The organism is Cellulomonas sp. P4_H12 (assembly GCF_056400905.1).
On record NZ_JBFUKJ010000013.1, the window covers coordinates 1 to 111,307 of the forward strand.

Annotated in this window: 110 protein-coding genes and 1 pseudogene (1 of these 111 cut by a window edge); 72 read left to right on the plus strand and 39 right to left on the minus strand. The window is 73.4% G+C overall.

Annotation, left to right across the window (positions count from 1 at the left end; translation table 11 throughout):
* A partial coding sequence (locus AC1DQC_RS08800) for a hypothetical protein (protein WP_477050852.1) occupies window positions 1–775 on the minus strand: 775 nt, incomplete at its 3' end.
* Window positions 776–926: 151 nt separating this feature from the next.
* Between AC1DQC_RS08800 and AC1DQC_RS08805 the strand changes: the two genes are divergently transcribed.
* Window positions 927–1,208: a hypothetical protein gene (locus AC1DQC_RS08805; protein ID WP_477050853.1), complete on the plus strand. Its 282-nt coding sequence runs from the start codon at window positions 927–929 to the stop codon at window positions 1,206–1,208.
* Window positions 1,209–1,226: 18 nt separating this feature from the next.
* Window positions 1,227–1,973, plus strand: coding sequence for a M15 family metallopeptidase (locus AC1DQC_RS08810; RefSeq protein ID WP_477050854.1), 747 nt, complete (start codon window positions 1,227–1,229; stop codon window positions 1,971–1,973).
* A 4-nt stretch (window positions 1,974–1,977) separates the two neighbouring features.
* Here AC1DQC_RS08810 and AC1DQC_RS08815 read toward each other — a convergent pair whose 3' ends face one another.
* Window positions 1,978–2,355, minus strand: coding sequence for an iron chaperone (locus AC1DQC_RS08815; RefSeq protein ID WP_477050855.1), 378 nt, complete (start codon window positions 2,353–2,355; stop codon window positions 1,978–1,980).
* 2 nt (window positions 2,356–2,357) lie between these two features.
* On the minus strand, window positions 2,358–2,759 hold the full coding sequence (locus AC1DQC_RS08820; RefSeq protein WP_477050856.1) for a PNPOx family protein: 402 nt from the start codon (window positions 2,757–2,759) through the stop codon (window positions 2,358–2,360).
* A 211-nt stretch (window positions 2,760–2,970) separates the two neighbouring features.
* Here AC1DQC_RS08820 and AC1DQC_RS08825 point away from each other — a divergent pair, with 211 nt between their 5' ends.
* The gene (locus AC1DQC_RS08825) at window positions 2,971–3,243 is read left to right on the plus strand and encodes an iron-sulfur cluster assembly accessory protein (protein WP_477050857.1); all 273 of its coding nucleotides are present in this window, start codon (window positions 2,971–2,973) and stop codon (window positions 3,241–3,243) included.
* A 109-nt stretch (window positions 3,244–3,352) separates the two neighbouring features.
* On the opposite strand, the gene AC1DQC_RS08830 is transcribed toward AC1DQC_RS08825, so the two are convergent.
* Complete coding sequence (locus AC1DQC_RS08830; RefSeq protein ID WP_477050858.1) at window positions 3,353–3,973, minus strand: FMN reductase; 621 nt, start codon at window positions 3,971–3,973, stop codon at window positions 3,353–3,355.
* Between the two features lie 38 nt (window positions 3,974–4,011).
* Window positions 4,012–5,169 carry an LLM class flavin-dependent oxidoreductase gene (locus tag AC1DQC_RS08835; RefSeq protein WP_477050859.1) on the minus strand — a complete coding sequence of 386 codons (1,158 nt, stop codon included), beginning with the start codon at window positions 5,167–5,169 and terminating at the stop codon, window positions 4,012–4,014.
* A 147-nt stretch (window positions 5,170–5,316) separates the two neighbouring features.
* On the opposite strand from AC1DQC_RS08835, the gene AC1DQC_RS08840 reads away from it, so the two are divergent.
* From AC1DQC_RS08840 to AC1DQC_RS08875, 8 genes are all read left to right on the plus strand, one after another.
* Window positions 5,317–6,399 carry a PIG-L deacetylase family protein gene (locus AC1DQC_RS08840; protein WP_477050860.1) on the plus strand — a complete coding sequence of 361 codons (1,083 nt, stop codon included), beginning with the start codon at window positions 5,317–5,319 and terminating at the stop codon, window positions 6,397–6,399.
* Window positions 6,396–7,364: an ATP-grasp domain-containing protein gene (locus AC1DQC_RS08845; RefSeq protein ID WP_477050861.1), complete on the plus strand. Its 969-nt coding sequence runs from the start codon at window positions 6,396–6,398 to the stop codon at window positions 7,362–7,364. Before AC1DQC_RS08840 ends, AC1DQC_RS08845 begins: the two co-directional genes overlap by 4 nt.
* Window positions 7,361–8,074 carry a PHP domain-containing protein gene (locus AC1DQC_RS08850; RefSeq protein WP_477050862.1) on the plus strand — a complete coding sequence of 238 codons (714 nt, stop codon included), beginning with the start codon at window positions 7,361–7,363 and terminating at the stop codon, window positions 8,072–8,074. The genes AC1DQC_RS08845 and AC1DQC_RS08850 overlap by 4 nt, the downstream gene beginning before the upstream one ends.
* On the plus strand, window positions 8,071–9,555 hold the full coding sequence (locus tag AC1DQC_RS08855) for a glycosyltransferase family 2 protein (RefSeq protein WP_477050863.1): 1,485 nt from the start codon (window positions 8,071–8,073) through the stop codon (window positions 9,553–9,555). The genes AC1DQC_RS08850 and AC1DQC_RS08855 overlap by 4 nt, the downstream gene beginning before the upstream one ends.
* A complete protein-coding gene (locus AC1DQC_RS08860) occupies window positions 9,552–9,737 on the plus strand; it encodes a hypothetical protein (protein ID WP_477050864.1) in 186 nt (61 codons plus the stop codon). Before AC1DQC_RS08855 ends, AC1DQC_RS08860 begins: the two co-directional genes overlap by 4 nt.
* The gene (locus AC1DQC_RS08865) at window positions 9,734–10,084 is read left to right on the plus strand and encodes a response regulator (RefSeq protein ID WP_477050865.1); all 351 of its coding nucleotides are present in this window, start codon (window positions 9,734–9,736) and stop codon (window positions 10,082–10,084) included. Before AC1DQC_RS08860 ends, AC1DQC_RS08865 begins: the two co-directional genes overlap by 4 nt.
* Entirely contained in the window at window positions 10,081–11,874 is a 1,794-nt protein-coding gene (locus AC1DQC_RS08870; RefSeq protein ID WP_477050866.1) for a sensor histidine kinase, read from the plus strand. Before AC1DQC_RS08865 ends, AC1DQC_RS08870 begins: the two co-directional genes overlap by 4 nt.
* 90 nt (window positions 11,875–11,964) lie before the next feature.
* The gene (locus tag AC1DQC_RS08875) at window positions 11,965–13,368 is read left to right on the plus strand and encodes an FAD-binding oxidoreductase (protein WP_477050867.1); all 1,404 of its coding nucleotides are present in this window, start codon (window positions 11,965–11,967) and stop codon (window positions 13,366–13,368) included.
* A 3-nt stretch (window positions 13,369–13,371) separates the two neighbouring features.
* Here the strand turns inward: AC1DQC_RS08875 and AC1DQC_RS08880 are convergent, their stop codons facing one another.
* The 4 genes from AC1DQC_RS08880 to AC1DQC_RS08895 all read right to left on the minus strand — a co-directional run bounded on the left by AC1DQC_RS08880 (window position 13,372) and on the right by AC1DQC_RS08895 (window position 17,215).
* Entirely contained in the window at window positions 13,372–13,581 is a 210-nt protein-coding gene (locus AC1DQC_RS08880; protein ID WP_477050868.1) for a hypothetical protein, read from the minus strand.
* The gene (locus AC1DQC_RS08885) at window positions 13,562–14,293 is read right to left on the minus strand and encodes a signal peptidase I (RefSeq protein ID WP_477050869.1); all 732 of its coding nucleotides are present in this window, start codon (window positions 14,291–14,293) and stop codon (window positions 13,562–13,564) included. The genes AC1DQC_RS08880 and AC1DQC_RS08885 overlap by 20 nt, the downstream gene beginning before the upstream one ends.
* Window positions 14,294–14,298: 5 nt before the next feature.
* Window positions 14,299–15,021, minus strand: coding sequence for a TasA family protein (locus tag AC1DQC_RS08890; protein WP_477050870.1), 723 nt, complete (start codon window positions 15,019–15,021; stop codon window positions 14,299–14,301).
* Window positions 15,022–15,100: 79 nt separating this feature from the next.
* The gene (locus tag AC1DQC_RS08895) at window positions 15,101–17,215 is read right to left on the minus strand and encodes a putative bifunctional diguanylate cyclase/phosphodiesterase (protein WP_477050871.1); all 2,115 of its coding nucleotides are present in this window, start codon (window positions 17,213–17,215) and stop codon (window positions 15,101–15,103) included.
* A gap of 188 nt (window positions 17,216–17,403) precedes the next feature.
* Here AC1DQC_RS08895 and msrB point away from each other — a divergent pair, with 188 nt between their 5' ends.
* From msrB to AC1DQC_RS08910, 3 genes are all read left to right on the plus strand, one after another.
* Complete coding sequence (gene msrB / locus AC1DQC_RS08900; protein ID WP_477050872.1) at window positions 17,404–17,805, plus strand: peptide-methionine (R)-S-oxide reductase MsrB; 402 nt, start codon at window positions 17,404–17,406, stop codon at window positions 17,803–17,805.
* A gap of 115 nt (window positions 17,806–17,920) precedes the next feature.
* Window positions 17,921–18,703 carry a nuclease-related domain-containing protein gene (locus AC1DQC_RS08905; RefSeq protein ID WP_477050873.1) on the plus strand — a complete coding sequence of 261 codons (783 nt, stop codon included), beginning with the start codon at window positions 17,921–17,923 and terminating at the stop codon, window positions 18,701–18,703.
* 108 nt (window positions 18,704–18,811) lie between these two features.
* On the plus strand, window positions 18,812–19,261 hold the full coding sequence (locus AC1DQC_RS08910; protein ID WP_477050874.1) for a MarR family winged helix-turn-helix transcriptional regulator: 450 nt from the start codon (window positions 18,812–18,814) through the stop codon (window positions 19,259–19,261).
* Between the two features lie 51 nt (window positions 19,262–19,312).
* On the opposite strand, the gene AC1DQC_RS08915 is transcribed toward AC1DQC_RS08910, so the two are convergent.
* The 3 genes from AC1DQC_RS08915 to AC1DQC_RS08925 all read right to left on the minus strand — a co-directional run bounded on the left by AC1DQC_RS08915 (window position 19,313) and on the right by AC1DQC_RS08925 (window position 23,122).
* The gene (locus AC1DQC_RS08915) at window positions 19,313–20,974 is read right to left on the minus strand and encodes an MDR family MFS transporter (RefSeq protein WP_477050875.1); all 1,662 of its coding nucleotides are present in this window, start codon (window positions 20,972–20,974) and stop codon (window positions 19,313–19,315) included.
* A gap of 62 nt (window positions 20,975–21,036) precedes the next feature.
* Window positions 21,037–21,510, minus strand: a complete 474-nt coding sequence (locus AC1DQC_RS08920) for a MarR family winged helix-turn-helix transcriptional regulator (RefSeq protein ID WP_477050876.1) — start codon at window positions 21,508–21,510, stop codon at window positions 21,037–21,039.
* Window positions 21,511–21,637: 127 nt separating this feature from the next.
* Window positions 21,638–23,122, minus strand: a complete 1,485-nt coding sequence (locus AC1DQC_RS08925; RefSeq protein WP_477050877.1) for a sugar porter family MFS transporter — start codon at window positions 23,120–23,122, stop codon at window positions 21,638–21,640.
* Between the two features lie 258 nt (window positions 23,123–23,380).
* Between AC1DQC_RS08925 and AC1DQC_RS08930 the strand changes: the two genes are divergently transcribed.
* The 3 genes from AC1DQC_RS08930 to AC1DQC_RS08940 all read left to right on the plus strand — a co-directional run bounded on the left by AC1DQC_RS08930 (window position 23,381) and on the right by AC1DQC_RS08940 (window position 25,938).
* Window positions 23,381–23,980, plus strand: a complete 600-nt coding sequence (locus AC1DQC_RS08930) for a hypothetical protein (RefSeq protein WP_477050996.1) — start codon at window positions 23,381–23,383, stop codon at window positions 23,978–23,980.
* A 330-nt stretch (window positions 23,981–24,310) separates the two neighbouring features.
* A complete protein-coding gene (locus AC1DQC_RS08935) occupies window positions 24,311–24,931 on the plus strand; it encodes a DUF47 domain-containing protein (protein ID WP_477050878.1) in 621 nt (206 codons plus the stop codon).
* Between the two features lie 5 nt (window positions 24,932–24,936).
* Window positions 24,937–25,938, plus strand: coding sequence for an inorganic phosphate transporter (locus AC1DQC_RS08940; RefSeq protein ID WP_477050879.1), 1,002 nt, complete (start codon window positions 24,937–24,939; stop codon window positions 25,936–25,938).
* Window positions 25,939–25,944: 6 nt separating this feature from the next.
* Here AC1DQC_RS08940 and AC1DQC_RS08945 read toward each other — a convergent pair whose 3' ends face one another.
* From AC1DQC_RS08945 to mshD, 3 genes are read right to left on the minus strand one after another with little or no spacing between them, the layout of a single operon-like run.
* The gene (locus AC1DQC_RS08945; RefSeq protein WP_477050880.1) at window positions 25,945–26,922 is read right to left on the minus strand and encodes an NUDIX hydrolase; all 978 of its coding nucleotides are present in this window, start codon (window positions 26,920–26,922) and stop codon (window positions 25,945–25,947) included.
* Window positions 26,919–29,165 carry an RNA degradosome polyphosphate kinase gene (locus AC1DQC_RS08950; RefSeq protein ID WP_477050881.1) on the minus strand — a complete coding sequence of 749 codons (2,247 nt, stop codon included), beginning with the start codon at window positions 29,163–29,165 and terminating at the stop codon, window positions 26,919–26,921. Before AC1DQC_RS08950 ends, AC1DQC_RS08945 begins: the two co-directional genes overlap by 4 nt.
* The gene (gene mshD, locus AC1DQC_RS08955; protein WP_477050882.1) at window positions 29,162–30,133 is read right to left on the minus strand and encodes a mycothiol synthase; all 972 of its coding nucleotides are present in this window, start codon (window positions 30,131–30,133) and stop codon (window positions 29,162–29,164) included. The genes AC1DQC_RS08950 and mshD overlap by 4 nt, the downstream gene beginning before the upstream one ends.
* Before the next feature lie 105 nt (window positions 30,134–30,238).
* Between mshD and AC1DQC_RS08960 the strand changes: the two genes are divergently transcribed.
* Window positions 30,239–31,522: an NAD(P)-binding domain-containing protein gene (locus AC1DQC_RS08960; protein ID WP_477050883.1), complete on the plus strand. Its 1,284-nt coding sequence runs from the start codon at window positions 30,239–30,241 to the stop codon at window positions 31,520–31,522.
* Window positions 31,523–31,561: 39 nt separating this feature from the next.
* Here the strand turns inward: AC1DQC_RS08960 and AC1DQC_RS08965 are convergent, their stop codons facing one another.
* Both AC1DQC_RS08965 and AC1DQC_RS08970 read right to left on the minus strand, forming a co-directional pair.
* Complete coding sequence (locus AC1DQC_RS08965; RefSeq protein WP_477050884.1) at window positions 31,562–32,953, minus strand: cellulase family glycosylhydrolase; 1,392 nt, start codon at window positions 32,951–32,953, stop codon at window positions 31,562–31,564.
* Window positions 32,954–33,118: 165 nt separating this feature from the next.
* Window positions 33,119–34,264 carry an alpha/beta hydrolase gene (locus AC1DQC_RS08970; RefSeq protein WP_477050885.1) on the minus strand — a complete coding sequence of 382 codons (1,146 nt, stop codon included), beginning with the start codon at window positions 34,262–34,264 and terminating at the stop codon, window positions 33,119–33,121.
* Window positions 34,265–34,348: 84 nt separating this feature from the next.
* Here AC1DQC_RS08970 and AC1DQC_RS08975 point away from each other — a divergent pair, with 84 nt between their 5' ends.
* Window positions 34,349–36,037, plus strand: coding sequence for a bifunctional lysylphosphatidylglycerol flippase/synthetase MprF (locus AC1DQC_RS08975; RefSeq protein ID WP_477050886.1), 1,689 nt, complete (start codon window positions 34,349–34,351; stop codon window positions 36,035–36,037).
* 37 nt (window positions 36,038–36,074) lie between these two features.
* Here the strand turns inward: AC1DQC_RS08975 and AC1DQC_RS08980 are convergent, their stop codons facing one another.
* The 5 genes from AC1DQC_RS08980 to AC1DQC_RS09000 all read right to left on the minus strand — a co-directional run bounded on the left by AC1DQC_RS08980 (window position 36,075) and on the right by AC1DQC_RS09000 (window position 40,901).
* Entirely contained in the window at window positions 36,075–36,446 is a 372-nt protein-coding gene (locus AC1DQC_RS08980) for a hypothetical protein (protein ID WP_477050887.1), read from the minus strand.
* A gap of 9 nt (window positions 36,447–36,455) precedes the next feature.
* Window positions 36,456–36,590 carry a hypothetical protein gene (locus AC1DQC_RS08985; RefSeq protein ID WP_477050888.1) on the minus strand — a complete coding sequence of 45 codons (135 nt, stop codon included), beginning with the start codon at window positions 36,588–36,590 and terminating at the stop codon, window positions 36,456–36,458.
* Between the two features lie 283 nt (window positions 36,591–36,873).
* On the minus strand, window positions 36,874–38,898 hold the full coding sequence (gene acs, locus AC1DQC_RS08990; RefSeq protein ID WP_477050889.1) for an acetate--CoA ligase: 2,025 nt from the start codon (window positions 38,896–38,898) through the stop codon (window positions 36,874–36,876).
* A gap of 107 nt (window positions 38,899–39,005) precedes the next feature.
* Window positions 39,006–40,019 carry a hypothetical protein gene (locus AC1DQC_RS08995; protein WP_477050890.1) on the minus strand — a complete coding sequence of 338 codons (1,014 nt, stop codon included), beginning with the start codon at window positions 40,017–40,019 and terminating at the stop codon, window positions 39,006–39,008.
* 48 nt (window positions 40,020–40,067) lie between these two features.
* Window positions 40,068–40,901, minus strand: coding sequence for a formate/nitrite transporter family protein (locus tag AC1DQC_RS09000; protein WP_477050891.1), 834 nt, complete (start codon window positions 40,899–40,901; stop codon window positions 40,068–40,070).
* Window positions 40,902–40,987: 86 nt separating this feature from the next.
* Here AC1DQC_RS09000 and AC1DQC_RS09005 point away from each other — a divergent pair, with 86 nt between their 5' ends.
* Window positions 40,988–42,058 (plus strand): NADH:flavin oxidoreductase/NADH oxidase, encoded by a 1,071-nt coding sequence (locus AC1DQC_RS09005; RefSeq protein WP_477050892.1) that lies wholly within the window; start codon window positions 40,988–40,990, stop codon window positions 42,056–42,058.
* A complete protein-coding gene (locus tag AC1DQC_RS09010) occupies window positions 42,055–42,663 on the plus strand; it encodes a class I SAM-dependent methyltransferase (RefSeq protein WP_477050893.1) in 609 nt (202 codons plus the stop codon). The genes AC1DQC_RS09005 and AC1DQC_RS09010 overlap by 4 nt, the downstream gene beginning before the upstream one ends.
* Here AC1DQC_RS09010 and hutI read toward each other — a convergent pair.
* The 5 genes from hutI to hutH are packed head-to-tail and all read right to left on the minus strand — an operon-like array spanning window position 42,660 to window position 49,468.
* Window positions 42,660–43,802, minus strand: a complete 1,143-nt coding sequence (hutI, locus tag AC1DQC_RS09015; protein WP_477050894.1) for an imidazolonepropionase — start codon at window positions 43,800–43,802, stop codon at window positions 42,660–42,662. The genes AC1DQC_RS09010 and hutI overlap by 4 nt on opposite strands.
* Entirely contained in the window at window positions 43,799–45,115 is a 1,317-nt protein-coding gene (locus AC1DQC_RS09020; RefSeq protein ID WP_477050895.1) for a formimidoylglutamate deiminase, read from the minus strand. The genes hutI and AC1DQC_RS09020 overlap by 4 nt, the downstream gene beginning before the upstream one ends.
* Window positions 45,112–46,275 (minus strand): allantoate amidohydrolase, encoded by a 1,164-nt coding sequence (locus AC1DQC_RS09025; protein WP_477050896.1) that lies wholly within the window; start codon window positions 46,273–46,275, stop codon window positions 45,112–45,114. Before AC1DQC_RS09025 ends, AC1DQC_RS09020 begins: the two co-directional genes overlap by 4 nt.
* The gene (gene hutU, locus AC1DQC_RS09030; protein WP_477050897.1) at window positions 46,272–47,936 is read right to left on the minus strand and encodes a urocanate hydratase; all 1,665 of its coding nucleotides are present in this window, start codon (window positions 47,934–47,936) and stop codon (window positions 46,272–46,274) included. The genes AC1DQC_RS09025 and hutU overlap by 4 nt, the downstream gene beginning before the upstream one ends.
* Window positions 47,933–49,468 (minus strand): histidine ammonia-lyase, encoded by a 1,536-nt coding sequence (gene hutH, locus AC1DQC_RS09035; protein ID WP_477050898.1) that lies wholly within the window; start codon window positions 49,466–49,468, stop codon window positions 47,933–47,935. Before hutH ends, hutU begins: the two co-directional genes overlap by 4 nt.
* An 84-nt stretch (window positions 49,469–49,552) precedes the next feature.
* On the opposite strand from hutH, the gene AC1DQC_RS09040 reads away from it, so the two are divergent.
* A complete protein-coding gene (locus tag AC1DQC_RS09040; RefSeq protein ID WP_477050899.1) occupies window positions 49,553–50,287 on the plus strand; it encodes an IclR family transcriptional regulator in 735 nt (244 codons plus the stop codon).
* Here AC1DQC_RS09040 and AC1DQC_RS09045 read toward each other — a convergent pair.
* Window positions 50,284–51,678 (minus strand): NAD-dependent malic enzyme, encoded by a 1,395-nt coding sequence (locus tag AC1DQC_RS09045; RefSeq protein WP_477050900.1) that lies wholly within the window; start codon window positions 51,676–51,678, stop codon window positions 50,284–50,286. The two genes, AC1DQC_RS09040 and AC1DQC_RS09045, sit on opposite strands and share 4 nt — an antisense overlap.
* A gap of 34 nt (window positions 51,679–51,712) precedes the next feature.
* On the opposite strand from AC1DQC_RS09045, the gene AC1DQC_RS09050 reads away from it, so the two are divergent.
* Window positions 51,713–52,534, plus strand: a complete 822-nt coding sequence (locus tag AC1DQC_RS09050; RefSeq protein WP_477050901.1) for a Fic family protein — start codon at window positions 51,713–51,715, stop codon at window positions 52,532–52,534.
* A 274-nt stretch (window positions 52,535–52,808) separates the two neighbouring features.
* On the opposite strand, the gene AC1DQC_RS09055 is transcribed toward AC1DQC_RS09050, so the two are convergent.
* Complete coding sequence (locus tag AC1DQC_RS09055) at window positions 52,809–53,630, minus strand: HAD family hydrolase (protein ID WP_477050902.1); 822 nt, start codon at window positions 53,628–53,630, stop codon at window positions 52,809–52,811.
* A 247-nt stretch (window positions 53,631–53,877) separates the two neighbouring features.
* Between AC1DQC_RS09055 and ssd the strand changes: the two genes are divergently transcribed.
* From ssd to AC1DQC_RS09090, 7 genes and pseudogenes are all read left to right on the plus strand, one after another.
* Window positions 53,878–54,639 carry a septum site-determining protein Ssd gene (gene ssd, locus AC1DQC_RS09060; protein WP_477050903.1) on the plus strand — a complete coding sequence of 254 codons (762 nt, stop codon included), beginning with the start codon at window positions 53,878–53,880 and terminating at the stop codon, window positions 54,637–54,639.
* Complete coding sequence (locus AC1DQC_RS09065; RefSeq protein WP_477050904.1) at window positions 54,636–55,817, plus strand: TadA family conjugal transfer-associated ATPase; 1,182 nt, start codon at window positions 54,636–54,638, stop codon at window positions 55,815–55,817. Before ssd ends, AC1DQC_RS09065 begins: the two co-directional genes overlap by 4 nt.
* On the plus strand, window positions 55,814–56,533 hold the full coding sequence (locus AC1DQC_RS09070; RefSeq protein ID WP_477050905.1) for a type II secretion system F family protein: 720 nt from the start codon (window positions 55,814–55,816) through the stop codon (window positions 56,531–56,533). Before AC1DQC_RS09065 ends, AC1DQC_RS09070 begins: the two co-directional genes overlap by 4 nt.
* Before the next feature lie 58 nt (window positions 56,534–56,591).
* A complete protein-coding gene (locus tag AC1DQC_RS09075) occupies window positions 56,592–57,158 on the plus strand; it encodes a type II secretion system F family protein (protein WP_477050906.1) in 567 nt (188 codons plus the stop codon).
* 161 nt (window positions 57,159–57,319) lie between these two features.
* Window positions 57,320–57,631 carry a DUF4244 domain-containing protein gene (locus AC1DQC_RS09080; protein ID WP_477050907.1) on the plus strand — a complete coding sequence of 104 codons (312 nt, stop codon included), beginning with the start codon at window positions 57,320–57,322 and terminating at the stop codon, window positions 57,629–57,631.
* Entirely contained in the window at window positions 57,628–57,972 is a 345-nt protein-coding gene (locus AC1DQC_RS09085) for a TadE family type IV pilus minor pilin (protein WP_477050908.1), read from the plus strand. The genes AC1DQC_RS09080 and AC1DQC_RS09085 overlap by 4 nt, the downstream gene beginning before the upstream one ends.
* 76 nt (window positions 57,973–58,048) lie before the next feature.
* Window positions 58,049–58,513 (plus strand): annotated as a pseudogene (locus tag AC1DQC_RS09090) (Rv3654c family TadE-like protein); the annotation flags it as partial.
* 63 nt (window positions 58,514–58,576) lie between these two features.
* Here AC1DQC_RS09090 and AC1DQC_RS09095 read toward each other — a convergent pair.
* The gene (locus AC1DQC_RS09095; RefSeq protein ID WP_477050909.1) at window positions 58,577–61,228 is read right to left on the minus strand and encodes a DEAD/DEAH box helicase; all 2,652 of its coding nucleotides are present in this window, start codon (window positions 61,226–61,228) and stop codon (window positions 58,577–58,579) included.
* Window positions 61,229–61,284: 56 nt separating this feature from the next.
* Between AC1DQC_RS09095 and AC1DQC_RS09100 the strand changes: the two genes are divergently transcribed.
* The 5 genes from AC1DQC_RS09100 (at window position 61,285) to AC1DQC_RS09120 (ending at window position 66,559) form a co-directional block, all read left to right on the plus strand.
* Window positions 61,285–62,055 carry a LamB/YcsF family protein gene (locus tag AC1DQC_RS09100; protein ID WP_477050910.1) on the plus strand — a complete coding sequence of 257 codons (771 nt, stop codon included), beginning with the start codon at window positions 61,285–61,287 and terminating at the stop codon, window positions 62,053–62,055.
* Window positions 62,056–62,096: 41 nt separating this feature from the next.
* The gene (locus tag AC1DQC_RS09105) at window positions 62,097–62,738 is read left to right on the plus strand and encodes a 5-oxoprolinase subunit B family protein (RefSeq protein ID WP_477050911.1); all 642 of its coding nucleotides are present in this window, start codon (window positions 62,097–62,099) and stop codon (window positions 62,736–62,738) included.
* Window positions 62,735–63,598 (plus strand): 5-oxoprolinase subunit C family protein, encoded by an 864-nt coding sequence (locus AC1DQC_RS09110; protein ID WP_477050912.1) that lies wholly within the window; start codon window positions 62,735–62,737, stop codon window positions 63,596–63,598. Before AC1DQC_RS09105 ends, AC1DQC_RS09110 begins: the two co-directional genes overlap by 4 nt.
* Window positions 63,599–63,671: 73 nt before the next feature.
* Window positions 63,672–64,010 (plus strand): STAS domain-containing protein, encoded by a 339-nt coding sequence (locus tag AC1DQC_RS09115; protein ID WP_477050913.1) that lies wholly within the window; start codon window positions 63,672–63,674, stop codon window positions 64,008–64,010.
* 254 nt (window positions 64,011–64,264) lie between these two features.
* Window positions 64,265–66,559, plus strand: coding sequence for a sodium-translocating pyrophosphatase (locus tag AC1DQC_RS09120; RefSeq protein ID WP_477050914.1), 2,295 nt, complete (start codon window positions 64,265–64,267; stop codon window positions 66,557–66,559).
* Between the two features lie 27 nt (window positions 66,560–66,586).
* On the opposite strand, the gene AC1DQC_RS09125 is transcribed toward AC1DQC_RS09120, so the two are convergent.
* Both AC1DQC_RS09125 and AC1DQC_RS09130 read right to left on the minus strand, forming a co-directional pair.
* The gene (locus tag AC1DQC_RS09125; RefSeq protein ID WP_477050915.1) at window positions 66,587–67,648 is read right to left on the minus strand and encodes a LacI family DNA-binding transcriptional regulator; all 1,062 of its coding nucleotides are present in this window, start codon (window positions 67,646–67,648) and stop codon (window positions 66,587–66,589) included.
* Entirely contained in the window at window positions 67,645–69,429 is a 1,785-nt protein-coding gene (locus tag AC1DQC_RS09130; RefSeq protein ID WP_477050916.1) for a heparinase II/III domain-containing protein, read from the minus strand. The genes AC1DQC_RS09125 and AC1DQC_RS09130 overlap by 4 nt, the downstream gene beginning before the upstream one ends.
* Window positions 69,430–69,588: 159 nt before the next feature.
* On the opposite strand from AC1DQC_RS09130, the gene AC1DQC_RS09135 reads away from it, so the two are divergent.
* From AC1DQC_RS09135 to AC1DQC_RS09175, 9 genes are all read left to right on the plus strand, one after another.
* On the plus strand, window positions 69,589–70,611 hold the full coding sequence (locus tag AC1DQC_RS09135) for a hydroxyacid dehydrogenase (protein ID WP_477050917.1): 1,023 nt from the start codon (window positions 69,589–69,591) through the stop codon (window positions 70,609–70,611).
* Window positions 70,608–72,467: a DUF2264 domain-containing protein gene (locus tag AC1DQC_RS09140; protein WP_477050918.1), complete on the plus strand. Its 1,860-nt coding sequence runs from the start codon at window positions 70,608–70,610 to the stop codon at window positions 72,465–72,467. The genes AC1DQC_RS09135 and AC1DQC_RS09140 overlap by 4 nt, the downstream gene beginning before the upstream one ends.
* 75 nt (window positions 72,468–72,542) lie before the next feature.
* Window positions 72,543–73,835, plus strand: a complete 1,293-nt coding sequence (locus tag AC1DQC_RS09145) for an ABC transporter substrate-binding protein (protein ID WP_477050919.1) — start codon at window positions 72,543–72,545, stop codon at window positions 73,833–73,835.
* Window positions 73,836–73,892: 57 nt separating this feature from the next.
* Entirely contained in the window at window positions 73,893–74,825 is a 933-nt protein-coding gene (locus tag AC1DQC_RS09150; protein ID WP_477050920.1) for a carbohydrate ABC transporter permease, read from the plus strand.
* Window positions 74,825–75,715 (plus strand): carbohydrate ABC transporter permease, encoded by an 891-nt coding sequence (locus AC1DQC_RS09155; RefSeq protein ID WP_477050921.1) that lies wholly within the window; start codon window positions 74,825–74,827, stop codon window positions 75,713–75,715. The genes AC1DQC_RS09150 and AC1DQC_RS09155 overlap by 1 nt, the downstream gene beginning before the upstream one ends.
* Window positions 75,712–76,350: a hypothetical protein gene (locus AC1DQC_RS09160; protein WP_477050922.1), complete on the plus strand. Its 639-nt coding sequence runs from the start codon at window positions 75,712–75,714 to the stop codon at window positions 76,348–76,350. Before AC1DQC_RS09155 ends, AC1DQC_RS09160 begins: the two co-directional genes overlap by 4 nt.
* On the plus strand, window positions 76,350–77,012 hold the full coding sequence (locus tag AC1DQC_RS09165; RefSeq protein ID WP_477050923.1) for a ThuA domain-containing protein: 663 nt from the start codon (window positions 76,350–76,352) through the stop codon (window positions 77,010–77,012). Before AC1DQC_RS09160 ends, AC1DQC_RS09165 begins: the two co-directional genes overlap by 1 nt.
* A gap of 42 nt (window positions 77,013–77,054) precedes the next feature.
* Window positions 77,055–77,714, plus strand: coding sequence for an endonuclease/exonuclease/phosphatase family protein (locus tag AC1DQC_RS09170; protein ID WP_477050924.1), 660 nt, complete (start codon window positions 77,055–77,057; stop codon window positions 77,712–77,714).
* 136 nt (window positions 77,715–77,850) lie between these two features.
* Complete coding sequence (locus AC1DQC_RS09175; RefSeq protein ID WP_477050925.1) at window positions 77,851–79,398, plus strand: DUF7059 domain-containing protein; 1,548 nt, start codon at window positions 77,851–77,853, stop codon at window positions 79,396–79,398.
* A 192-nt stretch (window positions 79,399–79,590) separates the two neighbouring features.
* Here AC1DQC_RS09175 and AC1DQC_RS09180 read toward each other — a convergent pair whose 3' ends face one another.
* On the minus strand, window positions 79,591–79,896 hold the full coding sequence (locus AC1DQC_RS09180; RefSeq protein ID WP_477050926.1) for a hypothetical protein: 306 nt from the start codon (window positions 79,894–79,896) through the stop codon (window positions 79,591–79,593).
* Between the two features lie 115 nt (window positions 79,897–80,011).
* On the opposite strand from AC1DQC_RS09180, the gene AC1DQC_RS09185 reads away from it, so the two are divergent.
* The 13 genes from AC1DQC_RS09185 (at window position 80,012) to AC1DQC_RS09245 (ending at window position 93,978) form a co-directional block, all read left to right on the plus strand.
* On the plus strand, window positions 80,012–81,157 hold the full coding sequence (locus AC1DQC_RS09185) for an efflux RND transporter periplasmic adaptor subunit (RefSeq protein ID WP_477050927.1): 1,146 nt from the start codon (window positions 80,012–80,014) through the stop codon (window positions 81,155–81,157).
* On the plus strand, window positions 81,150–81,872 hold the full coding sequence (locus AC1DQC_RS09190; RefSeq protein ID WP_477050928.1) for an ABC transporter ATP-binding protein: 723 nt from the start codon (window positions 81,150–81,152) through the stop codon (window positions 81,870–81,872). The genes AC1DQC_RS09185 and AC1DQC_RS09190 overlap by 8 nt, the downstream gene beginning before the upstream one ends.
* Window positions 81,869–83,101 (plus strand): ABC transporter permease, encoded by a 1,233-nt coding sequence (locus tag AC1DQC_RS09195; RefSeq protein WP_477050929.1) that lies wholly within the window; start codon window positions 81,869–81,871, stop codon window positions 83,099–83,101. The genes AC1DQC_RS09190 and AC1DQC_RS09195 overlap by 4 nt, the downstream gene beginning before the upstream one ends.
* Before the next feature lie 23 nt (window positions 83,102–83,124).
* Entirely contained in the window at window positions 83,125–84,015 is an 891-nt protein-coding gene (locus AC1DQC_RS09200; RefSeq protein ID WP_477050930.1) for a hypothetical protein, read from the plus strand.
* The gene (locus AC1DQC_RS09205) at window positions 84,008–85,924 is read left to right on the plus strand and encodes a hypothetical protein (RefSeq protein WP_477050931.1); all 1,917 of its coding nucleotides are present in this window, start codon (window positions 84,008–84,010) and stop codon (window positions 85,922–85,924) included. Before AC1DQC_RS09200 ends, AC1DQC_RS09205 begins: the two co-directional genes overlap by 8 nt.
* Before the next feature lie 145 nt (window positions 85,925–86,069).
* A complete protein-coding gene (gene proC / locus AC1DQC_RS09210; protein ID WP_477050932.1) occupies window positions 86,070–86,900 on the plus strand; it encodes a pyrroline-5-carboxylate reductase in 831 nt (276 codons plus the stop codon).
* Window positions 86,900–87,904, plus strand: coding sequence for a LacI family DNA-binding transcriptional regulator (locus tag AC1DQC_RS09215; protein WP_477050933.1), 1,005 nt, complete (start codon window positions 86,900–86,902; stop codon window positions 87,902–87,904). Before proC ends, AC1DQC_RS09215 begins: the two co-directional genes overlap by 1 nt.
* A 94-nt stretch (window positions 87,905–87,998) precedes the next feature.
* A complete protein-coding gene (locus AC1DQC_RS09220; protein ID WP_477050934.1) occupies window positions 87,999–89,576 on the plus strand; it encodes a xylulokinase in 1,578 nt (525 codons plus the stop codon).
* Complete coding sequence (locus tag AC1DQC_RS09225) at window positions 89,573–90,292, plus strand: L-ribulose-5-phosphate 4-epimerase (RefSeq protein WP_477050935.1); 720 nt, start codon at window positions 89,573–89,575, stop codon at window positions 90,290–90,292. Before AC1DQC_RS09220 ends, AC1DQC_RS09225 begins: the two co-directional genes overlap by 4 nt.
* Entirely contained in the window at window positions 90,289–91,791 is a 1,503-nt protein-coding gene (gene araA, locus AC1DQC_RS09230; RefSeq protein ID WP_477050936.1) for an L-arabinose isomerase, read from the plus strand. The genes AC1DQC_RS09225 and araA overlap by 4 nt, the downstream gene beginning before the upstream one ends.
* A gap of 93 nt (window positions 91,792–91,884) precedes the next feature.
* Window positions 91,885–93,039 (plus strand): hypothetical protein, encoded by a 1,155-nt coding sequence (locus AC1DQC_RS09235; RefSeq protein WP_477050937.1) that lies wholly within the window; start codon window positions 91,885–91,887, stop codon window positions 93,037–93,039.
* Between the two features lie 62 nt (window positions 93,040–93,101).
* Window positions 93,102–93,323, plus strand: a complete 222-nt coding sequence (locus tag AC1DQC_RS09240; protein ID WP_477050938.1) for a hypothetical protein — start codon at window positions 93,102–93,104, stop codon at window positions 93,321–93,323.
* A gap of 22 nt (window positions 93,324–93,345) precedes the next feature.
* Window positions 93,346–93,978 (plus strand): TetR/AcrR family transcriptional regulator, encoded by a 633-nt coding sequence (locus AC1DQC_RS09245; protein WP_477050939.1) that lies wholly within the window; start codon window positions 93,346–93,348, stop codon window positions 93,976–93,978.
* Window positions 93,979–93,985: 7 nt separating this feature from the next.
* On the opposite strand, the gene AC1DQC_RS09250 is transcribed toward AC1DQC_RS09245, so the two are convergent.
* Complete coding sequence (locus AC1DQC_RS09250; protein WP_477050940.1) at window positions 93,986–94,384, minus strand: DoxX family protein; 399 nt, start codon at window positions 94,382–94,384, stop codon at window positions 93,986–93,988.
* Between the two features lie 47 nt (window positions 94,385–94,431).
* On the opposite strand from AC1DQC_RS09250, the gene AC1DQC_RS09255 reads away from it, so the two are divergent.
* From AC1DQC_RS09255 to yjfF, 7 genes are all read left to right on the plus strand, one after another.
* Window positions 94,432–95,250 carry a maleylpyruvate isomerase family mycothiol-dependent enzyme gene (locus AC1DQC_RS09255; protein WP_477050941.1) on the plus strand — a complete coding sequence of 273 codons (819 nt, stop codon included), beginning with the start codon at window positions 94,432–94,434 and terminating at the stop codon, window positions 95,248–95,250.
* 55 nt (window positions 95,251–95,305) lie between these two features.
* Window positions 95,306–96,055: an ABC transporter ATP-binding protein gene (locus tag AC1DQC_RS09260; protein ID WP_477050942.1), complete on the plus strand. Its 750-nt coding sequence runs from the start codon at window positions 95,306–95,308 to the stop codon at window positions 96,053–96,055.
* 119 nt (window positions 96,056–96,174) lie between these two features.
* On the plus strand, window positions 96,175–96,906 hold the full coding sequence (locus AC1DQC_RS09265; protein WP_477050997.1) for an ABC transporter permease: 732 nt from the start codon (window positions 96,175–96,177) through the stop codon (window positions 96,904–96,906).
* 794 nt (window positions 96,907–97,700) lie between these two features.
* On the plus strand, window positions 97,701–98,714 hold the full coding sequence (locus AC1DQC_RS09270) for an ABC transporter substrate-binding protein (protein WP_477050943.1): 1,014 nt from the start codon (window positions 97,701–97,703) through the stop codon (window positions 98,712–98,714).
* Window positions 98,715–98,808: 94 nt separating this feature from the next.
* On the plus strand, window positions 98,809–100,347 hold the full coding sequence (locus AC1DQC_RS09275; RefSeq protein WP_477050944.1) for a sugar ABC transporter ATP-binding protein: 1,539 nt from the start codon (window positions 98,809–98,811) through the stop codon (window positions 100,345–100,347).
* Entirely contained in the window at window positions 100,344–101,381 is a 1,038-nt protein-coding gene (locus AC1DQC_RS09280) for an ABC transporter permease (RefSeq protein WP_477050945.1), read from the plus strand. Before AC1DQC_RS09275 ends, AC1DQC_RS09280 begins: the two co-directional genes overlap by 4 nt.
* A complete protein-coding gene (yjfF, locus tag AC1DQC_RS09285) occupies window positions 101,381–102,409 on the plus strand; it encodes a galactofuranose ABC transporter, permease protein YjfF (RefSeq protein ID WP_477050946.1) in 1,029 nt (342 codons plus the stop codon). Before AC1DQC_RS09280 ends, yjfF begins: the two co-directional genes overlap by 1 nt.
* Before the next feature lie 79 nt (window positions 102,410–102,488).
* On the opposite strand, the gene AC1DQC_RS09290 is transcribed toward yjfF, so the two are convergent.
* Window positions 102,489–103,196 carry a potassium channel family protein gene (locus tag AC1DQC_RS09290; RefSeq protein ID WP_477050947.1) on the minus strand — a complete coding sequence of 236 codons (708 nt, stop codon included), beginning with the start codon at window positions 103,194–103,196 and terminating at the stop codon, window positions 102,489–102,491.
* Window positions 103,189–104,565 carry a TrkH family potassium uptake protein gene (locus tag AC1DQC_RS09295; RefSeq protein WP_477050948.1) on the minus strand — a complete coding sequence of 459 codons (1,377 nt, stop codon included), beginning with the start codon at window positions 104,563–104,565 and terminating at the stop codon, window positions 103,189–103,191. Before AC1DQC_RS09295 ends, AC1DQC_RS09290 begins: the two co-directional genes overlap by 8 nt.
* Window positions 104,566–104,704: 139 nt before the next feature.
* Here AC1DQC_RS09295 and AC1DQC_RS09300 point away from each other — a divergent pair, with 139 nt between their 5' ends.
* From AC1DQC_RS09300 to AC1DQC_RS09310, 3 genes are all read left to right on the plus strand, one after another.
* Window positions 104,705–105,892: an acetoin utilization protein AcuC gene (locus AC1DQC_RS09300; RefSeq protein ID WP_477050949.1), complete on the plus strand. Its 1,188-nt coding sequence runs from the start codon at window positions 104,705–104,707 to the stop codon at window positions 105,890–105,892.
* A 135-nt stretch (window positions 105,893–106,027) separates the two neighbouring features.
* The gene (locus AC1DQC_RS09305; RefSeq protein ID WP_477050950.1) at window positions 106,028–106,246 is read left to right on the plus strand and encodes a helix-turn-helix domain-containing protein; all 219 of its coding nucleotides are present in this window, start codon (window positions 106,028–106,030) and stop codon (window positions 106,244–106,246) included.
* Between the two features lie 160 nt (window positions 106,247–106,406).
* On the plus strand, window positions 106,407–106,505 hold the full coding sequence (locus tag AC1DQC_RS09310) for a 30S ribosomal protein bS22 (protein WP_003792170.1): 99 nt from the start codon (window positions 106,407–106,409) through the stop codon (window positions 106,503–106,505).
* An 85-nt stretch (window positions 106,506–106,590) separates the two neighbouring features.
* On the opposite strand, the gene AC1DQC_RS09315 is transcribed toward AC1DQC_RS09310, so the two are convergent.
* Together AC1DQC_RS09315 and AC1DQC_RS09320 are read right to left on the minus strand one after the other, a co-directional pair.
* Window positions 106,591–107,118, minus strand: coding sequence for a GNAT family N-acetyltransferase (locus AC1DQC_RS09315; RefSeq protein WP_477050998.1), 528 nt, complete (start codon window positions 107,116–107,118; stop codon window positions 106,591–106,593).
* A gap of 5 nt (window positions 107,119–107,123) precedes the next feature.
* On the minus strand, window positions 107,124–107,981 hold the full coding sequence (locus AC1DQC_RS09320; RefSeq protein WP_477050951.1) for an HAD family hydrolase: 858 nt from the start codon (window positions 107,979–107,981) through the stop codon (window positions 107,124–107,126).
* 72 nt (window positions 107,982–108,053) lie between these two features.
* On the opposite strand from AC1DQC_RS09320, the gene AC1DQC_RS09325 reads away from it, so the two are divergent.
* The gene (locus AC1DQC_RS09325; RefSeq protein WP_477050952.1) at window positions 108,054–108,332 is read left to right on the plus strand and encodes a glutaredoxin family protein; all 279 of its coding nucleotides are present in this window, start codon (window positions 108,054–108,056) and stop codon (window positions 108,330–108,332) included.
* A 48-nt stretch (window positions 108,333–108,380) separates the two neighbouring features.
* Window positions 108,381–109,088: a redox-sensing transcriptional repressor Rex gene (locus tag AC1DQC_RS09330; protein ID WP_477050953.1), complete on the plus strand. Its 708-nt coding sequence runs from the start codon at window positions 108,381–108,383 to the stop codon at window positions 109,086–109,088.
* 56 nt (window positions 109,089–109,144) lie between these two features.
* Here AC1DQC_RS09330 and AC1DQC_RS09335 read toward each other — a convergent pair whose 3' ends face one another.
* On the minus strand, window positions 109,145–109,702 hold the full coding sequence (locus AC1DQC_RS09335; protein ID WP_477050954.1) for a YceI family protein: 558 nt from the start codon (window positions 109,700–109,702) through the stop codon (window positions 109,145–109,147).
* A gap of 106 nt (window positions 109,703–109,808) precedes the next feature.
* Between AC1DQC_RS09335 and AC1DQC_RS09340 the strand changes: the two genes are divergently transcribed.
* The 3 genes in view from AC1DQC_RS09340 to AC1DQC_RS09350 are tightly spaced (at most 30 nt apart) and all read left to right on the plus strand, a layout consistent with a single transcriptional unit that may run on beyond the window.
* Entirely contained in the window at window positions 109,809–110,315 is a 507-nt protein-coding gene (locus AC1DQC_RS09340) for a MarR family winged helix-turn-helix transcriptional regulator (RefSeq protein WP_477050955.1), read from the plus strand.
* A gap of 30 nt (window positions 110,316–110,345) precedes the next feature.
* Entirely contained in the window at window positions 110,346–110,993 is a 648-nt protein-coding gene (locus AC1DQC_RS09345; RefSeq protein ID WP_477050956.1) for a histidine phosphatase family protein, read from the plus strand.
* A gap of 1 nt (window position 110,994) precedes the next feature.
* A protein-coding gene (locus AC1DQC_RS09350; protein ID WP_477050957.1) for a TlpA family protein disulfide reductase crosses the window boundary here: on the plus strand, window positions 110,995–111,307 show its 5' portion. It continues 275 nt past the right edge of the window; 313 of the gene's 588 nt are visible here — the first part of the coding sequence; its start codon is at window positions 110,995–110,997; its stop codon lies off the right edge, out of view.

Genomic DNA, 111,307 nt, shown 5'->3' on the forward strand with positions numbered 1-111,307 from the left:
GGTCGGGGTTGAGTGCGATCAGGGTGGCGCGCACGTGCCGGGTCAGCTGCGGCACCGTCATCTCGCGCGACTTGGCGACCGCGTCGTCGATCACCGCGTCGCGCTCACCCGCGTCGATCCCGGTGCCGGCCTTGCTGATTTCCTCGAGGATGACGTCGATCTTGCGGGCCTCGATCGCCCCGACCCTCCAGGCGTCCTCCAGGGCGGGGTTCTGACTGGTGCCCCAGGCGCGCAGGAACAGGTTCTGCCCCGCCTGCCGGGTGCACACCAGGGCGCACGCCAACTCATCCGGGACGTGCCGCAACGCGTCCGGGGTCCGCGCGCCGAGCTCGCGCACCAGGGTGGCTTGGGCGGCCTGGGCCATGTTCAGTACCTGCTGCCAGGCCGCCACACCATTGACCAACGCCGCCCCCGAGACATCCGCGACCGGCAGCGAGGTCAGCATCGCCACCAGAGGAGCCAGATCGACGTCGGGCAGCGGGAACTCCGAGACCCAGCCGAGGTCGACCACCCGAACGCCCGGGCCGGGCACGGGCGCCGCGTCGGGGCGCGACCCGTGGCCCGAGTCTGCCCACAGCAACGCGCGGGGCGAGACCGGCGACGTGGTGCGCGACGTCGAGGTGAAGGCAGCGGCCGGGAAGCGGGCAGCGCCAGGGCGCGGAGCGGAGGTCGTCGCCGAGGCCGGGACGACCTCGGCGACCGCTGCGACGGCGCCGCGGACAGGCACGTCGGCAAGCAGGTCATCAACCGCGCGATCGTCCAGAACCGCTGTCACCGTCGCCACCTCCTTCGCTCGTTCCTGAGAGCCCCCGAACCGAACCCCGCTATCGAACAAGTGTACGAGTGACGACTGACATTCACCGCTGAGCAGGACAAACGCCCCGCGAGACGCGATCGGCTGGGAGCGGGGCTCGTACACTTGTTCGATGGCACGCGAGGTCGACTGGTCGAAGTGGCAACGCACGCCACGCGGCTGGGTGCGGGTGCCGCCGGAAGGCTGCCCAGCGGGACACCGGTGGACCACCAGCGGGCCTGGGCGACCGTCGGAGCGGTTCGTGACGTGCGGGTGCACGGTGGACCGGCACCACACGCTGTGGGTGTGCCCGACGTGCGGCATGCACTGCGCGGAGGGGTGCACCGACCCGGCGATGTGGGCGGGCACGACGGTGTCGTCCGGGATCGTCGGCAACCGGCGCGGGGTGGTGTGAGCGCGGGATAGTGGCTGCATGGGACGAGCCGCCGTGGTGGGGACGGTCGCGGTCGTCGTGACCCTCGCGGGGTGCGCGTCGTCGCTGCCGAGCCGCGCGCCGACGTCGAGCGCGTCGCCGACGGGCGTGAGCACGCCGGTCGTCGCCCCGCTGGTCCCCGACCCGGAGCAGCCGCCGGGCGTCGCGCTGACGCCGGCGTTCTCGTCGTCGATCAGCACGATCACCCCCGAGCTGGCGGAGAGGATGAGCGCGTCCTGGCGGCCCGGCTGCCCGGTGCCGCTCGAGGACCTCCGCTACGTCACGGTCACGTACCGCACGTTCGACGACGGTGCCGACGAGCAGGGCGAGCTCGTGGTGCACGAGGACGCGGCCGAGGACGTGGTGACGGTCTTCCGCGCCCTGTTCGAGGCGGGCTACCCGGTGCGGTCGATGCGGCTGGTCGACGACTTCGGTGCGAGCGACGACGACTCGATGGCGGCGGACAACACGTCGGCGTTCAACTGCCGGGCGATCACGGGCGGCACGGAGTGGTCGGAGCACGCGTACGGGCGCGCGATCGACCTCAACCCCGTGGAGAACCCGTACGTGCGCGGGGGATCGGTGGCACCGGACGCCGGTCAGGAGTTCGCGGACCGTCCGGACGCCCCGGGCGTCATCCATGCGGACGACGAGGTGGTGCGCGCGTTCGCGGACGTCGGTTGGGAGTGGGGCGGTGACTGGGAGTCGCCGATCGACTACCAGCACTTCTCCGCGTCGGGGCGCTGAGGAGTCAACCGTCGAGCCGGGCGTCGACCTCGGCCATCCGACGCGTCGCGACGAGCCGGACGGTCTCCTCGGAGAGGGGCGTCGCGGCGTCGAAATGCAGCGTCGCGCCCGACAGCCGCCCCTCGCTCAGGGTCCCCGCCAGCGCCCGCGCCAGGGGAGGGCTCATCAGGTGCACGCTGCAGTGGGTCGTGGCGACGGACAACGCCACCAGACCGGTGCCGCGGTACCTGATCGTCGGAACCTGGTACGAGATCACCTGCTCCGCCGCGGGGACGACGGCGAGGAACCGGTCGCGCACGGCGCGCAGTGCGGCGCCCTGTGCCGGCGGGACGGCGTCGAGGTACTCCTCGACGGTGGTCGCGGGATATCCCTCGCGGGCCATGGTCACGCCTCCCGACCGACAGGCTCGGCCGCCAGCTCGACGAACTCGTCGACGTGCATGCCGGCGAGCGCGAGCCGGATGATCCCGGGCACGAGCCGCGCGCCGGCCTCGCCGTGCAGCCGCACGGGATCGCTGATCGCGAGGACCTGCCCGCGCCGGACCATCCGCGCCGGAGCGCCTTCCACGGACACGTTCTGGAGCCACTGCACGCCCGGACCGTAGGTGAGCGCGACGACCACGCCCCGCGGTGTGGGGAACGCGAGCAGCGGCGTGCGGAAGCGCCGGCCGCTGCGCCGACCGGTGTGATGCAGCGTCGCGAACGGCGGCACCCAGTCGGAGATCGTCCCGAGGATCGGGTTGGTCACCCGGCGGTTGACCCGCGTGACCCACGAGGGGATCGGCATGGAACCGACGCTAGTGCGGCGCCCCGAGAGCCGCGAGACGGGCAGGGTAGGGGCACCCCGGCGGCCGTGCGACCCGAGCGGCGGTCTGGACAGGGCGGGTCTCGCGCAGCGGACGCCGAGTTGCGCGCTCCGGGCGGTCATGGTGACGGTAGAGGTGTCCGACGAGCCGCCTCGCGAGGGGTGGCGCCCCCGGCAATGGAAGGAGAGCCTCGTGCTCACCTTGACCGACAGTGCCCGTACCGCCGTCCACACGCTCACCACGAAGGCCGGTCTTCCCGACGACACGGGCGGCCTCCGGATCGCCCAGCAGGACGGGGGCTTCGAGCTCGCGCTCGTCCCCGAGCCGCTCCCGGGCGACGACGTCGTGACGGACGGGTCGACCCGCGTCTACGTCGACCCCGAGGCGTCCCGCACGCTGTCCGACCAGCGTCTCGACGTGGAGCCGGCGGCCTCCGGCTCGGCCTTCACGCTGAGCCCGCAGTAACCCGACCAGCGGCGACGTCGGTGGGCTACCCCCTCCGCCCACCGACGTCGCCGCGCACGACGAAGGGGCCCGACAGATGTCGGGCCCCTTCGTCGTGCGGACTCAGCGCTCAGGCGCCGCCGAGCAGCTGGTCGAACGACGGCACCGCGTCGTAGAGACCTGCGGGCGCGGACGGCTCGCGGTCGGCCACCATCTCGGCCAGCTCGCGGCCGGCGCGGCGGATCCGGTTGGGCAGCGGGTTGACGTCGTCACCACCGCCGTCGGCCCAGTCGTCGGTGGCCGCGAACACGGCCGTGCCGGCGACGTCGGCCCGCAGGTAGGCGAACAGCGGGCGCAGCGCGTACTCGAGGGCCAGCGAGTGCCGGCCGGTGCCGCCCGTCGCGCCCACGAGCACGGGCCGCCCGACGAGGGCGTCCTTGTCGAGGATGTCGACGAACGACTTGAACAACCCGGAGTACGACGCCGAGAAGATCGGCGTGACGGCGATGACGCCGTCGGCGGCCGTGACCTTCTCGAGGACGTCCTTGAGGGCGCCGGAGGCGAAGCCCGAGAGCGTCATGTTGACGATCTCGTGGGCGACGTCGCGCAGCTCCACGTTCTCGACGTGCGCAGTGATGCCGCGCGCGGCGAGCTCGGTGACGGTCGCGTCCGCGAGGCGGTCGGCCAGCAGGCGCGTCGACGAGGGCTGCGAGAGCCCGGCCGAGATGACGACGATCGAGCGGTCGCTCATCGTGGTCCCTTTCCCGAACAGAGAAGACAAAGACGAGGTCATGAGGACAGCGAGTCCTCGGCCCGGAGGCCGGTGTAGTCGTCGGTCGCGCCGACCGTCTGCTCACGCACGGTACCCGCGGCCACGGCCTTCGCCACCCGCTCGGCGTGCGAGGGCGGGTTCGCCGGCACGTGCGCCGGACGCGCGGACTCGGCCTCGGCGCGCAGCACCGGGACGACCTCCGTCGCGAGGATGTCGATCTGCTCGAGCACGGTCTTGAGCGGCAGGCCGGCGTGGTCCATGAGGAACATCTGGCGCTGGTAGTGCCCGACCTGGTCGCGGAACTTGCCGTAGCGGTCGATGACCTCCTGCGGGCTGCCCACGGTCAGCGGGGTGTCGCGCATGAAGTCCTCCATCGACGGGCCGTGCCCGTAGACGGGCGCGTTGTCGAAGTAGGGGCGGAACTCCTTGACGGCGTCCTGCGAGTTCTTGCGCATGTACACCTGCCCGCCGAGCCCGACGATCGCCTGGTCGGCCTGGCCGTGCCCGTAGTGCTCATAGCGCTGGCGGTAGAAGTTCACCATCTGCGCAGCGTGCTCGAGCGGCCAGAAGATCGCGTTGTGCAGGAAGCCGTCACCGTAGTACGCGGCCTGCTCGGCGATCTCGGGGCTCCGGATCGAGCCGTGCCACACGAACGGCGGGACGCCGTCGAGCGGGCGCGGGGTGGAGGTGAAGCCCTGCAGCGGCGTGCGGAACTTGCCCTGCCAGTCCACGACCTCCTCCTCCCAGAGGCGGCGCAGCAGCGCGTAGTTCTCGATGGCCAGCGGGATGCCCTGGCGGATGTCCTGCCCGAACCACGGGTAGACCGGTCCGGTGTTGCCGCGGCCCATCATGAGGTCCATGCGGCCGTCGGAGATGACCTGGAGCATCGCGTACTCCTCGGCCAGCCGCACCGGGTCGTTGGTCGTGATCAGCGTGGTCGCGGTCGACAGGATGATGTTCTTCGTCGTGCCCGCGAGGTAGCCGAGCATCGTGGTGGGCGACGACGGCACGAACGGCGGGTTGTGGTGCTCGCCCGTCGCGAAGACGTCCAGTCCCGCCTGGTCGGCGTGCTGGGCGATGGTGAGCATGTTGCGCACCCGCTCCGTGTCGTCCGGCGTCCGGCCGGTGGTCGGATCGGTGGTGACGTCGCCGACGGTGAAGATCCCGAACTGCATCTCACGCCTCACAAGGTAAGAGGTTCATGCGTTTGCATGTACTTGCCGCTCAACAGGGGGGTGGGTACACCTATTCCCCCAGAGGGCGGGGGTCACGGACCTACCTATAGCGTGGGGTCACCGGTCGGCGACAGGGGGCTACGCGGGGTGACGAACGAGCAGATCAGGGTGCTGGTGGTCGAGGACGACGCCGACACCGCGCAGTACGTGCGCACGGTGCTCGACCGCCGGGGCGGCATGGCAGTCACCGTGGTCCACGAGCCGATGTCGGCGCTGGCCGAGGTGGCGGCGCACGAGTTCGACGTGGTCCTCACGGACATCCAGATGCCCGGCATGAGCGGCCTGGAGCTGCTCGGGGAGCTGCGCTCGCGCGCCCCCGGCACGCCGGTCGCGGTCATGACGGCGTTCGCCAGCGTCGACTACGCGGTCGAGGCGCTGCGTCGCGACGCCGACGAGTTCCTGGTCAAGCCCGTCGCGGCGGCGACGCTGCTGGAGCGCATCACGGCCCTGGCCACCGAAGGACGGGTCAAGCGCGCAGCCGAGGGCTCCAGCGAGACCGTGCTGGCCGTCGGCGCGCATCCCGACGACGTGGAGATCGGCGTCGGCGCCACGCTGGCCTCGCACCGGGCCGCGGGCGACACCGTGGTCATCCTCACGCTCTCGAGCGGCGCGATCGGCGGCGACGTCCAGTCCCGTCGGCACGAGGCGCTCGCGTCGGCCGGCATCATCGGCGCCCGCCTGTACCTGCACGACTACGAGGACACCCGGCTCGACCCCGCCGGCGGCCTGATCACCACGATCGAGCACCTGATCCGGGAGGTCGACCCGACCGTCGTGTACACGCACAGCGAGCACGACCGCCACCAGGACCACCGGGCCGTCCGGCAGGCCGTCGACGTCGCCGCCCGCCGGGTCCCGTCGCTCGCGTGCTTCCAGAGCCCCTCGTCGACCATCGACTTCCGGCCCAGCCGGTTCGTGCCGGTGGACGGCTTCCTCGAGGCGAAGCTCCAGATGCTCGCGGCGTTCGAGTCGCAGTCGCACCGGGACTACATGGAGCCGGACCTGGTGCGCGCGACCGCCCGCTACTGGTCGCGGTTCGGCACCGGGCAGTACGCGGAGCCGCTCGAGATGGTGCGCGCGGCCGCGATGCTGAGCAGCAAGGCACGGGCCGGGGGCGTCGTCTCCGTGGAGGAGAGCGCCACCATCGACGAGCACGGAGGTCACGCATGAGGGTCCTGGTCACGGGCGCCGGGGGACCGGCCGGGGTCGCGGTCATCCGGTCGTTGCTGCGCCGCGGCGACGTCGAGGTGCTCGCCGCCGACATGGACCGATGGGCCAGCGCCCTGTACCTCGTGGACGCCCCGAACCGTCGGCTCGTCCCGGCGGGCAGGGCGGACGACTTCGTCGACGTCGTGCGTCAGATCTGTCGCGACGAGCGCGTCGACGTGCTGTTCCCGACCGTCGACGTCGAGCTGCCCAGGCTCGCGGCCGCGCGCGACGAGCTGCTGGCCGACGGCACGATCCTCGCCTCGCCGGCCCTGAAGACGCTCGAGACCTGTCTCGACAAGCTCGAGCTCGCGCGCGCGTGCGCCCGGACGGCACGCGTCCCGCGGACCGAGCTCCTCGGCACCCCGCAGGCCGTGTCCGGCTGGGACTTCCCGGTCATCGTCAAGCCCCGGCGCGGCGCGGGCTCGCGCGGTGTCCGGCTGGTGGGCTCGCAGGCCGAGCTCGACGCCGTGCACGACGCGGACGAGGACCTGCTCGTCCAGGAGCTGCTGCCCGGCGACGAGTACTCGGTCGACGTGCTGGCCGGGCTCGACGGCACCGTCATCGCCGCCGTGCCGCGCGCTCGGCTGCGGGTCGACTCGGGCGTCGCCGTCGCCGGGATCACGGTCCACGACGAGGAGCTCATCGAGACGGCGTCGGCGATCGCGCGGGCGGTGGGCCTCACCACGGTGGCCAACGTGCAGCTCAAGCGGGACGCCGACGGGCACCCCGCCCTGCTCGAGGTGAACCCCCGGTTCCCGGGCGCCATGCCGCTGACCATCGCGGCCGGCGTCGACATGCCGTCCCTCACGCTCGACGCGGTCCTCGGCCGCCCCGTGCCCGACCACGTCGACTTCCAGGAGATCGCGAACGTGCGCTATCTCGAGGACGTCTTCCTGCCGATCGCCGACGTCCTGCCCGCACGATGAACACAGCCCCGTCGACGGACGGTGACTACCACGTCCACTCGACGTTCTCCGACGACGCGGTCAGCACGCCGGCCGAGAACCTGGCGGCCGCGCAGCGCGCCGGCCTGCGGGAGATCCGCATGGTCGACCACGTCCGCGTCTCCACCACCTACGTCCCCGAGTTCCTCTCGGTGGTCCGCGCGCTGCCGCGCCTCGAGGGGCTCACGGTCCTGTCCGGCGTGGAGGCCAAGATCCTCGACGCGTCGGGGGTCGTCGACGCGCCGCCCGAGGTGCTCGCGGGCCTGGGCAGCCCGACCGGCGCCGACCGCGTCCTGCTCGCCGACCACCAGGTCCCCGGCACCGACGGCCCGTGGAGCCCGCGGGCCACGCGCGAGCGCATCGACGCCGGCCTTGCTCCGGCGGACGTCATCGAGCTGCTGGTCACGGCCACGATCCGCGCGATGCACGCGGTCGGCCGGGCGCAGCTGGCGCACCCGTTCTCGGTGCTGCCGAAGATCGGGCTGACCGAGGACGACGTCCCCGACGACCTGCTCGACGCGCTCGCCGACGCGGCCGTGGCCACGGGCACGCCGGTCGAGGTGAACGAGAAGTGGCGCTGCCCCGGCCCGCGGATCGCCGAGCGCCTGAGCGAGCGCGGCGTGCTGCTGGTGGCCTCGACGGACGCCCACGTGGCGTCGGACGTCGGCGTGTACGCGTGGGTGGGGACATGAGCACGTTCTGGCACGACGTCCTCGTCGCCGTGCTGGTCGCGTTCGTCGGCATCGGTGCGATCCCGGTGCTCGCCGGGGTCTACCAGTACGTGCTGGTCCCCGTGCACGCGTTCCGCAACCACCTCGCGCGCGCCGCGCCGCACCTGCCGCGCGTCGTCGTCATCGTGCCCGCGTGGAACGAGGGGGCGGTCCTGGCCGCCTCCCTGGACCGGCTCATGGGCCTGGAGTACCCGCCGGACCGGCTCAAGGTGTTCGTGGTCGACGACGCGAGCACCGACGACACGCCCGACGTGGTCCGGGGCAAGGCGGCGCAGTACGACGACCGGATCGTGCACCTGCGGCGCGAGCAGGGGGGCCAGGGCAAGGCCCACACCCTCAACCACGGCATCCGGTACGCCCTCGAGGACGACTGGATGGAGGCGCTCCTCATCATGGACGCCGACGTCATCTACCGGCCCGACTCGCTGCGCCGGATGACGCGCCACCTCGCCGACGAGAAGGTCGGCGCCGTCACCGCGTTCATCCGCGAGGGCAGCGGCAGGCCGGGCAGCGTCGCCCGCTTCATCGGCTACGAGTACGTGACCGCGCAGGCGGCCGCGCGCCGGGCGCAGAACGTCATGGGGGCGATGGCGTGCCTGGCCGGGGGCGCGCAGCTGCACTCGCGGGCGAACCTCCAGGCGGTCGGCGGCCAGGTGGACACCTCCACGCTCGCCGAGGACACGTACACGACCTTCCTCACGCAGCTGGACGGCCGCCGCGTGGTGTTCGAGCCGGCGGCGGTCGTGCTGGCGGAGGAGCCGGACAGCGTGACGGCGCTGTGGAAGCAGCGGGTGCGCTGGGCGCGCGGGAACGTGCAGATCACGCGCAGGTTCCGCAAGGTCTGGTTCCGGCCGTCCCGCGTGCACCACCTGGGCAACCTCGACTTCGGGGTCATCTGGTTCGCCATCTACCTGCTGCCCGTGGCGATGACGCTCGCTGCGGTGGGCCTGGTCGGCCTGTACTTCACGGACGGCGTCACGGCGGCGGCCGTGTTCGAGGGGTTCTGGTGGGTCGCGGTCGTCGCGTACGTGTTCATCACCGCGACGACCCTCATGCTCGACCGGGAGACGGCGCGGCGCTCGTGGCTCCAGGGGATCGTGTTCCCGGGCCTGGGCGCGCTCGTCGTGATGAGCGCGGCGTGGTTCCCCGGACTCTGGGAGGTGCGGATCCCGGACCTGTTGGGTCTGGAGATGAGCGACCTCGGCCGGGAGGTCTGGACGCTGACCCTGTACTCCTGGTCGGTCCTCGCGATGATCCTGGCGTGGGTGGTCAAGCAGCTCGAACGCGCCCGGCCGGTGCGGTGGCTCGCGCTGCCGTTGCTCTACGTGGTGGGCTTCGGTCCGGTGCTGTGCGCGATCACCCTCGACGCCTACGTGAAGCAGTGGCGGGGCGCCGCGGCGGTGTGGGACAAGACCGAGAAGACGGGGCGGGTGATGGGATGAGCGGGCCGCATGCGGCAGCGCCGGACGACGACGCCCGTCGGTGGGCGACGTTGACGCCCGACGCCCTCGAGGACGAGATCCGGTCGAACGCACGCTCGGAGCGCCGGCTGCTGCTCGTGGTCGGGCTGGTCTCGGTCGCGATCACGGCCCTCGCGCTGCTCCTGCACGGGGGCCTCGCGTGAGCGCCCGGGTGCTGGTGGTCGACGACGAGCCCGACGAGCTCGCGCTACTCGTGCGACACCTGCGGCGGCTCGGGTACGACGTGGTGGCGACGAAGAGCGCGGAGCACGCGCTCGCGGACGACGACAACCTCGCCGTCGACGTGGCGGTGGTCGACCTGCGGCTGCCGGGCATGGGCGGCTGGGAGCTCATCGACGTCCTGCGCGCCCGGCGCTCCGGGCTGCCGGTGATCGTCACGTCCGTGCTCGACCCGGACGACTACCCGCTGGTCGACGCGTGGCTGCCCAAGCCGTTCACGGGTGACGGCGTCCAGGCCGCGCTCGCCCGCGCGCTCGGCGCGGCCCCATGACCAGCCTCTGGACGGACGAGCCCGAGAACCTCGTCGCCTCCGGGTCGCGCTACCTGCGGCGCCTCGCCCGGCACCTCGGGCCCGAGGGTGGCGTCGTCGAGCGCCAGCTGCCGTTCGTCGGACTGTTCGCCTTCGCCCTGCTGACCCTCTTGTTCGTGCCCGACGAGAGGATGACCAGTGGCCTCGAGATCGGCCTCGCGACCGCCCTGGTCGCGGCGCTGACGCTGGCTGCGAGGCTGCTGCCGTGGAGCTCGTGGCCGGACGGCGCGCAGGACGTGCTGCCGATGCTGCAGTTCGTGGCCGTCGCGATGCTGCGGGCCGGCACCGGCGGGACCGGGTCTCCGTACACCACGCTCGCGTTCCTGCCCGTCATCGCCCTCGCGTCGCTGCCTGGGAAGAGGCGCGTCGCGCTCGCCTCGATCGGCGTCGCCGGCGTCGTCGCGTCCTCGGTCCTCATCGGCGACCAGTCCTTCACCAGCGACACCCTCGTCCGCACGGTCTACGTCACGCTCGCCGCGACGATCATCGCGATCACGGTGCACGAGATCACCGACCGCCTGCGGGCTCGCAGCCAGGCGCTGCTGTCCCTGCAGATGGACCAGGCCCTGCTGCTCGACCGCGCCCGCGCCGACGCCGTCGAGATGGCCCGGGTGGCCGACTCGCGCCGCGCGGCGAGGGACCAGCTGGTGTCGGTGATCGACTCCGCGACCGAGCAGGCCATCATCGCGACCGACGCCACCGGCCTGGTCGAGGTCTTCAACGCCGGCGCCGAGCGCCTGCTCGGCTACGGGCAGGGCGAGGTCGTCGGCCGCATGCGCCTGACCGACTTCCACGACCGCGACGAGCTCGAGGCGCGCCGCAAGCTCCTCTTCGACGACGACTCGCCGGTCGACAACCCCCAGGCGCTCGTCGACGCCCTGGTCGCCCCCGCCCTGGCAGGCCGGCCCGAGGTGCGCGACTGGATCTACGTCGCGCGCGACGGCGTGCGGATGACCGTGCGGCTCGCGGTGACCCGGCGGGCCGAGGTGGACGGCACGACGACGGGCTACGTCGTCGTGGCGTCCGACGTGACCCAGGAGCGGGAGGCGGCCAGGCTGCAGGACGAGTTCGTCAGCCTGGTCAGCCACGAGCTGCGCACGCCCCTGACCTCGGTGCTGGGCTACCTCGAGCTGCTCACCGACGGCACCGACCCGCTCACCGAGGAGCAGCAGGAGTACCTCACGGTGATCGAGCGCAACGCCCGGCGCCAGCTCCGACTGGTGGGCGACCTGCTCCTGAGCGCCCAGGTCGGCGCCGGCCGCTTCTCGATCTCCCCGCAGCGCACCGACGCCGGCGAGATCGTGCGCGCCGCCGCCGCGGCGGCCGCGCCCGTGGCCGAGGCAGCCGGCGTCGAGCTCGTCGCCTCGGTGACCCCCACCGTGCTCGACGCCGACCCGGTCCGCCTCGCGCAGGCGGTCGACAACCTGGTCTCGAACGCGATCAAGTTCACGCCGGCGGGCGGCACGGTCCGCCTCGGGGTGGAGCCGAGCGCCGGCGGCGCGGTGATCGTCGTGGCCGACAGCGGCATCGGCATCCCGCCCGACGAGCTCTCGCAGCTCACCACCCGGTTCTTCCGCGCGTCCTCCGCCACCCGTCGCGCGATCCCCGGGGTGGGCCTCGGCCTGTCCATCACCAAGGCGGTCATCGACGCCCACGGCGGCCGCCTCGAGATCGCGAGCACGCTCGGCGAGGGGACCACGTTCACGATCACGCTGCCGCCCACGCCACCGAGCGGAGCTACCGGGCGGTAGATCGGACATCTCGGGATGTATCACGCGGCCTGCATCCCTCCCTTTCTGCCCGTGCGCCGAACGACGGCGCGGACAGGAAAGGGCACGACAATGACCATCCTCAGCTCGCAGACGGGTGCGGACTACCGTCCCGCCACCGCAGCGGCCGTGCAGGCGCTCGCCGACTCCGGCATGCCTGTGCACCTGCCCGGCACCGAGGCGTACGCCGCCCGCACGGGCACCAGCAACCTGACCAAGGCGATCCGGCCCGCCGCCGTCGTCGCCGCGCGGAGCTCCGACGACGTGAGCCGCACGCTGCGCCTCGCCGCCGCCGCCGGCCTGCAGGTCGCCGTCCAGGGCACCGGCCACGGCGCCACGGAGACCATGCAGGACGCCATCCTGGTGAGCACCGTCTCCCTCGACGAGCTCACGGTCCACCCGGACGAGCGCTGGGCGCGCATCGGCGCCGGCGTGAAGTGGGAGGCGGTCCTCGAGGCGTGCGCCCCGTACGGGCTCGCCGGCCTCGCCGGCTCGTCGCCGGACGTCGGCGTCGTCGGCTACCTCACCGGCGGCGGTCTCGGTCCGGTCGCCCGCACGCACGGGCTCGCGTCGGACACCGTTCGCGCGTTCGAGGTGGTCACTGGTGACGGCGTGGCCCGTCGGGTCACGGCGACGAGCCACCCGGACCTGTTCTGGGGGCTGCGCGGCGGCAAGGGCACGCTCGGCATCGTCACCGCGGTCGAGATCGACCTGGTCGAGCAGGCCACCCTCTATGCCGGTGCCCTGTGGTTCGCCGACACCGATATCGCCTCGGTCGTCCGCACCTGGAGCCAGTGGTGCGAGCTGCTGCCCGACGAGGGCACCACGTCGATCGCGATCATGCGGCTGCCTGACATGCCGATCTTCCCCGAGCCGCTGCGCGGCCGGACGTCGGTCTCGGTGCGCTTCGCGTGGACCGGTGACCCGGCGGTCGGCGAGGAGATGATCCGCGCGATCCGCTGCATCGGGACGCCGCTCATCGACACCGTGCAGGTCATGCCGTACGCCGCGCTGGGTGCCGTGCACACGGACCCGGTCGACCCGATGCCGCTGCACGAGCAGCACAGCCTGCTCGCCGAGTTCGACCTCGACGGCGCCGACCGGCTCCTCGAGCTGGTCGGGCCGGACGCCCAGACCGCGCAGGTCATGGTCGAGGTGCGCCAGCTGGGCGGGAAGGTCCGCGACGACCGGGGCGTGCCCAGCGCCTTCGCGCACCGCGAGGCCGCGTACTCGCTCTTCACCATCGGCGTGCTGATCCCGGAGATCGCGCAGGTGGTGACCCGGGACACCGCGCGGGTGCACGACGGCATGGCGCCGTGGGCGCGCGCCGGGGGACTGCCCAACTTCACCGACGCCGCCGGACCGCAGTGGGCCGAGCGGGTGTTCACGCCCGAGGTGGCGCGTCGGCTCCAGACCCTGTCGATGGTCTACGACCCCGACGCCGTGCTCCTCGCGGCACGGGGCGTGCGGTCCTGAACGTCAGGGTGTGGGCGCCACCGAGAAGGTGATCGACACGTCGGTGGAGTCGGTGAACTGTGCGGACGTCGAGCCGACGAGCGGGCTGAGCAGCGCGGCCACGGCGAACGCGAGCACGACGCCCAGCCGGACGAGGCCGCCACGGTCGACCGACCAGAACGTGCGCGGCTTCGTCTCGGCGTCGCGGGGCGGCTCAGTCGAGGAGGAGCTCATCGACCCTCCTGTCTGTGCCGTCCTGCGTGGGGCGTTGGCGACGGGCACGACGCCCGTCGCTCATCGCGAGCAGCTCGAGCGTAGCGAGTGCGACGAGCGGGGGGACCAGCATCACGGCGCGCCCTCGCGGGGACCCCGCCCACTGCAGGACCCAGCCCCAGCCCCGGTGCACGGCCAGCTGCACGCCGCGGATCCGGGTGATGGGCGTGGCGTTGACGTCGGGGTCCCGGTTGGCGTCGCCCTTGGTGATGACGTAGGACTTCGTCAGCTGCGTCCCGTCCGGGCCCAGCTTGGGCACCATGTTGCCGGTCGCCTCGTCCTGCTTGAGGTCGGGGAGCTTGCGCAGCGCCACGATCCGGTGGGTCACCAGCTCGTCCGAGCCGATGGGCCAGAACGAGATCACCTGGCCGACCTTGAGGTCCGACTCGTCGGAGATGGCGCGCAGCACGACGGCGTCGCCGGCGTCGAACTTCGGCGCCATGGAGCCGGACGTCACGATCAGCAGGCGCTGGTGGTGCACCTGGAACCAGAGCGGTACCGCGAGCGAGACGGCGTAGGCGGTGCCGCAGAGGACGACGACCGTCCAGAGCGCGACCCCGACCAGGCGTCGCCACGTCGGCTTCGGGGCACGAGAACGCCGCCGACCGATCGCGCGCGGCGCGCGACGGTCGACGGCGGGGGCGTCTCGTTGCCCGTCCGACCAGGAGGCCATCAGGATCAGGGGTTGTGGGCCGTCTGCTCGGCGTTGAAGGTCAGGTCGAGCTTCACCCCGGCGGCCTGGAACGCGTTGTCGTTGGGTCCCTGCGGGAAGTCGACGCGGGCGCAGAGCTCGACGGGCGCCGAGGCGGCGGCCATCACTCGGTCGCCGGTCTGCTGACCGGGTGCGTTGCTGCCGACCAGCGGCGTCTCGACGGCGGGCCACGGCGAGATGGTGCCGGCCGCGTTCAACGGGGTGCTCGGCGTGAGCAGGCCGCCCGTGCCCAGGTCGTTGCACTGCCCCGACGGCACCTCATACATGCGCAGTTGGAGGACGGTGCGCAGGTCTCCGCCGCTGGCGACGGGCGCGCCCGACGGGTCGAGCAGGGTGGGCGCCGTGGCGGTCGCCGCGATCTGCTCCGCCTTGTAGGCGATCGAGTAGCGGAGCTCGAGCGAGCCGTTGCTGTTGACCACCAGCGGCGCGTAGGTCGTGTCGCCCGGCGCCAGGGCCTGCGGCTGGAACACGAACGTCGCCGGGGAGTTCACGGAAAGGTCGACGGTGCCGGTCTGGATGTCGGCCGACGCCGAGTCGTTGTCCGTGAAGATGGCCGACGTGGTCAGGGCCGTCGCGCCGATGGCGGCGAGGCCGACGATCGCCACCGTGGTCCAGAGGCGCCGGCGACGCGGCGCGTCGCGGTGCACCGGAGCGGGGTCGATCATCTCCTGCAGCAGGTCGTCCATCATGCGAGAACCCTCCTAGGGGCGAGAGTCGAGACTGGAGTATCGGCACCTCTGGGCCCGACTTGAGCTGAACGCACGATAGTCACCCGTTCGTGGACCCTGCGCCGGGCGTCCGTGGCGGCCGGGCGTGCCTGGTGCTCGTGCGGGGCGCGACGACGGCGACGCCCCCTCTGGTGGCGCGGCTGCGGCGGGGCCGGGGGACCGACTGGGCGAGCGGGAGGTCGTCGGCCGGCACGGCCTGCGAGTAGAGGAAGCCCTGCGCCTGGTCCACGCCCAGCCGGCGCAGGATCACGGCCGTGGCCTCGTCCTCGACGCCCTCGGCCACCACCCGCAGGTCGAACGAGTGAGCGAGGTCGACCATGGCCTGCACCACGACCTCGGAACCCTCGCGGCCGTCCACGCCGAGGTCGGAGACGAACAGCCGGTCGATCTTGAGCTCGTCCACGGGGAGGTCCCGCAGCTGGGAGATGGACGTGTTCCCGATGCCGAAGTCGTCGATGGCCACCCGGATGCCCAGGGCGGCGAGCCGCTCGAGCACGGGCACCACGCGGGAGGGGTCGGCCACCAGCGCCGTCTCCGTGATCTCGACCTCGAGCAGGTCGGGCGGCACGGCGTGCTCCTCCAGGAGCGCTTCGATGAGGTCGACGACCGCGGGCGTCGTGACGTCGTGGGCCGAGAGGTTGACGGCGACCGGCGTCGCGCGTCCCGCGGCCCGCCAGGCCGCCAGCTGGGTGACGCACTCCGTGAGGGCGTACCGCGTGACGTCGTGGATCAGACCGGACTGCTCGGCCAGCGGGATGAACGTGGTGGGCGGCAGGACCCCGCGCGTGGGGTGGACCCAGCGCATGAGCGCCTCGAGCCCGACGGTTCGGCCCGTCTCCAGCTCGATCTTCGGCTGGTAGTGCATGCGCAGCTCGCGCGGGGCGTCCGGCTCGGGGGTCAGTGCCCGGTGCAGGTCGCCCAGCAGCACGAGGCGCGCCGGCGACGAGTCGTCCTCGTCGGCCGAGTACACCGAGACGCCGGTGCGGTGGTGCTTGGCGGCGTACATGGCGACGTCCGCGGTCCGCATCAGCGACGACGGGTCCGTCGCGTGGTCGGGCAGGCAGGCGACGCCGACGGACGTGTCCACGTGCAGGGGGAGCTCGCCCAGCATGAACGGCGGCACGAACAGCCCCCGCACGCGGCGGGCCAGGCGCTCGGCGTTGACCACGGAGCGCACGTCGGGCAGCAGGATGGCGAACTCGTCACCGCCGAGGCGGGCGACGATGTCGTCGTCCCGCAGCGCGCCGCGCAGTCGCTCCGCGACCTGCTCCAGCAGCTCGTCGCCGCGGTCGTGGCCGAGCGAGTCGTTGATGTCCTTGAACCGGTCGATGTCGAGCAGCATGAGCCCGACGCGCGAGCCGGTCTCCTGCGCCTCGAGGATGGTCCGGCGCATCCGCTCGGCCAGCATGCGCCGGTTGGGCAGGCCCGTGAGGGAGTCCAGCAGCGCGAGCCGGGCGTTCTCCAGCGCCGTGGCCTGGAGCCGTCGGGACGCGGTGAACACCGTGCGGAACAGGACCAGCCAAAGAGCGAGCAGGCCGAGGGCCACCACCAGGGACACGGTGCGGACCGCGTCGGCGAGCGCGGCGCTGGCGGCCCGGTGATCGAGCATGACCTCGGCGGCGCCGACGATGTCCTGGCCGTCGGTCGTGGAGCCCTCGGTCGCGGTGTCCTTGGCCCGCACGGGCACGTACACGTCGAGCACGCGGCGCTCGGTGCCGCCGACCGCACGGTCATCGCCGCGCACGTCGGTGATCACCTGCGCGTCGGAGCCTCCCTGCGTGGTCACCTGGTCGAGCCGGGCGCCGTCCGGGAAGCCCGTCGTCGTGCCCTTCGCTGAGCTGTACATGAGGGAGCCGTCGATGGCCCACAGCCGGAGCTCCACCAGCCGAGCGCCGAAGCCGGCCGTGGCTGCCGTCACGATGTCCGACTGCGCCTCGGTGAGCACGTCGGGAGCGAGGAACGAGTCGGTCGGCACGGAGTCGGTGGCGTAGGTCTGCACGGTCTGCGCCGTCGCGACCCCGTCGCGCATCGCCTGCTGCCCCATGACGCTCCACGTCACCCAGACCAGGGCGCACCCGAGCACGACCATGGCCGTGCTGCTGATGACCGCGAACGAGCGGGTCAGCGGCCAACGTCGGCGGGTTGCTCTTGGCACGCGGGGACCTCACGAGCTGGGGCGAGCGCGGGTCGGAGGGGTCCGCGCTGTGGCCGAGAGTATGCGGTACAACCGTCCGACAGCGACACCCCAGGTCGCAGGATTGTCCCGGCGCGTCGGGAACGTCCCCCGGTGCCGCGTGGTTGAAGGGGTCGGCGGACGACGCCGACAACTTCAGGAGGATCCGAATGACGTACGAGGTGACCAAGACCGACGAGCAGTGGGCCCTGGAGCTGGAGCCCCAGGAGTTCGCGGTGCTGCGCCGCGCCGGGACCGAGCGCGCGTGGACCGGAGAGCTGCTCGACGAGAAGCGCGAGGGCGTCTACCGCTGTCGCGCCTGCAACAACGAGCTGTTCCGCTCCGACACGAAGTTCGACTCGCACTGCGGCTGGCCCAGCTTCTTCTCTCCGCTGGCCGGCGACCGCGTCGAGCTGATCAGCGACCGCAGCCTGGGCATGGTCCGCACCGAGGTGCGCTGCGCACGGTGCGGTTCGCACCTGGGGCACGTGTTCGACGACGCCCCGCAGACGCCGACCGGCGACCGGTTCTGCATGAACTCGGTGAGCCTGACGTTCGAGCCGTCTGCCTGACCGTCGCGCTCGTTCGGGGTGTCGACCGGCGCGCCGGTCCCGACACCCCGGACKGGTGACGTCCGTATGGTCGACACGGCTGAAGTCGCGCGGGCCGCGTGCCGATAATGCAGACGTGGAAGATGTCCTGACGGTGCGACGGTGGCGGCGCTACGGCGCCGACCGTCTCTATGTCACGCAGGAGACCGGCGCCCGCGTCGGTTCGGTCGACCTGCAGTCCGGCGAGGTCGTCGTCGACGACCCCCACTTCGAGAGCGGCCTGCGCCGTGCCGCGCAGGCCTACCTGCGCGCCGACGTGGCCGAGCTGGCGATGTCGCTGCCCACGCAGTCATCCGGGTCGCTGGCGCCCGACGACGAGGCGGCGCTGCAGGCGTGGCTCGGCGGGACCGACTGGGACGCCATCGACCTCGCGGCCATCCGCGGGGAGCGCGGCAGCTCGGTCCGCACCCGCCTCGAGCGCCTCGGCGACGAGGGCTGGCAGGTGGTGCACGACGTGCCGCTGGGCCGGCAGGGCAGCCTGGTCGAGCACCTGCTCATCGGTCCCGCGGGCATCTTCACGGTCGCCGAGCGTCGGCACCCCGGCCAGCACGTGGTGGTCGAGGGCCGCACCCTCGAGGTCGACGGGCGGTCCATGTCCTACCTGCGGGACGCGCGGCTCGAGGCCACGCGCGTGCAGGGTGCGCTGCTCGCCGCGGCTTGCGCGGCGATCACGGTGCGCGGGGTCGTCGTGGTGCAGGGCGAGCTCGAGGTGCGCACGGTGCAGCCGCAGCACGACGCGTTCGTGATCTCACGCCAGGACGTCCAGGCGGTGTTCCGGGCGATGCCGGTGCGGCTCGACCCCGCGCGCATCGCGGCGATCGCGCACGTGGCGCGGCAGCGCGCGACCTGGTCCCGCTGAGCCGGTCTGGGTGTTGACACCCCGGCGGTGCGGTGATCTGCTGAAACGCTCCCACCCGTCGGGGTGGCGGTGCGGCGATTTTCGCGCCGGTCCCGTCAGGATGTGACCGTGGTCGACGAACAGTTCCGCCAGCTCGAGCGCGAGCTCGGCCTCCTCCTGCGCCGTGCGCAGGCCTCCTCGGCGTCGATCTCGCGGGACGTGCACCCCGACCTCGAGCCGGCCGCCTACTCGCTCCTCGCGCTGATCGCGGCGACCCCGGGCGTGCGCGCCAGCGACCTCGCCACCCACATCGGCGTGGGCCGCGGCACGATGTCGCGACAGCTGGCCCGGCTCGGCTCCCTCGGGCTGGTGTCCCGCCGCCCGGATCCCGACGACTACCGCGGCCAGCTCCTCGAGCTCACGGACGAGGGCCGGCGCCGCTACGAGACCGCGCAGCAGGCCCGCCGGGTGTTCCTGCACCGCGCGCTGACCGGCTGGAGCGAGTCCGACATCGAGTCGCTGGCAGGCCAGCTCGCGCGGCTCAACGAGGACCTCGCGGCGGCGCGCCGCACGCACTGAGACGCGACAGCGCCCCGCGGCCGAGGGTCGCGGGGCGCTGCCGTCCGTGCATCAGTCCCTGGTGGAGACCTTCTGCTCGGCCTCGAGGGCGTCGAGCTCGTCGTCGACGGACTCCGGCGAGGTGGCCGGCGCCAGCATCGCGCCCTCCTGCTCGAGCAGCTGCTCGATGCCCGAGCGGTTGCCCAGCGGCACCTCCTTGAGGAAGAGCACCGCGATGAGCGAGACCAGCGCGACCGGCGCGGCGACGAGGAACAGGTCCGCGATCGCGTTGCCGAAGGCCTGCTCGACGACCACCCGGATGTTCTCCGGCAGGGTCGACAGGTCGGGGATCGCGCCGCTGGAGCCCATGGCCGACGGGTCGATGCCGATCCCGGACAGGCCGCTCGCGATCAGCGAGGTCACCCGGTGCGACAGGACGACGCCCAGCGCGGACACGCCGAGCGCGCCGCCGAGGGTCCGGAAGAACGCGACCGTCGACGTGCCGGAGCCGATCTCCCTGACGTCCAGGGTGTTCTGCACCGCGAGCACGAGGTTCTGCATGAGCATGCCGACGCCCGCGCCGATGATGACGAGGTAGAGGCCGACCAGGCCGAAGCTCGTGTCGAAGTGGATCGTGCCCATCAGGCCGAGGCCGGTGGTGAGCAGGATGGCGCCGGCGATCATGAACTTCTTGTACCGGCCGGTGCGGCTGATGATCTGTCCCGAGATGGTGGACGAGACCAGCAGGCCGACGATCATCGGGATGGTGAGCAGGCCGGACTGCGTGGGGGTCTTGCCGCGGGCCAGCTGCATGTACTGGCTCAGGAACACCGAGGTGCCGAACAGGGCCACGCCGACCGCGATGCTCGCGATGACGGCGAGGACAAGGGTGCGGTTCTTGAACAGGTGCAGCGGGATGATCGGCTCGGCGGCACGGGACTCCACCCACACGGCCAGGACGAGGGCGACGATCGCGCCCCCGACCATCGCGGCGGTCTGCCACGAGGCCCACTCGAACGACGTGCCGGCGAACGTGATCCAGAGCAGCAGGGTCGCGATGCCCAGGGAGAGCAGCGTCGCGCCGGCGTAGTCGATCTTCACCTTGCGGGACTTGCGTGCCGGCAGGTGCAGCGTGCGCTGCAGCACGATGATCGCGGCGAGCGCGAACGGCAGGCCGACGAAGAAGTTCCAGCGCCAGCCCGGGCCGTCGGTGATGAGGCCGCCCAGGAGCGGTCCGCCGACCATGCCGATGCCCATCACGGCGCCCATGAGGCCCATGTACCGGCCACGCTCGCGCGGGCTGATGATGTCGGCGATGAGGACGGTGCCGAGCGCGGTCAGACCGCCGGCGCCGATGCCCTGCAGGGCGCGCATGCCGATGAGCATGCCCGTGGTGTGCGAGAGGCCCGCGAGCGCGGACGAGAGCACCGAGATGGCCAGCGCCAGCTGGATGAGCAGCTTGCGGTCGACGAGGTCGGCAAGCTTGCCCCAGATCGGCGTGGAGATCGTGGTGGTGAGCAGGGTGGCGGTGACCACCCAGGTGAACGCCGACTGGGTGCCGTCCAGGTCGGAGATGATCCGGGGCAGCGAGGAGGAGACGACGCTCGTCGCGAGGATCGAGACGAACATCCCGAGCAGGATGCCCGAGAGGGACTCGAGCACCTCGCGGTGCGTCATCTTGGGGGCCGTCTCCGCCGTGCTGACGGGTTCCGGCGTGGTGGTGGTGCTGGACATGGTCTCGCTCTCGTGGTGCTGGCAGGGAGACCCGGCGTCGTCGGCAGGTCGGGGGATGTGGTTCAGGCGGGGATGAGGAGGTCCTCGGGCTGCGCGAACCGGGAGATGGTCGTCGACAGGCGGTCGAGCGCCACCCGGGCGGCATCGACGTCCTGCGGCGACCACTCGGCGAACACGTCGTGGGCGCGTCGGTCCAGCGCCGCTCCGATGTCGGCGGCGAGCGTCCGTCCCGCAGGGGTCAGCCGGACCGTCCGGACCCGCCGGTCGCCGCCGTCGACCGCGCGCTCGACCAGCCCGTCGTCGACGAGCTGGCTCACCTGGCGGCTGGCCACCGAGATGTCGACGCGCAGGGCGTGGGCGATGTCGCCGACCTGGAGGGTGCCGCGCCGCTCGAGGATGCGCACGATGGTCAGCGTTCCCTTGGAGCAGCCGATGTCGCGGGCCAGCCCGAAGGACGACTCGCGCAATGTGCGGCTGAAGGCCTCGACCGAGCGCAGCAGGGCCTGCGTGGGGGTCTCGGGCTGGTTGTCTGGCATGGCACTCCCTTTGTTGCTCGACGCAACCATACGTCCAATGTTTGCTTGAAGCAACTGAAGCCCGGAAGTATTCCCGGACACACGAACGCGGCCGGGCCCTTCGGGGCCGGCCGCGCTCGCGGTGGGATCAGGCGGTCGTCGCCGAGCTGCGGCGGCCGCGCACGACCTTGACGCCCTCCATGTCCTCGAGCTGGATGCCCTTGGTCTCGGGGACCTTCCAGAGCACGAAGAAGAACGAGAGTGCGGCGAAGATCGCGTACAGCAGGTAGGGGATGGTCGCGCCGAACGTGTCGAGCAGCGGCGGGAACGTGATCGTGATGACGAAGTTCGCGATCCACTGCGCGGCGGCGGCCAGGCCGAGCGCCGCGGCACGGATGCGGTTGGGGAAGATCTCGCCCAGCAGGACCCAGACGAGCGGGCCCCACGTCGCCCCGAAGAACACGACGAACAGGTTCGCCGCGATCAGGGCGGCGACCCCCCAGGTGTCCGGGAGCTGGGTCATCATCTCGCCCGCGTTGGCGGGGTCGGGCACCTCGGTCGACTGCGTGAAGGCGAGAGCCATGACGCCGAGGGTCAGGGCCATGCCGACCGAGCCGACGAGCAGCAGCGGGCGTCGACCCACCTTGTCGATGAGGGCGATCGCGATGAACGTCACGACGACGTTGGTCACCGAGGTGATCGTCGAGTAGGTGAACGAGTCGCTCGCGTCGAACCCGACGGCCTGCCACAGCGTGTTCGAGTAGTAGAAGATCACGTTGATCCCGACGAACTGCTGGAACACCGACAGCAGGATGCCGACCCACACCACCGGGAGCAGGCCGCCGTTGGGTCCCCGCAGGGACGCGTGCTGCGCGTGCTCCTTGTCCTCCGCGATCGTCTTCTTGATCTCGTCGATGCGTTCCTGCGCGTCCTCGTCGGGCGGGAGCACCTCGGTGAGCACCTTGAGGGCCTCGTCCTCGCGACGCATCGAGACGAGGTAGCGGGGCGACTCGGGGATCCGGAGCGCAAGGATGCCGTAGACCACGGCAGGGATGACGGCGACCAGGAACATCCAGCGCCAGGCCTCGAGGCCGAACCACAGCTCGGCGGACGACGGGTTGTCCTCCACGCCGGTCGCGATGGCCAGGAGCTGGTCGGAGAGCAGGGCCGCGAAGATACCGAGGACGATCGCGAGCTGCTGCAAGGAGCCCAGGCGACCGCGGATGGCGGCCGGTGCGATCTCCGCGATGTACGCGGGCGCGATGACCGAGGCGACGCCGATGCCGATGCCGGCCATGAACCGCCACAGCGCCAGGTCCCAGACGCCGAACGCGAACGCCGAGAGGATCGACGAGAAGAAGAACAGGACCGCGCCGAGGAACATGACCTTGGTGCGGCCCCACCGGTCGGCGAGCTTGCCGCCCACCCAGGCGCCCAGGGCGCAGCCGAGCAGCGCCACCGCGACGACGAAGGCCTTGATGAACGACCCTGCGTTCATGTCGAGGATCTTGAAGTCCTCGGTGAAGCCCTCGACGGCCCCGTTGATCACGGAGCTGTCGAACCCGAAGAGGAAGCCACCGACGGCGGCTGCGGTCGCGAGCGCGATCGCCTTGTTCTTGTGCGGGTTCGGCATCGCTGCCGATCCGCCTGTCGCCCCCTGCGGCGACCCAGACGCGTGGGACATGACCTGACCTCCGTCGCCCCCGGGCCGCTCCCGGGAGATCATCCCCACCTTGGCCCCGCACGGGTGAGCGCGCACGTCGGACGGCTCGCCTGCACGGATTCCCGGGGCGACCGGCGCCGCGTGCTGGCCGCTCACCGAGGTCCGGGGCATCATCGTGCGATGACCTCGACAGGAGACGGTGGAGCCCGACGACCGCGTCGCCCCGCGATGCTCGATCCCGCCGCGGCCGACGAGCTCCCCGGCGGGTACGACCCCGCGCTGCGCAACGAGGCCGCGCACACGACCGCGGCCGCGCTGGTGCACCGGGGCCGGGCGAACACCGACCCCGACGTCGTCGCGCGGCTGGTCTCCCTGGTGGAGACCGAGGGGCTCGACGTCGTCGCCGCCCTCTGGTCGGAGAGCCCCGCCGACACCCTCCCCGGCGCGCTGTGGCGGCTGTACGTGCTGCGCGAGTGGGTGCGCCGCGACCCCGCGACGATCGCGGACCGGTACCGCCTGGGCGTCGCGGCGGCGCCGGTGCACGACGCGGTCGCCGGCGTCGCGGACGCCCCCGGGCCCGCCGACGTGCGCGCGGTCGCCGATGCCGTCCTCTCCGGCGTCTACACGGGTGACCTCGACGTCGCTCTCGAGCGGGCCGCCGCGTTCTGCCGGGTGCTGGCGACGGGTGCCGCCTTCGACGCCGACCACCTCGACGACGTCGACCCGACGGGTGCGGTCCGCCTCACGCGGGGGGCGGCGTCGCTGGTCCGGACGGCCGAGGAGCTCGAGCGCGCGGCGGCGCTGTGGCGGGCGGACCGGCTCGAGTGATCGCGCAGAGATGAACCCGCAGGTGGGGTGTTCGTGGGCCGCGCGCCGCCGCGTGCACGCCCGTCGTCCGGCCTCCGGCGGGCGTACGATTGCTCTCGACGTCGGGCCGCGGTAGCCCCGGGCTCCATCTCAAGCCGCTTCGAGCGGCCACGCGCCGAGAGGCGCTCCGCGGTCCGGCGTCGCCCACGTTCCGGCGCGGCGGAAGCGGCCCCCGAAGACGTCATCTGGCTGTCACCATGTGTCCATGCGCACGACGGCGTGCGTTAGGCATTACCCAGACCGTGACCTAGCCTGATCCCCGTCCTCCCCACCCTTTCTCCGGAGCCTGCCGTGCGCCTGCGCCTCACCCCGCGCGACACCACGTTCTTCGATCTCTTCGCCGCCCAGGCCGTCCACCTCGTGACCGGTGCCAACCTGCTCGGCGAGATGCTCGGAGCGGACCGCTCCACCCGCAAGGAGATCGGCAAGCGGATCGCCGACGCGGAGCACGAGGCCGACGACGCGACGCACTCGATCATGCGGCGCCTGAACCAGACGTTCGTCACGCCGTTCGACCGCGATGACATCTACAACCTCGCGTCGAGTCTCGACGACTGCATGGACTTCATGGAGGAGGCCGCGGACCTCATCGTCCTGTACAAGGTCGACGAGCTGCCCGCCCGGGTGTCCGACCAGGTCCAGGTGCTCCAGCGCGCCGCCGAGCTCACCGCGGAGGCCATGCCCCGCCTGCGCTCCATGGACTCGCTGTCCGAGTACTGGGTCGAGGTCAACCGCCTCGAGAACCAGGCCGACAAGATCCACCGCAAGCTCCTCGCGCAGCTGTTCGACGAGGTCACCGACGCCATCCAGCTGATGAAGGTCAAGGAGATCGTCGAGAAGCTCGAGGACGCCGCCGACGCGTTCGAGAAGGTGGCGAACACCGTCGAGACCATCGCGCTCAAGGAGTCCTGAGCGCGGTGGAACTCGCGCTCGTCGTCATCGTCGTCGCGTTCGCGCTCGGATTCGACTACACCAACGGCTTCCACGACGCGGCCAACGCGATCGCGACGTCCGTGTCCACGCGGGCCCTCACGCCGCGTGCCGCGCTCATCATGGCGGCGGTCTTCAACCTGCTCGGTGCGCTGCTCGGCACGCAGGTGGCGACCACCATCGCCGAGGACATCATCAGCATCGGCGACGTCAGCTCCCAGGAGGCGCTGGTCATCGTGCTGTCCGGGTTGATCGGCGCGATCACCTGGAACCTCATCACCTGGCGGCTCGGCCTGCCGTCGTCCTCGACGCACGCCCTCATCGGCGGGCTCACCGGCGTCGGCATCGCCTCCGGGGTCACCGTGCACTGGGACGCGATCCTCGACAAGGTCGTCATCCCGATGGTGCTGTCGCCGTTCGTCGGCTTCCTGCTCGCGTTCCTGCTGATGGTGGGCGTGCTGTGGCTCGTGCGGAACTCCGCGCCGGCCCGCACCATGCGCCGGTTCCGGGTCGCGCAGACCGCCTCCGCGGCGGCGATGGCCCTCGGGCACGGCCTGCAGGACGCCCAGAAGACGATGGGTGTGATCGTGCTGGCCCTCGTCGCCGGCGGGTACGCGACCGGGACGACGATCCCGCTGTGGGTCAAGCTCTCGTCGGCGCTCGCGATCTCGCTGGGCACCTACTCGGGCGGGTGGCGCATCATGCGCACGCTCGGCCGCAAGATCATCGAGCTCGACCCCGCGCGTGGCTTCGTCGCCGAGTCGGTGGCCGCCTCCGTGCTCTACGCGAGCGCGTACTGGCTGCACGCCCCCATCTCCACCACGCACACGATCACCTCCGCGATCATGGGCGTCGGCGCCACCAAGCGGTTGTCCGCCGTGCGCTGGGGCGTCGCCAAGAACATCGCCTACGCGTGGGTCCTCACCATCCCCGCGTCCGCGGCGACCGCCGCGTGCGTCTACTGGATCCTCAACCCGATCCTCGCCTGAGCCGCGTCAGGCCTCGCGCGGCCGGTGCGTCTCGGTCGCGACGACCCGGGGGCCCTTCGAGGTCTGTGCCACGTGCGCGACGAGCACCTGCGCCGGGTGCAGGAACGGGTCGACGGCCGGCAGCGCGTCGGCCACCGCGCGCGTGGCGTGCTGGGCGAGCACGTCCACGACGGTCGGCAGGACCGGCCGGTGCGTGCACAGCACCGCGTCGCCGGTCGACTCGAGCAGCCCGCGCACCTCGGCCGCCACGCGGCCCGGCGAGGTGGAGTGCTGGGCCTCGGTCAGGATCGTCGAGACCTCCGGCGTGACCTGCGCGGCCTCGGCGTACGGGGCGATCGTGCTGACGCAACGCGCCCAGGCGCTGGTGACCACGCGACCGACGCCGAACGTCGACAGCACCGAGACCAGCGCGCGGGACTGCCGCTGGCCCTCCGGCGTGAGGGGCCGGTCGAGCTCGGTGCCCTTCCAGTCCGCCCGTCGACGGGCGGTGCCGTGCCGGGCGACGATGAGCGCGCGCGTGTCCAGCCGCCCCTTCTCGTAGGACTCGACCAGCGAGTCCAGCGGCTCGCGGTCGTCGCTGCGGGTCAGCCGCTTCGAGGCGGTTGCGACGTCGAACCAGCGGAGCTGGTCGATCTCCTTGGTCGACGCGGGCGGGACCGGGGGGCGGGCGCGCAGCGCGGCGGCGTCCGGCCGGCCGGCCACCTGGGCTGCCCAGTAGTGCACCCGCTTGCGACGGCCGTCCGAGAGCGCGTACTCCAGGCCGGGCAGCGGGACGCCGAGCACGACGTCGTGACCCGTCTCCTCGGCCACCTCCCGGGTCGCGGCTGCGAGGATCGTCTCGCCCGGGTCGACCTTGCCCTTGGGCCAGGACCAGTCGTCGTACCGGGGGCGGTGCACGAGCGCCACCTGCAGCCGCTGCAGACGGACGCGCCACACGAGGGCCCCAGCCGCCTCGACGACGGCCGGTGCCTGGGTGGGGCTCACCGCGCGTTGCCCGGCCGGCGCCGCTGCCGGTGGATGAGAACGGCCTGCAGGTCCGCCAACGGCCCGTCCGGTCCGCGGTGGTGCCGGACCCAGGTGCCGTCCGGCTCGAGGTGCCAGGAGGACGTGCTGTCGTCCATCGACTCGTCCAGGAGCTCGACGAGCTCGCTGACCTGCTCGGGGTCGGCGATGCGGACGAGGGCCTCGACGCGGCGGTCGAGGTTGCGGTGCATGAGGTCGGCCGATCCGATGTAGACCTCGGGGCCCTCGAACGTCGCGTCGTCGGGCAGCGTGGAGGCGGCGAACGCGAAGATGCGCGAGTGCTCGAGGAAGCGGCCCAGGATCGAGCGCACCCGGATGGTCTCCGACAGTCCGGGCACCCCGGGACGCAGGGCGCAGATGCCCCGGACCACCAGGTCGACGGGCACGCCGGCCTGCGACGCGCGGTACAGCGCGTCGATCGTCGCCTCGTCGACCATCGAGTTGACCTTGATCTTGATCCACGCCGGCTTGCCCTCCCGGGCCGCCGCCGCCTCCCGGTCGATCCGCTCGATCAGGCCCGCGCGCACGGAGCGCGGCGCGACGAGCAGGCGGTGGAACCGTGACTTCGGGGCGTACCCGGACAGCTGGTTGAAGAGCCGCGTGAGGTCCTGCCCGACCTCCGGGTCGCTGGTGAGCAGCCCGAGGTCCGTGTACAGCCGGGCGGTCTTCGGGTTGTAGTTGCCGGTGCCGATGTGGCAGTAGCGGCGCAGCCCGTCGGACTCCTGGCGCACCACCAGCGACAGCTTGCAGTGCGTCTTCAGCCCGACGATCCCGTAGACGACGTGCACACCGGCCTGCTCGAGCTTGCGCGCCCACGAGATGTTGTTCTGCTCGTCGAACCGGGCCTTGATCTCGACCAGGGCCAGCACCTGCTTGCCGGCCTCCGCGGCGTCGATCAGCGCGTCGACGATCGGCGAGTCGCCCGAGGTCCGGTACAGCGTCTGCTTGATGGCGAGGACCTGGGGGTCGGCCGCGGCCTGCTGGAGGAACGTCTGCACCGAGGTGGAGAACGAGTCGTAGGGGTGGTGCAGCAGGATGTCGCGCTCGCGGATCTTGGCGAACATGTCCGCGGGCGTCGCGCTCTCCACCTCGGCCAGCTGCCGGGGCGTGGACGCGACGAACCGGGGGAACTGCAGCGCGGGCCGGTCGAGGTCCGCGATGAGGTTGAGGCCCGTGGCGTCCAGCGGCGCGGGCAGCTGGTAGACCTCGTCCTCGGCGACATCGAGCTCGCGGATGAGCAGGCTCCGGATGCGCGGGCTGATGCCGTCGGCGATCTCGAGCCGGACCGGCGGGCCGAAGCGGCGCCGCAGCAGCTCCTTCTCCATGGCCTTGAGCAGGTTCTCGGCGTCGTCCTCCTCGACCTCCACGTCCTCATTGCGCGTGACGCGGAAGGTGTGGTGCTCCTGGACGACCATGCCCGGGAACAGCTGCTCGAGGTGCTCCGAGATGACGTCCTCGACCGGGACGAACGACATCGGCCCCTTCTCGGGCGACGCGGCCTGCACGTCCGGGGCGCTCGGCCGGCCGGAGGCGTCCACGGCGATGAAGCGCGGGAGCAGCGGCGGCACCTTGACGCGCGCGAAGTGCTCCTTGCCCGTGGTCGGGTTGGTGACGACGACGGCGAGGTTCAGCGACAGCCCCGAGATGTACGGGAACGGGTGCGCCGGGTCCACCGCCAGCGGGGTCAGCACCGGGAAGATCTGGCGGCGGAAGAACTTGCGCAGGCGGTCCTGCTCGCTCTCGCCCAGCTCGTCCCAGCGGACCAGCGTGATCCCCTCGTTGGCCAGCGCGGGCTGCACCTGCTCCGCGAACACGGCCGCGTGGCGGGCCATCAGCCGGTGGGCCTCCTCGCTGATCGCCTCGAGGACCTGCCGCGGGGACGCGCCCGACGCCGCGGTGACGGCGATGCCGGTGGCGATGCGGCGCTTGAGGCCGGCCACGCGGACCATGAAGAACTCGTCCAGGTTTGACGCGAAGATCGCCAGGAACCGCACGCGCTCCAGCAGCGGGATGTCCTGGTCCTCGGCCAGCTCCAGCACCCGCTGGTTGAACGCCAGCCACGACAGCTCCCGGTCGAGGAACCGGTCGTCGGGCAGCGGCTCCGCGTCGGTCTCACGCTCGTCGAGGTCGACGAGCGGAGCCGGCTGCACGTGCTCGGCGATGTGAGCCGCCAAGGACGGCTCGAGCTGGGAGAGGTCAGTCATGCGCCCATCGTGACACCCGGAGGTGAACTCTTGGTATCGGAACCGAACATCACGTCCACGGCGGACCGGACGAAGCCCGCGCGCTCGTAGGTGTGCACCGCGACCGTGTTCTCGGCGCCCGTGTACAGGATCGCCGTGGCGAGGTCCCGCGCCGCCAGGTGGTCGAGGCCGAGCGCGGTCAGGGCGCGGCCCAGCCCCAGCCCCTGCGCGTCGGGGTCGACGCCGACGACGTAGATCTCGCCGACGGGCTCGTCGCCGTGCTCGCCGGCCGGGTGCACCTTGGTCCACACCGAGCCGAGCAGGATCCCGTCCCGCTCGGCCAGCAGGAACCCCGCCGGGTCGAACCACGGCTCGGCCTCCCGGGCGCGCAGGTCCGCCGACGTCATCCGGCCCTGCTCCGGGTGGTGCGCGAACGCCCGAGAGTTCACGCGCCGCCACGCGTCCTCGTCGCGACCGGGGACGAACGACCGCACCGTGACCCCGGGCGGCAGGACGGGCTCGACGGCGGGCCGGGCCGTCAGGTCCAGGCGCATCTGCAGCAGCTCGCGGACCACCGCCATCCCGGCGTCGTCGGCGAACGCGCGCGCGGGCGGCAGGTCGCCGTGCGCCCAGACTCGCAGCTCGCGGTCCCGGACGGAGGCGGCCTCCGCCTGCGCGCGGGCCAGGAGGGCGCGGCCCACGCCCGCGCGGCGGTGGCTGGGGTCGACGACGAGCTCCGCGCGGACCGAGGACTGCGAGCCGACGTCGAGCTGCGCGTACCCGACCAGGCCGTCCGGCTGCTCGGCCCGCAGGTGGATCACCGGCGCCTCCGGCTCGGTCAGCCACAGCAGCGGCTGCTCGGACAGCGGGGCCACCCCGTCGGCCGACGCCGCGCGCTCCGCCAGGGCCCGCACCTCGTCCGCGGCGGCCGGGGCGAGCGGACCGGCCGTCGCACTCACGATGACCTGCGTGGACACGTCGTCGACCATGGGGACATCCCACCACGCAGCGACGTCGAGCGGGGTCGGCCGCGCGTCCGGACCGGCTCGGACGGCCGGAGGGCACCCGGGGCGAGCGGGTACGTTGGTCGGGCCATGGACCCCTCCCCGAGCTCCCCGACAGCGATCGGCGGGACCCCGGACACCCGCGGGGAACGCCGGCGCCGCGATCGCGCCGCGAGCGAGGAGGGTCCGACGGACGGGGACACGCGCCGCTCGCGCCGCGCGCGACGACCGTCCGCCGACGAGCGCCCCGTCGACGTCACGGTCGTCGTCGTCGGGGCGGGCCAGGCGGGCCTGTCCGCGGCCTACCACCTGCGCCGCGAGGGTCTGGTCGCCGTGGGCGAGGCGGGCTGGGAGGACGCGGACGCGACGTTCGTCGTGCTCGATGACGCGCCCCAGGCGGGCGGCGCGTGGCAGCACCGGTGGCCCGGGCTGACCATGGCCGACGCCCACGGCGTGCACGACCTGCCGGGCATGCCGCTGCTGGTCCCCGATCTCGACGAGCCGGCCGCGTTCGCCGTCCCGTACTACTTCGCGCAGTACGAGGAGGCCTTCGACCTGCACGTCCAGCGGCCCGTCCGCGTGGAGACCGTGACGTCCGAGGACGACCGTCTCCTGGTGCGCTCGCGCAGCGTGGAGCGGGCCGACGAGGTGGTCGTCTGGCGTGCCCGGGGTCTGATCAACGCATCCGGCACCTGGCAGAAGCCGTTCTGGCCCGCGTACCCCGGGCGGGGCGGCTTCCGGGGCCGGCAGCTGCACTCGCACGACTTCCGGCTGCCGGAGGACCTCGCCGACGGGCACGTCGTCGTCATCGGCGGCGGCACGTCGGCCGTGCAGCTGACCCTCCTGCTCGCCCGCGTGACGACGACCACCTGGGTGACGCGCCGACCGCCCGCCTGGCGCGACGAGGCATTCACGCCGGAGGTGGGCCGGGACGCCGTGGCGCAGGTCGACGCGCGCACGCGTGCGGGCCTGCCGCCGCAGAGCATCGTGAGCGTCACGGGCCTGCCGCTGACGCCCGCCTACCGCATCGGCATCGCCGCGGGCGTGCTGCGCGCCCGACCGGTGTTCGACCGGATCACGCCGGGCGGCGTCGAGTGGGACGACCCGGACCATCCCGGCGAGGGCTGGGTCGCGGGACCGGCGCGTGTCGAGGCGCGCACGCTGCTGTGGTGCACGGGGTTCCGCGCGTCCCTCGACCACCTGGCGCCCCTCGGCCTGCGCGCGGCCGGCGGAGGGATCGTCATGGACGGCACGCAGGTGGTCGCCGACCCGCGCGTGCAGCTGGTGGGCTACGGCCCGAGCGCCTCCACGGTCGGCGCGAACCGTGCCGGCCGGGAGGCGGCACGCAACCTCCGGGGCCTCTGGCGCGGCTGAGGGCCGGGTCGTCGTGACCCGGCCCTCAGCGCTGCGGCCTCAGGCGGCGGTGCAGCTGACCGCGGCGGAGCCGGGCGCCGTGCCGCTGCCGACGAACCCGTAGGTGGTGCTGGCCCCGGAGCCGAGCAGCCCGTTCCAGGCGGCGTTGGACACGGTCACCGTGGTGCCGGACTGGGCGAAGGTGCCGGACCAGCCGGACTGCACGGATCCGCCGGCGGGCAGCGCGAAGGTCGTCTTCCAGCCGCTGATCATGGCGGTGCCGGCCCGCACCGTCACGGCCGCCTGGTACCCGCCGGGCCACGTGTTGCTCACGACGAGCGCCGCGGTGCACGCCTTGCCGGGGGCCGGTGTGGTCGGCGCGGGTGTGGTCGGGGCGGGTGTCGTCGGTGCCGGGGTCGTCGGCGCCGGGGTCGTGGGCTGCACGCCGCCGTAGATCTTGGCGGTCACGGCCGTGGACTTGATGCCGTTGACCCCGTTGAGCACCTTCTGGCCCCAGGGCGAGAGGTTGGCCGGGTTGAAGCCGACCACCATGTCGAGCACGGGGTCGGTGTTGCCCGACCACGACCAGCCGTAGTAGCCGATGTTCCGCTTGACGGCCTCGGCCATGACCGTGGCGTCGTCGACGTCGGCGGAGCTGGACCGGTAGCCGAACTCGCCGATGATCAGCGGCAGGCCGGCGGTCTTGAACGCGTCGAGGTACGTCGTGATGGAGGAGGCGGTGGTGTAGACGCCGTACATGTGGATCGAGAAGAGGGTGTTGGCGTCGGGGTCGGCGGCCGCGACCGTCGCCGCGCTGTCCCGCATGATGTTCTTCCAGTCCTGACCCCAGGCCGGTGCGTCGACCACGATGTTGTGGTGCAGGCCCGCGGCGCGCAGCTTCTTGATCGCGGCCGCGGTGTCGCCGGCCCACTTGGTGTTCGCCGCGTCGTTGTTGCCGAACGGCTCGTTGCCGATGTTGATCTGGACGTAGTCCTCCTGGCCCTTGAGCACGGACGCGAGCGAGATCCAGTAGCTCGCCGCTGTGTCCAGGCTCGCCGCGGCACCCTCCTCGCCGTAGCCGGTGGTGTCGTGGTCCTCGAGCATGCAGATCAGCTTGTTGGCCTTGCAGAGGCTGATGATGTTCGCGACGTCGGCGGCGTCGTTCTTGGTCCAGCGGGTGCCGTCGGAGAGGACGACGCGCAGGGCGTTGGCGCCGGCGGCCCGGATGGCGGGGATCGCGGTCGCGGTCTGCGAGGTGTACCAGGTGTGCGCGTGGCTGACGCCGCGGGCGACGAACGGGGTGCCGTCCTTCTCGACCAGCTGGGTCCCGGACACGTGGAGGCCGGGCGGGGTGGCGGCCTGGGCGGCCGTGGAGAACAGCGACGTCGCGCCGAGCGCGACGACGGCGGCAGCCAGTGCGGCGCCGGACAGCAGGGACCTGCGAGACCTCATGGGACGTCCTCGTTCCGGGGGTTCGGGAGACCGCGTCGCGCGGCCGACGTGTGGATGCACCCACCCGCCGTTCCGCCGGCCGGTCGACGGGCGGGTGCGTCGGTCACACAACCAGTCGGGGCAGGCGCTCTCCACGGCCCGAAACGCTTCACACCCCGGCTGACCTCAGGACGCGGCCGCCATGTGCGCGGACGCGAACACCAGGCCGTAGGGGATCGCCGCCCGGGCGAAGTTCCACGTGTGGCTCAGGCCCGGCTCCTCGCGCAGCAGCACGTCCTGGCCGCGGGCGCGCAGCGCGTCGGCGATCGCGGTGCTGTCCTTGCGCGGCTGCCCGTGGTTGGCGCCGGCCAGGTCGACGAAGACGGCGACCGGGTGCGGCAGCGGGACGGTCGGCGCGTACGCCGTGACGTCGTGCTGCTGCCACTGCGCCTTCGTCGCCAGCATCGCCGTGCCGCCCGTGCCCGGGTCGCCGGTGGTGTCCAGCGCGAGGATCACGCCGTAGAGCGACGGGTTGCGCAGGCCCTGGTCGAGCGCGCAGAAGCCGCCCGACGAGAAGCCGCCGACGGTCCGGTGCGCCCAGTCGTCGACGGTGCGGTAGTGGCCGTCGACCCAGGGGATCACCGTGTCGGAGAGGTACGTCTCGACCTGCGACCCGCCGGTCGTCGAGTCGAGGCACTCGGTGTCCTCGGCGCTCGGCCCGGTGCCGTTGACGTCCACGCCGACGACGATCATCGGCCGGACCAGGCGGTGCTGCAGCAGCACGTCCATGACGGTCGGGACGTTGCCGGCGGCGAACCAGTCGCCGCTCTCTCCCGGGCTGCCGTGCACCAGGTAGACCACCGGGAGCCGCTCGGTCGACCGCGCATAGCCGGGCGGCGTGTAGATCCAGGTCAGGCTGTCGCCCGGCATCCGGTCCGCCGCAGGCGCCGGGACGTGGACCGCCTCGACCCGGCCGAGCTCCCTGCCGCCCGACTCCGCCTCCGCCGTGCCGTGCTCCAGGGGAGCCGGTGGCGTGCCGATGCCCCAGCTCGACAGGGTCACGCGCGCCGCGCCGACGTTCGGCACGTAGCCGACCAGGACGTTCGCGGTGATGCCGAGGGCGGCCAGCACACCGAGCCCGGCGCACGCCCACAGGGGCCACGACCAGCGCCGTCGCCGGTGCCGCAGCACCGCCCAGACGACGACCACCGCCGCCAGCGCGAGCAGCACGACCACGCTCCACCACGAGCTGATCCAGTCGCCGCCGCCCCCCAGCGCACGCACGACGTCGGGGGGCAGGGAGCTGCCCGGAGGGTCCTCGGTGGACGTCATCGCCCCCCCTCGTCCCCGACAGCTGTAGGGGACCAGCCTCGCACTGCTCTCGGCCTGACGGACTGGACCGGGCACACTGGACGCATGACGGCTCCCAGCGTGCTCCTGCCGCGCAGCGCCCGGTCCGCCGTCGAGGAGCAGCGGCGGCGCGGGCGCGTCCGGGTCCTCGCCTCTCGGGTCGTCTTTCTGCTGGCCGTGCTCGGACTGCTCTCGGCGGCGATCCACCCGCTGTGGCAGCGGATGGGGTTCGTCCGCGACCTGGTGCCGGGCCTCGTGGTCCACACGGCCCGGCCGACCCTCGTGCTCGTGTCGGTCGTCCTCCTGCTGACGGCGCGCGGGCTGCGGCGCGGCCACCGGCTCGCGTGGATCGCGACGATCGTCACGCTCGGGTTCTCGGCGGCGCTCCATCTGGCCAAGGGGCCCGACCTGGTGTCCGCCGTCGTCGTCGGGGCGGCGGCGATATGGCTGGCGACGCAGGGCAAGGCGTTCCCCGTGCTGCCGACCCGGCGCGCGGTCCGCCGCGCGATCGTCTCGCTGGTCGCCGCCGTCGTCTTCTTCGTCGTCCTCTTCGTCGGCCTCGTCGTCTGGGCGCTCGTGGCCGACCCGACGGACGCGCAGATCGACCGCCTCGGTCGGGTCCTGGCGCCGATCACGTACGGGCTGATCCTGGTGTCGGTCGTCGTCATGCTGTGGTCGCTGCTGTCGCCCCGGCGGCCGCGGCGGCTGAGCCCGCAGGACCACCGCGACGAGCGCGAGCGGGCGCGGCTCGTGGTGCAGCAGCACGGCGGCGGGACGCTCGACTACTTCGCGCTGCGGGACGACAAGGACTGGTTCTTCAGCGGCGCGTCCGTGGTGGCGCACTCGGTGCGCGGCGGCGTGTGCCTGGTGTCGCCCGACCCAATCGGACCGCCCGACGAGAAGGTCCTGGCCTGGGCGGAGTTCCTCGACTACGCCGACGACTTCGGCTGGTCGGTCGCCGTCATCGGCGCCGCCGTGGAGTGGCTGCCCGAGTACGAGTCCAGCGGCCTGCGCACCGTGTACCTGGGCGACGAGGCGATCGTCGACTGCCCGACGTTCACCCTCGAGGGCCGGTCGCACAAGTCGCTGCGCCAGGCCGTGAACCGCGTCGACCGGGCCGGGTACGTCACCAGCTTCCACGACCCGGCGACGATCGACCCGTCGCTCCGGGCGCAGGTCGAGGCGATGAGCGACGAGTCCCGGCAGGGCGACACCGAGCGCGGGTTCTCGATGACGCTCTCGCGGCTGTTCCAGCCCGACGACACCGGCCTGCTGCTCTCCGTGACGCAGGACCCGACGGGCCGCGTCGACGCGTTCTGCCAATGGGTGCCGGCCCGGGACATCGGCGGCTGGTCGCTCGACGTGATGCGGCGCCGCACCGACGTGGAGGACCTGCCCAACGGCCTCATCGACTCGACGATCGTCGCCACGATCGCCCACCTGGTCGGCCGCGGCGAGCGCGGCCTCGGCCTGAACTTCGCGATGATGCGGGAGGTGCTCGAGGGCGATCCGGAGGCGGGGTCGCGGATGGACGCCCTCGCCCGGCCGATCCTCCAGCGCCTGTCCCAGGGCACCCAGATGGGCAGCCTCAGCACGTTCAACGAGAAGTTCGACCCTGGCTGGGTCCCGCGCTACGTCATCCTCGACTCCGTCGAGTTCGTCGCCACGCAGGCGCTCGTCCTGGCCGGCGCCGAGGGGGTCACCGAGATCCCGGTGATCGGGCGCTTCCTCGGGAGCATCGGCGCGGCCACGTGATCGTCGCGATCGTCGCCGCGGTCGTCTCCTCGATCGCCTACGGCGTGAGCACGATCATGCAGGCGGTCGCCACCCGCAGGGCCGCCGGGCTGGCGGTGATCAAGCAGCCGCTCGTCATCGCCGCGTTCGTCGTCGACGGGCTCGCCTGGGTGCTGTCGCTCGTGGCGCTGGACAAGCTGCCGCTGTTCGTCGTGCAGGCGATCATCGCGTCGTCGCTGGTGGTCGTCGTGATCCTCGCGCGGTTCGTCCTGGGCACCCGCATGCGGCCCGTCGACCGGGTCGCCGTGCTCGTCGTCGTCGGCGCCCTCGTGCTCGTCTCCCTCGCCGGCGGCGAGCAGCCCGCGGTGGCGCCGCCCGACGGGTTCGTGATGATCATGATCGCCGCGTCCGCCGCGCTCGTCGTGCTCACCGCCGTGTTCTACCGGGCCGGACCGCCGGTGGTCCTCGGCGTCCTCGGCGGGCTCGGGTACTCCGGTGCCGCGATCGCCGCCCGCGCCGCGACCGAGAGCGGGGGCTTCGTCGCGACCGTGTTCCAGCCGTTGGCCATCGCCATCGTGCTCTGCGCGATCGCCGGCGCCCTGTCCTACCTGCGGGCGCTCGAGCGCGGGTCGGTCGGCACCGCCGCGGCGATCGTCTCCGTGCTCGAGGTCGTCATCCCCGGTGTCGTGGGCATCGCCGTGCTCGGGGACAAGATCCGCGACGGATGGGTCGCCGCGGCCGTCGTCGGCACGCTGCTGGCGTTGGCCGGGTGCATCGCTCTCGCGCTGAGCCCGGCCCCTGCGCTCCGCTGCGGGCGCGTGCCGCTCCGCGACCCACACCCTCCGCTGCGCTCCGGCTCAGTCCTCCTGCTTAGCCCCCGGCGCGGACAAGCCCTGGGCGATCAGGTCCATGACCGACGAGTCCGCCAGCGTGGTGGCGTCGCCCACCTGACGGTTCTCCGCGACGTCGCGCAGCAGGCGGCGCATGATCTTGCCGGACCGGGTCTTGGGCAGCTCGGCGACCACGAGGATCTGCCGCGGCTTGGCGATCGGGCCGATCTCCTTGGCCACGTGGTTGCGCAGCTCGGTCTGCACCGCGTCGGCGTCCTGGTCGCCGCCGCCCGCGTCGCCGCGCAGGATGACGAACGCGACGACCGCCTGGCCGGTGGTCTCGTCGGCCGCGCCGACGACCGCGGCCTCCGCGACCCACGGGTGGCTGACCAGGGCGGACTCGATCTCCGTGGTGGACAGCCGGTGGCCGGACACGTTCATGACGTCGTCGACGCGGCCGAGCAGCCAGATGTCGCCGTCGTCGTCCTTCTTGGCGCCGTCGCCCGCGAAGTAGAGGCCCTGGAACCTCGACCAGTAGGTGTCGACGTAGCGGTCCGGGTCGCCCCAGATACCGCGCAGCATCGACGGCCACGGCTCGGTGAGCACCAGGTAGCCGCCGTGGCCGTTCGGCACGGAGTGTGCCTCGTCGTCCACGACGTCGGCCGCGATACCCGGCAGCGGGACCTGCGCGGATCCCGGCTTGGTCTCGGTGACGCCCGGCAGCGGGCTGATCATGATCGCGCCGGTCTCGGTCTGCCACCACGTGTCGACGATGGGGGCCTTGTCGCCGCCGATGACGCGGCGGTACCACATCCACGCCTCGGGGTTGATGGGCTCGCCCACCGACCCCAGCACCCGCAGGCTCGACAGGTCGAACTTGCCGGGGATCTCCGAGCCCCACTTCATGCACGTACGGATCGCGGTGGGCGCCGTGTACAGGATGGAGACCTTGTACTTCTCGATGATCTCCCACCAGCGACCGCGGTGCGGGGTGTCCGGCGTGCCCTCGTAGATGACCTGGGTGGCGCCGTTGATCAGCGGCCCGTAGACGACGTACGTGTGGCCCGTGATCCAGCCGATGTCGGCCGTGCACCAGTAGACGTCGGTCTCGGGCTTGAGGTCGAAGACGTTCCGGTGCGTGTACGCCGCCTGGGTGAGGTAGCCGCCCGTGGTGTGGAAGATGCCCTTCGGCTTCCCCGTCGTGCCGGACGTGTACAGGATGAACAGCGGGTGCTCCGCCTCGAGGGCGACCGGCGTGTGCTGGTCGCTCGCGGTGTCGACGACGTCGGACCACCAGACGTCGACCCCGTCGTTCCAGGCGACGTCCTGGCCGGTGCGCTTGACCACGAGGACGTGCTCGACCGACGGCGTGCCCTTGGCCAGCGCGTCGTCGACCGCGGGCTTGAGCGCGCTGGGCGCCCCGCGGCGGTAGCCGCCGTCGGCGGTCACGACGAGCTTGGCCTCGGCGTCGTTGATCCGGCTGCTCAGCGCCTCAGCCGAGAACCCGCCGAACACGACCGAGTGCGGGGCGCCGATCCGGGCGCACGCCAGCATGGTGACGACGGCCTCGGGGATCAGGGGCAGGTAGATGGCGACGCGGTCGCCCGTGCCGACGCCCAGCGCCGTGAACGCGTTCGCGGCCTTGGACACCTCGCGCTGCAGGTCGGCGTAGGTGACGGTGCGGGTGTCGCCGCCCTCGCCCTCGAAGTGCAGGGCGACCCGGTCGCCGTTGCCCGCCTCGACGTGCCGGTCGACCGCGTTGTACGCCGCGTTGAGCGTGCCGTCCGCGAACCAGCGCGCGAACGGCGCCTTCGACCAGTCGAGGACCTCCTCGAACGGCTTCTCCCAGCTGAGCAGCTCCCGCGCCTGGTCGGCCCAGAAGCTGGGACGGTCGGCGTTGGCCCACGCGTACAGGTCGAGCTGGGCGTTGGCCTGGGCGGCGAACTCGGCGCTCGGCGGGAACCGGCGGTCCTCGGTGAGCAGGTTCTCGAGCCCGGGCTCGTGGGCCGTGGCGCCCTCGGCGGGCGTGCTGTCGGTCCCTTGTTCGGTCACGAGGACCACCTCCTGTGCAGCGACGTCGGTGCAGGTGAAGCCCGCAGGCCCGGTTCCGCACTCTAGCCGGACAGCCGCCGTCTCATCGTTCCAGCGCTTCTCCGTGGTCAGACGCGGTGGCGCTCGCGGAACTCCCCGAAGTGGACGCCGCGCCGGCGCGCGGACGCCGCGACCAGGCCGCCGAGCAGCAGCAGGAAGCCGACGGCGAGAACCGTCCCGGACGTGCCCGCGACGGTCACCTGCGTGACCGTGAGCCGCCAGCCCGACGACGTGAGGACGTTGAGCGTCTGCTCGCGCGCGACGGACGGCGCGTAGAGGTAGACGATCCCGGCGAGCGTCAGGACGGTGCCTGCGGTGATGGGCACCGCCGGCGTCCACAGCGCGAGCAGCAGCACACAGGCGAGCAGGAGGAGGCCGAGCGAGACCAGCACGATGCCGAGCACCTCGGTGGACGCGTCCCAGCCGTCCACCTGCGCCGCGAGGATGCGCGACTGGCCGAGCAGCAGCACACCGACACCGACCGGGCCGAGGATCAGGCCCACCAGGACGCCCAGGATGTGCGAGCCGACCGACGTCGAGCGCGGCGCGTTGGGGTCGGGGAACAGGCGGTCGTCCTCGCCCGCGACGGGCTGCGCCGCCGGCGGCGTCGAGGCGGGGGTCGCCGGGGTCTCGGTCGGCGTCGCGCCGTAGGCGGCGACGGGGACGACCGGCTCGACCGCCGGGGCGGGAGTGGTAGCCGGCGTGGGCTCGACGGCGACCGGCTCGGGCTCCGGCTCGTCGGGCGGCGTCGGAGCCGGGCGGACGACCGCGTGGCGGCCGGTGTCCGGCACCGGCTCGGCCTGGGTCGCGAGCGGCAGCGTGCCGGTGCTCGCCGGCGGCTCGACGGACTCGGCGTTGGCGTCGTCGAGCGGCTCGGCGTCCGGCGCGGGCTCGACGATCGGCGCGGTGCGCGTGTCGGGCTCGGTGGAGGCCGGCGGGTCGAGCGACTCCACGCCCGGGGCCACCTCGTGCGCGGGGGAGTCGTCGGACGCCGGGGTGGTCGGCTCGATCGAGCCGGTGGGCTCGTCGGCAGCCGGGGCCTTGTCGGGACCGCCGGGGCGGTTCGGGTCGGAGGTGCTCATGCGTGCTCCTCGGGCGCGGGTGCGGCGCCGGTCGACGCCGCTGTCCCGTCACCGTATTGCCAGCGGCTCCCGGTCGCCGGGCAGCGCGCCCGAGTCGGACACGTCGGACTCGCGCGGGCGGCTGCCGTACGCGTACGCGGCGCCCACCAGCAGGGCGCCGCCGACGAGGTTGCCAAGACCGACGAGCGCGATGTTCCTGGCCATCTCGGCGACCGTGGCCCCGGGCAGCCCGCCGTACAGCCCCAGCGAGAACGTCGTCATGTTGGCGACGACGTGCTCGAAGCCGGAGGTGATGAACACCATCACGCAGGCGAAGACGACGGCGATGCGGGCGCCCTCGCTGCGCAGCCGGGCCGCGCACCACACTGCCAGGCACACGAGGAGGTTGCAGAGGATCCCGCGGACCACCAGCTGGACCGACGTCTCGTGCGCCTTGTGCTCGACCATCGCCGCCAGGACCGAGCCCCCGGGCGTGCCCGGCGCCAGCACGCCGGAGACGTGGACGAGGAACGCGAAGAGCATCGCGCCGACCAGGTTGCCGACGAGGCAGGCGATCAGCGTCACGCCCGCGCGACCCCAGGCGATCACGCCGCGCAGGGCGCCCTGCGTGAGGATCATCATCGCGGAGGTCGCCAGCTCGGCGCCCGCGACCAGCACGACCGTGAGCGCGACGCCGAAGACGAGCCCCTGGACGAGCGGCGTGAACGGCGAGCCCGCGACGGCCAGCGGGCCGCCCGCCGTGGCCATGATGAGCACGCCGATGCCGATGTACGCGCCGGCCAGCATGGTGCGGACGAGGAACAGCCCGGGCGTCGCGCTCAGCTCGACCTTGTGGCGGGCGGCGGCCGCCTGGGCGTCGACGGTTTCGGGGATGCTCAGCACCCCGACATCGTCTCGTCCGGCCCACGCGCCGAGGCAGGTCCAAGGGCCCGGGAATCGCGAGCCGTCCGCGGCGGTTGCGAGCGCACGTGACCCTTCTCTTCTCGCCGCTCACCCTTCGGGGCACCACGTTCGCCAACCGGGCCTGGCTGGCCCCGATGTGCCAGTACTCGGCCGTCGACGGCAGCCCGAACGACTGGCACCTGGTGCACCTGGGCTCGCGGGCGTCGGGCGGGTTCGGCCTGCTCATCGCCGAGGCCACGGCCGTGGTCCCCGAGGGGCGCATCTCCCCGGAGGACACCGGGCTGTGGCACGACCTGCACGTCGCCGAGTGGCGCCGGATCACCGACTTCGTGCACGAGCGGGGTACGAAGATCGGCGTCCAGCTGGCGCACGCCGGCCGCAAGGCCTCGACGTACTCCCCGTTCTCCGGCGGGCACGGCTCGGTCCCGCTCGACCAGGGCGGCTGGGCCACCGTCGGCCCCTCCGCGACCGCCTTCCCCGGCTACGCCGAGCCCCGCGCCCTGACGATCGACGAGATCGCGGCGATCCCGAAGGCGTTCGCCGACGCCGCCCGTCGCGCCGACCACGCCGGCTTCGACGTGGTCGAGCTCCACGCCGCCCACGGCTACCTGCTGCACCAGTTCCTCTCGCCGCTGTCCAACGAGCGCGACGACGAGTACGGCGGCTCGCTCGAGAACCGCGCGCGGCTGCTGGTCGAGACCGCCGACGCCGTCCGCGCGGCGTGGCCCGACGACAAGCCGCTGTTCGTCCGGCTCTCCGCGACCGACTGGGTCGAGGGCGGGCTCACCGTCGACGAGGTGGCGCAGGTGGCCAAGGAGCTCGGCGGCCACGGCGTCGACCTGGTGGACGTCTCGACCGGCGGCAACGCGCCCGCGAGCATCCCCGTCGGGCCCGGCTACCAGGTGCCGGCCGCCCGCGAGGTCCGCGAGACGTCCGGCCTGCCGGTCGCCGCGGTCGGCCTGCTGACCGATCCTGCGCAGGCCGAGGCCGTCCTGGCCGACGGGTCCGCCGACGCCGTGCTGCTCGGGCGCGAGGGTCTGCGCGACCCGTTCTGGCCGCTGCGCGCGGCGCACGAGCTGGGCGACGCCGACGCGGCGACCTGGCAGCCGCAGTACACGCGCGCGACCTGGGCGTGAGCAGAGTGAGCGTCGAGTGGGACGAGCGGTACTCCGCGGCGGAGCGCGTCTGGAGCGGTGAGCCCAACGGCTCCCTCGTCACGGACGTCGCCGGCCTGACGCCCGGCCGCGTGCTCGACGTCGGCTGCGGCGAGGGTGGCGACGCGGTCTGGTTGGCCCGGCAGGGCTGGGCGGTGACGGCGCTCGACGTGTCGGGCGTCGCGCTCGCCCGCGCCGCCGCGCACGCGCGGGACGCCGGTGTCGAGGTCGACCTCGTGCACGCCGGTCTGCTCGAGGCGGACCTGCCGGCGGCCGCGTTCGACCTCGTGTCCGTGCAGTACCCGGCGCTGCTGCGCACCCCGGGTCGGGACGCCGAGCGCGCCCTGCTGGCCGCCGTCGCGCCGGGTGGCCTCCTCCTGGTGGTGCACCACGCCGACGTCGATCGCGAGGAGGCGCTGTCCCGCGGCTGGGACCCCGACGACTACGTCGGTCACCAGGACGTCGTCGACGCGCTCGGTGACGGCTGGAGGGTCGAGGTCGACGAGCGGCGCGGGCGAGCCGTGCCGACGAGCGGTCAGGCGCACCACCACGTCGACGAGGTGCTGCGGGCTCGCCGCCTGCCCTAGAGGGTGAGTGCCCGCGCGATCGGGACGCCCGGGCGGTAGGCCAGGTGGCGGTGGCTCGGGGCGTCGAGGACCGCGAGGTCGGCGCGTGCGCCGACGCGCAGGTGGCCGACGTCGTCGCGGCGCAGGGCGTGCGCGCCGCCGAGCGTGGCCGCGCGGACGGCGTCGGCAACGGTCATGCCCATCTCGCGGACCGCGAGCGCGATCATCAGAGGCATCGACGTCGAGAAGCACGTGCCCGGGTTGCAGTCGCTGGCCAGCGCGACCTCCACGCCCGCGTCGCGCAGGCGGCGGGCGTCGGGGTAGGGGGACCGGGTGGAGAACTCGACGCCGGGCAGCAGCGTCGCGACGGTGTCCCCGCCGGCCAGCGCCGCCACGTCGGCGTCGGACAGGTACGTGCAGTGGTCGACGCTCGCGGCGCCCAGCTCGACGGCGAGCTGCACCCCCGGGCCGTGGCCGAGCTGGTTGCCGTGCACGCGCAGTCCCAGGCCGGCGGCCGCCGCGGCCACGAGCACGTCGTGCGCCTCGTCGCCGTCGAAAGCGTGCGGGCTCGCCGGCTCGCAGAAGACGTCGGCCCACCGAGCGTGCGGCGCGCACGCCGCGAGCATCGGGCCGGTGACCAGGGCGACGTAGTCGGCGTGGTCGATGCCGGGTGGGACGACGTGGGCGCCGAGGAAGGTCGTCTCCGTCGTGACCTCGCCGGCCAGGCGGAGCAGGCGCTCCTCGGACTCGACGTCGAGGCCGTAGCCGCTCTTGATCTCGATGGTTGTCGTGCCCTGTGCGCGGGCCTCGGCGACGAGAGACTTCAGGCGGCCCCGCAACGACTCGTCCGTCGCCTCACGCGTCGCGGCGACCGTCGTCGCGATGCCGCCGCCGGTGTACGGGGTGCCGGCCATGCGGGCCTCGAACTCGGCGGACCGGTCGCCCGCGAAGACGAGGTGCGTGTGGGAGTCGACGAAGCCCGGGACCACAGCGGCGCCGCCCAGGTCGGTCCTGCTGTCGGCGGCCGGGGCGTCCGTCGCTGAGCCGACCCAGACGACGAGGCCGCCGTCGGCCACCAGGGCCGCGTCGAGCAGCGGGCCGTCGAACCGGTCGTCGTGGGTCACCAGCTCGCCGATGCCCGTGACCAGGTGCGACGTCATCGGGTCCCCTCCCAGGCGGCGCGGATCGCCGTGCCCAGCATCGCGCCGACGTCGCCCAGGACGTGCCGCCCGCCCTCGACACGCACGACGCCGCCGACCACCACCGTGTCGACGTCGGCGCTGCCTGCGACGAGGACGAGCTGCGCCGGGTCGGCGCCGGCCGTGCGCGGGGTGTCGGCGCGGACGGCCACGAGGTCCGCGCGCGCGCCGGGCTGCAGCCGGCCACCCGTCGGGTCGCCGAGGCTCGCGTGGCCGTCGGCCGTCAGCAGATCGACCAGCTGCGCGGGTGTGAAGACGCCGCGCGTCTCGGCGGCGAGGCGCTCGTGCAGCTCGACCGAGCGGGCCTCGGCGAGCAGGTCGGTGCGGACGTGCTGGTCGCTGCCGACGCACAGGCGTGCACCAGCGGCCCGCAACGACGATCCCGGCGCGAGCCCGTCGCCCAGGTCCTGCTCGGTGGAGGGGCACAGGCAGACGCCGGTCCTCGTGGACCCGAGGATCGCGATGTCCTCGGGCGTGAGGTGGACCGCGTGGATCGCGGTGGTGTCCGGCCCGAGAGCGCCGGCGTCCTCCAGGACCCTCGTCGGTGTCGCGCCGAAGGTGGCGAGCGACTGCGCGTTCTCCAGCCGCTGCTCGGAGAGGTGGACGTGCAGCGGGCGGCCCGTGGCGTGGGCGGCGATGGTCGGGAGGGCGTCGAGCGGGACGGCGCGGACCGAGTGGATCGCGGCGCCGACGGTGAGGGTGTCGTCGGGCCGGATCGCGGCGACCCGGGCGGCCCAGGCGTCGGCGTCGTGGTCGCCGAACCGTCGCTGGGCGCCCTCGAGCGGCGCGTCGATGCCACCCGTGAGGTAGGCGGTGTCGAGGAGCGTGATGCGCAGGCCGGCGTCGTGCGCGGCGGTCCGCAGGGCCTCCGCCATGACGTTCGGGTCGTCGTACGGCGACCCGCCGGGGGCGTGGTGCAGGTAGTGGAACTCGCCGACGGCGGTGACGCCGGCGAGCACCATCTCCGCGTAGGTGGCGCGCGCGAGGTCGAGGTAGGCGTCGGGGGTGAGCGTCGCGGCGAGCGCGTACATCCGCTCGCGCCAGGTCCAGAACGTGCCGCCGCCGTCGTGCGTCCGCCCGCGCAGCGCCCGGTGGAACGCGTGCGAGTGGGCGTTGGCGAAGCCGGGCAGGACGACGCCGGGGAGCCGGCGGTCGGTCGCCTCGCTCGCGACCCCCGTGGTCACAGCGGTGATGCGGCCGTCGGCCGTGGCGATGCGGACGTCCCCCGCGAGCCCGTCCGGGAGCCAGGCCTGCGCCGCCCAGTACGTCGTCACGACAGCAGCCGTTCCAGGGTCGTGGCGAGCGCGTCGATGCCCGCCAGGCAGTCGGCCTCGTCGGCGTCCTCCGCAGGCGCGTGGGAGATGCCCGACGGGTTGCGCACGAAGAGCATGGCCGTCGGGATGCCCGCCGCGGCGAGGATGCCGGCGTCGTGCCCGGCGCCGGTGCCCAGCCTGGGCGGGTTGTTGAGGGCGTCCGCGATCACGTCCGCGAGGTCCGCGTCGAGCGTGGTGACCGGGGTCCACGACTCCTCGGTGGGTTCATACGAACTCAGTGCCGTCAGCACCGCGCGGACCGCCGCCTCGTCCTCCGCGCGCACGTCCAGCCAGGCCGTGACCCGCGACGGGATCGCGTTGACGCCGTTGGGGTCGACGCGCAGCTTGCCGACGGTCGCGAGCGCGCCGGCCTCCTGCGCGGACTGCCGCACGTGCGCGATGAGGGCGGCGAGGTCGAGCATCGGGTCGCGGCGGTCGGCCAGCGGGGTGGTCCCGGCGTGGTTGGCCTGGCCGTGCAGGTCGACGCGCCAGCGGCCGTGCGGCCAGATCATCCGGCCGACGCCCACCGCGTCGCCGGTGTGCACGAGGCCGCGGCCCTGCTCGACGTGCAGCTCGATGAAGGACCCGATCCGGCGCAGCGTCTCGTCGTCGCGACCGAGCTCCGACGGGTCGCGCCCGGCCGTCGCGAGCGCCTCGGCCATCGTGATCCCGTCCGCGTCCCGCAGGCCCCGCGCGCGGTCGGCGTCGAGGACGCCGGTGATCAGCCGCGACCCGGCGCAGGCGACGCCGAAGCGCGCGCCCTCCTCGTCGACGAAGTTCGCGATGCTCAGCGGCCGCGCCGGGGCGAACCCGCGTGCCCGGAGCGCGTCCAGGGCCGCGAAGCCGCTCACGACTCCGAGCGGACCGTCGAACGCCCCGCCGCCGGGCACCGAATCCAGGTGGCTCCCGGTGACGACCCCCGGGGTCGCGTCGGGGTCACCCCACCACGCCCACTGGTTGCCTGCGCGGTCGCTGACCAGGTCGAGGCCGCGGGACTGGGCTTCGCCGGCGAACCACTCGCGCAGGGTCGAGTCCTCGCGGGTCCAGGCGAACCGGCGATAGCCCCCGTCGGCCGCGCGCCCGACCGGCGCCAGGTCGGCCCACGTGCTGGCGAACGTCACGCGCCACCCTCGCGCATCGGCACCCGCAGCCCGTGGGACGCGGCGACCTCGTCGGCCCGCGCGTACCCGGCGTCGACGTGCCGCAGCACGCCCATGCCCGGGTCGTTGGACAGCACGCGGGCGAGCTTGCGCGCGGCAAGGTCGGTGCCGTCTGCCACGGACACCTGCCCGGCGTGGATCGAGCGGCCCATSCCGACGCCGCCGCCGTGGTGGATCGACACCCACGTGGCCCCCGAGGACGCCGCGACCAGCGCGTTCAGCAGCGGCCAGTCGGCGATGGCGTCGGACCCGTCGGCCATSSCCTCGGTCTCGCGGTACGGSGACGCGACSGAGCCGGCGTCGAGGTGGTCGCGGCCGATGACGAGCGGCGCGCTCACCTCGCCGGAGGCCACGAGCTCGTTGAACCGCAGCCCGGCCCGGTCGCGCTCGCCGTGCCCGAGCCAGCAGATGCGCGCCGGCAGCCCCTGGAACGCGACCCGGTCCTGCGCGGCGCGGATCCAGCGGTGCAGGTGGTCGTTGTCGGGGAACAGGTCGAGCACGGCCTGGTCGGTGACGGCGATGTCCCGCGGGTCGCCCGACAGCGCGGCCCAGCGGAACGGGCCTTTGCCCTCCGCGAACAGCGGCCGGATGTACGCCGGCACGAAGCCGGGGAAGTCGAACGCCCGGTCGTAGCCGCCCTGCCGGGCCTCGTCGCGGATCGAGTTGCCGTAGTCGAACACCTCGGCCCCGGCGTCCATGAACCCGACCATCGCGCCGACGTGCCGGGCCATCGACGCGCGCGCCCGTTCCGTGAACTCCTCGGGCTTGGCTGCCGCGTAGGACGCCCAGTCCGCGACGTCGACGCCGACCGGCAGGTAGGACAACGGGTCGTGTGCGGAGGTCTGGTCGGTGACGACGTCGACCTCGACGCCGCGCTGCAGAAGCTCGGGCAGCACGGCTGCGCAGTTGCCGACGACGCCGACCGACAGTGCTCGCTTCTCTCTGCGCGCTGCGGTGACCAGCGCGATCGCCTCGTCGAGACTCGTCGCGACCCGGTCGAGGTAGCGCTCGCGGACCCGCCGGTGCAGCCGCTCGCCGTCGACGTCGACGATCAGGCACGCGCCGCCGTTGAGGGTCACCGCGAGCGGCTGCGCGCCGCCCATCCCGCCGCAGCCACCGGTCACGGTCAGCGTGCCGGCGAGCGTCCCACCGAACCGCTTGGCGGCCACCGCGGCGAGCGTCTCGTAGGTGCCCTGCAGGATCCCCTGCGTGCCGATGTAGATCCACGAGCCCGCGGTCATCTGCCCGTACATGGTCAGGCCGAGCTGCTCGAGCCGGCGGAACTCGGGCCAGGTCGCCCAGTCGCCGACGAGGTTCGAGTTGGCGAGGAGCACGCGCGGCGCCCACTCGTGCGTCTGCAGCACGCCGACCGGCTTGCCCGACTGGACCAGCAGCGTCTCGTCGTCGCCGAGCGTGGTCAGCGTCCGCACGATGGCGTCGTACGCGTCCCACGACCGCGCCGCCTTGCCGGTCCCGCCGTAGACCACCAGGTCGTCGGGCCGCTCGGCGACCTCGGGGTCCAGGTTGTTCATGAGCATCCGCAGCGGGGCCTCGGTCTGCCAGCTCCGGGCGGTCAGCGTGGTACCGCGCGGGGCGCGGACGGGGCGGGGGCCGGCGGTCATGTGCGTGCTCCTAGCTGGGAGGCGACGGCCCCTTCCCGCACGGCGTCCGCGGCGGTCTCGAGGTCGGGGGACAGGTACGTGTCGGGTCCGGGGCTGGGGATGCCGCGCGCGCGGAGCAGGTCGCGCACCGCGCCCGTGATCGGTGACGGCTGCAGCGGCGCATGCAGGTCCATCGCGCGAGCGGCGGTGAGGAGCTCGATGCCCAGCACGCGGGTCAGGGCGTCGATCGAGCGGCGCAGCTTGCGGGCGGCGTGCCAGCCCATCGAGACGTGGTCCTCCTGCATGGCCGACGACGGGATCGAGTCCACGCTGGCCGGGACCGCCAGCCGCTTGAGCTCCGAGACCAGCCCGGCCGCCGTGTACTGCGCGATCATCAGGCCCGAGTCGACGCCGGGGTCGTGCGCGAGGAACGCGGGCAGCCCGTTGTTGCGCGCGACGTCGAGGAACCGGTCGGTGCGGCGCTCGGACATGCTGGCGACGTCGGCGACCGCGATGGCCAGGAAGTCGAGCACGTAGCCGACCGGGGCGCCGTGAAAGTTGCCGTTCGACTCCACCCGACCGTCGTCGGTGATGACGGGGTTGTCGATCGCCGCCTGCAGCTCGCGCTTCGCGACGGTCCGCGCGTGCTCGACGGTGTCGCGGGCGGCGCCGTGCACCTGCGGCGCACACCGCAGCGAGTAGGCGTCCTGCACGCGGGTGCAGTCCGGGGTCTTGTGGCTCGCCATGATCCCGGAGCCGTGCAGCGCGGCGCGGATGTTCGCGGCCGAGGCAGCCTGGCCGGGGTGCGGGCGCAGGCCTTGCAGGTCCTCGGCGAAGACGGAGTCCGTGCCGAGCAGCGACTCGACGCTCATCGCCGCCGCGACGTCCGCGGTCGTCAGGAGGGTGTCCAGGTCGTGCAGCGCCAGCACGAGCATGCCGAGCATGCCGTCCGTGCCGTTGATGAGGGCGAGGCCCTCCTTCTCGGTGAGCGTCACGGCCGTCAGGCCCGCCTCCGCGGCCGGCATGAGGGTGCCGGCGGCGTCGCGGACCTCGCCCTCGCCCATGAGCGCCAGCGCGCAGTGCGCCAGCGGCGCGAGGTCGCCCGAGCAGCCGAGCGAGCCGTACTCGCGGACCACCGGGGTGATGCCGGCGTCGAGCATCGCGGCGTACGCGCTCGCGGTCTCCGGGCGGACGCCCGTGTGGCCGGTGGCCAGGGTGGAGAGGCGCAGCAGCATGAGCGCGCGGACGACCTCGCGCTCGACCTCGGGGCCCGTGCTCGCCGCGTGCGAGCGGACCAGGCTGCGCTGCAGGTCGCGGCGCTTGTCGGCGGGGATGGAGAGGGTGGCCAGGGCGCCGAAGCCGGTCGAGATGCCGTAGTGCGGCTGGGTGTCGCGGGCGAGGTCGTCGACGACGACGCGTCCGCGGGCGATCGCCGCCAGCGCGTCGTCGGACAGCCGGACGCCGGCGCCGTGCCGGGCGACCGCGACGATGTCGGCGACCGAGACCGGGCCCGTGCCGACGACGACGGTGTCGGTGGCCGTGCTGATGCTCATGGTTCATGACACCGCTCCGCGCGGTCCGTTCCCAGGGTCGCGGTCGGACTAGTGTCTGGTATCCCAGACGGTTGGAGGAGACCGATGAGCGACGTCCCCGCGGCCGACGCCACGCTGCGCCTCCTGCGGCACCTGTCCAGGACCGGTCCGCTGCCGGCCGCCGCGCTGGCGACCGCCCTCGACCTGCCGCGGTCGACCACCTATCACCTGCTCACCGTCCTGGCCGAGCACGGGTTCGTCGTCCACCTGCCCGAGGAACGCCGGTACGGGCTCGGCCTCGCCGCCTTCGAGCTGGGCTCGGCGTACTCCCGGCAGGCGCCCCTGGCACGCGCGGCCCGGCCGGTGCTCGCTCGGCTCGTCGACCAGGTGGGGGAGAGCGCCCACCTCGCCGTGCTGCACGGGCGGGACGTGCTCTACGTGGTCGAGGAGCGCGCCGCCGGGCGACCGGTGCTGGTCACGGACGTCGGCGTGCGGCTGCCCGCGCACCTCACGGCGAGCGGCCGGGCGATCCTCGCCGACCTGCCGTCCGCGCAGGTCAGGGCGCTGTTCCCGAGCCGCGACGCGTTCGTCGACCGGACCGGCGTGGGCCCCCGGCGGCTGCCCGAGCTGCGGACGGTGCTCACCGAGGTGCGCCGGGTCGGCTGGGCGCAGGAGCGCGGCGACGTGACGCCGGGGTTCGCCTCGGTCGCGGTCGCGGTCCGCGACCACACCGGGCACCCGATCGCGGGGCTCGCGGTCACGTACGCCGACGGCGACGTCCCCGACGGCGTGGTGCGCGCGACCCAGGCCGCCGCCGCCGCGCTCGCCCGGCGCGTCTAGATGTCATACGTCGCGTGCGCGGCCTTCGTCACCGCGGCGGCGACGACGGTCGTCACCTCGGGGTTGAACACGCTGGGCACGATGTACGTCGGGTTGAGCTCGTCGTCGGTGACCACGGACGCCAGCGCGTAGGCCGCGGCCAGCAGCATCCGGTCGGTGATCTGGTGCGACTGCGCGTCGAGCAGCCCGCGGAAGACGCCGGGGAACGCGAGCACGTTGTTGATCTGGTTCGCGAAGTCGGAGCGGCCGGTGCCGACGACGGCCGCGTACTGCGCCGCGTCGTCCGGGTCGACCTCGGGCCGGGGGTTGGCCAGCGCGAACACGATGGCGTCGGACGCCATCGTCGCGACGTCCTCGCCCGTGATGACGTCCGGCGCGGAGACCCCGATGAAGACGTCGGCGTCCCGCAGGGCGTCCGGGATCGAGCCGGTGATGCCGCGCGGGTTGGTCATGCTCGCCGTCCAGAACAGCGACTCGTCGAGACCCTCGCGGTCCGCCCGGATGACGCCCTCGATGTCCGCCACGACCACGTCCTTCGCGCCGGCCGTGAGCAGGAGACGCAGCACCGCCGTGCCGGCGGCGCCCGCACCCGAGAGCACGATCCGCACGGTGGCCAGGTCCTTCTTCACCACCTTGAGCGCGTTCGTCAGCGCGGCGACGACGACGATGGCGGTGCCGTGCTGGTCGTCGTGGAACACCGGGATGTCGAGCCGCTCGCGCAGCCGCCGCTCGATCTCGAAGCACCGCGGCGCCGCGATGTCCTCGAGGTTGATCCCCGCGAACACCGGCGCGATCGCGCAGATGGTCTCGACGATCTGGTCGACGTCCTGCGTGTCGAGCGCGATCGGGAAGGCGTCGATGTCCGCGAACCGCTTGAACAGGACCGCCTTGCCCTCCATCACCGGCAGGCTGGCCAGCGGGCCGATGTTGCCCAGGCCCAGCACCGCCGTGCCGTCCGTGACCACGGCGATCGTGTTGCGCTTGATGGTGAGCCGGCGCGCGTCCTCGGGGTGGGCCGCGATCGCCTCGCAGACGCGCGCGACGCCCGGCGTGTAGACCATCGACAGGTCGTCGCGGTTGCGCAGCGGCACCTTCGACTCGATCGACAGCTTGCCGCCGATGTGCATGAGGAACGTCCGGTCGCTGACGCGGTCGACGACCACGCCGTCCAGGACCTTGAGGGCCTCCACGATGTCGGCGGCGTGCTGCTCCCCCCGCGTCGCGCAGGTGACGTCGACGGTCATCTGCTCGTGGCCCGACGCCGTGACGTCGAGGGCGGTGACGATGCCGCCGGCCTTCTCGATCGCCGTGGTCAGCTCGCTGACGGCCGTCGGTCGGGCCTGCACCTCCAGCCGTGCCGTGATGGACGAGGAGACGCTCGGTGACACCATCTCGCCATTGTGGCCTCTCTCGTAGGGTGGGCGCGTGCCGGACCCCCTCGCCCCGCTGCTGGGTCTGCCCGGGGTCGCCGACGCCGTCGAACGCTCCCGCGTCGCGTGCGAGGAGCTGCGCTGGCACGAGGCCTACCGGCGGCGCTGGCCCGAGGTGCGGGCCGAGGCGGGCCTGCGCGCGACCCGGTCGTCCTGCGCGATCGACGGGGTGCGCGTGCCGCTGTCGCTCGTGCGGTCGCTCGCCACCGAGGGCGGCCACGCGCCGGTGGTCGTCGGCGCCCTGCGCGCGACCGCGCTGGTCGAGGGGCTGATGCCGGCCCTGGGGGCCCGCGGCGCGGCCGCGCTGCCACCCCTGCGCCAGCTGCTCGTGCGCCTGCACGTCGCGGCCGGCCGTGGATGGCTGGACGACGCCGACCTCGGGCTCCTGCGTCCAGTCGGGCCGCCGGAGGACCTCACCGGGCTCGGGCCCGCCCCCGTCGGCGACGAGCTCGCCGCGCGCGTCGACCTGCTCGACGAGACCCTGCGGGTCACGCGAGCGCCGGCGCTGGTCGTCGGTGCGGTGGTGCACGGCGAGCTGTTGGCGCTGCGGCCGTTCCGGGCCGGGAACGGGCTGGTCGCCCGCGCCGTCGCGCGCCTGGTGCTCACCAGCCGAGGCCTGGACCCGACCGGTTCGGTGGTCGCGGAGGCCGCCTGGGCCTCGGCGCTCAACCCGTACCTCGGCGCGGCCGCGGGCTTCGCGACGGGGTCGCCGTCCGGGGTCGCCGCGTGGCTGGCGTCGTCCGGGTCCGCCGTCGTGGAGGGTGCGCGCGAGGCACGGACCATCGCCGACGCGGTGCTCGCGGGGTCCTTGGGGTAACACCTCACAGACGAACGACGGCGCCCAGGGGGCGCCGTCGCCAACAGCCGACCGGAAGGTGATCAGGCGTGCACCGGTGTCGGTCGCGACGGGACCAGCCCGGTCGACCTGCCCATAGGTGGGCTCTCCTGCGCGTGGGTACCCTCGCGGTCATGCAGTTGTGATCTCTTCGTACTCCAGGTCCGCGACGAGCGGAACCCCCGGGAGCGACGGCGCAGGCCACCCGCCTGCGGGCGCCGGATGCTGGGACGTCCGTCCGTGATGCGGGACGGCGTCAGGCGCGGCGTCGCTGCCGCCGGACGAGGATCCAGGCGAGCACGAGCCCCGCGACGACGAGCGCGATGCCGCTCGCGGACGCGATCCGCGCGGTCTTCTTGAACGAGAAGAGGGCGACCGGGCGGACGAACGACAAGGTGCCCCAGCCGCGCTCGAGGGCGAGCCGCCGCAGGGCCTTGTCGGGGTTCACCGCGAACGCGTGGCCGACGGTGCCGAGCATCGGGGCATCCGTGATCGAGTCGGAGTAGGCGTAGCTGGCGTCGAGGTCGTAGCCCTCCGTCGCGGCGATCTCGCGGATGGCCGACGCCTTGTTCTCGCCGTACGCGTAGAAGTCGATGTCGCCCGTGTACCGCCCGTCGACCACGTTCATCCGGGTCGCGATCACGTGGTCCGCGCCGAGGATCGCGGCGATCGGCTCGACCACCTCGGCGCCCGACGCGGACACCACGACGACGTCCCGGCCCGCGGCGTGGTGCGCCTCGATCAGCGCCACCGCCTCGGCGTAGACCGTCGGGTCGATGGACTCGTGCAGGGTCTCCGCCACGATCGCGGACACCTGCGCGACGTCCCACCCGGCGACCATCCGCGACAGCTGGGCCCGCAGGCGCTCCGTCTGGTCCTCGTCGGCGCCGCCGAGCAGGTACAGCAGCTGCGCGTACGCGGTGCGCACCACGGATCGGCGCGTGAGGAGGCCCTCTGCCAGGAACGGGCGGGAGAAGGCGGTGGCCGACGAGGTCGCGATGATCGTCTTGTCGAGGTCGAAGAAGGCGGCCTCGCGCAGCGCCGGCTCGGCGTCGTCCTGCGTCGGGTGCTCGTCCATGCTGCTCCGGGGCCTCGGTCGTCGGGCGCGCGCGACACCGGGAGGTGACGTGCGGTTCGCCGCGAGCCTAGTGGCCGGCGCCGACACGTCCACGGTCCGTTCGGGACTGCGGCGATCGAGCCGTCCACAGCCCACGAGGCCTCCGGCGCCGTCCACCGGTTCGCCTGGCCGTGCGTGGCGACGCCCCCGGGCCGGGCAGTGTTCCCGTGCGCCGACGGTCGGGTCGGGCAGGACGGAAGGTGCCCCGATGACCCCCCTCGCCGGGAACCGTGTCGACCTCCCCGCCCGGCCGTCKGTCGGCTCGTCGGCGCGGCGGGCGCTCGTCGTGGGTGTCGTCGGCGGGCGCGGGGGTGCCGGCGCCTCGACGCTCGCCGCGGCCGTCGCACGGCGGCTCGCGCAGCGGACCGCGACGGTCCTGGTCGACCTCGACCGGGCGTCGGGCGGGATCGACGTCGTGCTCGGGCTCGAGTCGGCGGACGGTGTGCGCTGGCCTGACCTGGTGGACGCGCGCGGCGACGTCCGCGGCGCCGACGTGCTCGCGCTCCTGCCGCGGTGGGGACCGTGCGCGGTGCTCAGCGCCGACCGTGAGCGGCCCGGAGCGCCGGAGCCGGCGGTCGTCGCCGACGTGCTGCACGCGCTGACGCTCGAGACCGGAGCGCTCGTGCTGGACCTGGACCGCGCCGCCACCCTGGCGGGGGAGTCGGTCGCCGCCGTGTGTGACGCCGTGCTCGTCGTGGCGCCGCGGGACCTGCGCACGGTCGCGGGCATCCTCGCGGTGCGGCCCCGGCTCGACGCCGTGCCCACGTGGCTGGTGGTGCGCGGACCCGCGCCCGGCGGCCTCGGTGCCGCGGAGCTGTCCGCTGCGGTCCGGCTCCCGGTCCTCGGGACGCTGCCGGCCGAGCGGGGCCTCGCCGCGGCGCTCGAKCGCGGCGGGCCGCCCGGTCGAGGCCGTCTCGCCCGAGCCGCGGGCAGGCTCGTGGGAGCGCTCGAGAGCGAGCTCGGACGATGACGTCGGTGACGCCCGACTTCCTCGACGCCGTCCGGGCACGCGTCGGGCGCGACGCCGGGGCCGTCGGAGCGGCCGTCGAGGCCACCGCGCGGGACGTCGGCGCGGTGCTCGGGTCCGCCGCGCTGGGGTCGGTGACCCGGGCGGTCCGCGACGAGCTGTTCGGGGCCGGCCGGCTGCAGGCGCTCCTCGACGACCCTGCGGTGACGGACGTGCTGGTCAACGGGCCGCGCGAGGTGTGGGTCGAGCGGGCGGGGCGGCTCGTACTCACCGGCCTGGACCTCGGGGGCGCCGACGACGTGCGCGCGCTCGCGGTGCGCCTCGCGGCGGCGGGCGGTCAGCGCCTCGACGACGCCTCGCCGGCCGTKGATGCCCGGCTGCCCGACGGGACGCGGCTGCACGCCGTGCTCCCGCCCGTCGCCGATGCCGGTGCCCTCATCAGCCTGCGCGTCGTGCGGGCGCGCGCGTTCACGCTGGACCAGCTGGTGTCGTCCGGCACGCTGGCGCCCGCCCTCGTGCCGGTCGTCCGGGCACTCATCGCGACGCGCGCGAACCTCCTGATCTCCGGCGCGACCGGCTCCGGCAAGACCACCCTGCTCGCGGCGCTGCTGTCGACCGTGCCGCCTGACGAGCGGATCGTCCTGGTCGAGGAGGCCGGTGAGCTGGCGCCCGCGCACCCGCACGTGGTCCGGCTGGTCGCCCGGCAGGCGAACGTGGACGGCGCCGGCCGCGTCGACCTCGCCGACCTGGTCCGGCACGCGCTGCGCATGCGCCCCGACCGGATCGTGCTCGGCGAGTGCCGCGGGGCCGAGGTGCGGGAGGTGCTGGCGGCCATGAACACCGGGCACGACGGCGGCTGCGCGACGGTGCACGCCAACGCTGCCGCGGACGTGCCCGCGCGGCTCGAGGCGCTCGCGGCCCTCGCGGGGATGTCGCGGGACGCGGTCGCCGCGCAGGCGTCGAGCGCCTTCGACGCGGTGCTGCACCTCCGCCGTGCGGCCGCGCCCCGGGGTCGGCGGTACCTGGCCGAGGTCGGCGTCGTGCGGCGTGACCCGACCGGAGCCCTTCAGGTGGCCTGCGCGCTCCGCTGCGACCCGGCAGGCGTCGTCTCGACCGGACCGGCGTGGGCGGGGCTGGCGCCGCGGCTCGGGCTTCCTGCCCCGGACGGTGGTGCGGGATGAGCCCTCTGGTCGGCCTGCTGGTGGCGCTCACGGTGTGCCTCCTCGGCGGGCCCCGCGGTCGGTCGGCCCGGGCGATGGCCGCGGGTGGACAGACCGAGGGGCTGGCCGGTCGACATCCCGCGAGGCCGGGCCCGCGACACCCGGGTGGTACGGACCTCGCGGCGGTCCTGCTCGCGACGTCCGCCCAGCTGCGGGCCGGGGTCGGTCCGGCCGACGCATGGGGCCGGACGATCGGGGCGCAGGCGACCGGGGCGGTGCCGACCGAGGAGGCGCTTCTCGCAGCGACCTCCGGGTCCGGCTCGGCCACCAGGCTCCGCTCGTGGGGTGGGTTCGCGGGCTCGTCGCGTCGTGGGCCCCGACGAGCCCGTGCCGGGGACCGTCAACGCGCGCGGGCTGTCGTGGCGGCAGCCCGGCTGTCCGACGAGCTCGGGGCACCGCTGTCGGGCGTGCTCGACCGGATCGCGTCGGCCGTGGCGGCCGACGAGGAGGCCGAGGGCGAGCGTCGCGCCGCTCTCGCCGGACCCCGGGCGACCGCGCGGGTGCTCGCCTGGCTGCCGCTGCTCGGGCTGCTGCTCGGTGGGCTGCTCGGCGCCGACCCGGTCGGCGTCGTCCTGTCGGGTGGGCTCGGAACGATGGCGGCTGCCCTCGGCGCCGCCCTGCTCCTGCTCGGCCGGTGGTGGACCGGCGCGCTCCTGCGCCGGGCCGCCCGCCCGTGACGCCCGTCCTGCTCCGCCGGTGGTGGGCCGGCGCGCTGCTGCGCCGGGCCGCTCGCCCGTGACGCCCGTCCTGCTCGGCTCGGTGGTGGCTTTGCTGATCGGCGCGGCGACCACGCCGTGGTGGTGGATGGCGTCTCCGGCAGCGGACCAGCGAGCGGTCCCGCGCCTGATCCACCGCCCCCGCGCGGCCGCGGTGACGCCGGTGGATGCCGTGCTGCTCCTCGATCTGGTCGACGTCGCGATCGCCACGGGCGCGTCGGTGCCTCGGGCGCTGTCGGCGGTCGGCGCCGCGATCGGGGGCGAGCAAGGGGATTCGCTGGCCCGGGGCGGCACCGCGCTCCTGCTCGGCGCACCGTGGCAGTCGGCGTGGGCTGGCGCCGCCGCGCCGCTGGCCGAGGTCGTCCGCGTGCTCGAGCCGAGCTGGACCACCGGGTCGGCGCCGGGACCGGCGTTGCGGGCCCGGGCCGAGCAGCTGCGCCGGGACCGGCGTGCTCGGGCCCGCACCGCCGCCGGCACGCTCGGCGTGCATCTCGTCCTCCCGCTCGGGCTCTGCTTCCTGCCCGCGTTCGTGCTCCTGGGGCTGGTCCCGATGGTGCTCAGCCTCGCGGGCGACCTGTTCGGGTGAGCGGCGGTGGTTCGCGGGCGGCGCCGGTCACCGAGCCGCCCACAGCCCGCCCGACGGACGCGGTGTCCACGGATCGGGCGCCCGACCCTCCGGGCGCCCGGTCGCGCGGCCGACGCTGGTGCGGCGCCGGACCTTCGCGGCGCCCGACGAGAGGAGAGGTCATGAGTGTCGAGACGTACCGGCCCGACCCGCACGACGACGAGGCGCCCAGGGCTTCCGGATCCGACGAGGCGGCCGCCCCGGCCCTCCGGACGGCACGCCGGCGGGCGGTCCTGCCGCAGCGGATGGTCGCGCGGCTCGCCCGCGGGCGGCACGCGCGCCAGGCGCTGGCGGACGCCGGGATGGCGACCGCCGAGTACGCCATCGCCACCCTGGCCGCGGTGGGCTTCGCGGGGCTGCTCGTGGTGATCCTCAAGGGGAACGAGGTGAAGGGGTTGCTGACGGGGATCATCCGGCAGGCGCTGTCGCTGTGACGGCTCGCCGGCGCGGAGATCGCGGGAGCGTCACCGCGGAGCTCGCCGTCGGTCTGCCGGCCGTGGCTCTGCTGCTGGTCGCGCTGCTCACGGTCGCCTCGGCGGCGATCGCGCAGACGCGGTGCAGCGACGCCGCCCGCGCCGGGGCCCGCGCCGCGGCTCTCGGGGAGCCGGACGCGACGGTGGTCGAGACGGCCCGCCGGGTGGGTGGTGAGGGCGCCGCCGTGGCCGTGAGCCGCGCGGGTGGGTGGGTGACGGTGGACGTGTCCGCGGCCGTCGGGTCGTGGCGGGGTTCGCCGGTGCGCGCCCACGCGGCGGCGGTCGCCAGGGTCGAACCGTGAGGGCGGGCATGGTGCGCGCCGCCCATGCGTCCGCGGTCGCCAGGTTGAACCGTGAGGACGGACCTGGTGCGCGCCCATGCGTCGGCGGTCGCCAGGGTCGAACCGTGAGGGCGGACATGCTGCGCGCTCGCGCGTCGGCGGATGGCAAGGGTCGTCCGTGAGGGCGGGACGGGGTCCGCGCGAACCCGCCGCCGGTCATCGGGGCTGGACCCTCCCGTTCCGGGACGATGCGCCAGACCGCGGCTCCGGAACGGTGCTCCTGCTCGCGCTGGTGGCGGTGTGCGGGATGGTCGCGGCCCTGCTCGGGCTGCTCGGATCCGCTCAGCTCGCGCGCGGCCGCGCGCAGACGGCGGCCGACCTCGCAGCGCTCGCGGGGGCTGGCCAGGCGCTCGCCGGGACGGGCGCGGATCCCTGCGCTCTGGCGGCCGAGGTGGTCCGTCGCAACGGCGGCCGCCTGACCGAGTGCGTGGACGAGGGGGCGGCCGTCATGCGGGTGCGGGTCGTGGTTCACGCGGCGGCCGGAGACGCCACGGCCGTGGCGCGTGCCGGGCCGTCTGGCGCCCGGGGTCGGCGCCGGTCGCGCCGGGTGCGCCCGGCGCGGGGGTCAGGGGCGAGGTGCGTGGGCCAGGACGGCATCGAGCAGGCGGATGGCCGCCGCCTTCTCGAGCGGGTTGTTGGCGTTGCCGCACTTCGGCGACTGGACGCACGCGGGGCATCCGGAGAAGCAGCGGCAGGCGGCGATCGCGTCGCGCGTGGCTTGCAACCAGGTGGCCCCGAGCGTGAACCCGCGTTCCGCGAAGCCCGCCCCGCCGGGGTAGGCGTCGTGCACGAACACGGTGGCCTGCTCGGTGTCGACGTGGAGCGCGGTCGACAGGCCGCCGAGGTCCCAGCGGTCGCACGTGGCCAGCAGCGGGAGGAGGCCGATCGACGCGTGCTCCGCGGCGTGGAGCGCGCCCGGCGCGGCCTCGACGGTCACACCCGCCGCCAGGAGCACCTCGGCCGGCGCGGTCCACCAGACGGCCGTCGTGCGCAGCGTGCGAGCGGGCAGGTCGAGCTCCTCGCTACCCAGCACCTGCAGGTCGGGGATGCGTTTGCGCTGGTAGCCGAGGACCTTCGTCGTGACGTCGACGGAGCCGAAGCCCCAGGTCACCGGCCCCCACGGGACCTCGGCGTCGATCGACTGGATCTCCGTCGTCGTGACCCAGCGTGCCCACGTGCCGTAGTCGACGTCCCGACGGGTGACCAGCGCGACGCCGTCCTCGAGCCGCAGCTCGTCGACGACGAAGGTCGCCCCCTGGTGCACGTAGACGGCACCGTCGTGGACGGTCGAGTCCGCCGACCTGGCGTCGACGGTGCCGAGCAGCCGGCCCGTGACGGACTCGACCACGCGCACGGGGTCGCCGCCGGACCCGCGCAGGTCGGTGAGGCGGCTGGCCGACTCGTTGTGCGTCCAGTACCAGCCCGACGGGCGCCGCCGGAGGGTGCCGCGCTCGACCAGCTCGCCCAGCAGCTCGGCGGTACGCGGACCGAACAGGTCGAGCTCGTCGGAACGCAACGGCTGCTCGGCCGCGGCGGCGCACAGGTGCGGCGCCAGCACGTAGGGGTTGGTGGTGTCGAAGACCGTCGCCTCGACGGGGGTGTCGAAGATGGCCTCGGCGTGGTGCACCAGGAACGTGTCGAGCGGGTCCTCGCGGGCGACCAGGACCACGAGCCCGTCTGTGCCGGCGCGCCCGGCCCGTCCGGCCTGCTGCCAGAGCGAGACCCGCGTGCCGGGCCAGCCGGCGATGAGCACCGCGTCGAGGCCCGAGATGTCGACGCCCAGTTCGAGGGCGTTCGTGGTCGCGAGCGCACGCAGCGAACCCGACCGGATCGCGGCCTCGAGCGCGCGGCGCTCCTCGGGGAGGTACCCGCCCCGGTACGCCGACACGGACCGCGCCAGGGTCGGGTCGATCTCCTCCAGGTGCGCGCGGGTGGTGGCCGCGACGGACTCGGCGCCGCGGCGGGACCGCGTGAACGCGAGCGACCGAGCGCCGGCGGCGGTCAGGTCGGCGAGGAGGTCGGCGATCTCGGCGGTCGCCGTGCGGCGGGGCCGGTCGGAGGGCTCGGCGACGACGCGGTCGCCCGTGCCGAGCGGGCCGGACCCCTCCGAGGTGGAGAAGGCGGTGGCGAGCAGGTCGGCGAGCACGACGGGCTCCGGCGACGTCGAGGTGGGGCGGTCAGGCGTCGACCCCGAGTCCGCCTCGCGCACGGCGAACCTGTCAGGCCCGGGCACGGCCCAGACGTCGTCTGGGGCGGGCGGGCTGCGGTCGTCGAGGCTGCGGGTCACGTGCGCGGGCAGGGCGAGCGGCGTGGCCCAGGGGTCGTCGGCGGGCAGCAGCGACGACCAGGGCGCCTCGGCGCCGGGCAGCTCCGGCGGCTGCCAGAGGACGAAGGTCTTGCGGCCCGCGGGGGAGGTGTCGGCGGTCACCGCGGTGACCTCGGACGGGTCGACGCCGATCAGCCGCGCGGCGCTCGCGGCGGGGTCGGAGGTGGTGGCGGAGGCCATGACGAACGTCGGCGTCGCGCCGTAGGACGCGGCGAGCCGGCGCAGGCGCCGCAGGACGAGCCCCACGTGCGCACCGAAGACGCCGCGGAAGGCGTGGCACTCGTCGACCACGACGTACCGCAAGGATCCGAGCAGCCGCGCCCAGCGCCGGTGCTGCGGGAGCAGGGCGAAGTGCAGGAAGTCGGGGTTGGTGAGCACGACGTCGGCGTGCTCCTGGACCCAGCGGCGCTCGTCGAGCGAGGTGTCGCCGTCGCAGGTGGCCACCCGCACGTCGCGTGCGCGGCCGGCGACGAGGAGCCGCTCGAGGGCGGCCAGCTGGTCGGCAGCGAGCGCCTTCGTCGGGCACAGGTACAGCGTGCTCGCGCGTCGGCTGACGGTCTCGATGCGGCCCGGATCGAGGAGCGCACCCGCGGCCGCGGCCCGGGTGGTCGACAGGGCCGGCAACCAGAACGCCAGCGACTTGCCGGACCCGGTCGAGGTGGCCAGGACGGTGTGCCGGCCGGACCAGGCGGCATCGGCGGCCTCGACCTGGTGCAGCCAGGGGCGCTCGACGCCGAGCGACCGGTAGCCCTGCACCAGGTCCGCGTCGGCCCAGGTGGGCCAGTCGGCGTGAGCGCCGGGCCGCGAAGGGAGGTGCCGCACATGGGTCGCCCGGTCCGCGCGCCGTCCGGCGGCGAGCAGCACGTCGAGCAGCTCACCGGTTCCGACCACCCGCCCATCATCCCTCCCCGCACCCACGGGCACGTCGCTCGGGGGAGGATCAGGGCATGGCTGCGCGGATCGACCTCAACTGCGACCTCGGCGAGGAGCTCGACCCCTGGGCGCCGGGCGAGCGCGGCCTCGACGCGCAGCTGCTCGACGTCGTGACCAGCGCCAACGTGGCCTGCGGGTTCCACGCGGGCGACGCGCGGATCATGGCGGCGGTCTGCCGGGCGGCGGCTGCGCGCGGCGTCGCCGTCGGTGCGCACGTGTCCTACCTCGACCGCGAGCACTTCGGCCGCCGGTTCCTCGACGTGCCCGCCGACGTGCTCCGGGAGCAGGTGAGCCACCAGGTCGCGGCGCTGCGGGCGATCGCGCTCGGCGAGGGGACCCGGGTCGCCTACGTGAAGCCGCACGGCGCCCTGTACAACGCGGTGGTCCACCACGAGGCGCAGGCGCGAGCGGTCGTGGACGCGATCGACGACCTTCCCGTGGTCGGGCTGCCCGGCTCCGCGGTGCTCGACGCGGCGACGGCGAAGGGCCTCCGGGCGGTCACCGAGGCGTTCGCCGACCGCGGGTACCGCCCCGACGGCACCCTGGTGCCGCGCTCCGAGCCGGGGGCGCTCGTGACGTCGGCCGACGAGGTCGCCGCGCGGGTGGTGCGGATCGCGCTCGAGGGCGTGGTGCGCGCCGTGGACGGCACCGACGTGCGGGTGTTCGCCGAGTCGGTGTGCGTGCACTCCGACACCCCGGGCGCCGCGGCGCTCGCGGCTGCGGTGCGGGCGGCCCTCGACGCGGCCGGGGTGCGGGTCGCGGCGTTCGTCACCACGACGGGCTGACAGCCACCCACCCGGTGCCGTAGGTCGGGCAGGATCGGCGCATGACCGACGCGCGCGACCTGCGGGTGCTGCCCTACGGGGACGACGCCGTGCTGGTCGAGCTGCCCGGGCTGGCCGAGGTCCGGGCGCTCGACGACGCGGTCCGGGCCGCGCGCCGCACGGACCCCGACGCCGCCACGATCGTCGACCAGGTGCCCGCGGCGCGCACGCTCCTGCTCCGGGTGCGGGACGGCGCGGACGCCGGAGCGCTCCCGGTCGCGCGCTGGTGGGCGGACCGGTCCGTGACGCCGGAGGTGGACGGCGGACCCGAGGTGGTCCTCGACGTCGACTACGACGGTCCCGACCTCGACGACGTCGCGCGGCTGACGGGGCTGAGCCAGGACGAGGTCGTCCGCCGGCACATCGCAGCGCGCTACACGGTCGCGTTCGGCGGCTTCATGCCGGGTTTCGCGTACCTGACCGGTCTCGACGCGACGCTGCGCGTCCCTCGGCTGGACAGCCCGCGGGAGCGCGTGCCGGCGGGTTCGGTGGCGATCGCCGACGAGTTCAGCGCGGTCTATCCCGCGGCGACCCCGGGTGGGTGGCGGTTGCTCGGCCGGTGCGACGTCGCGCTGTTCGACGTGGACCGTGACCCGCCGGCCCTGCTGCAGCCCGGTACTCGCGTGCGGTTCGTGGCTCGATGACCGCCGCGATCGAGGTCGTCGAACCCGGCCTCCTCACGCTCGTGCAGGACCTCGGGCGGCCCGGCTGGGCGCACGTCGGCGTGGGGCGCTCGGGCGCGGCCGACGCGGGCGCCCTGCGTCTGGCCAACCGGCTCGTCGCCAACGACGAGGGCGCCGCCGGCCTGGAGGTCCTGCTCGGCGGCCTGCGCCTGCGTGCTCGGGGGGATCTGACGGTGGCGCTCACGGGCGCCCGCGGCCCGGCGTGGCGCGACGGCCGACCGGTGGGGCACGAGGCCGTGCTCGAGCTGCCGGCGGGTTCGGAGCTGAGGCTCGGCACGGTCACCCTCGGCGTGCGCACCTACCTCGCGGTGCGTGGGGGGCTCGACGTGCCGAGCGTCCTCGGGTCGCGCAGCACGGACCAGCTGGCGGGCCTGGGTCCCGATCCCCTGGCCGCGGGCGACGTCCTCCCGGTCGGTCCGGCGCCCGAGCGGTGGCCCGTGGTCGACGTCGCCCCCGTGCACGAGTGGCCCGACCGGTTCGCGCTGCCCGTGGTGCCGGGGCCGCACGCGGACTGGTTCGACGACGCGGTCGACCGGCTGGTGGCCCACGAGTTCCGAGTGACGCCGGCGACCAACCGGGTCGCCGTGCGCCTGTCCGGGCCGGTCGTCCCGCGGACGCCCGAGCGCGCGGGACGCGAGCTGCCGTCGGAGGGCCTCGTCGTCGGCGCCGTGCAGGTGCCGCCCGACGGGCAGCCGGTCGTGTTCTCCGTCGACCACCCCGTGACCGGCGGATACCCGGTGGCTGCGGTGGTGCGCCGGCGCGCGCTCGGGCTGCTGGGGCAGCTGCGCCCCGGGGACCCCGTGCGGTTCGTGCGCGGCTGACCGGTTGCCGGGGTAACTCGTCTTCGTCGCAGGCCGCCCACTCTGTTATGAATGGCCCGAGAGGGAGGACACCGTGGTGGATGTGCGTGTGACCAGCCGGGACGTCGGTCCCCGGACGGTCGTGGACGTCGAGGGCGAGATCGACGTGTCCTCTGCCGACGCCCTGCGCGACCAGCTCGCGAGCCTCCTCGATCGCGACCGCACCGACCTCGTCATCGACCTGCGCGCCGTCACGTTCATGGACTCGACCGGCCTCGGCGTGCTCGTCGGCACCCTGAAGAAGGTCCGGCTGGCCGGAGGTCAGCTGCAGCTGGTGATCGACTCCGAGCGGTTGCTCAAGGTGTTCCGCATCACCGCGCTCCTGCAGGTGTTCACCGTGCACGAGACGGTCGAGGCCGCGCTCGACGCGTGAGGCCGTAGACGAGCGCCGGCTCGCCGTCGGCGGTGGTCGACGACGCGATGCGGATCGACCAGCCGTCGAGCGTCCGGAGACGGCGACCCGAGCAGACGGGTGACCCTCGGACGCCCGCACTGCACGGGCAACACGATCGACGCGTCGTGGTGCGATCCACGTCACATCTGCTGGCTAGACTCACCGGGTCGCGCAGCAACGGGGCTGCGGGACGGGCGTGGTCAGGGGGGCCTCGCTGAGTCCGAGGAGGATGCATGGTCGAGCTCGGGTCAACGAGCATCACGATCGTCAGTGTCATCGCGGCCGTTGCGGTCGCGTCCCTGCTCATCGCCGTCGTCCTGCGCCGTCAGGTGCTCGCGGCCGGTGAGGGGACCGAGTCCATGCGCGAGATCGCGCGCGCGGTCCAGGAAGGGGCGGCGGCGTACCTGAGCCGCCAGTTCCGCACCCTGGCCCTCTTCGCGGTCGTCGTCTGCGCCCTGCTCTTCCTGCTGCCGGGCGACGGCGGCGTCAAGGTGGGCCGGTCGATCTTCTTCCTGATCGGTGCCGGGTTCTCCGCGGCGATCGGGTACCTGGGCATGTGGTTGGCCACGCGGGCCAACGTCCGGGTGGCTGCCGCCGCGTCGCAGGAGGGTGGGCGTGCAGAGGGTGCGCGCATCGCGTTCCGGACCGGCGGGTTCGTCGGCATGAGCGTCGTGGGCCTCGGCCTGCTCGGCGCCGCGTCCGTCGTCCTCATCTACAAGGCGCAGGCGCCGTCGGTGCTCGAGGGCTTCGGCTTCGGGGCCGCGCTGCTCGCCATGTTCATGCGGGTCGGCGGCGGCATCTTCACCAAGGCCGCCGACGTGGGCGCCGACCTCGTGGGCAAGGTCGAGAAGCACATCCCCGAGGACGACCCGCGCAACGCGGCCACCATCGCGGACAACGTCGGCGACAACGTGGGCGACTGCGCCGGCATGGCCGCGGACCTGTTCGAGTCCTACGCGGTGACGCTGGTCGCGGCGCTCATCCTGGGCAAGGCGGCGTTCGGCGAGCAGGGTCTCGTCTTCCCGCTGATCGTCACGGCGATGGGTGCGCTGGTCGCGGTGCTCGGCGTCTTCATCACCCGGGTGCGCGGCGCGGAGAGCGGCCTCGCGGCCATCAACCGCGGCTTCTACGTCTCCGCGCTGGTCGGCGTGCTCCTCTCGGCCGTCGCCGCGTTCGTCTACCTGCCGTCGACGTTCGCGGACTTCACGGACGGCACCGCCGGCCTGGAGACGCACGCTGGCGACCCGCGCCTCATCGCCTCGGTCGCGGTGGCCATCGGCGTCGTCCTGGCCGGGATCATCCTGTGGGTCACGGGCTACTTCACGGGCACGACGAGCAAGCCGACGCTCCACGTCGCGCGCACCACGCTCACCGGCGCGGCCACGGTGGTCCTCTCGGGCATCGGGGTCGGCTTCGAGTCCGCCGTCTACACCGCGGGCATCATCGCCGCGGCCATCTGCGGCGTGTTCCTGCTGGCCGGCGGCTCGGTGGCGCTGTCCTTGTTCCTCATCGCGCTGGCGGGCTGCGGCCTGCTGACCACGGTCGGCGTCATCGTCGCCATGGACACGTTCGGGCCGGTGAGCGACAACGCCCAGGGCATCGCGGAGATGTCCGGGGACGTCAGCCCGGAGGGCGCGCAGATCCTCACGGACCTGGACGCCGTCGGCAACACGACGAAGGCCGTCACCAAGGGCATCGCCATCGCGACGGCGGTCCTCGCCGCGACCGCGCTCTTCGGGTCGTACGCCGAGGCGGTGTCGAGCGCCCTGCGCACCGCAGGGGACGTCACGGGCGACATCACTGCCTCGATGCTCAACTACAGCATCATCAGCCCGGTCACCCTGGTCGGGGTCATCCTCGGCGGTGCGACCGTGTTCCTGTTCTCGGGCCTGGCCATCGACGCCGTGACCCGCGCGGCGGGGGCCATCGTCTTCGAGGTCCGTCGCCAGTTCCGCGAGCACCCCGGGATCATGACCTACGAGGAGCGCCCGGAGTACGGCAAGGTCGTCGACATCTGCACGCGTGACTCCCTGCGGGAGCTGGCGACGCCCGGGCTGCTCGCGGCGTTCGCGCCGATCGCCGTCGGGTTCGGCCTCGGGGTCGGCCCGCTCGCTGGGTTCCTCGGCGGGGCCATCGCGACCGGCGTGCTCATGGCGGTCTTCCTGGCCAACTCGGGCGGTGCCTGGGACAACGCGAAGAAGATCGTCGAGGACGGCAACTTCGGTGGCAAGGGGTCCGACGCCCACGCGGCGGCGGTCATCGGCGACACCGTGGGTGACCCGTTCAAGGACACCGCCGGCCCGGCCATCAACCCGCTGCTCAAGGTGATGAACCTGGTGTCGCTGCTCATCGCGCCGGCCGTGGTCGCCGTCTCGGTGGGGACCGACGCCAACACGACGGCTCGCATCAGCATCGCCGTGGTCGCGGCGCTCGTCGCGGGCGGCGCGGTCGTGATGTCCCGCCTGCGGGCCTCGCGGGCCGACAAGGACGACCTGACGCGCGAGGCCGAGAAGGCGCTCGCGCACTGACGGTCCGGGCGCGACCGCCCCGTCGGCTCAGGCCGGCGGGGCGGTCGACTCTCTCACCATGAGCTCGGGCGTCACCGTCACACGATGGGTGGCCCGCGTCGGGTCGGCCAGGCGGCCCACCAGCAGCTCGACGGCCGCGCGTCCGATGGACCGGCGCGGCGGCCGCACGGCGGTCAGGGGCGGGTTGGCCAGGCCCGCGACCTCGTCGTCGTAGGCGACGACCGACAGCTGCCCCGGCACCGAGATGCCGCGCTCCTCGCACCGCTCGACCAGCGAGATCGCCTCGGGGTCGGAGTGCACGAGCAGCGCGGTCGTGCCGGAGGAGAGGCACGCGTCGAGGATGCGGTCGACCTCGGCGCGCCAGTCCGGGTCGCGGTAGTTCACGGTCGGCAGGTCGAGCGTCCCCGTGATCCCGAGCTCCTCGCACGCGGTGAGCCACCCCGCGCGCACCTTGGGTGCCGTGGGGCTGAGCTTCGAGTACGCGAGACCGACCCGTCGGTGGCCGAGTGCGCCGAGGTGGTGCACGGCGATGCTGGCGCCGAGCGCGTGGTCCGAGACCACCGACTCCATGGGCGCGTGGTAGGGCGGCACGGTCGCCGTCCGCTCGACCAGGACGACGGGCAGGTCGAGGGCGTCGAGCCGCGTGAGCAGGGCGTCGCCACCCGGGCCGGACAGGTTCGGCGCGATGAGCAGGCCGTCCACGCCGACGGTCTCCACCAGCCCCGTGACCTGCCGTTCGTCGTCCTCGACCTCGTACGACGACCCGCGCAGCACCACCCGCACGCCGAGCCGGGCCGCGGCCTCGCGGGCACCCTGCAGGACGCCGGGCCAGTAGTAGTCGAGCGACGGGACGATCATGCCGAGCGTCGCGACGTCGGGGGTGTCGACCTCCTCGTCGGTGCTCGCCAGCAGCGTCGCGCCGCCGTGCACCCGGCGCACCAGGCCCTCGGTGGCCAGCTGGTTGATGTCGCGTCGCACCGTCACCGGCGTGACCCCCAGCGCGGACGCCACGTCGGTCACGCGGATCGTCCCGTCGCGGCGCAGGACCTCGAGCAGCTGGTCGCGACGGGCCACGGGCAGCGAGGTCACGGGCCCACCTCCACGGTGACGACGAGCGAGCCGCGGCCGGACGCGTCGTCGACGCTCAGCTCGAGCCGCGTGAGGCGGTCGCCCCACACGTCGGCGAGCATCGGGTCGTCCAGCGGGCGGACGGTCGTGGACGCGGTCACGTTCGCAGGGTCCCAGGTCAGGTGGGTCGGGCGCGCGTTGTCGAGCGGGTGGATCACGGCGTGTCCCGGGCCGTCCAGTCGGACGTCGCCCGCGAGCATCCAGTGCACCACCGTCCCGGTGCCGCCCGGCGTGGCCGCCCAGTCGTCCTCGATCACCACGCGGGACCGTGCGCGGTCCAGGGTGACCGTCCGGGTCCAGCGGGTCAGGTCGTCCGTCGGGTAGGCCGCGGTGAGGTCGAGCTGCAGCCGAGCGTCGTCGGCCCGCGCGTGCTCCGCGCGGTACGCGGCTCCGTCGCGCTGCGGGGTGCCGCGGACCTCCGGGACGGAGTGCCAGCTGCTCTGCATGGCCCAGATGTCGTAGCGGTCGGGCCCGAAGGTCTGCGCGGTGTAGGTGGGGCGGCCGGGGTCGACGACGACCGGGACGCCGTCGACGGCGACGACGACGGAGCCGACGTCGTTGTGGTTGTGCGACTCGGCGTTGTGGCCGCCCTTGAGCGCGACAGTCAGGCCGGTCGGGCTGCCGGCGGTCTCGCGCAGCAGTCCGACCTGGGTGCTCGCCAGCCACACCTGCTCCGGGAGCGGGGACGGCGGCGTCGCGGACGGCCACGCGTCGTAGGTCAGCGCCTGGACCACGCGCCCGATGCCGCCGCGCTCGGGGAGCTCCGACCGGGCGTGCTCGGAGGCGGCGTGCGCCGTCGCCGCGGTCGAGCCCGTGCGCAGCCCCCAGGCGTGCGAGACGTGCCACGGCTGGTCGGGCGTCGGCCGCGCGGTCCCGTCGCCGACGCCCAGGTACCACGGGCCGCCCAGGTGCATGCGGTGCGGGTAGTCGACGGTGGCGCGGACGATGGGCAGCGTGGACGCGTCGAGGCCGGTCACGTGCTCGAGCAGGGTGAGGGCCTCGAGCGCGCGGCACGCGCCCTGCCACCAGTAGCCGTAGCCCTCGTCGATCGCGCCGTCCGCGGGCAGCGAGGCCAGGTAGTCGTCGAGGCCGTCGACCACGCGTGCGACCACGGCGGAACGGTCCGGGTCCTCGAGCAGCACGAGCGCGGCCGCCAGCACGTTGCCGTGGATCCACGCGGTCCAGTTGCTCAGGGGCGGCACCAGCCAGCCCCAGTCGTCGCGCGCGACGAACGGGTCGAGCACGCGCGTGCGCACCTCGTGCCGGATCCTGCGCCGCACGCCGGGCATCTGCGTGTCGAGCCGGTCGCCGAGCAGGTGGTCGATCCACGCGAGCCGCGCGGCGACCTCGCCCGCGCCCAGGTCGAGCACGGGCTCGGTCACCAGGGGAAGGGTCGTGCCGGGATCACCGTGCGCCGGCCAGCACCACGAGCTCTGCTCGCACAGGAGGATGACGCCGTCGGCCACCTCGTCGACCCACGCCGGGTCGTCGACGACCAGGGCGGCGACCACCGCGCGGGTCAGCCGGTCCTCGCGCGCGAACACCCGGTCCTCGTACTCGACCCGGTCGCCGTCGCGGCGGTAGCGCGCGTACTGGCTCGCGAGCGGCTGGGGCCACGGGGTGCCGCGCTCGGCTGTCGCCCGGGCGAGGATGCCGCGGTCGTCGACGGCGGCCCAGTCGAACGTCGGGAGCGACGCCGTGACCGGGAGCGTCCCCAGGGCATCGCGAAGGGATGTCGGCATGCGTCCTCGTCTCGGATCGGCGGTGATCGAAAATGATCATAACTTGTTCGGAAAGCGCTTGACGAGGATCGAACGTGTGCGTTTAACTCGGGCCCTGCGGGTCGAAGTGATCAAAGACGACATGCCCGCTGACGCGACTTCGACGAGGAAGGGCGACGCGTGACGCACCCCGGCAATCCGCCCCACGTCCTGCTGCTCATGAACCAGGGCACGTTCGAGCTGCAGTTCCAGGCGTCGCAGATCGAGCGCTTGCGGCAGCTGGCCGTGCTGGGGGAGCCCGTGCGTCTCGACGACCTCGACGGGCCCGAGGCCCGGGCGCAGCTTGCCGGCGCCGACGTGCTCATCACGTCGTGGGGTGCGCCGTCGATCACGTCCGAGCACCTCGCGGCGGCGCCCCGCCTCCGGGCCGTCCTGCACGCCGCGGGCACGGTGCGCGGCCTGGTGCCCGACGAGGCCTGGGACCGGGGCATCGTGGTGACCTCTGCCGCGGACGAGAACGCGCGGCCCGTCGCCGAGTTCACGCTGGCGGCGATCATCCTGGCCGGCAAGCGCGCGCCGTTCTTCGCGGCGTCGGCGCGGACCCGCCGGGACGGGTGGTCGTTCGCCGACGAGCGCGGGGACCTCAGCAACCGCGGCCGCACGGTCGGCATCGTCGGCTGGTCGCGCATCGGGCGCCGGACGGTCGAGCTGCTCGACCTGCTGGAGACCGCCGACGTGCTGGTGGCCGACCCGACCATCACGGCGGCGGACCTGGCGGGCACCGGCGCGCGGCTGGTGGACCTGCCGGAGCTGCTGCGCCGCAGCGACATCGTCAGCCTGCACGCCCCGGCGCTCCCGGAGACCCGGCACCTGGTCGGCGCCGAGGAGCTCGCGCTCATGCCCGACGGCGCGACGCTCATCAACACCGCGCGCGGCGTGCTCGTCGACACCGCGGCGCTCGAGCGCGAGGTGGCGCCGGGCCGGCTCTACGCGATCCTCGACGTCACCGACCCGGAACCGCTGCCGGCGTCGTCGGTCCTCTACGACCTGCCCAACGTCATGCTCACCCCGCACATCGCGGGCTCGCTGGGCTCTGAGGCGCGCCGGATGAGCGACCACACGCTGGACGAGCTCGAGCGCGTGATCGCCGGCGAGCCCGTGCTCGCCCCGGTGACCCGCGAGCACCTCGTGGTGGGCGCGTGAGCGCGCGCGAGATCCGCACCCGCGAGCAGTGGGCGGGCCTCGCCGACGACATGCTGCTGGCGGTGCGGCCGTACGCGTCCGCGGACCACGCGCTGATCACCCTGCCCGGCGCGCCCGGCGGCTACGGCACCGCGGTCGACGGCCTCGAGGGGTTCGCCCGGACGTTCCTGCTGGCCGGCTTCCGGCTGGCGGGGGAGCGCGGTGCCGACCCGCTGAACCTGGCCGAGTGGTACGCCGCCGGCCTGGCCGCGGGCACCGACCCGTCGTCGCCCGGGCGGTGGGTGCGCCCGCGGGAGCACGGGCAGGCCAAGGTCGAGGCCGCGTCGCTGGCGCTGATCCTCGACCTGACGCGGCCGTGGCTCTGGAACTCGCTCGACGGCGGCGTGCAGGAGCGGGTCGTCCACTACCTCGCGGAGGTCGTCGGCGACCGCACGTACCCGCGCAACAACTGGCTGTGGTTCCGCGTGGTCGTCGAGACGTTCCTGCGGTCCGTCGGCGGCCCGTGGTCGGCCGCCGACCTGGAGGAGGACCTCGCGCTGCACGAGTCCTTCGCGCGCGCCGACGGCTGGTTCTCCGACGGCGACCAGCGCAGCTTCGACCACTACGTCGGCTGGGCCATGCACCTGTACCCGGTGCTGTGGGCGCGCATGCAGGGGGCCGCCGTCCCGGCCGAGCGGCAGGCCCGTGACGTCGCGCGCCTCGACCGCTACCTGCAGGACGCGATCCGACTCGTCGGCGCCGACGGCAGCCCCCTGATCCAGGGCCGCAGCCTGACGTACCGGTTCGCCGCCGCGGCGCCGTACTGGGCGGGCGCGATCGCCGGGGTGCCGAGCACGTCGCCCGGGCAGCTGCGGCGAGCCGCGTCGAGCATCGTCACGCACTTCGTGCAGCACGACGCCCCCGACGCGGATGGCCTGCTCACCCTCGGGTGGCACGGCCCCTGGCGCCCGCTCGCGCAGAGCTACTCCGGCACCGGCTCTCCGTACTGGGCGTCGAAGGGCATGCTCGGCCTCGCGCTGCCCGCCGACCACCCCGTCTGGACCGCCGACGAGGAGCCGCTGCCGGTCGAGGTGGCCGACGACCTGGTCGCCGTGCGAGCCCCCGGCTGGATCGTCAGCGGGACCCACGACGACGGCATCGTGCGCGTCATCAACCACGGCACGGACCACGCCGACGAGGGGTCGCTGGGCGCCGACTCCCCGCTCTACGCGCGGCTCGGGTACTCGACGGCGACGTCCCCGCTGCTCGACGAGCAGGCCTGGGAGGAGCCGTTCGACCAGGCCGTCGTCCTGGTCGACCCCGCCGGACGCGCCACCCACCGGTCCGGCATGACCCTGCTGACCTGCGAGGTCGCCGACGAGGTCGGCGTCGCGTCATCCCGGTCGACCGCGCACCTGGTCGACATCGACCGTTCGCTGCACACGCACGGTTCCGGCCTGGCCGGCACGTCCGAGGTCGTCGGCACCCTGACCACCGTGTCCGTCGTGCGGGGCGCCTGGGAGGTGCGGGCGGTGCGCGTGGACGACGCCGCCGAGGGCCTCACCCTGCGGACCGCCAGCTGGCCCGTGGCCGGCGAGCACGAGGTGGTCCCCGACGGGGTGCGGAGCGGACGGCTGACGTCGCTGCTGATCCCGTCGACGGAGGTCCGGATCGACAAGGACGCGAGCCCGCTGGGTCCGTCGACCGCGACGCCGTGGGCGTCGATCCCCGCGGTTCCCGGCGACTGGTGGGTCACCGTCGTCGGCCTGGCCGAGCACCCCGGCACCCCTCCGACCGCTGCCGTCACCGCCGCGCAGCTGACCGTGACCTGGCCCAACGGCCGGTTCACATCGCACGCCCTGCCCGACCAGCAGTGACACGCGGGCGACGACGCCCGGCGTGACCAGTTCGCACGGCCCCGAGGACGAGGCCGTGACCGAGAGGAGAGCACCATGAACAGGAAGGCCCTGGCCGCCATCGGCGCCGCCGCGGCTCTCTCGCTGACGCTCGCCGCGTGCGGCAGCAGCAGCGGGGGCGGCTCGTCGGACGACGAGTCGACCGCATCCGGACCGGTGGACCTGTCGGTCGCCGTCTGGAGCATGGACCAGACCCCCGAGTTCCAGGCCCTCTTCGACGCGTTCGAGAAGGCCTACCCCGACATCACGATCAAGCCGGTCGACATCCTCGCGGACGACTACCCGGAGAAGGTCACCACGATGCTCGCCGGTGGGGACACCACCGACGTCATCACCATGAAGACGCTCACCGACTACTCCCGCTACGCCGGGCGCGGCCAGCTCGAGGACGTCACCGACCTGGTCACCGACTACCCGGACGGCAAGCTGGCCGGCACCGACGGCTACGACCAGGACGGCAAGTACTTCGCGGTCCCGTACCGCGCCGACTTCTGGGTCCTGTACTACAACAAGGCGCTGTTCGACGCGGCCGGCGTCGACTACCCGGACCACGTGACGTGGGACGAGTACGCCGACCTGGCGAAGAAGCTCACGGGCACCGACGCCGCGGGCCAGAAGGTCTACGGCACGTACAACCACATCTGGCGCTCGGTCACGCAGGCCGCGGCGCAGGCGCAGAACGACGGTGCCGACCTGCTCAGCGGCGACTACGGGTTCATGAAGGACCAGTACGAGCTCAACGTCGGGCTGCAGAAGGACGGCTACGCGCTGGACTACGCCACCGCCAAGACGCAGCAGGTCAGCTACCGGACGATGTTCGAGACGCAGGCCACCGCGATGATGCCGATGGGCACCTGGTACATCTCCGGGATCCTGCAGGCCAAGAAGGACGGCAAGTCCACGGTCGACTGGGGCATCGCGCCCATGCCGCAGGTGGACGGCGCCGACGGCACCACGACCTTCGGCGGTCCCACGGCGTTCGCCGTGAACAAGGCCTCGAAGCACAAGGACGCCGCCAAGAAGTTCCTCGCGTTCGCCGCCTCGCTCGAGGGCGCCAAGGCCATCGCCGCCATCGGCGTCGTGCCGGCCCTGCAGAGCGACGACGTCACCGCCGCGTACTTCGCCCTCGACGGCATGCCCACCGACGACCTGTCCAAGCAGGCGTTCGCGCCGGACGACGTCCACCTGGAGATCGCGCCGTCGGACATCACGGCCGACGTCGACACGATCCTCAACGAGGAGCACGACCTGATCATGGTCGGCGAGAAGTCGATCGACGACGGCATCGCCGAGATGGAGAGCCGGGTCAAGCAGGACGTCCTCGACTAGGAGCCTCTCGCGCGGGCCGGCTCGATGCCGGCCCGCGCGGCCAGGCGAAGGAGAACCATGGCCATCACCGCAGCGCCGCCGACAGCGCCCACAGCGCCGTCGAGCGCCCGGACCACCGGGAAGCAGTCGCGCCGGAACACGCTCATCGGCATCAGCTTCATCCTGCCGAACTTCCTCGGGTTCGCCCTGCTCACGCTGGTCCCCGTGGTCGCGGCCTTCGGGCTCGCCTTCATGGAGTGGGACTCGTACAACCCCGCGGAGTGGGTGGGGCTGGACAACTTCCAGAAGATGTTCGGCAGCGACACGTTCTGGATCGCGCTGCGCAACACGCTCTACTACGGCCTGGGCCATGTGCCGCTGACGCTGCTGTGCTCGCTCGGCCTGGCACTGGTGCTCAACCGCAAGCTGCGCGGCGTGCGGTTCTTCCGGACCGCCGCGTTCTTCCCGTACGTCACGTCGATGGTGGCCGTGGCCGTCGTCTGGAACATGCTGTTCAACCCGACGATGGGGCCGATCAACCAGCTCCTCACGACGCTCGGCGTGAGCAGCCCGCCTGGCTGGACCTCGAGCTCCGACTGGGCGATGCCGGCGGTGATCATCACCAGCGTCTGGCGGGACATGGGCTACTACATGATCCTGTTCCTGGCCGGCCTGCAGACCATCCCGGTCGAGTACTACGAGGCCGCCCGCGTGGACGGCGCCAACGCGTGGCAGCGGTTCTGGCACATCACGCTGCCCACCCTGCGCCCGACGACGTTCCTGGTGCTGATCCTGCTGACCGTCGGCTCGTTCAAGGTCTTCGACCTCATCGTCGTCATGACCGACGGCGGCCCGGGCCGCGCCACCCTCGTGCTCTCGCAGCTGATCTACCGCGAGGGCATCGCGCAAGGCGACTTCGGGTACGCGTCGGCCATCTCCCTGGTGCTGTTCGTCATCGTGCTGCTGGTGACCGTGCTGCAGTTCCGGCTCGGCGAGCGGAAGGACCGCTGATGAGCGTCATCGAAGCCCCCACCGCCACCGTCTCGCTGGACGGTCCCCCGGTGGTGCCCCCCGGGCCGGAACGGCACCCCGTGCGCACCGCGGTGATGTACGTGCTGATCACCGTCATCGCGCTGGGCGTGCTCGTGCCGTTCGTCTGGATGGTCTCCTCGTCGCTGAAGAACAACAACGAGGTGTTCACGGTCCCCACCCAGTGGGTCCCCCGCGAATTCCAGTGGCACAACTACGTGGACATCTGGTCGCGGATCCCGATGACCACCTACCTGCGCAACTCGCTGTTCCTCTCGCTGACCATCACGTTCCTGCAGGTGCTCACCGGCAGCTTCGCGGCCTACGGGTTCTCGAAGGTGCGTTGGCGGGGGCGGGACGCGCTGTTCGTCGCGTACATCGCGACCATCGCCGTGCCGTGGCAGGCGTACATGGTCCCGCAGTACGTGATGCTGCAGAAGGCCGGCCTGGTCAACACGTTCTGGTCGCTGATCCTGCTGCAGGCGTTCGGCGCGTTCGGGGTGTTCCTGCTGCGGCAGTACTACCTGACCATCCCCGACGAGCTCTGCGAGGCCGCCCGCATCGACGGCCTGTCCGAGTACGGCATCTACCGACGGATCATCCTGCCGCTGTCCAAGCCGGCGCTCGCGTCGCTCGCCCTGCTCACGTTCGTCGCCACGTGGAACGACTACATGGGGCCGTTCATCTACCTCACCAGCAACGACCTGTGGACCGTGCAGCTGGGGCTCAAGTCGTTCGTCGGCCTGTTCGACGGCGACTACGCCATGATCATGACCGGCTCGGTGATCTCCGTCGTCCCGATCCTGGTGATCTTCCTGCTCGGGCAGAAGTACTTCATCCGGGGCATCGCGACGAGCGGGCTGAAGGGATGACGACGCTCACCGCCGGCACCTACGAGCGCGGCTTCCGGGGCGTGTGGACGGCGCTCGTCGTCAACCTGCTGCTCGCGGTGGCGGCGTCGCCCCTGCTGCTGGCGCTCGGCCTGGCGGACGACCCGCTGGACGCGGTGCCGTTCTTCGCGGTGCTGTCCTGCGTGTGCGGGCCCGCGCTGCTCGGCGCCTTCGGGGCTTTCGCGGCCGACGACCGGCCGGCGCGGGCGTTCCTGACCGCGTACCGGCGGGGCTTCCGGCGCGGCCTGGCCCTGTGGGCGATCGGCGCTGCCGCGCTCGGGATGCTCGCCGTCGACGTGGTCGGGGCGGTGTCCGGCGAGGTGGCGTTCGCGCGGCCGTTGCTGCCGATGTTCGTCGTGCTGGCGGTCCTCGTCGTGGCCGTGCTGCCCTACGCCTTCGTCGCGCCCCGCGAGGTCCCGCTCGGCGCGACGCTGAGCGCGGCCGCCGTCGTGGCGCTGCGGCGCTGGTACCTGTCCGCGCTCAACACCCTCGTCCTGGCCGTGCTCGTCGGCGTGCTCCTGGTCAAGCCCGGGATCGGGGTGCTCGTGGCGTGCGCGCCGCTGCTCTATGTGGTGTGGTCGAACGCGCGCTACGCCCTGCACCCCCAGGAGGACTGATGCCCCACGCCCTCGTGCTCGCGGGCCACGGCCGGTACGAGGACCCGTGGCACGACGCCGCGGCGATCTCGCACCGCCTCGCCTCGTTGCTCGCCGACGACGGCATCGACACCACGATCCGCGGCACGATGCCGGGCGCGCTGTCCGACATCGACCCCGACCTGGTGATCGTGGCCTCCGGCCGCGGCCGGCCCGACCCCGCGTTCGACGGCACCGACGACGACTGGGCGCCGTTCCACGCCCGGCTCGCCGCCCTCGTCGGTGCCGGGGTCCCGTTGCTCGGGCTGCACCAGGCCGCGAACACCTTCGCCGACTCGCCCACCTGGACCTCCGTGCTGGGCGGCCGGTGGGTCGAGGGGACGTCGTGGCACCCGGAGCACGGCCCCGCCGCGTTCCCGGTCGTCGCACCGGACCACCCCATCACCTCCGGGCTCGGCCCGATTCAGGCCGACGACGAGCAGTACCTCGACCTCGACGTCGCGCCCGGCGTCGAGGTGCTCGTCGTGGCGTCGCACGACGGGGCCGCGCACCCGGTGGTCTGGGTCGCGCCCGGTCCGGCTCGCGTGGTCTACGACGCACTCGGGCACGACGTCCGGTCCTACGACTCCCCGTCGCGCGTCGAGCTGTTCCGCCGCGAGGTCCGCTGGCTGCTGGAACGCTGACCGCCGGGTTGCCTCCGCGGTGAGCCGCGCGAGGATGTGGCGGTGACCACGCGCGCCGGCCTCCGGGTCATGACCTACAACATCAAAGGGCTGCACCTCTCGCGGCCCGACGCCGTCGCCGTGGTGCGCGCCGCCGCGCCCGACGTGCTCGCCGTGCAGGAGCCGCCGCGCGGCGTCCTCGGGCGGTGGCGGCTGGCCCGGTTCGCGCGCGCGGCCGGTCTGCGCGCCGTCGTCAACGGCCGCGGTGCCCGGACCACCGCCCTCCTCGTCGCACCGGGCCGCCGTGTCACCGACGCGCACGCCGTGCGGCTGTCCTGGCGACCCGGCACCACCCGCCGCGGCGTGTCGGTGGCGACCGTCGAAGGTATCCGGTTCGTGGTCGTGCACCTCTCGTTGGTCCGCGACGAACGCGCCGAGCACCTGTCGGGGGTCCTGCACGACCATGTCCTGACCGACCGGACCGTCGTCCTCGGCGACCTCAACGAGCTCCCCGACGGCCCGGCGTGGGCCCGCCTTACCGGCGTGCTCGTCGACACCGCCCCGATCGCCGGCCCCACCTTCCCGGCCGGCGAGCCGCACCAGCGCATCGACGCGATCCTGGTCACGCCGGACCTCACCTTCTCGGCGCCCCGCGTCCTGTCCGGCCCGGAGGTCGCCGTGGCGAGCGACCACCGGCCGCTCGTCGTCGACCTGACGCCGTAACGCGTTCGACCCATCGCGCCGTCCGAACCTGCCGCGCTTGGTACCGGTGGGACGGGTGGGGCGCCCTCCGCGCCCCTGGCGGCACTCGCATCCCCAGTGCGGCGGGATCCGACGACGCGGCGGGGATGATGGGGCCGTGGTCCACGACTCCGCGCCCGGCGCGCCCCACCCCCACGCCGCCCTCGTCTCGGCGCTCCGCGACGACCTGAGCAGCTCGGGATACGGCGTCGCCGGCGTCGAGGAGGTCCTCGGAGCCGTGGCGGCCGACGCGCTGCACCGCGAGGAACCGGTGCCGGCGCTCCGCGCGACCGCCGCGGCCGCCGACGACGTCGTCGCGGCGCTGATCCGGACGTTCCTGCTGGGGGAGACGACCCCGCGCCGGACGCTCGAGCGCGCGCTGCCGACCCTGACCGTGGCGGGCGCGGAGCAGCTGGGGCTGGTCGAGGTCGACGGCGACGAGGTCCGCGCCCGCGTCGACCTGCGCCCCTACACCGCGGTCGACGGCGGCGGCGAGGTCGACTGGTGGATCGCCTCCGACCTGGGTGAGCTGGCCACCGGGACCGCGCTGCGGACCGACCACGTGCTCGGCGTCGGCGGGGCGTCGACCACGCTCGCGCAGGTCACCGTGCGCGACGAGCGGGACCACGTGCTCGACCTCGGCACGGGCTGCGGGATCCAGGCACTGCACGCGTCGCGGCACTCCCGCCGGGTGGTCGGCACGGACATCTCGCGGCGCGCCCTCGGGTTCGCGCGGTTCAACGCCGAGCTCGCCGGCCTCGACGGGTTCCGGCTCGAGCTGCGGGAGGGGTCGATGCTCGAGCCGGTCGCGCAGGAGCGGTTCGACCTCGTCGTCAGCAACCCGCCGTTCGTCATCACGCCGCGCACGCCCGGCATGCCGTCGTACGAGTACCGCGACGGCGGCCGTTCGGGGGACGCGATCGTGCGCGAGCTGGTCGAGGGGGTCGGCGCGATGCTGGCGCCCGGCGGGGTCGCGCAGCTGCTGGGCAACTGGGAGGTGCGGCGCGGTGAGGAGTGGCACGAGCGGGTGGGGTCGTGGCTCGACGCCAGCGGCCTGGACGGCTGGGTGGTCCAGCGCGAGCTGCAGGACCCCGCGCAGTACGCCGAGACGTGGATCCGGGACGGCGGGACGACCCCGGATCGGGACCGGGCGGCCTGGGCGCAGCGGTACGGGGAGTGGCTCGACGACTTCGCGTCGCGGGACGTCGAGGGGATCGGCTTCGGCATCGTGACCCTGCGCAAGCCCGTCGGGAAACCGACGCTGCGCCGGCTCGAGGAGGTCACGGGCACCGTCCGGCAGCCGCTCGGGCCGGCGATCGCGTCGTCCCTCGCGGCCCACGACTGGCTCTCGATGAGCGACGACGAGCTCGCCGGCGAACGCCTCGTGGTCGCCCCCGACGTCACCGAGGAGCGGTACCTGACTCCCGGTGACGCGGACCCGCAGGTGGTCCTCCTGCGCCAGGGTGGTGGCTTCGGCCGCGCGGTCCAGGCCGGCACGGCGCTCGCGGGCTTCGTCGGGGTGTGCGACGGCGAGCTCACGGTCGGCCAGATCGTCAACGCCCTGGGCGCCCTGCTGGAGGTGGGCGCCGACGCGGTCGCGGCCGACGTCCTCCCGTCGGCCCGCGGCCTCGTCCGCGACGGCCTCCTGCTGCCGGCACAGGACTAGGCCCCAGCGCCTGACATCGCTGGGACGTCCGCATTCGGGTTGGTCAGGGCCCGCTCGAGTGCGGACGTTGGGGGACGGGCAGAGCGCACCTTGAGGGAGGGTTCATCTTCCTCACGTGGGCCGCCTGTGCGCCGCACGTCTAGCGCCGCGTCCACGCGGGCCGGACAGCGGCGAGCCGGCTCGCACGTTCCCTCAGCGGGGTGCGAAGTACGCGGCGAACCGGTGCGCCGCGACAGCATCCCCCGCCGTCGCTGCGTCGCCCGCACCGACGAGCTCGTCGAGGGTGCGGTCACCAGAGACGAGCGCGTCGAGGTCGCGAGTGGTCGTCGTGATGACGGCGTCGGGGTGATCCGCGGCGCCGCGCACGGCGCTGCTCGTGGCCGCCGCGCTGGCGGTCGTCGGCCTGGCGTCCACGCTCGTGCTCCGCCCGAGCCGCAGGGCCGACCTGCCGACGAGCAGGCGATGAGGGCTGATATCGATCCTGATGACGGGCCTCATGGCCTTCTCGCCGCGCAGCACTCACAGTTCGGCCACAGGTCGGTGCTACGACCGGCCCAGCGCGCGTCCCTACGTTCGGCCCAGGTCACAGGACCGGGTGGACGTGAGGGAGAACATGCAGCACGTATGGAGACGGACGACGCCGCTGACGAGGACGGTCACGGCCGTGGTCCTCGTCGGCCTCGTCGCCACGGCAGTCTGGTGGTTCGGCATCCGGGACGCGTCGGCGGCGTCGGCGGCGCCCGTGACGCGCACCGTGGCGGCGAGCCTGACGACGATGCAGAAGTCGGTGAGCGGCAGCGGGACGCTGACCCCGTTGGTGCAGCAGGACGTCAGCTTCGACGTGAGCGGGACCGTCACGGCGGTGCCCGTGGCGGTCGGCCAGACCGTGACGGCCGGGCAGACGCTCGCGACCGTCGACACGCTCCAGCTCAACGCCGACCTGCTCCAGGCGAAGGCCACGCTGGCGAGCGCGCAGGCGAAGCTGTCCGACGCCAGCGGCAGCGCGCAGGTCGCGGCCGCGCAGGCGCAGGTCGACGTCGCGCAGGCCGGGGTCGACACGGCGCAGGCCGCGATGGACGGCGCCACGCTCGTGGCACCCGTCGCCGGCCTGCTCGCCGCGGTCAACCTCGAGGTCGGCGACGCCGTGGGCGGCACCGGCGGCCCGAGCGCCGGGGGCGGTACCGACACGACGACCGCGCAGTTCACGATCGTCGGCACCGACGCGTGGGAGGTCGACGTCACGGTGAGCGACGCGGACGTCGCGCTCCTCGAGGTCGGCGACCAGGCGGAGGTGACGCTGGACGGCGCGACCGACCCGGTGTTCGGCACCATCAGCGCGATCGGCCTGCTGTCCACCAGCGACTCGGGCGTCGCCGCCTACCCCGTGACCGTCGCAGTCACGGGCGACCAGGCGGGCCTGCACGACGGCGTCTCCGCCGACGTCGAGCTCGTCTACGAGCGGCGCACCGACGTGCTCACCGTGCCCAGCCTCGCGGTCACCACCGCGACCGACGGCACCGCCACCGTGAAGCAGGTCGACGCCGACGGGAAGACCGTCGACGTCCCCGTCACCACCGGCGAGACGTCCGGCAACCTCACCGAGATCACCGACGGGCTCGCCGAGGGCGACGAGGTCGTGCTCGCGACGTTCACGCCGGGCACGGGCGGGACCGGGCGGCAGAACCAGGGGACGTTCCCCGAGGGCGGCTTCCAGGGCGGTCCGCCGAACATCCAGCAGGGCGGTCCGACCAATGGCTGAGCTGACGCTCCCGCTGCCGGAGACGGCCCCTCGCACCGAGGCGGTCATCGACCTGGTCGGCGTGAGGAAGACGTACACGTCGGGCAGCATCGAGTTCGAGGCCCTGCGCGGCATCGACCTGCGGATCGAGCAGGGCGAGTACGTGGCCGTCATGGGGCCGTCGGGGTCGGGCAAGTCGACGCTGATGAACATCCTCGGCTGCCTGGACACGCTCTCCGCCGGCACGTACCACCTGGCCGGCGAGGACGTCGGGGAGCTCGACGAGATCGACCTCGCGGACATCCGGAACCGGCAGATCGGCTTCGTGTTCCAGCAGTTCAACCTGCTGCCGTCGCTGTCGGCGTGGCGCAACGTCGAGCTCCCGCTGGTCTACGGACGGGTGTCCGCGGCGTCCCGTCGCGAGCGCGCGGCGGCCGCGCTGGAGCGCGTCGGGCTGGGCGACCGCCTCGACAACCGTCCGGGCGAGCTGTCCGGCGGGCAGCAGCAGCGCGTGGCGGTCGCGCGCGCCCTCGTCGGCGAACCTGCCCTGCTGCTCGCCGACGAGCCCACGGGCAACCTGGACTCGACGTCCACCCGCGACGTCCTGGAGCTCTTCGACGAGCTGCACGCGCAGGGCCGCACGATCGTCCTCATCACGCACGAGGCCGACGTGGCCGAGCGCGCCCAGCGGGTGGTCCGCGTCCACGACGGGCTCATCGTCGGGGGTGCCGCATGACCTGGACCGAGACCCTGCGCACCGGCTGGTCGGCCGTGACCTCGCACGCGATGCGGTCGATCCTCACCGTGCTCGGCATCCTCATCGGCATCGCCGCGGTGATCCTCACCGTCGGGCTCGGGCTGGGCACGCAGAAGGACGTCAGCGAGCAGATCAGCCAGCTGGGCAGCAACCTGCTCATCGTCAAGCCCGGTTCCAGCACCAGCACGTCCGGCGTCCGCGGCGGCTTCGGCTCCCGCACCACGCTCACCACGGCCGACGCCGCGGCGCTCGCGTCCTCCGTCAACGCGCCCGACATCGGCAAGGTCGCGGCCGAGAAGACGACGTCCGCGTCGCTCGAGGCCAACGACACCAACTGGACCACCAGCGTCACCGGCACCAGCGCCGACTGGCTCGACGTCCGCGGCCGCACGATGGGCTCGGGGTCGTTCTTCACGGCCGACGACGTGGACTCCCGGGCCGACGTCGTCGTGCTGGGCCCGGAGACCGCGAAGGAGCTGTTCGGCTCCACGCGGGTGGTCGGGCAGACGGTCACCGTCGGGGACACCGACCTCCGGGTGGTCGGCGTGCTGGCGGCCGAGGGCGCCAGCGGCGACAGCGACCTCGACGACGTCGCCGTCATCCCGATGTCGACGGCGGCGGACACGCTCGTCGGCGGCCAGGACCGCAATGCGGTCTCGACGATCTACCTCCAGGCGGCGTCGACCGACCAGCTCAACGCCGCGTACCAGGAGGCCGAGGGCCTGCTGCTCAACCTGCACGGCATCACCGACGCCGAGAGCGCCGACTTCACGATCAACAGCCAGGACGCGCTCGTGTCCACGGCGACGGCCGTCTACAAGACGCTGACGGTCCTGCTCACGGGCATCGCCGCGCTGTCCCTGCTGGTCGGGGGCATCGGCGTCATGAACATCATGCTCGTCTCCGTCACGGAGCGGACGCGTGAGATCGGGCTGCGCAAGGCGCTCGGCGCCCCGCCGTGGGCCATCCGCCGGCAGTTCCTGGTCGAGGCCACCGTGCTCGGCCTGGCCGGCGGGGTGCTCGGCGCCGTGCTCGGCATCGTCGCGGCCCAGGTGCTGCCTGGCCTGCTCGACTCGTCGGTCGTCGTCTCCGGCGCTGCCGTGGCCGGCTCCGTCGTGGTCGCGATGGGCATCGGGCTGGTCTTCGGCGTCTACCCCGCCACCCGCGCCGCGCGGCTGGCTCCCATCGACGCGCTGCGCGCGGAGTAACCCCCTCTCAGCAAGGAGTCCTCATGACCCCCCGCATCCTCCCGGCGCTCGCCGCCGTGTCCCTTCTCGTCCTGGCCGGCTGCTCGGCCGGCACCTCGCAGGCAGCGGCGCCGGACGCGACCGCCACACCCCAACAGCAGGGCGCCGACGGCCCCCAGCGCTCGGGACCCGGTGGCGGCGGCGGGACGTCCGGCGAGATCGCGTCCGTGACCGGCACCGTCCTGCAGGTCCGGTCGGCCGACGCGCAGACCGCAGTGACCTGGACCGACGACACGACGTTCACGGCGTCCGTCGCGGGCGCGCTGTCCGACGTCGCGGTCGGGTCGTGCGTGGTGGCCGTCTCGACGACCACGACGTCGACCGACACCTCCGCGCCGCTGAAGGCCACGACCGTCCAGCTGACCTCGGCGACAGACGACGGCACGTGCCCGGGCGGTTTCGGCGGCGGCCCGGGCGGCGGCCAGCGGCCCGACGGCGCCCCGACGGACCTGCCGAGCCGCCCGTCGGGCGCCCCGACCGACCTGCCCTCCGGTGCGCCCGGCGGGATGCGCGCGTTCAACGGAGTCGCCGCAGGAAAGGTCACCGCGGTCGACGGCAGCACGCTGACCGTCGAGGTCACCGGCCAGGACGACGCGACGACCTCCCGCACGGTCACCGTCAGCGACGCGACGACCTACACCAAGGCCGTGGCCGCCGACGCCTCCGCGGTCGTGGTCGGGCAGTGCGCCAGCGCCCGCGGCCAGGCCGACGACAGCGGCAAGGTGACCGCGACCAGCATCACCGTGTCGGCGCCGACCGACGGCGAGTGCACGAGCGGCATGCTCGGCGGCCGTGGCTTCCCCGGCGGAGGCCCCGGCGGTCCGCAGGACGGGTCGTCGCAGGACGGTTCCTCGCAGGGTGGCACCGATGCCTGACCGCGCAGGCCGCCCGTCCGTCGCGCTGCGCCGCAGGGCTCGTCGGCGCCGCATCGTCGCCCTCACCGCGGCGGGTGCCGTGGTCCTGGTTGCCGCGGGCGGTGGCGTCGCCCTGGCCCTCGGGGGCACCGACGACGGCCGCTACCGCACGGCGACCGCCGAGAAGGCGAACGTCGAGCAGATCGTCGACTCCGTCGGGACCATCGCCTCGGCCAGCCGCCGCGACGCCGCGTTCTCCGTCGACGGCACGGTCGCCACGGTCGACGTGTCCGTCGGGCAGGTCGTCGCCGCCGGCGACGTGCTCGCGACGCTCGACGCCGACGCGCTGCAGGATGCCGTCGACAAGGCGCAGGCCGACCTCGCCGACGCGCAGCAGCAGCTGAGCGACGACCTGGACTCGCAGACGGCATCGTCGGCGAGCGCGTCCTCCGCGAGCTCCTCGTCGAAGGCGTCGCCCACCCCGACGGCCACGCCGTCGGCCTCGACAGCAGCGCCGGACCCGAGCGGAGACACGAGCGACGCCTCGCACGGTGGCGACGCCACGGACCCGGCCGTGACCCAGGCGATGGCCGACGTCCAGCGGGCGCAGAAGGCACTCCTCGACCAGTACTCGGTGACCGCCGACGCCCTGGCCACCAGCGGTGCCAGCGTGACGGCGTCCCAGGCGTCGTGCGCGGCGTTCCTCGCCGTCCTCGGCACGGACGTCACCGGCGACGGCAGCACGGACGGTTCCGACGACCCGTCGGGTGACGTCACGCCGACGCCCGCCCCGACCTCCACCGAGGAGGCCACGACCGACGGCGACGCGACCGACCCCGCCGCGGCGCCGGACACCTCCGCGGTCCAGCAGGCGCTCGCCGACTGCCAGGCAGCGCTCTCCGGCGCGCTCGACGCGCAGACGGCCACGGACGCGCAGCAGCAGGCGCTCATGACGCTGGCCACCGCCCTGGACGACGCCGTGGCGGCGCTGCAGAAGGCGGTGGCGAGCTCGTCGCAGCAGTCGACTGCCCCGGCGACCTCGACGCCGACGGCTCCCTCGACCAGCAGCCCGGCAACAAGCACCCCGTCGGCCAGCACCCCGTCGACCAGCACCCCGTCCGCGAGCACCCCGTCCGGTGGCGCGACCACGACCGTGGCCTCCGCTGCGACGATCGTGGCCGACGAGGCGGCGATCGACCTGCAGGAGGCGAACGTCGCGCTCGCGCAGAGCAGGCTGCCGTTCGCGACGCTGACCAGCCCGATCGCGGGCACGGTCGCAGCGGTCTCGCTCGCCGTGGGCGACGAGGTGACGGCGTCGTCGACCACCGCGGTGGTCACGGTCCTCGGCCCCGACGGCTACACGGTCACCACGAGCGTCCCGCTGACCAGGATCGACATCGTCACGGTCGGCCAGAGGGCGCAGGTGACCACGCCGAGCACGGACGCGACGCTCACCGGCACGGTCAGCAGCATCGGCGTCCTGGACACGTCGACCACCGCCGACCCGGCCTACGCGGTCGAGCTCGCCCTGGACGCGACGGACGCGAAGCTCTACGACGGGGCGTCCGCCCAGGTGCACCTGTCGGTCGCGGGCGCCGAGCAGGTGCTCACGGTCCCGACGTCGGCGGTGCACGTCGACGGCGCGACGGCGACGGTTCAGGTGCTCAAGGACGGCACCCCGACCGACGTCACCGTCACGCGTGGGGCGGTGGGCGCGGAACGGACCGAGATCACCGACGGCCTGGCGGCCGGTGACGAGGTCGTGCTCGCCGACAACGACGAGGCGATCGTGTCCAGCACGTCGACCACGAACCAGGGCCTGTCCGGCCTGGGCGGCGACGGTGGCGACCAGGTCGGGCCGCCGCAGTTCGTGTTCGACGGTGGCGGACAGGGCGGGCCCCCGGCGGGCTTCACCAACGGCAAGGGCTGACCGCGGGCGCGCCAGAGCGACGAGCAGAGGATCCGCCGACAGATCGGCGGCGGATCCTCTGATTCGTGCGCTTGCGCCGGTCACGGGTCCGGCGTCGGTAGGCTCGCGGCGTCGCCCCTCCGGCGGCGGGGACGGAAGGACGACGATGACCGACGAGGCCACCGACGGCAGGCCGCAGGTCGCGGTGCTGGGCGGCGGGGTGATGGGGGAGACGCTGCTCAGCGCGCTCCTGACCGCGGGATGGACGCCCGAGCAGGTCGAGGTCACCGAGCGGCACGTGCCGCGGGCCGACGAGCTCGCCGGCCGGTACGGCGTCCGGACGGGCGCCTCCAACGCCGAGGCGGCCGCGCGCGCCGACGTCGTGCTCCTCGCGGTCAAGCCCAACGTCGTCGCGTCGGTGCTCGACGAGGTCAAGCAGGCCCTGCGCGGCGGTGAGCTCGTGGTCAGCGTCGCCGCGGGACTGCCCATCGCGAGCTACGAGAAGCGCCTCAACCCCGGCCAGCCGGTGGTCCGCGTCATGCCGAACACGCCCGCCGTCGTCGGCAAGGGCGCGAGCGCCGTCGCCCCCGGCACGCACGCGAGCGAGGGGCACCTGGTGCTCGTCGAGAAGATGCTCGCCGCCACGGGTCTGGTGGTCCGCGTGGAGGAGAAGGACCTCGACGCGGTGACCGCGATCTCGGGCTCCGGGCCCGCGTACGCGTTCTACCTGATCGACGCGATGGCCGAGGCGGGCGTGCTGCTCGGCCTGAGCCGGGACCTGGCGACCAAGCTCGCCGTCGCCACCGTCGAGGGCGCCGCGGCGCTCGCCGCGCAGTCGGGGGACCATCCGGCGATCCTCCGCGAGCGCGTCTCGTCGCCGGGCGGGACCACCGTCGCCGCGGTCCAGGTGCTCGATGCCCACGGGGTCCGGGCGGGCGTCGTCGCGGCCGCCGAGGCCGCGCGCGACCGCTCGCGCGAGCTCGGCCAGCAGTACTGATGGCCATGTCCCGCCCCCCGGCGATGAGCGACGTCGCCGCCCTCGCCGGGGTGTCGCACCAGACCGTCTCGCGGGTGCTCAACGACCACCCGAGCGTCCGGCCGGAGACCCGCGACCGCGTCAACGACGCCATCGTGGCCCTCGGCTACCGCCGCAACAGCGCCGCCCGCGCCCTGGTGACCCGACGCTCCGGCACGCTCGGCGTCGTCACCCCGGCCACCGCCCTCTACGGCCCCACCAGCACGTTGGTGGGGCTCGAGGAGGCGGCCCGCGTGGTCGGCTGGTTCGTCTCCGTGGCCACCATCCGGCAGTTCGACGCGGACAGCATGCACACCGCGGTCGAGCACTTCCTGGGTCAGGGCGTCGACGGCATCGCGATCATCGCGCCGACCACGGAGGTCGCCCAGGCGATCGCCGCGATCGCGTCGCCGGTGCCCGTCGTGCTCATCTCGTCGGCGTCCGACGTCCCCTCCGAGGCGCACCTGCACGCGGTCGGCGTCGACCAGCGGCACGGGGCGCGCCTGGCCACGCAGCACCTGCTCGACCAGGGCTTCGCCGATGTGGTGCACGTCGCCGGGCCGCAGGACTGGTTCGACGCCCAGGACCGGCTGGCGGGCTGGCGCGAGGTCTGCGGCCCGGGCGCGCCCGAGCACATCGAGGCCGGCTGGGACGCCGCCGACGGGTACGAGCTCGGGCTGCGCATGGCGCGCGAGGGGCTGCCGCCCGCGATCTTCGCGGCCAACGACCAGCTCGCGCTCGGACTGCTGCACGCGTTCTGGGAGCGGGGCGTGCGGGTGCCCGACGACGTCGCCGTCGTCGGGTTCGACGACGAGGTCGGTGCCGCGCACTACACGCCGCCGCTGACCACCGTCCGGCAGGACTTCGGGGCGCTCGGGCGGCTGGCGGTCCGGTCGTTGCAGGCCGCGTTCGCCGGCGAGGACGTGGCGCGCCAGCAGATCCCGGCGGAGCTCGTGGTCCGCGCGAGCTCGATCCGCCGGCCCTGACCGCGGGGGACTGGACGCCGCCGATGTTAGCGCTAACATGTGTCTCGGCCGTCGGCGTCCGCTGCGGTCCGTGCTGCAGGAACGGAGCCGCGTGATGACGGTCGATCCCTCTGGAGCCGACGCTCGCGCAGCGATCGCCGCAGGTCAGACGGCGCTCGGCATCGAGCTCGGCTCCACCCGCATCAAGGCCGTCCTCATCGGCCCGGACCACGCCCCGCTGGCCAGCGGCAGCCACGACTGGGAGAACCAGTTCGTCGACCGGATGTGGACCTACTCGCTCGACGCCGTCTGGTCCGGCCTGCAGGCCAGCGTCGCCGCGCTCCTGGACGACGCCGAGCAGCGGCACGGCGTGCGCCCCGCGACCGTGGGCGCGCTGGGCGTCTCCGCGATGATGCACGGCTACCTCGCCTTCGACGAGGCGGACGAGCTCCTCGTCCCGTTCCGCACGTGGCGCAACACGACCACCGGGCCCGCGGCCGCCGAGCTCACCGAGCTGTTCGGCTACAACATCCCGTTGCGCTGGTCGATCGCGCACCTGCGGCAGGCGACGCTCGACGACGAGCCGCACGTGCCGCAGATCCGCACGATCACCACGCTCGCCGGCTACGTGCACTGGAAGCTGACCGGCCGCAAGGTGCTGGGGATCGGCGACGCGTCGGGCCTGTTCCCCATCGACACGACCACCAAGACGTACGACGCGCGCATGCTGGCCGCGTACCCCGGGGACGTCGCACCGCTGCTGCCCGAGGTCCTGCTCGCCGGCCAGGAGGCGGGCCGCCTGACCGAGGCGGGTGCCGCCCTGCTCGACCCCACCGGCACGCTGCAGGCGGGCATCCCGCTGTGCCCGCCCGAGGGTGACGCGGGCACGGGCATGGTCGCCACCAACGCGGTCGCGCCGCGCACCGGCAACGTGAGCGTCGGCACGAGCATCTTCGCGATGGTCGTGCTGGAGAAGCCGCTCGCGAGCGTCCACGACGAGCTCGACCTGGTGACCACCCCGTCCGGTGAGCTGGTCGCGATGGTGCACTGCAACAACGGAGCCAGCGAGCTCGGGGCCTGGGCCGAGGTGTTCGGCCAGTTCGCGACCGCGCTCGGCAGCACCGCCGGTGCCGACGAGGTCTTCGCCGCGCTCCTGCGCGAGGCGCTCCGGGGCGACGCCGACGGCGGTGGCCTACTCGCGTACAACTACCTGTCCGGCGAGCCGATCACCGGGCTGGACGAGGGACGGCCGCTGTTCGTCCGGACCCCCGACAGCCGGCTGACGCTGGCCAACTTCATGCGCACGCAGGTCTACGGCGCGTTCGGCACGCTGAGCCTCGGGATGCGCGTGCTGGCGGGTGAGGGCGTCGAGCTCGACTCCATGTACGCGCACGGCGGCCTCTTCCGCACCGAGGGCGTCGCGCAGCGGCTGCTGGCCGCGGCCATCGGCGCACCAGTCACCGTCGGGCAGTCGGCCGGCGAGGGCGGCGCGTGGGGGATCGCGGTGCTCGCGGCCTACCTCGACGCGGCGCCCGAGCAGGACCTCGGCACCTACCTGACGGAGCGCGTCTTCGCCGACGCGGCGTCGGTGACGGTCGCCCCGGACGACGACGACGTCCGCGGGTACGACGCCTTCCTCGACCGGTACGCCGCCGGCCTGACCGTCGAGCGGGCGGCGGTGGATGCGCTGTGAGCACCGCCGACGAGATCCAGCGCACCCGGGTGGTCGTCGCGCAGCTGCACGCGGAGCTCCCGCGCTGGGGGCTCGTGGTGTGGACCGCGGGCAACGTGTCGCAGCGCGTCGTCGTCGGCGACGCCCCGGGCCCTGACGACCTGTTCGTCATCAAGCCCTCCGGCGTGACCTACGACGAGCTGACGCCCCAGTCCATGGTCGTGTGCGACCTCGACGGCAACCTCGTCGACGGCACCCGCGCCCCCTCCAGCGACACCGCCGCGCACGCCTACGTGTACCGGCACATGCCGTCGGTCGGTGGCGTCGTGCACACCCACTCGACCTACGCGACCGCCTGGGCCGCGCGCGCCGAGCCGGTGCCGTGCGTCCTGACCATGATGGCCGACGAGTTCGGCGGGGACGTCCCGATCGGCCCGTTCGCGCTCATCGGCGACGACTCGATCGGGCGCGGCATCGTCGAGACCCTGCGCGACTCCCGCAGCCCCGCGGTGCTCATGCGCAACCACGGACCGTTCACCATCGGCCGCGACGCCAAGGCCGCCGTCAAGGCCGCGGTGATGGTCGAGGAGGTCGCCCGCACCGTGCACATCGCCCGGCAGCTGGGCGACACCGTGCCCATCGCGCAGGACGACATCGACTCGCTCTACGCCCGCTACCAGCACGTCTACGGCCAGCAGCCGGCGACGCCACCCGAGAACGACCAGGAGAACCGATGAGCAAGCCGTACGCCGACCGCGAGATCTGGTTCCTCACCGGGAGCCAGGGTCTGTACGGCGAGGAGACGCTGCGGCAGGTGGCCCAGCAGTCGCAGGAGATCGCCCGCGTCCTGGGCGACACGCTGCCCGCGACGCTCGTCTGGAAGCCCGTGCTCACGGACTCCGACGCGATCCGCCGCGCGGCGCTCGAGGCCAACGCCGACGACGCCGTCATCGGCGTGATCGCGTGGATGCACACCTTCTCGCCGGCCAAGATGTGGATCGCCGGCCTCGACGCGCTGCGCACCCCGCTGCTCCACCTGCACACGCAGGCCAATGTCGAGCTGCCGTGGGACACCATCGACTTCGACTTCATGAACCTCAACCAGGCCGCGCACGGCGACCGCGAGTTCGGGTACATCGCGACCCGGCTCGGGGCGGCGCGCAAGACGGTCGCCGGGCACGTGTCGAACCCGGCCGTGGTCGCGTCGATCGACACCTGGGTGCGGGCGTGCGCCGGCTGGGCCGCGACGCACGAGCTGAAGCTCGCCCGGTTCGGCGACAACATGCGCAACGTCGCGGTGACCGAGGGCGACAAGACCGAGGCGGAGCTGCGGTTCGGCGTCTCGGTGAACACGTGGGGCGTGAACGACCTGGTGGCGGCGGTGGCCGCGGTCGCCGACGCCGACGTGGACGCGCTCGTCGCCGAGTACGAGGAGCTGTACGACGTCGTGCCCGAGCTGCGCAAGGACGGCGACCGGCACGAGTCCCTGCGCTACGGCGCGCGGCAGGAGATCGCACTCCGCACCCTGCTCGAGTCCCTGGGTGCCAAGGCCTTCACGACGAACTTCGAGGACCTCGGTGACCTGCGCCAGCTGCCCGGCCTGGCCGTCCAGCGACTCATGGCCGACGGCTACGGCTTCGGCGCCGAGGGCGACTGGAAGACCGCGATCCTGGTCCGCGCCGCCAAGGTGATGGGTGCCGGCCTGCCCGGCGGCGCGTCGCTCATGGAGGACTACACCTACGACCTCACGCCCGGGGCGGAGCGGATCCTCGGCGCCCACATGCTCGAGATCTGCCCGACGCTGACCACCTCGAAGCCGACGCTGGAGATCCACCCGCTCGGCATCGGCGGCAAGGAGGACCCGGTCCGCCTGGTGTTCAACGCCGACCCGGGCGTCGGCGTCGTGGTCTCGCTGGCGGACATGCGCGACCGCTTCCGGCTCACCGCCAACGTGGTCGACGTCGTCCCGCCGACCGCCGACCTGCCGCACCTGCCCGTCGCACGCGCCGTGTGGGAGCCGCGGCCCGACTTCCGCACCTCCGCGGAGGCGTGGCTGACCGCCGGGGGAGCGCACCACACCGTGCTCACCACGGCCGTCGGGGTGGAGGCGTTCGAGGACTTCGCCGAGATAGCCCGCACCGAGCTGCTCGTCATCGACGAGGCCACGACCCGCCGCGGGTTCCGCGACCAGGTCCGCTGGAACCAGGTCTACTTCCGCCTGGCGCAGGGCTTCTGAACCGTTCCACCGAACGGGTGAGACGGCGCGGCGTGATTGTCTCTCGCGACTTGCGTGCATAGCGTCGTGACAAGCGGTGACGACGGGGGAACGATGAGCATGCAGGGGGCGTCCGGGATGACCTGGGTGCTTCGCGCGCTGCTCGCCGTGGCCGGCGGGATCCTGGTGGCGCTCGTGACCGCGGGGTGGTCGGCGGCGCCGGCGCACGCCGAGCCCACGCCCGCCCCTCCCGTTGCGGCCGTGGCGACGACGGTCTCCGACGCCCTCGCTTCCGTGGTCCCGGCTGTGGCCGGCGCCGTCGTCGAGCCGGTGCTCGCGCCGGTGGTTGGCGCCGTCGTCGAGCCTGTGGCTGAACCCGGCCCGGTGCTCGCGCCGGTCGCCGGAGTCGGGGGATCGGGCGTCGTGGATGTCGTCGCCGCGGTGGCATCGCCCGCCGCGGACGCGGCGTCTCCGCTGCTGGCCCCGGTCACCGACGCGCTCCTGCCGGTGACCGACACACTGGTCCTGGCGACCGACGCATCGTCCGCGGCGACCGACACCCTGGCCCCGGTGACCGATGCGCTCGTGCCCGTGGTCGACGCCCTGGCCCCGGTCGCCGACGCGCTGGGCCCAGTGACCAACACGGTGAGCCCGGCCACCGACGCGCTGGTCCCGGTGACCGATGCGCTCGGGCCCCTGACCGACGCGCTGGCCCCCGTGACGGACGCGCTGGCACCGGTGACCGACGTCCTCCTGCCGGTCGGCGACGCGCTCGGCCCGGTCGTCAACGCGCTCGACCCGGGGACCGATCTGCTCCTGCCGGTGACCCGGGGCCCCGCTCACGTCGGGGCACTGGCGCCGCCGGTCGTCGGGCCGGTCGTCGCGGGCACGCAGGCGAGCGAGTTCGTCGCCATCCCCGTCCTGCACGAGCCCGCGCGGCTGAGGTTCGCCGTCGTCGCTGCGTTCTCGCCGTCGGCACGGCCGGCACCACCCGAGCAAGGCCCCGCGGCGCCGGCCCTCGGCGACGCGTCGGCGCCCCCGGTGGCGACGGGTCGTGGCGGTCAGCGCGGGACKGACCTTCCCGGTGGCGGGGAGGCGGGCCTGCCCGCGCCGGGCTCCGCGTCGTCGGGCGGCAGCGGGACGGGCATCGCGGGAGTCCTCGCGCCCGGCGTCCGTCTCTCGGCGCTGGGCGGGCCGACCACCCGTGCCGGCCCCTGCGCCGACCCCGCACCCGGACCTGCGACCGAGATCCCCGACTCCCCGGCGTGAGCGGGCCGTCGCGCACCCCGCGACAGCCCCGCGCCCGTCCCACCGTCGTCAAGGAGTCACCCATGCACGTCGTCGTTCGTCGTTCCCTCCAGACGGTCCTCGTGACCGGCGGCCTGGCCGCCGCCGCTCTCCAGGTCGCCGGGACCGCGGCCGCAGTCGCCGTCGCGGTCGTCTCTGTCGCCGCAGCGCCCGTGGTCGCCCGACCGCTGCGCTGGCCGACCCACCGTGCCCCGTCCTCGCTGACGGAGGTGCCGACGCAGCGCAGCGCGCCGCCGGAGTCGTAGGGCGGCTCCGTACGCTGGTGCCATGTCCTCCAGCGACGCGATCGACGACGTCCCGGCGCCGGGGCGTCGCCGCGGTCGTCGCCCGGCGGGCGAGGACACCCGCGGCACCATCCTGGCGGCGGCGCGCGACGAGTTCGCGGAGCGGGGCTACGACGGCGCGAGCGTGCGCTCCGTCGCTCGTCGCGCGGACGTGGACCCCGCCCTCGTGCGCCACTACTTCCGCGACAAGTCGGAGCTGTTCGCCGCGGGCCTGATCCCCGCCGGGGCGGATCCGGCCGTGATCGCGGGCGGCATCACCGCCGGCGGCGTGGACGGCCTCGGCGCGCGCCTGCTCACGGCCGTCCTGCGGGTCTGGGAAGCGGACGGCGGGGTCGCGTTCCGCGTGGCGTTCTCGGGGATGTCGTCGGGCGAGGTGCAGGCCGAGGCGCTCATGGGGTACGTCGGGCGGGAGGTGTTCGGGCAGGTCGCCCGGATCCTGCCGCCGCCCGACCAGCAGCTGCGGGTCTCGCTCGTCGCCTCGCACGTGGCCGGGGTCCTGCTCGCGCGCCACGTGATGCGGCTCGAGCCGGTCGCGTCGATGTCGGTCGAGGAGGTCGTCGGCGTCGTCAGCCCCGCCCTGCAGCGCTACCTGACGGGTCCGCTCGGCGCGGGGTGAGGGCAGGTCAGCCGGGCTGACGCGCGACGGCGACGGCCCACGCGACCAAGGGCACCTGCAGGGGCAGCCGGGCCCACGCGACGGCCGGCCTGCCGGCCCACGACCGGGCGTCGGGCCGGGAGCGCACGGCCATGGTCACGTTGCCGGGGAACACCCCGACCAGCAGCGCCGCGGACGCGAGCCCACCGACCCGCCGGGTGCCSGGGACGGCCAGGGCGGCGGCGCACGCCAGCTCCGCCACGCCGCTGCCCAGCACCCACGGGTCGGGGTTGCCGAGGCTCCGGGGGATCAAAGGGCGGAAGATCCCCGGGCGGCGCAGGTGCAGCGCGCCCGACGTGCCGAGCAGGGCGGCGAGCGCGAGCGCGGGCAGGTGGCGACGGAGGACGGACGCGGGCACGGGAGGCACGCGCGCCACGGTAACCGCTGTCGGTGCTGGTCGGTACGGTGCGAGACATGGACACCGTCGCGCTGTCACCCGCGTTCTACGCCGACGTGATCGCCCAGGAGTCGGCACGCGCGGCCGACGCGCTCGACCGGGCGCCCACCTCGGCACCGGTGCCGTCGTGCGGCGACTGGGACGCGGCCGACCTCGCGTTCCACCTCGGCGAGGTCCAGGACTTCTGGTCGCAGATCGTCGCGCACGCTCCGGCGGGACCCGACGAGGCCGACGACACCGAGCGCCGGCCCGACGACGAGCTCGTCGCGTTCCTGCGGGGGCGGACCGACGCGCTGCTCAGCGCCCTGCGCTCGCACCACCCGGACGAGCCGTGCTGGTCCTGGTCGTCGACGGGCGGGACGGTCGACTGGGTCTACCGCCGGCAGGCGCACGAGGCGCTGGTGCACCGGGTGGACGCGGAGCAGGCAGCCGGGCTGCCGGTGACCGATCCGGGGGTCCTCCTGGCCGCCGACGGCGTGGACGAGATGCTCGCCGTCATGGTCAGCGGCCTGCCGGAGTGGGCCGCGTTCGTCGCCGACGGTGCGCGCGTCCGGCTGCGGGCGGTCGACGCCGGACGGGAGTGGGTGGTCGCCTTCGGCCGGTTCCACGGGACGTCGCCCACCACCGGGACCACCTACGACGAGGACTGCGCGGAGCTGGTCGGCGGTGCGCCGTGGGAGGGAGAGGACGAGGACGTGAGCGCGACGGTCTCCGGCTCGGCGTGGGACCTCGAGCTCTGGCTCTGGGGCCGAGGGCCCGCGGACTCGTTGGAGCTGGGCGGCGATCCCGCGGCGGTGGCGCGGCTGCGCGCGGTGATCGTCGAGTCGACGCAGTAGACGTCGGTCCGGTGCTCCTTGCGCGCGGCACACGGCGAGGAGCACAATTCCCCGTATGGGGAATAACGAGGTGGCGATCGAGGTCACCGGTCTGCGCGTGGTGCGCGGCGGTACCGCCGTCATCGAGTCCCTCGACCTGACCGTGCCGGTCGGCCAGGTGGTCGGTCTCCTCGGTCCGAGCGGCAGCGGGAAGACCACGCTCATGCGCGCGATCGTCGGCGCGCAGATCGTGGCCGGCGGCACCGTGACCGTGCTGGGCTCCCCGGCCGGGTCGGCCGCGCTGCGGCGGCGGATCGGGTACGTCACGCAGGCGCCGAGCGTGTACGCCGACCTCACGGTGGTCGAGAACCTGCGCTACGCCGCGTCGATCCTCGGGGTGGACGCGGAGGGCATCCGGCGGGCGCTGACCGATGTCGACCTCGTGGCGCACGCCGGCCAGTCCATCGGCACCCTGTCCGGCGGCGAGCGCGCCCGGGTGTCGCTCGCGATCGCGCTGCTCGGCCGGCCGGACCTCCTGGTGCTCGACGAGCCGACGGTCGGGCTCGACCCGGTCCTGCGCCGCGCCCTCTGGGAGCTGTTCCACCGGCTGAGCGGCTCCGGCGTGAGCCTGCTGGTGTCCAGCCACGTCATGGACGAGGCCGCCCGGTGCGACCGCCTCATCCTTCTGCGCGGCGGGTCCGTGCTGGCGGACGGCACCCTGGACCAGCTGCTGTCGGCCACCGGGACGACGGACGCCGAGGGCGCCTTCCTGGCGCTCGTCGACCAGGCCGTCGCCCGCGAGGGCGGGACGGGGGCCGCGGCATGAGCGCCCTCGAGCCGGCCGTGCACGACGAGGACGGCGTCGGTCGCCACCGCGCCAGGCACGCCGACGCGCACACCGCCCCCACGACCGGGCAGGCGGCGCGTGAGCGCAGGCCGGGCGGCCTGAGTCCGGCGCTGACCGCCGCCACCGCGCGGCGGGTCCTCACCCAGCTGCGGCACGACAAGCGCACGATCGCGCTGGTCGTCCTCCTGCCGTGCCTGCTCATCGGCCTGATCGCGTGGATGTTCAACGGCACGCCCGTGCTCGACCAGTTCGGTCCGCTGCTGGTCGGGCTCTTCCCGCTGGTGGTGATGTTTTTGGTGACCAGCGTGGCGACCCTGCGGGAGCGGACCTCCGGCACCCTCGAGCGGCTGATGACGCTGCCGATCGGGCGCGGCGACGTCGTCGTCGGCTATGCCCTCGCCTTCGCGGTGCTCGCGGCMGTGCAGGCCTTGGTCATCGTCGGCTTCGCCGTCGGCGTGTGCGGGATGGACGTCGCCGGGCCCATCGGTCTGGTCATCCTCGTCGCGGTGCTCGACGCCGTCCTGGGCTGCGCGCTCGGCCTCGGTGCGTCGGCGCTGGCGAAGACGGAGTTCCAGGCGGTCCAGCTGATGCCGCTCGTGCTCTTCCCGCAGCTCATCACGTGCGGCCTGCTCATGCCCCGCGACGAGATGCCGACCGTCCTCGAGTGGATCTCGCGTGTCCTGCCCCTCACCTACGCGCTGGACGCCATGCAGCAGCTCGCCGCGGGCGCCACCTGGGTCGACGTCCGCGGCGACGTCGGTGTGATCGCCCTCTTCATCGTCGGCGCCCTGCTCGTCGGCGGCGCCACCCTCCGCCGCCGCACCCCCTGACCCGACCGCGCGCCCCGCCCACGCCGCCGCACCCCGGAACCGACCGCGCGCCCGGCCCGCGCCGCCGACCCYCGGAACCGACCGCGCGCCCGGCCCACGCCGCCGACCCCTCGACCCCAGCGCGCGCCCTGGCCCACGCCGTCGCACTGCAGACCCGACCGCGCGCCGTCGCGGCGCGCCCGAGATCGAGGTTTCTGCGCGAGATCGAGGATCCGAACCCTCGATCTCGCGCAGAAACCACGTTCTCGGGGCGACCCGCCCCGCTTCACACCAGATGAGCCGCGCGAGCTCGTGAGTCCGCGACGAACTCGCGTGTTCAAACCCGCGAGCTCGTCGAGAACTCGCGAGCTCGTCGAGAACTCGCGAGCTCGTCGAGAACCGGCGAGCTCGACGGTGCGCGTCGCCGAGGGCTTCGACGTCGGCAAGCTCGACCCGGCACCCGCTCGCCGCGGGGGTGGAGGACCGCTCGCCGCCGACGCGGCCGGGATGGTTGGCCCGCCAGCCGTCCGATCCTGCCGCACCTGTGACGGCCGGAACGTGTGGGGTGCGGGAGACGCCCCGCGCGTCCCGGCCGTCACAAGTGCGGCGGGGTCCGTCATGCGAAACGTTCACCGTGACCGGAATGCAACCTGAAAACTCCCCCACGCAGCAGAATGTGAGCGCTAACATCGGGCGAACCACTCGCGGAGGCAACTCGGCGAGGCTCGTGCACCCGGTGCCCCGGGTGCACGACGCGGGCCGGTCGGCGTGGACCGGTGCCGCATGCGCGTGCGTTTCTCGAGGAGGAGAAGCAGATGGTCAGCAAGAAGTTCAGGACACGGTCGATCGCGTCCGGGATCGCGGTGCTCGCCCTCGGGCTCGCGGCCTGCGCCGGTGGCGGCGACTCCGGTGATAGCGCAAGCGGCGACAGCAGCGGCGGCGGCGACGACGGCGGCAACATCTCGGTCGGCTTCAGCCAGGTCGGCTCGGAGAGCGGCTGGCGTGCCGCCAACACCAAGTCCATCAAGGACACGCTCACCGCTGACGCCGGGTTCGACCTGAGCTTCTCGGACGCGCAGCAGAAGCAGGAGAACCAGATCCAGGCGATCCGGTCCTACATCGCGCAGGGCGTCGACTACATCGCGTTCTCGCCCGTGGTCGAGTCCGGCTGGGACAGCGTGCTCGAGGAGGCCAAGGACGCCGGCATCCCCGTGGTCCTCACCGACCGTGCGGTCGACACGGAGGACAAGTCGCTCTACGTGACGTTCATCGGCTCGGACTTCATCGAGGAGGGCAAGCGCGTCGGCGAGTGGGTGTCCGACAACCTCGGCACCGAGCCCATCAACGTCGTCGAGCTGCAGGGCACCACGGGCTCGGCGCCGGCGATCGACCGCAAGGAAGGCTTCGCGGACGCCATCAAGGGCAACTCGAACATCAAGGTGATCGCCTCCGAGACGGGCAACTTCACGCGCGCCGAGGGCAAGACGGTCATGGAGGGCTTCCTGCAGGCCTACCCCGACATCGACGTGGTGTACGCGCACAACGACGACATGGGGCTCGGCGCCATCGAGGCGATCGAGGCGGCCGGCAAGGTTCCCGGCAAGGACATCAAGATCGTCAGCATCGACGGCGTCAAGGACGGCATGACGGCCCTGTCCGAGGGCAAGATCAGCTACATCGTCGAGTGCAACCCTCTGCTCGGCCCGGACCTGGCCAAGATCATCCAGACGCTGCACGACGGCGGGACCGTCGAGCCGCGGATCGTGACGCACGACGACGCGTTCGACCAGGCGGCGGCCATCGAGGCACTGCCCACCCGGCAGTACTGATCGACCCTGCCCCGGCTGCCCGGGGGACCTCCGCGTCCCCCGGGCAGCACAGCCCTGTCGGTACGGTGGGACCGGCGCGGACGAAAGGTCGACGATGACCGAGACAGCTCCTGTGACCCCGATCGTCGAGATGTCGGGGATCTCCATCACGTTCCCGGGCGTCAAGGCGCTCGATGCGGTCGACTTCCGACTGTTCCCCGGAGAGGTCCACGCCCTGATGGGCGAGAACGGGGCCGGGAAGTCGACCCTGATCAAGGCCCTCACCGGCGTGTACGCGATCGACTCCGGCCGCATCGTCGTCGGCGGCGAGGAGCGCACCTTCACGGGTCCCGCGCAGGCGCAGGCCGCGGGGATCAGCACCGTGTACCAAGAGGTCAACCTCTGCGACAACCTCTCCGTGGCGGAGAACATCATGCTCGGCCACGAGGTGCGTCGGGCGGGCATCGTGGACTGGCGGAAGACACGCCAGGCCGCCCGCGAGCACCTGCGCACCATGAACCTCGACATCGACCCCAAGTCGTCGCTGTCGGCCCACTCGCTCGCGGTGCAGCAGCTGGTCGCGATCTCGCGCGCCATGGTGGTCGATGCCCGCGTGCTGATCCTCGACGAGCCGACGAGCAGCCTCGACGCCGAGGAGGTCGCGCGGTTGTTCGACGTCGTGCGCCGCCTGCGCGACCGGGGCGTCGCGATCCTGTTCGTCTCCCACTTCCTCGACCAGGTGTACGCGATCAGCGACCGCATGACCGTGCTGCGCAACGGCGCGCTGGTGGGGGAGTACCGCACGGCGGAGCTGCCCCGCGTGGAGCTGGTGCAGAAGATGATCGGCCGGGCGCTCGAGGTGCTCGAGCAGCTGGAGGAGGCGCCCAAGCGGTCCGTCGCCGAGCGCGCTGAGACCACGCCGTACCTGCAGGCGATCGGCCTCGGTCGCAAGGGCTCCATCGAGCCGTTCGACCTCGACGTGTACTCGGGCGAGGTGGTCGGCCTGGCCGGCCTGCTCGGCTCGGGTCGGACCGAGCTCGCGCGCCTGCTCTACGGCGCCGACCGCGCCGACAAGGGGGAGATCCGGGTCGAGGGCCGGGCGACGAAGATGCGGACGCCGCGCTCGGCGCTGTCGCACTCGATCGTCTACTCGTCCGAGAGCCGCAAGACCGAGGGCATCGTCGGCGACCTCACCGTGCGCGAGAACATCGTGCTCGGCCTGCAGGCGGAGCGCGGCTGGCTGCGCCGGGTGTCGAAGCGGAAGTCCGACGAGGTCGTGGACCGGTACGTCGAGGCGCTCGGCATCCGCCCGGCCAACCCGGAGGCGATCGCGGGCAACCTGTCGGGCGGCAACCAGCAGAAGGTGCTGCTCGCCCGCTGGCTGGCCACCCAACCGAAGCTCCTGCTGCTCGACGAGCCCACGCGCGGCATCGACGTCGGCGCCAAGGCCGAGATCCAGCGGCTGGTCGCCGAGCTCGCGGCGCAGGGCATGGCGATCGTGTTCATCTCCGCGGAGCTGGAGGAGGTGCTGCGGCTCTCGCACCGCATCGCCGTCCTGCGCGACCGCCGGCTCGTCGCGCAGATCACGAACTCCGACGACGTCACCACCGACGACGTCGTGCAGCTGATCGCGAGCGGAGGGCAGAGCGAATGAGCACCGTCGGATCGATCACGCGCCACCGCCTGTTCTGGCCGGTCGTGGCGCTCGCCGTGCTGCTGGTCGCGTGCGTGCTGAGGTCGCACACGTTCCTCGACATCACGGTCCGCGACGGGCACCTGTACGGCGGCCCCATCGACATCGTGCGGCGCTCGAGCGTGCTGCTGCTCGTCGCGCTGGGCATGACCCTCGTCATCGCCACGCGCGGCATCGACCTCTCCGTCGGCGCCGTCATGGCGATCGCCGGGGCGATCGCGCTCACGCAGATCGCCGCGTCGCCCGACCCCGGTTCGGTGGCCACCGTCCTCAGCGCGATGGGCGTGGCGGTGCTGGTCTGCCTGGTCATCGGGGTGTGGAACGGCTTCCTCATCGCGGTCGTCGGCATCCAACCGATCATCGCGACGCTGATCCTCATGACGGCCGGCCGCGGCATCGCCATGCTCATCACGGGCGGGCAGATCACCACGGTCACCAGCGCGCCGTACAAGACGATCGCGAGCGGGTACTGGCTCGGGCTCCCGGTGGCCGCGCTGATCGCCGGGTTCTTCTTCGTCGCGACCGCCCTCATGACCCGGCGCACCGCCCTGGGCGTCCTCATCGAGTCGGTCGGCATCAACCCGTCGGCGTCACGCCTGGCCGGCGTCCGGTCCCGCACGATCATCTGGACCGTCTACGTCCTGTGCGCGTTCTTCGCCTGCATCGCCGGGTTCATCAAGAGCTCGGACATCATGGCGGCCGACGCCAACAACGCCGGGCTCTTCATCGAGCTCGACGCCATCCTCGCCGTGGTCATCGGCGGGACGTCGCTGGCCGGGGGCAAGTTCTCCCTGGGTGGCACGCTCGTGGGCACGCTCGTCATCACCACGCTGACCTTCTCGGTCACGATCCTCGGCGTCCCCGCCAACGCGGTCTCGCTGTTCAAGGCGCTCGTCGTCATCGCGGTCTGCCTGCTCCAGTCGCCGGTGGTCCGCTCCAAGATGCGGTCCCGCAGACGGGCGACCGCACCCGTACCCGTGGAGGTGCCGGCCTGATGGCGACCGACCAGATCACCACCACCCCGCTGCCGGCGGACGAGCCGACGCCGCTGCGCGCCCGGGTCCGCCGGTTCCGCATCGACGAGCGCTACCTGCCCGTCCTGGGCGCGGTCGTCGTCCTCGTCATCATGCTGGCCGTCGGCGGCTCGCTGTACGAGAACTTCCTCACCGGCCGCGTCATGGCCAACGTGCTCATCAACAACTCGTTCCTCGTCGTGCTCGCCGTCGGCATGACCTTCGTCATCCTCACCGGCGGCATCGACCTGTCCGTGGGCGCCGTCGTCGCCCTGTCCAGCTGCGTGGCCGCGTGGATGTTCACGCACGGCTACGGCGCCGCGGTGGCCATCCCGGCCGTGATCCTCGTCGGCACCGTCATCGGGCTGGTGGTCGGCGTGATGGTCCACGTGTTCGAGATCCAACCGTTCATCGCCACCCTGGCGGCGATGTTCCTCGCGCGCGGGCTCTGCTACATCGTCGCGCCCGAGTCCATCCCGATCACCGACCCGACGATCGTGTCCCTGGCCCGCACTCGCTGGGGCACCGACGACGGGCTGGTCATCACGCCCAGCGGCGTCATCGCGCTGGCCGTCGTGCTCGTCGCGTTCGTGACGCTGCACTACACGCGGTTCGGCCGGACGGTCTACGCGATCGGCGGCGGCGAGCAGTCCGCGCGGCTCATGGGCCTGCCCGTCGCGCGCACCAAGGTGCTGGTCTACGTCATCAGCGGCACGTGCGCCGGGCTCGGCGGCCTGCTCTTCGTGATCTTCTCGCGGTCCGGCTACGCGCTCACCGGTGTGGGCATGGAGCTCGACGCCATCGCCGCCGTGGTCATCGGCGGCACCCTGCTGACCGGCGGCAGCGGCTTCGTCCTCGGGTCCGTGCTCGGCGTGCTCGTGCTGGGGCTGATCCAGACGATCATCACGTTCCAGGGCACGCTGAGCTCGTGGTGGACCAAGATCTTCATCGGCGCGCTGCTGCTGATCTTCGTGATCCTGCAGCGCCTGCTGGCGATCCGGCGCCGCTGACGCTCGAGCTCGTGACTGCGCGTCGAGCTCGCCGGTCCAGACCGGCGAGGCGGGCGCGCAGTCACGAGCTCGTCGGCCGTCAGGGTCGGGCGGCGAAGCGCTCCAGCAGGTCCGCGTGGCCCGACACGATGATCAGGTCGTTGGCCGACAGCCGCGTGCTAGGCGTCGCGTAGGCGAAGTCGACGCCGGGGCTCTTCACGCCGATCACCGTCACGCCGTACCGCTCGCGGACCCTCGACTGCGCGAGCGTGAACCCCTGCGTCTCCTTGGGCGGACGCATCTTCACGATGGTGAACCCGTCCTCGACCTCGATGTAGTCGAGGAGCTTGCCGGAGACCAGGTGGGCCACGCGGGCGCCGGCGTCGGCCTCGGGGAGCACCACGTGGTGGGCGCCGATCCGCTGCAGGATGCGCGCGTGCTCGTTGCTGATGGCCTTGGCCCAGATCTGCTGGATGCCGATGTCGACGAGGTTGCCCGTGATCAGCACGGAGGCCTCGAGGTACGAGCCGACGCCGACGACCGCCACGGGGAACTCCCGCGCACCGAGCTGCTCGAGAGCCTCGGGGTTGGCGGCGTCCGCCTCGACCAGTGCGATCCGACCGGCCCACTGGGCCACGAGCTCGGGGTTGCGCTCGACGGCGAGCACGTCCTGCCCGAGACGGTCGAGGGTCGCGGCGATCGCCGACCCGAACCGGCCGAGCCCGATGACGAGCACGCCGGAGTCCTTCTTGGGCGTGCGCGGTGCGTTCTGCGTCCCCTTGATCGGGTCGCCAAACCTGTCAGCCAATGATCGGCCTCTCTTCCGGTAGCCGGATCACCCGACGACGGTTGCGCAGCGCGAGCGCGGCCGCAAGCGTCATCGTGCCGGTCCGGCCGATGAACATGAGCACAGTCAGCACGTACTTGGCGGGGTCGGGCAGGTGTGGGGTGATCCCGGTGGACAACCCGCACGTGGCGAACGCGGAGATGACCTCGAACAGGACCCGGTCCAGCGCGAAGTCGGTGATGGACAGCAGCAGCAGCGACGACACCAGCACGAGCGTCGCCGAGACGAGCGAGACGGCGATGGCCACCTGCAGCGCCTCGCGCGGGATGCGCCGGCCGAACGCCTCGACGTCCCGGTCGCCACGCCCCTCGGCCAGGATCGCGAGCAGCATGACGGCGAGCGTGGTGACCTTGATGCCGCCGGCCGTCGAGGCGGAGCCGCCGCCGACGAACATGAGCGCGTCCATGAGCAGCCACGTGCTCTCGTGCATCTGCCCGACGTCGACGGTGGAGAAGCCCCCGGACCGCGGCATGACGCCGGCGAAGAGCGAGGCCAGCGCGGTGGCGCTCGGTCCGAGCGGCGCGAAGGTCCCGGGGTTGGTCCACTCGAACGACGCCACGAGGATCGAGCCGGCGACGACGAGGGCGACGCTCGTGGTCACGGTGAGCTTCGAGTGCAGGCTCCATCGGCGCGCCTCGCGCAGGTGGCGCGCGACGTTGAGGATCACGGGGAAGCCGAGCGATCCGATGAAGACGCCGACGATGATCGGCAGGAGCACCCACCAGTCCGACACGAACGGCTCGAGGCCGTCGGGCGTCGGGACGAAGCCGGCGTTGTTGAACGCGGAGATGGCGTAGAACACCGAGTGCCACGCCGCCTCGCCCAGGTCCTCGTCGAACATGAGGAACCGCGGGAACAGGACGAGCGCGATGGCGAGCTCGAGCGACACCGACGTGATGATGACCGTGCGGATCAGCGACCCCACCTCGCCGAGGCGGGTCTCTTTGGTCTCCGACGAGACGAGCAGCTTCTGCGTGAGCCCGATCCGGCGGGAGACGGCCATGCCCAGCAGCGAGGCGAGCGTCATGACGCCGAGACCGCCGATCTGGATGGCGACCAGGATGACGACGAGCCCCCAGGCGGACCAGTACTCACCCGTCGGCACGACGACCAGGCCGGTCACGGTGCTGGCGGACGCGGCGGTGAACAGGGCGTCGACGAACGGGGCGCGGTGCCCGCTCGCCGTCGCCCACGGCGCCGAGAGGCCCAGCGTGACCAGGGCGATCACCAGGGCGAACACGCCGAGCGCGAGCCGAGCCGGGGACTGCCGCGCCGACCGGTCGACGAGCTCGCGCACCCGCCACGCCACGCCCGGGCCGCCCCGCGCCATCGCACCTCCCCGCTCCGGCCGGCGCCTGCCGGACGGGGCAACTCTGGCACGCGGGAGGCGTGCGGCTCGACCCGACAGGCGCCCGAGACCGGGTCGGCCCCAGTTCGACACGGCATCGGTCGGGTGCGACGGTGAGCGCATGACGTCGTCGGCACCCGTGCGCGTGGTCTGGTCGCGCGAGATGCTCGCGTACGACTTCGGCCACGGCCACCCCATGACGTCGGAGCGCCTCGACCTGACCATCCGGCTGGCCGAGGCGCTGGGGCTCTTCGAGGGCCCCGACGTCGAGCTGGTCGGCGCGCAGGTGGCGTCGGACGAGCTCCTGCAGACGGTGCACGACCCGGCGTACGTCGCGGCCGTGCGCCGCGCGTCCGCCGACGGGACGCCCGACGTGCCGCACGGCCTGGGCACCTCGGACGACCCCGTGTTCCCGCAGATGCACGAGGCGTCGGCGCTCGTGGTGCAGGGGTCGGTGGACTCGGCGCTCGCCGTCTGGGAGGGCCGCGCCGAGCACGCCGTGAACGTCACCGGCGGGCTGCACCACGCGATGCCGGCGGCGGCCTCGGGCTTCTGCGTCTACAACGACGCGGCGGTGGCCATCCGGGCGCTGCTCGAGGCCGGCGCGCGGCGGGTCGCGTACGTCGACGTCGACGCCCACCACGGCGACGGGGTGCAGGCGGTCTTCTGGGATGACCCCCGCGTGCTCACCGTGTCGTTGCACGAGACCGGGCAGGCGCTGTTCCCCGGGACGGGCCACGCACGGGAGACCGGCGGCCCCGGCGCCGAGGGCTCGGCCGTCAACGTGGCACTGCCGTCGGGCACCGGCGACGCGGGCTGGCTGCGCGCGCTCGACGCCGTGGTGCCGGCCGTCGTGCGCGCGTTCGACCCGGACGTGCTGGTCACGCAGCACGGCTGCGACACCCACGTGCTCGACCCCCTCACCCACCTCCGGGTCAGCGTGGACGGGCAGCGGGCGGCGGCGGTCCTGCTGCACGACCTGGCCCACGAGGTCGCCGACGGCCGCTGGCTCGCGCTCGGAGGTGGCGGGTACGCCGTCGTGGACGTCGTGCCCCGGGCGTGGACGCACCTGCTCGGCATCGCGACCCACCACCCGGTGGACCCCGCGACCGCGGTCCCCGACGACTGGCGCGCGCTGGTCCGCGAGCGCTACGGCCGGCTCGGCCCCGACCGGATGACCGACGGCCGCGACGCGCGGTTCAGCCCGTGGTCCGCCGGCTACGACCCGGCCGACGACGTCGACCGCGCGATCCGCGCCACGCGCGCCGCCGTGTTCCCCGCTCTGGGGCTGGACCCCGAGCTCGACTGACCCGCTGGGCCGGACGGGGGACGCCCCACGCGTCTCCTCTTTCCCACCCGTCCCACGCGCCACTAGGCTGGTCAGGCACCCGCAGCAGGGTGCGCGGGCCCGCCGCGCCGACGGGCGGATCGGAAGCAGCAGACGATGAGCGACCAGCCCGCTCGCACCAGGTACCTCACGGTCCTCGAGGTCGCGGACGTCATGCGCGTCTCCAAGATGACGGTGTACCGCCTGCTGCACTCCGGCGAGCTGCCCGGCGTCCGCGTCGGCCGATCCTTCCGGGTCCCGCAGGACGCGCTCGACCACTACCTGGCCACGTCGCCGGCCGTCGAGGCGCGCGAGCAGGACCGGCAGAGCTCCTGAGGGCTGGCGTGTCGTCGGGGACTGTGCCGATCGCGTAAGGTAGAGCCTCGGACTGTGAACGCGTGTGGGCGACTCGATCGCACTCGGTCTCTTTACGCGTCGATCGACCACCAGAACGGCCCGTCTGCCGGGTCTCCATCGGAAGCGAAGTGAGGACCCCATGGGCTCCGTCATCAAGAAGCGCCGCAAGCGGATGGCCAAGAAGAAGCACCGCAAGCTTCTTCGCAAGACGCGCCACCAGCGCCGCAACAAGAAGTGAGCCGCGGCGGCCGACAGGCCGCCTGCTCCGACGAACGGGTCCGGCAGCTGCCGGGCCCGTTCGTGCGTGAGGGCGAGCAGGACCGCTAGAGCGGCCGCTCCAGCACGTAGTCGTCCTCGACGCGCGTGCCGACGGTGAAGTGCTTGGTCCCGACGACGGCGAAGCCGGACCGCACGTAGAACGCCTGCGCGCGGGCGTTCTGCTGGTTGACGCCCAGCCAGATGCCCTGCGCCCCGCGGTCCCGCGCCACCTCCAGCGAGGCCGCCATCAGCGCGTTCGCGATGCCCGCGCCGTGGTGGTCCGGGTGCACGTAGCACTTGGACAGCTCGATGGTCGGTCGCAGGTGCAGTGCCGCGCGGACGTCGTCGTCGGCGGGCTCGCCGGCCACGAGCATGGTGTAGCCGACGAGCCCCTGGTCCTCGGCGACCAGGATCGTCCGGCTTGGATCCTCGAGGTACTCGGCGAACCGCTCGGTCGACAGCATGGTGTCGATGAACTCCTGCTGGTCCTGCGCCGTCGATCCGGGCGGGCAGGCGAGCGGGAACGTGAGCGCGGCCAGCGCGGCGAGCGCGTCGAGGTCGGCGGGCACGGCGGGGCGCACCGTGGACTCGATCGTGGTCACAAGACGTCCTTTCCGGTGCCGCGCCAGGTCCGCAGGGCGGCGCGGGCGATGAGCCCCGCGGCCCAGGCGGCGCCGGCGAGGCTGGCGACGGTGGTGCCGCGACGGGCGTTGCGGCGACGGTTGCGGAACTCGCGGACGGGCCAGCCCACCTCGGCCGCGTAGTGCCGCAGGCGCCGGTCGGGGTTGATGGCGCACGGGAAGCCGACCTCGGACAGGATCGCGACGTCGTTGGTGGAGTCGCCGTACGCGTACGACGACTCGAGGTCGATCCCTTCCCGCTCGGCGATGGCGCGCACGGCGTCGGCCTTCGCCTGCCCGTGCAGCATGTCGCCCACCAGGCGGCCGGTGTAGAAGCCGTCCCGGTGCTCGGCGATGGTGCCCAGCGCGCCCGTGGCGCCCAGCCGCCGCGCGATGAGCGACCCGATCTCGACGGGCGTCGCGGTCACCAGCCAGACGGAGTGACCGGCGGCGATGTGCTGGTCGAGCAGCCGCTGCGTGCCGGGGTAGATCCGCAGGCAGAGCACCTCGTCGTAGACGTCCTCGGCGATGGCCGTGACCTCGGCGACCGAGTGGCCCTCCATGATCGACAGGGCGCGGCTGCGCACCTCGTCGATCTGGTGCTTGTTCTCCCCGAACGTGAGGTACCGGAACTGGTGCAGGCCGAACTCGAGGAGGTCGCGCTTGCGGAAGAAGCCGCGCCGGTAGAGGCCCACGGCCAGGTGGAACGAGCTGGCACCCCGGATGATCGTGTTGTCGACGTCGAAGAACGCGCCGACCCCCGGACCGTCCGGACCGGCCCCCGGGTCCCGCAGCACGGGAGCGGGGGCGGCGGTGTTGCCGGACGCCTGACGCACCCGGTCACTGTAACGAGGCGCGGGCACCGGCACGGGCGAACGACGGCGACCGGTCGGTGAGAGCCTGGTGCCATGACGATGAACACGCGGGTGGTCCTCTACGGCCGGGCGGGCTGCCACCTGTGCGACGAGGCCCGCGAGGTGGTCCGCACCGTGTGCGCGGAGACGGGCGAGACGTGGACCGAGGTGGACATCGACGCCGGCGAGGTCGGCGGTCGGGACCTGGTCGACGAGCTGGGCGAGCTGGTGCCCGTGGTCGAGGTCGACGGCGTCCAGCAGGGCTACTGGCGGATCGACGCGGCGCGTCTGCGCCGAACCCTTACCGCGGCCGGGCCCCGACCCCTAGCCTGACCAGCAGGGCCCGGCCACCGGGTCCGACGGGGCGTCGCGGGAGTCGATGTGGACACGCAGCGAGCGGGATCCCGGGCGCGCGGCAGGGCGGCGGAGCCCGGTGCGACCGGGCGCGTCCGCGCGCGCGACGTGCCGCCGGCCACCGTCGCGCGGCTGCCCGGCTACCTGCGGGCGCTGCACGCGCTCACGGCGGACGGTGTGGTCACGACGTCGTCGGAGGAGCTGGCCGCGGGGGCGGGGGTGACCCCGGCGCAGCTGCGCAAGGACCTGTCGTTCCTCGGCTCGTACGGCCGGCGCGGGGTCGGCTACGAGGTCCTGCACCTGTCGGAGCAGATCGCGGTCGTGCTCGGGCTGACGACGCAGCGCCGGGTCGTCATCGTCGGCATCGGCAACCTCGGCCACGCGTTGGCCAGCTACTCGGTGTTCGCCGAGCGGGGGTTCGCGGTGGTGGGTCTGGTGGACGCCGATCCTGCGGTGGTGGGGACGTCGGTGGGCGGCCTGGTGGTGCAGCCCGCGTCGGCGCTCGCGGAGGTCGTCGGCACCCACGACGCGACGATCGGCATCATCGCGACCCCCGCGGCGCAGGCCCAGGACGTGTGCGACGCGCTCGTCGCGGCGGGCGTCGTCGGCATCCTCACCTTCGCCCCGCGGGCGCTGCGCGTGCCCGAGCACGTCGACCTGCGGGCCGTCGACGTGGCCTCCGAGCTGCAGATCCTGGCGTTCCACGACCGCCGGCGCACCGGGACCGGAGCCTGAGCATGCGAACGGCCGGGCCCGTGGCGGGCCCGGCCGTGCGTGGGGAGACGCTGGTGTCAGCCCTTGATGGTCGAGACGTCGAGCGCGATGACGACCTTGTCGGAGACCAGCACGCCACCGGCCTCGAGGGCCGCGTTCCAGGTCAGGCCGAAGTCCTTGCGGGAGATGGTCACGCTGGCCTCGAAGCCCGCCCGCGTGTTGCCGAAGGGGTCCACCGCGGTGCCGTTGAACTCGGTCTCGAGCTCGACGGGCTGCGTGACGCCGTGGATGGTCAGGTCGCCCGCGATGACGTAGTTCTTGCCGGCCTCGCGCACCTCGGTGGAGACGAACGTCCACTGGCCGAACTTCTCCACGTCGAAGAAGTCGCCGCTCTTGAGGTGGCCGTCGCGGTTGGCGTCACCGGTGGTGACGGTGGCCGGGTCGAGCGTGACGGACACCGAGGTGCTCGCCAGGTCCTCGCCGACGACGACGGTGCCCTCGGTGACCGCGACGGTGCCGCGGACCTTGGAGATGCCCGCGTGACGGACGGTGAAGGCGGCCTCGGTGTGCGAGGCGTCGACGGCCCAGGTGCCCGTGGTCAGGCCGGCGGGAAGAACGGTGGTTGCGGTGCTCATGGGAGATCCTCCGTGGTTGTTGAAACATCAACCAAACTGTTAGTTCAAAGTTGTACTACACTCGCACCAGACCCGCAACCCCAGACCCGAGGACGGAGGCCGCGTTGTGACCACTGACACACCCGCGACGGTGGAGTGGCTGACCGCCGAGCAGCAGGCCCACTGGCGCGCGTTCCGCGGCGGCGCGGCCCGCCTGTTCGCGGCGCTGGAGCACGAGCTCGAGCGCGACACCGGTCTGTCCACGCACGAGTACGAGGTGCTGGTGCGGCTCTCCGAGACCCCCGACCGCACGCTGCGGATGGCGCAGCTGGCGGACAACATCGCGCACTCCCGCAGCCGCCTCACGCACACGATCCGCCGCATGGAGGAGCGGGGCCTGGTCACCCGGGCCCCCTGTGTCGAGGACGCGCGCGGGGTGAACTGCGTCATGACCGAGAAGGGCTGGCAGGCCCTCGTGGCGGCCGCGCCCCTGCACGTGCAGTCGGTGCGCGACCACCTGGTCGACGTGCTCACCGACGAGCAGTTCGCGGCGCTCGGCGACGCCATGGAGGCCGTCCGCCTGCACCTCACGGGTGGCGCGTGTCACGTCGAGGGAGAGCTTCCCGCGTGCTGATCGCACAGGAGTGTTTGCGAGACTGAGCCCATGGTCGCGACCACGATCCACCTGATGCGGCACGGCGAGGTGCACAACCCCGCCGGCGTGCTCTACGGGCGCCTGCCCGGCTACCGGCTCTCCGAGCGGGGGCTGGCGATGGCGGACATGGTCGCCGCGCACCTCGCCGGCCCCGTGCGGCACGACGTCGTCGCCGTGGTGGCCTCGCCGCTGCAGCGCGCGCAGGAGACGGCCGGTCCGATCGCCGCCGCGTTCGACGTGCCGGTCGGCACCGACGAGCGGCTCATCGAGGCGGGCAACCACTTCGAGGGGCTCGCGTTCGGCGTCGGCGACGGGTCGCTGCGCCACCCGAGGCACTGGCCGTACCTGCGCAACCCGTTCCGGCCGTCCTGGGGCGAGCCGTACACGGAGCAGGTCGAGCGGATGCTCGCCGCCGTGGCCTCCGCCCGTGAGCTCGCCCGCGGCCACGAGGCCGTGCTGGTCAGTCACCAGCTCCCGGTCTGGGTGACGCGGCTGGCGCTCGAGGACCGGCACCTCTGGCACGACCCTCGCAAGCGGCAGTGCTCGGTCGCCTCGCTGACCAGCCTGCGCTACGAGGGCGACACCCTGGTGGGCATCGGCTACAGCGAGCCCGCCGGGTCGCTACTTCCGGGCGTCTCGTCCGTCGCGGGGGCCTGAGGTGCGTCGACGCGTTCTCGTGGGCGGTGCCGTCGCCCTGCTCCTCCTGGCCGGCTGCGCGCCCGGCAGCCAGGCCAACTCCGACGACGTCGCCGACCAGGGCTACCAGTCGGGCGACGGCAGCACGACCACCTGGGCCGTCGGGGACCGCAAGGGACCGCTCGAGCTGTCCGGCACCGACTTCGAGGGCACGGCGCAGGACGTCGCCGACTGGCGGGGCGACGTCGTCGTCCTCAACACCTGGTACGCCAACTGCCCGCCGTGCCGCGCCGAGGCGCCCGACCTCGCGGCGCTGGCCACCGACTACGCCGCCG

Coding starts and splice junctions, on each gene's coding strand:
- AC1DQC_RS08985 (WP_477050888.1), bottom strand. CDS start 36,590: ATGGCGATGGCCAACGGCTGGAACACGGTCGCGACGAAGCCCCCGCTC.
- AC1DQC_RS08845 (WP_477050861.1), top strand. CDS start 6,396: ATGAGGGTCCTGGTCACGGGCGCCGGGGGACCGGCCGGGGTCGCGGTC.
- AC1DQC_RS09255 (WP_477050941.1), top strand. CDS start 94,432: ATGGACACCGTCGCGCTGTCACCCGCGTTCTACGCCGACGTGATCGCC.
- AC1DQC_RS08870 (WP_477050866.1), top strand. CDS start 10,081: ATGACCAGCCTCTGGACGGACGAGCCCGAGAACCTCGTCGCCTCCGGG.
- AC1DQC_RS09130 (WP_477050916.1), bottom strand. CDS start 69,429: ATGCCGACATCCCTTCGCGATGCCCTGGGGACGCTCCCGGTCACGGCG.
- AC1DQC_RS08875 (WP_477050867.1), top strand. CDS start 11,965: ATGACCATCCTCAGCTCGCAGACGGGTGCGGACTACCGTCCCGCCACC.
- AC1DQC_RS08835 (WP_477050859.1), bottom strand. CDS start 5,169: ATGCAGTTCGGGATCTTCACCGTCGGCGACGTCACCACCGATCCGACC.
- AC1DQC_RS09180 (WP_477050926.1), bottom strand. CDS start 79,896: ATGAGGCCCGTCATCAGGATCGATATCAGCCCTCATCGCCTGCTCGTC.
- AC1DQC_RS08915 (WP_477050875.1), bottom strand. CDS start 20,974: ATGTCCAGCACCACCACCACGCCGGAACCCGTCAGCACGGCGGAGACG.
- AC1DQC_RS09120 (WP_477050914.1), top strand. CDS start 64,265: ATGGTCGAGCTCGGGTCAACGAGCATCACGATCGTCAGTGTCATCGCG.
- AC1DQC_RS09055 (WP_477050902.1), bottom strand. CDS start 53,630: ATGGACGAGCACCCGACGCAGGACGACGCCGAGCCGGCGCTGCGCGAG.
- AC1DQC_RS09190 (WP_477050928.1), top strand. CDS start 81,150: ATGGCTGAGCTGACGCTCCCGCTGCCGGAGACGGCCCCTCGCACCGAG.
- AC1DQC_RS08850 (WP_477050862.1), top strand. CDS start 7,361: ATGAACACAGCCCCGTCGACGGACGGTGACTACCACGTCCACTCGACG.
- AC1DQC_RS09245 (WP_477050939.1), top strand. CDS start 93,346: ATGTCCTCCAGCGACGCGATCGACGACGTCCCGGCGCCGGGGCGTCGC.
- AC1DQC_RS09165 (WP_477050923.1), top strand. CDS start 76,350: ATGCCCCACGCCCTCGTGCTCGCGGGCCACGGCCGGTACGAGGACCCG.
- AC1DQC_RS09045 (WP_477050900.1), bottom strand. CDS start 51,678: ATGGTGTCACCGAGCGTCTCCTCGTCCATCACGGCACGGCTGGAGGTG.
- AC1DQC_RS09240 (WP_477050938.1), top strand. CDS start 93,102: ATGCACGTCGTCGTTCGTCGTTCCCTCCAGACGGTCCTCGTGACCGGC.
- AC1DQC_RS09270 (WP_477050943.1), top strand. CDS start 97,701: ATGGTCAGCAAGAAGTTCAGGACACGGTCGATCGCGTCCGGGATCGCG.
- AC1DQC_RS08965 (WP_477050884.1), bottom strand. CDS start 32,953: ATGAGGTCTCGCAGGTCCCTGCTGTCCGGCGCCGCACTGGCTGCCGCC.
- AC1DQC_RS08890 (WP_477050870.1), bottom strand. CDS start 15,021: ATGATGGACGACCTGCTGCAGGAGATGATCGACCCCGCTCCGGTGCAC.
- AC1DQC_RS09345 (WP_477050956.1), top strand. CDS start 110,346: ATGGTCGCGACCACGATCCACCTGATGCGGCACGGCGAGGTGCACAAC.
- AC1DQC_RS09325 (WP_477050952.1), top strand. CDS start 108,054: ATGACGATGAACACGCGGGTGGTCCTCTACGGCCGGGCGGGCTGCCAC.
- AC1DQC_RS09205 (WP_477050931.1), top strand. CDS start 84,008: ATGCCTGACCGCGCAGGCCGCCCGTCCGTCGCGCTGCGCCGCAGGGCT.
- AC1DQC_RS09110 (WP_477050912.1), top strand. CDS start 62,735: ATGACCGCCGCGATCGAGGTCGTCGAACCCGGCCTCCTCACGCTCGTG.
- AC1DQC_RS09200 (WP_477050930.1), top strand. CDS start 83,125: ATGACCCCCCGCATCCTCCCGGCGCTCGCCGCCGTGTCCCTTCTCGTC.
- AC1DQC_RS09310 (WP_003792170.1), top strand. CDS start 106,407: ATGGGCTCCGTCATCAAGAAGCGCCGCAAGCGGATGGCCAAGAAGAAG.
- mshD (WP_477050882.1), bottom strand. CDS start 30,133: ATGGTCGACGACGTGTCCACGCAGGTCATCGTGAGTGCGACGGCCGGT.
- hutH (WP_477050898.1), bottom strand. CDS start 49,468: ATGAGCATCAGCACGGCCACCGACACCGTCGTCGTCGGCACGGGCCCG.
- AC1DQC_RS08855 (WP_477050863.1), top strand. CDS start 8,071: ATGAGCACGTTCTGGCACGACGTCCTCGTCGCCGTGCTGGTCGCGTTC.
- AC1DQC_RS08830 (WP_477050858.1), bottom strand. CDS start 3,973: ATGAGCGACCGCTCGATCGTCGTCATCTCGGCCGGGCTCTCGCAGCCC.
- AC1DQC_RS09300 (WP_477050949.1), top strand. CDS start 104,705: ATGACGTCGTCGGCACCCGTGCGCGTGGTCTGGTCGCGCGAGATGCTC.
- AC1DQC_RS09275 (WP_477050944.1), top strand. CDS start 98,809: ATGACCGAGACAGCTCCTGTGACCCCGATCGTCGAGATGTCGGGGATC.
- AC1DQC_RS09100 (WP_477050910.1), top strand. CDS start 61,285: ATGGCTGCGCGGATCGACCTCAACTGCGACCTCGGCGAGGAGCTCGAC.
- AC1DQC_RS08995 (WP_477050890.1), bottom strand. CDS start 40,019: ATGAGCACCTCCGACCCGAACCGCCCCGGCGGTCCCGACAAGGCCCCG.
- AC1DQC_RS08975 (WP_477050886.1), top strand. CDS start 34,349: ATGACGGCTCCCAGCGTGCTCCTGCCGCGCAGCGCCCGGTCCGCCGTC.
- yjfF (WP_477050946.1), top strand. CDS start 101,381: ATGGCGACCGACCAGATCACCACCACCCCGCTGCCGGCGGACGAGCCG.
- msrB (WP_477050872.1), top strand. CDS start 17,404: ATGACGTACGAGGTGACCAAGACCGACGAGCAGTGGGCCCTGGAGCTG.
- AC1DQC_RS08880 (WP_477050868.1), bottom strand. CDS start 13,581: ATGAGCTCCTCCTCGACTGAGCCGCCCCGCGACGCCGAGACGAAGCCG.
- AC1DQC_RS08820 (WP_477050856.1), bottom strand. CDS start 2,759: ATGCCGATCCCCTCGTGGGTCACGCGGGTCAACCGCCGGGTGACCAAC.
- AC1DQC_RS09080 (WP_477050907.1), top strand. CDS start 57,320: ATGAGTGTCGAGACGTACCGGCCCGACCCGCACGACGACGAGGCGCCC.
- araA (WP_477050936.1), top strand. CDS start 90,289: ATGAGCAAGCCGTACGCCGACCGCGAGATCTGGTTCCTCACCGGGAGC.
- AC1DQC_RS09305 (WP_477050950.1), top strand. CDS start 106,028: ATGAGCGACCAGCCCGCTCGCACCAGGTACCTCACGGTCCTCGAGGTC.
- AC1DQC_RS08970 (WP_477050885.1), bottom strand. CDS start 34,264: ATGACGTCCACCGAGGACCCTCCGGGCAGCTCCCTGCCCCCCGACGTC.
- AC1DQC_RS08860 (WP_477050864.1), top strand. CDS start 9,552: ATGAGCGGGCCGCATGCGGCAGCGCCGGACGACGACGCCCGTCGGTGG.
- AC1DQC_RS08925 (WP_477050877.1), bottom strand. CDS start 23,122: ATGCCGAACCCGCACAAGAACAAGGCGATCGCGCTCGCGACCGCAGCC.
- AC1DQC_RS09150 (WP_477050920.1), top strand. CDS start 73,893: ATGGCCATCACCGCAGCGCCGCCGACAGCGCCCACAGCGCCGTCGAGC.
- AC1DQC_RS09280 (WP_477050945.1), top strand. CDS start 100,344: ATGAGCACCGTCGGATCGATCACGCGCCACCGCCTGTTCTGGCCGGTC.
- AC1DQC_RS08810 (WP_477050854.1), top strand. CDS start 1,227: ATGGGACGAGCCGCCGTGGTGGGGACGGTCGCGGTCGTCGTGACCCTC.
- hutI (WP_477050894.1), bottom strand. CDS start 43,802: ATGACGTCGCACCTGGTCACGGGCATCGGCGAGCTGGTGACCCACGAC.
- AC1DQC_RS08930 (WP_477050996.1), top strand. CDS start 23,381: ATGCTCGATCCCGCCGCGGCCGACGAGCTCCCCGGCGGGTACGACCCC.
- AC1DQC_RS09070 (WP_477050905.1), top strand. CDS start 55,814: ATGAGCCCTCTGGTCGGCCTGCTGGTGGCGCTCACGGTGTGCCTCCTC.
- AC1DQC_RS08920 (WP_477050876.1), bottom strand. CDS start 21,510: ATGCCAGACAACCAGCCCGAGACCCCCACGCAGGCCCTGCTGCGCTCG.
- AC1DQC_RS09160 (WP_477050922.1), top strand. CDS start 75,712: ATGACGACGCTCACCGCCGGCACCTACGAGCGCGGCTTCCGGGGCGTG.
- AC1DQC_RS08815 (WP_477050855.1), bottom strand. CDS start 2,355: ATGGCCCGCGAGGGATATCCCGCGACCACCGTCGAGGAGTACCTCGAC.
- AC1DQC_RS08885 (WP_477050869.1), bottom strand. CDS start 14,293: ATGGCCTCCTGGTCGGACGGGCAACGAGACGCCCCCGCCGTCGACCGT.
- AC1DQC_RS08950 (WP_477050881.1), bottom strand. CDS start 29,165: ATGACTGACCTCTCCCAGCTCGAGCCGTCCTTGGCGGCTCACATCGCC.
- AC1DQC_RS09215 (WP_477050933.1), top strand. CDS start 86,900: ATGGCCATGTCCCGCCCCCCGGCGATGAGCGACGTCGCCGCCCTCGCC.
- AC1DQC_RS08805 (WP_477050853.1), top strand. CDS start 927: ATGGCACGCGAGGTCGACTGGTCGAAGTGGCAACGCACGCCACGCGGC.
- AC1DQC_RS09040 (WP_477050899.1), top strand. CDS start 49,553: ATGAGCGACGTCCCCGCGGCCGACGCCACGCTGCGCCTCCTGCGGCAC.
- AC1DQC_RS09220 (WP_477050934.1), top strand. CDS start 87,999: ATGACGGTCGATCCCTCTGGAGCCGACGCTCGCGCAGCGATCGCCGCA.
- proC (WP_477050932.1), top strand. CDS start 86,070: ATGACCGACGAGGCCACCGACGGCAGGCCGCAGGTCGCGGTGCTGGGC.
- AC1DQC_RS09260 (WP_477050942.1), top strand. CDS start 95,306: ATGGGGAATAACGAGGTGGCGATCGAGGTCACCGGTCTGCGCGTGGTG.
- AC1DQC_RS09295 (WP_477050948.1), bottom strand. CDS start 104,565: ATGGCGCGGGGCGGCCCGGGCGTGGCGTGGCGGGTGCGCGAGCTCGTC.
- AC1DQC_RS08960 (WP_477050883.1), top strand. CDS start 30,239: ATGGACCCCTCCCCGAGCTCCCCGACAGCGATCGGCGGGACCCCGGAC.
- AC1DQC_RS09155 (WP_477050921.1), top strand. CDS start 74,825: ATGAGCGTCATCGAAGCCCCCACCGCCACCGTCTCGCTGGACGGTCCC.
- AC1DQC_RS09105 (WP_477050911.1), top strand. CDS start 62,097: ATGACCGACGCGCGCGACCTGCGGGTGCTGCCCTACGGGGACGACGCC.
- AC1DQC_RS09335 (WP_477050954.1), bottom strand. CDS start 109,702: ATGAGCACCGCAACCACCGTTCTTCCCGCCGGCCTGACCACGGGCACC.
- AC1DQC_RS09195 (WP_477050929.1), top strand. CDS start 81,869: ATGACCTGGACCGAGACCCTGCGCACCGGCTGGTCGGCCGTGACCTCG.
- AC1DQC_RS09145 (WP_477050919.1), top strand. CDS start 72,543: ATGAACAGGAAGGCCCTGGCCGCCATCGGCGCCGCCGCGGCTCTCTCG.
- AC1DQC_RS09185 (WP_477050927.1), top strand. CDS start 80,012: ATGCAGCACGTATGGAGACGGACGACGCCGCTGACGAGGACGGTCACG.